The organism is Maritimibacter sp. HL-12, assembly GCF_900177545.1.
In the GTDB taxonomy this organism is placed as follows: Bacteria; Pseudomonadota; Alphaproteobacteria; order Rhodobacterales; family Rhodobacteraceae; genus Sinisalibacter.
Genome location: NZ_FXBQ01000001.1, coordinates 1,402,095 through 1,514,194 on the forward strand (window position 1 = coordinate 1,402,095; position 112,100 = coordinate 1,514,194).

General features: G+C 62.8%; 105 protein-coding genes, 1 tRNA gene and 1 pseudogene (2 of these 107 cut by a window edge). 45 read left to right on the forward strand and 62 right to left on the reverse strand.

Annotated features, from left to right (window positions below):
- Positions 1-337 carry the 3' portion of a transglycosylase SLT domain-containing protein gene (locus tag B9Y97_RS06985; protein WP_085526068.1) on the forward strand. The gene continues 248 nt to the left of window position 1, outside the view, so 337 of the gene's 585 nt are visible here — the last part of the coding sequence; its start codon lies beyond the left edge, outside the window; it ends in the stop codon at positions 335-337.
- 3 nt (positions 338-340) lie between these two features.
- Here B9Y97_RS06985 and B9Y97_RS06990 read toward each other — a convergent pair whose 3' ends face one another.
- Positions 341-1,567 carry an FAD-dependent monooxygenase gene (locus tag B9Y97_RS06990; RefSeq protein ID WP_085526069.1) on the reverse strand — a complete coding sequence of 409 codons (1,227 nt, stop codon included), beginning with the start codon at positions 1,565-1,567 and terminating at the stop codon, positions 341-343.
- An 82-nt stretch (positions 1,568-1,649) separates the two neighbouring features.
- Here B9Y97_RS06990 and B9Y97_RS06995 point away from each other — a divergent pair, with 82 nt between their 5' ends.
- The 4 genes from B9Y97_RS06995 to B9Y97_RS07010 all read left to right on the forward strand — a co-directional run bounded on the left by B9Y97_RS06995 (position 1,650) and on the right by B9Y97_RS07010 (position 8,084).
- Complete coding sequence (locus B9Y97_RS06995) at positions 1,650-2,981, forward strand: amidase (protein ID WP_085528147.1); 1,332 nt, start codon at positions 1,650-1,652, stop codon at positions 2,979-2,981.
- Positions 2,982-3,106: 125 nt separating this feature from the next.
- Positions 3,107-4,288, forward strand: coding sequence for an aminotransferase class I/II-fold pyridoxal phosphate-dependent enzyme (locus B9Y97_RS07000; protein ID WP_085526070.1), 1,182 nt, complete (start codon positions 3,107-3,109; stop codon positions 4,286-4,288).
- 14 nt (positions 4,289-4,302) lie between these two features.
- Positions 4,303-7,392 carry a DNA translocase FtsK gene (locus B9Y97_RS07005; RefSeq protein ID WP_085526071.1) on the forward strand — a complete coding sequence of 1,030 codons (3,090 nt, stop codon included), beginning with the start codon at positions 4,303-4,305 and terminating at the stop codon, positions 7,390-7,392.
- An 89-nt stretch (positions 7,393-7,481) separates the two neighbouring features.
- Positions 7,482-8,084 (forward strand): LolA family protein, encoded by a 603-nt coding sequence (locus B9Y97_RS07010; RefSeq protein WP_085526072.1) that lies wholly within the window; start codon positions 7,482-7,484, stop codon positions 8,082-8,084.
- On the opposite strand, the gene B9Y97_RS07015 is transcribed toward B9Y97_RS07010, so the two are convergent.
- From B9Y97_RS07015 to B9Y97_RS07030, 4 genes are all read right to left on the reverse strand, one after another.
- Positions 8,081-8,266: a Trm112 family protein gene (locus B9Y97_RS07015; protein ID WP_085526073.1), complete on the reverse strand. Its 186-nt coding sequence runs from the start codon at positions 8,264-8,266 to the stop codon at positions 8,081-8,083. The two genes, B9Y97_RS07010 and B9Y97_RS07015, sit on opposite strands and share 4 nt — an antisense overlap.
- On the reverse strand, positions 8,263-8,895 hold the full coding sequence (locus B9Y97_RS07020) for an LON peptidase substrate-binding domain-containing protein (RefSeq protein WP_085526074.1): 633 nt from the start codon (positions 8,893-8,895) through the stop codon (positions 8,263-8,265). The genes B9Y97_RS07015 and B9Y97_RS07020 overlap by 4 nt, the downstream gene beginning before the upstream one ends.
- 1 nt (position 8,896) lies before the next feature.
- A complete protein-coding gene (gene trxA / locus B9Y97_RS07025) occupies positions 8,897-9,808 on the reverse strand; it encodes a thioredoxin (RefSeq protein ID WP_085526075.1) in 912 nt (303 codons plus the stop codon).
- 98 nt (positions 9,809-9,906) lie between these two features.
- Positions 9,907-10,695, reverse strand: a complete 789-nt coding sequence (locus B9Y97_RS07030) for an exodeoxyribonuclease III (RefSeq protein WP_085526076.1) — start codon at positions 10,693-10,695, stop codon at positions 9,907-9,909.
- A gap of 172 nt (positions 10,696-10,867) precedes the next feature.
- Here B9Y97_RS07030 and thpD point away from each other — a divergent pair, with 172 nt between their 5' ends.
- Complete coding sequence (thpD, locus tag B9Y97_RS07035; protein WP_085526077.1) at positions 10,868-11,809, forward strand: ectoine hydroxylase; 942 nt, start codon at positions 10,868-10,870, stop codon at positions 11,807-11,809.
- Positions 11,810-11,824: 15 nt separating this feature from the next.
- Here the strand turns inward: thpD and B9Y97_RS18335 are convergent.
- From B9Y97_RS18335 to B9Y97_RS07045, 3 genes and pseudogenes are all read right to left on the reverse strand, one after another.
- A pseudogene (locus tag B9Y97_RS18335) lies at positions 11,825-11,947 on the reverse strand (VOC family protein); the annotation flags it as partial.
- A gap of 3 nt (positions 11,948-11,950) precedes the next feature.
- Positions 11,951-12,925, reverse strand: coding sequence for a glycosyltransferase family 2 protein (locus B9Y97_RS07040; RefSeq protein ID WP_085526078.1), 975 nt, complete (start codon positions 12,923-12,925; stop codon positions 11,951-11,953).
- Positions 12,926-13,241: 316 nt separating this feature from the next.
- Complete coding sequence (locus B9Y97_RS07045; RefSeq protein WP_085526079.1) at positions 13,242-13,928, reverse strand: response regulator transcription factor; 687 nt, start codon at positions 13,926-13,928, stop codon at positions 13,242-13,244.
- A gap of 155 nt (positions 13,929-14,083) precedes the next feature.
- On the opposite strand from B9Y97_RS07045, the gene ribA reads away from it, so the two are divergent.
- The gene (gene ribA, locus B9Y97_RS07050) at positions 14,084-15,169 is read left to right on the forward strand and encodes a GTP cyclohydrolase II (RefSeq protein WP_085526080.1); all 1,086 of its coding nucleotides are present in this window, start codon (positions 14,084-14,086) and stop codon (positions 15,167-15,169) included.
- Positions 15,169-15,678, forward strand: a complete 510-nt coding sequence (locus B9Y97_RS07055; protein WP_254900871.1) for a L,D-transpeptidase family protein — start codon at positions 15,169-15,171, stop codon at positions 15,676-15,678. The genes ribA and B9Y97_RS07055 overlap by 1 nt, the downstream gene beginning before the upstream one ends.
- Here B9Y97_RS07055 and B9Y97_RS07060 read toward each other — a convergent pair.
- Entirely contained in the window at positions 15,669-16,322 is a 654-nt protein-coding gene (locus B9Y97_RS07060; RefSeq protein WP_085526081.1) for a YggS family pyridoxal phosphate-dependent enzyme, read from the reverse strand. The two genes, B9Y97_RS07055 and B9Y97_RS07060, sit on opposite strands and share 10 nt — an antisense overlap.
- 102 nt (positions 16,323-16,424) lie before the next feature.
- Positions 16,425-17,255: a porin family protein gene (locus tag B9Y97_RS07065; RefSeq protein WP_176224320.1), complete on the reverse strand. Its 831-nt coding sequence runs from the start codon at positions 17,253-17,255 to the stop codon at positions 16,425-16,427.
- Between the two features lie 289 nt (positions 17,256-17,544).
- Here B9Y97_RS07065 and B9Y97_RS07070 point away from each other — a divergent pair, with 289 nt between their 5' ends.
- The 3 genes from B9Y97_RS07070 (at position 17,545) to holA (ending at position 21,709) form a co-directional block, all read left to right on the forward strand.
- Positions 17,545-18,048 carry a DUF3576 domain-containing protein gene (locus B9Y97_RS07070; RefSeq protein ID WP_085528149.1) on the forward strand — a complete coding sequence of 168 codons (504 nt, stop codon included), beginning with the start codon at positions 17,545-17,547 and terminating at the stop codon, positions 18,046-18,048.
- Positions 18,049-18,135: 87 nt separating this feature from the next.
- A complete protein-coding gene (gene leuS, locus B9Y97_RS07075) occupies positions 18,136-20,682 on the forward strand; it encodes a leucine--tRNA ligase (RefSeq protein WP_085526083.1) in 2,547 nt (848 codons plus the stop codon).
- A gap of 4 nt (positions 20,683-20,686) precedes the next feature.
- Positions 20,687-21,709, forward strand: coding sequence for a DNA polymerase III subunit delta (gene holA, locus B9Y97_RS07080; protein ID WP_085526084.1), 1,023 nt, complete (start codon positions 20,687-20,689; stop codon positions 21,707-21,709).
- Between the two features lie 71 nt (positions 21,710-21,780).
- On the opposite strand, the gene B9Y97_RS07085 is transcribed toward holA, so the two are convergent.
- On the reverse strand, positions 21,781-25,107 hold the full coding sequence (locus B9Y97_RS07085) for a calcium-binding protein (protein WP_085526085.1): 3,327 nt from the start codon (positions 25,105-25,107) through the stop codon (positions 21,781-21,783).
- 272 nt (positions 25,108-25,379) lie between these two features.
- Between B9Y97_RS07085 and B9Y97_RS18340 the strand changes: the two genes are divergently transcribed.
- Positions 25,380-25,502 (forward strand): hypothetical protein, encoded by a 123-nt coding sequence (locus tag B9Y97_RS18340; RefSeq protein WP_254900872.1) that lies wholly within the window; start codon positions 25,380-25,382, stop codon positions 25,500-25,502.
- A 54-nt stretch (positions 25,503-25,556) separates the two neighbouring features.
- On the opposite strand, the gene B9Y97_RS07090 is transcribed toward B9Y97_RS18340, so the two are convergent.
- From B9Y97_RS07090 to dnaK, 6 genes are all read right to left on the reverse strand, one after another.
- Entirely contained in the window at positions 25,557-27,215 is a 1,659-nt protein-coding gene (locus tag B9Y97_RS07090) for an ABC transporter ATP-binding protein (protein ID WP_085526086.1), read from the reverse strand.
- Position 27,216: 1 nt separating this feature from the next.
- Positions 27,217-28,455, reverse strand: a complete 1,239-nt coding sequence (locus B9Y97_RS07095) for an ABC transporter permease (RefSeq protein ID WP_139828249.1) — start codon at positions 28,453-28,455, stop codon at positions 27,217-27,219.
- A gap of 10 nt (positions 28,456-28,465) precedes the next feature.
- A complete protein-coding gene (locus tag B9Y97_RS07100; RefSeq protein ID WP_085526087.1) occupies positions 28,466-29,422 on the reverse strand; it encodes an ABC transporter permease in 957 nt (318 codons plus the stop codon).
- A 146-nt stretch (positions 29,423-29,568) separates the two neighbouring features.
- Positions 29,569-31,176 (reverse strand): ABC transporter substrate-binding protein, encoded by a 1,608-nt coding sequence (locus tag B9Y97_RS07105; RefSeq protein ID WP_085526088.1) that lies wholly within the window; start codon positions 31,174-31,176, stop codon positions 29,569-29,571.
- A 499-nt stretch (positions 31,177-31,675) separates the two neighbouring features.
- Complete coding sequence (gene dnaJ, locus B9Y97_RS07110; RefSeq protein ID WP_085526089.1) at positions 31,676-32,827, reverse strand: molecular chaperone DnaJ; 1,152 nt, start codon at positions 32,825-32,827, stop codon at positions 31,676-31,678.
- A 73-nt stretch (positions 32,828-32,900) separates the two neighbouring features.
- On the reverse strand, positions 32,901-34,814 hold the full coding sequence (gene dnaK, locus B9Y97_RS07115) for a molecular chaperone DnaK (protein WP_085526090.1): 1,914 nt from the start codon (positions 34,812-34,814) through the stop codon (positions 32,901-32,903).
- Between the two features lie 192 nt (positions 34,815-35,006).
- Between dnaK and B9Y97_RS07120 the strand changes: the two genes are divergently transcribed.
- Complete coding sequence (locus B9Y97_RS07120; RefSeq protein WP_176224321.1) at positions 35,007-35,633, forward strand: alpha-ketoglutarate-dependent dioxygenase AlkB family protein; 627 nt, start codon at positions 35,007-35,009, stop codon at positions 35,631-35,633.
- On the opposite strand, the gene B9Y97_RS07125 is transcribed toward B9Y97_RS07120, so the two are convergent.
- Complete coding sequence (locus B9Y97_RS07125) at positions 35,630-36,457, reverse strand: ABC transporter permease (RefSeq protein WP_085526092.1); 828 nt, start codon at positions 36,455-36,457, stop codon at positions 35,630-35,632. The genes B9Y97_RS07120 and B9Y97_RS07125 overlap by 4 nt on opposite strands.
- 128 nt (positions 36,458-36,585) lie before the next feature.
- On the opposite strand from B9Y97_RS07125, the gene cysQ reads away from it, so the two are divergent.
- The 8 genes from cysQ to B9Y97_RS07165 all read left to right on the forward strand — a co-directional run bounded on the left by cysQ (position 36,586) and on the right by B9Y97_RS07165 (position 45,915).
- A complete protein-coding gene (gene cysQ, locus B9Y97_RS07130) occupies positions 36,586-37,383 on the forward strand; it encodes a 3'(2'),5'-bisphosphate nucleotidase CysQ (RefSeq protein ID WP_085526093.1) in 798 nt (265 codons plus the stop codon).
- A 1-nt stretch (position 37,384) separates the two neighbouring features.
- Positions 37,385-38,185 carry a 3-deoxy-manno-octulosonate cytidylyltransferase gene (locus tag B9Y97_RS07135; protein WP_085526094.1) on the forward strand — a complete coding sequence of 267 codons (801 nt, stop codon included), beginning with the start codon at positions 37,385-37,387 and terminating at the stop codon, positions 38,183-38,185.
- On the forward strand, positions 38,182-39,435 hold the full coding sequence (locus B9Y97_RS07140) for a glycosyltransferase family 2 protein (RefSeq protein WP_085526095.1): 1,254 nt from the start codon (positions 38,182-38,184) through the stop codon (positions 39,433-39,435). The genes B9Y97_RS07135 and B9Y97_RS07140 overlap by 4 nt, the downstream gene beginning before the upstream one ends.
- Before the next feature lie 115 nt (positions 39,436-39,550).
- A complete protein-coding gene (galU, locus tag B9Y97_RS07145) occupies positions 39,551-40,444 on the forward strand; it encodes a UTP--glucose-1-phosphate uridylyltransferase GalU (protein WP_085526096.1) in 894 nt (297 codons plus the stop codon).
- Between the two features lie 6 nt (positions 40,445-40,450).
- Entirely contained in the window at positions 40,451-41,707 is a 1,257-nt protein-coding gene (locus B9Y97_RS07150) for a glycosyltransferase family 4 protein (protein WP_085526097.1), read from the forward strand.
- Positions 41,708-41,748: 41 nt separating this feature from the next.
- Positions 41,749-42,759, forward strand: coding sequence for a glycosyltransferase family 2 protein (locus B9Y97_RS07155; protein ID WP_085526098.1), 1,011 nt, complete (start codon positions 41,749-41,751; stop codon positions 42,757-42,759).
- Entirely contained in the window at positions 42,756-44,453 is a 1,698-nt protein-coding gene (locus B9Y97_RS07160) for a DUF5927 domain-containing protein (protein WP_085526099.1), read from the forward strand. Before B9Y97_RS07155 ends, B9Y97_RS07160 begins: the two co-directional genes overlap by 4 nt.
- A 10-nt stretch (positions 44,454-44,463) precedes the next feature.
- A complete protein-coding gene (locus B9Y97_RS07165) occupies positions 44,464-45,915 on the forward strand; it encodes a nodulation protein NodH (protein ID WP_085526100.1) in 1,452 nt (483 codons plus the stop codon).
- A 3-nt stretch (positions 45,916-45,918) separates the two neighbouring features.
- Here B9Y97_RS07165 and B9Y97_RS07170 read toward each other — a convergent pair whose 3' ends face one another.
- From B9Y97_RS07170 to B9Y97_RS07205, 8 genes are all read right to left on the reverse strand, one after another.
- A complete protein-coding gene (locus tag B9Y97_RS07170; RefSeq protein WP_085526101.1) occupies positions 45,919-46,383 on the reverse strand; it encodes a PTS sugar transporter subunit IIA in 465 nt (154 codons plus the stop codon).
- 42 nt (positions 46,384-46,425) lie between these two features.
- The gene (gene raiA, locus B9Y97_RS07175; RefSeq protein ID WP_085526102.1) at positions 46,426-47,001 is read right to left on the reverse strand and encodes a ribosome hibernation-promoting factor, HPF/YfiA family; all 576 of its coding nucleotides are present in this window, start codon (positions 46,999-47,001) and stop codon (positions 46,426-46,428) included.
- Positions 47,002-47,245: 244 nt separating this feature from the next.
- Positions 47,246-47,857 carry a ribonuclease D gene (locus tag B9Y97_RS07180; protein ID WP_085526103.1) on the reverse strand — a complete coding sequence of 204 codons (612 nt, stop codon included), beginning with the start codon at positions 47,855-47,857 and terminating at the stop codon, positions 47,246-47,248.
- A 171-nt stretch (positions 47,858-48,028) separates the two neighbouring features.
- The gene (locus B9Y97_RS07185; RefSeq protein ID WP_085526104.1) at positions 48,029-49,168 is read right to left on the reverse strand and encodes an Mrp/NBP35 family ATP-binding protein; all 1,140 of its coding nucleotides are present in this window, start codon (positions 49,166-49,168) and stop codon (positions 48,029-48,031) included.
- Positions 49,169-49,195: 27 nt separating this feature from the next.
- Positions 49,196-50,071, reverse strand: coding sequence for a dimethyl sulfoxide reductase anchor subunit family protein (locus B9Y97_RS07190; protein WP_085526105.1), 876 nt, complete (start codon positions 50,069-50,071; stop codon positions 49,196-49,198).
- Entirely contained in the window at positions 50,071-50,814 is a 744-nt protein-coding gene (locus B9Y97_RS07195) for a 4Fe-4S dicluster domain-containing protein (RefSeq protein ID WP_085526106.1), read from the reverse strand. Before B9Y97_RS07195 ends, B9Y97_RS07190 begins: the two co-directional genes overlap by 1 nt.
- Entirely contained in the window at positions 50,814-53,624 is a 2,811-nt protein-coding gene (locus B9Y97_RS07200; RefSeq protein WP_085526107.1) for a molybdopterin oxidoreductase family protein, read from the reverse strand. Before B9Y97_RS07200 ends, B9Y97_RS07195 begins: the two co-directional genes overlap by 1 nt.
- Positions 53,625-53,703: 79 nt before the next feature.
- Positions 53,704-54,030: an ArsR/SmtB family transcription factor gene (locus tag B9Y97_RS07205; RefSeq protein WP_085526108.1), complete on the reverse strand. Its 327-nt coding sequence runs from the start codon at positions 54,028-54,030 to the stop codon at positions 53,704-53,706.
- A 163-nt stretch (positions 54,031-54,193) separates the two neighbouring features.
- On the opposite strand from B9Y97_RS07205, the gene B9Y97_RS07210 reads away from it, so the two are divergent.
- Both B9Y97_RS07210 and B9Y97_RS07215 read left to right on the forward strand, forming a co-directional pair.
- Complete coding sequence (locus B9Y97_RS07210) at positions 54,194-54,661, forward strand: sulfur carrier protein DsrE2 (protein WP_254900873.1); 468 nt, start codon at positions 54,194-54,196, stop codon at positions 54,659-54,661.
- A gap of 37 nt (positions 54,662-54,698) precedes the next feature.
- Positions 54,699-54,923: a sulfurtransferase TusA family protein gene (locus B9Y97_RS07215; protein ID WP_085526110.1), complete on the forward strand. Its 225-nt coding sequence runs from the start codon at positions 54,699-54,701 to the stop codon at positions 54,921-54,923.
- Here B9Y97_RS07215 and B9Y97_RS07220 read toward each other — a convergent pair.
- From B9Y97_RS07220 to dsrA, 14 genes are all read right to left on the reverse strand, one after another.
- Positions 54,920-56,347, reverse strand: coding sequence for a cobyrinate a,c-diamide synthase (locus tag B9Y97_RS07220; protein ID WP_085526111.1), 1,428 nt, complete (start codon positions 56,345-56,347; stop codon positions 54,920-54,922). The genes B9Y97_RS07215 and B9Y97_RS07220 overlap by 4 nt on opposite strands.
- The gene (locus B9Y97_RS07225; protein ID WP_085526112.1) at positions 56,347-57,384 is read right to left on the reverse strand and encodes a glycosyl transferase family protein; all 1,038 of its coding nucleotides are present in this window, start codon (positions 57,382-57,384) and stop codon (positions 56,347-56,349) included. The genes B9Y97_RS07220 and B9Y97_RS07225 overlap by 1 nt, the downstream gene beginning before the upstream one ends.
- A gap of 16 nt (positions 57,385-57,400) precedes the next feature.
- Positions 57,401-58,600 (reverse strand): NrfD/PsrC family molybdoenzyme membrane anchor subunit, encoded by a 1,200-nt coding sequence (gene nrfD, locus B9Y97_RS07230; RefSeq protein ID WP_217809442.1) that lies wholly within the window; start codon positions 58,598-58,600, stop codon positions 57,401-57,403.
- Between the two features lie 12 nt (positions 58,601-58,612).
- Entirely contained in the window at positions 58,613-59,368 is a 756-nt protein-coding gene (gene dsrO / locus B9Y97_RS07235) for a sulfate reduction electron transfer complex DsrMKJOP subunit DsrO (protein ID WP_085526114.1), read from the reverse strand.
- Positions 59,365-59,826 carry a hypothetical protein gene (locus tag B9Y97_RS07240; protein WP_085526115.1) on the reverse strand — a complete coding sequence of 154 codons (462 nt, stop codon included), beginning with the start codon at positions 59,824-59,826 and terminating at the stop codon, positions 59,365-59,367. Before B9Y97_RS07240 ends, dsrO begins: the two co-directional genes overlap by 4 nt.
- Before the next feature lie 2 nt (positions 59,827-59,828).
- Entirely contained in the window at positions 59,829-61,781 is a 1,953-nt protein-coding gene (locus tag B9Y97_RS07245) for an NAD(P)-binding protein (protein WP_085526116.1), read from the reverse strand.
- A gap of 24 nt (positions 61,782-61,805) precedes the next feature.
- Positions 61,806-63,323 carry a sulfate reduction electron transfer complex DsrMKJOP subunit DsrK gene (dsrK, locus tag B9Y97_RS07250; protein ID WP_085526117.1) on the reverse strand — a complete coding sequence of 506 codons (1,518 nt, stop codon included), beginning with the start codon at positions 63,321-63,323 and terminating at the stop codon, positions 61,806-61,808.
- Between the two features lie 3 nt (positions 63,324-63,326).
- Entirely contained in the window at positions 63,327-64,052 is a 726-nt protein-coding gene (locus tag B9Y97_RS07255) for a respiratory nitrate reductase subunit gamma (RefSeq protein WP_217809443.1), read from the reverse strand.
- A 106-nt stretch (positions 64,053-64,158) separates the two neighbouring features.
- On the reverse strand, positions 64,159-64,491 hold the full coding sequence (locus tag B9Y97_RS07260) for a TusE/DsrC/DsvC family sulfur relay protein (RefSeq protein ID WP_085526119.1): 333 nt from the start codon (positions 64,489-64,491) through the stop codon (positions 64,159-64,161).
- A gap of 27 nt (positions 64,492-64,518) precedes the next feature.
- Positions 64,519-64,827, reverse strand: coding sequence for a sulfurtransferase complex subunit TusB (gene tusB, locus B9Y97_RS07265; RefSeq protein WP_085526120.1), 309 nt, complete (start codon positions 64,825-64,827; stop codon positions 64,519-64,521).
- 13 nt (positions 64,828-64,840) lie between these two features.
- Entirely contained in the window at positions 64,841-65,248 is a 408-nt protein-coding gene (tusC, locus tag B9Y97_RS07270; RefSeq protein WP_085526121.1) for a sulfurtransferase complex subunit TusC, read from the reverse strand.
- 11 nt (positions 65,249-65,259) lie between these two features.
- Complete coding sequence (gene tusD, locus B9Y97_RS07275; protein ID WP_085526122.1) at positions 65,260-65,652, reverse strand: sulfurtransferase complex subunit TusD; 393 nt, start codon at positions 65,650-65,652, stop codon at positions 65,260-65,262.
- A gap of 24 nt (positions 65,653-65,676) precedes the next feature.
- Positions 65,677-66,759, reverse strand: a complete 1,083-nt coding sequence (gene dsrB / locus B9Y97_RS07280; protein WP_085526123.1) for a dissimilatory-type sulfite reductase subunit beta — start codon at positions 66,757-66,759, stop codon at positions 65,677-65,679.
- A gap of 69 nt (positions 66,760-66,828) precedes the next feature.
- On the reverse strand, positions 66,829-68,106 hold the full coding sequence (gene dsrA / locus B9Y97_RS07285; protein ID WP_085526124.1) for a dissimilatory-type sulfite reductase subunit alpha: 1,278 nt from the start codon (positions 68,104-68,106) through the stop codon (positions 66,829-66,831).
- Between the two features lie 331 nt (positions 68,107-68,437).
- Between dsrA and B9Y97_RS07290 the strand changes: the two genes are divergently transcribed.
- The 4 genes from B9Y97_RS07290 to cysG are packed head-to-tail and all read left to right on the forward strand — an operon-like array spanning position 68,438 to position 71,103.
- On the forward strand, positions 68,438-69,262 hold the full coding sequence (locus tag B9Y97_RS07290) for a TauD/TfdA family dioxygenase (RefSeq protein ID WP_085526125.1): 825 nt from the start codon (positions 68,438-68,440) through the stop codon (positions 69,260-69,262).
- A complete protein-coding gene (locus tag B9Y97_RS07295; RefSeq protein ID WP_085526126.1) occupies positions 69,259-69,471 on the forward strand; it encodes a hypothetical protein in 213 nt (70 codons plus the stop codon). The genes B9Y97_RS07290 and B9Y97_RS07295 overlap by 4 nt, the downstream gene beginning before the upstream one ends.
- Positions 69,464-69,670, forward strand: coding sequence for a DUF6967 family protein (locus B9Y97_RS07300; RefSeq protein ID WP_085526127.1), 207 nt, complete (start codon positions 69,464-69,466; stop codon positions 69,668-69,670). Before B9Y97_RS07295 ends, B9Y97_RS07300 begins: the two co-directional genes overlap by 8 nt.
- Positions 69,670-71,103 (forward strand): siroheme synthase CysG, encoded by a 1,434-nt coding sequence (gene cysG / locus B9Y97_RS07305; RefSeq protein WP_085526128.1) that lies wholly within the window; start codon positions 69,670-69,672, stop codon positions 71,101-71,103. The genes B9Y97_RS07300 and cysG overlap by 1 nt, the downstream gene beginning before the upstream one ends.
- Positions 71,104-71,165: 62 nt before the next feature.
- Here cysG and B9Y97_RS07310 read toward each other — a convergent pair whose 3' ends face one another.
- The 6 genes from B9Y97_RS07310 to xylF form a co-directional block, all read right to left on the reverse strand.
- Entirely contained in the window at positions 71,166-73,814 is a 2,649-nt protein-coding gene (locus tag B9Y97_RS07310) for a TRAP transporter large permease (protein ID WP_085526129.1), read from the reverse strand.
- Positions 73,815-73,828: 14 nt separating this feature from the next.
- The gene (locus B9Y97_RS07315; RefSeq protein WP_085526130.1) at positions 73,829-74,821 is read right to left on the reverse strand and encodes a TRAP transporter small permease subunit; all 993 of its coding nucleotides are present in this window, start codon (positions 74,819-74,821) and stop codon (positions 73,829-73,831) included.
- A gap of 106 nt (positions 74,822-74,927) precedes the next feature.
- The gene (locus B9Y97_RS07320; RefSeq protein ID WP_085526131.1) at positions 74,928-76,010 is read right to left on the reverse strand and encodes a TRAP transporter substrate-binding protein; all 1,083 of its coding nucleotides are present in this window, start codon (positions 76,008-76,010) and stop codon (positions 74,928-74,930) included.
- Positions 76,011-76,205: 195 nt separating this feature from the next.
- Complete coding sequence (locus B9Y97_RS07325; RefSeq protein WP_085526132.1) at positions 76,206-76,982, reverse strand: ATP-binding cassette domain-containing protein; 777 nt, start codon at positions 76,980-76,982, stop codon at positions 76,206-76,208.
- Between the two features lie 2 nt (positions 76,983-76,984).
- The gene (locus B9Y97_RS07330; RefSeq protein ID WP_085526133.1) at positions 76,985-78,289 is read right to left on the reverse strand and encodes a sugar ABC transporter permease; all 1,305 of its coding nucleotides are present in this window, start codon (positions 78,287-78,289) and stop codon (positions 76,985-76,987) included.
- Between the two features lie 83 nt (positions 78,290-78,372).
- Positions 78,373-79,395 (reverse strand): D-xylose ABC transporter substrate-binding protein, encoded by a 1,023-nt coding sequence (xylF, locus tag B9Y97_RS07335; protein ID WP_085526134.1) that lies wholly within the window; start codon positions 79,393-79,395, stop codon positions 78,373-78,375.
- Positions 79,396-79,552: 157 nt separating this feature from the next.
- Here xylF and B9Y97_RS07340 point away from each other — a divergent pair, with 157 nt between their 5' ends.
- Positions 79,553-80,779, forward strand: coding sequence for an ROK family transcriptional regulator (locus tag B9Y97_RS07340; RefSeq protein WP_085528151.1), 1,227 nt, complete (start codon positions 79,553-79,555; stop codon positions 80,777-80,779).
- Positions 80,772-82,313 (forward strand): CRTAC1 family protein, encoded by a 1,542-nt coding sequence (locus B9Y97_RS07345; RefSeq protein WP_085526135.1) that lies wholly within the window; start codon positions 80,772-80,774, stop codon positions 82,311-82,313. Before B9Y97_RS07340 ends, B9Y97_RS07345 begins: the two co-directional genes overlap by 8 nt.
- A 6-nt stretch (positions 82,314-82,319) precedes the next feature.
- Here the strand turns inward: B9Y97_RS07345 and B9Y97_RS07350 are convergent, their stop codons facing one another.
- The 7 genes from B9Y97_RS07350 to B9Y97_RS07380 all read right to left on the reverse strand — a co-directional run bounded on the left by B9Y97_RS07350 (position 82,320) and on the right by B9Y97_RS07380 (position 89,843).
- Positions 82,320-83,624, reverse strand: a complete 1,305-nt coding sequence (locus B9Y97_RS07350) for a cytochrome-c peroxidase (protein ID WP_085526136.1) — start codon at positions 83,622-83,624, stop codon at positions 82,320-82,322.
- The gene (locus B9Y97_RS07355) at positions 83,624-84,571 is read right to left on the reverse strand and encodes an aldose epimerase family protein (RefSeq protein ID WP_085526137.1); all 948 of its coding nucleotides are present in this window, start codon (positions 84,569-84,571) and stop codon (positions 83,624-83,626) included. Before B9Y97_RS07355 ends, B9Y97_RS07350 begins: the two co-directional genes overlap by 1 nt.
- Before the next feature lie 3 nt (positions 84,572-84,574).
- Positions 84,575-85,885 carry a xylose isomerase gene (gene xylA, locus B9Y97_RS07360; RefSeq protein ID WP_085526138.1) on the reverse strand — a complete coding sequence of 437 codons (1,311 nt, stop codon included), beginning with the start codon at positions 85,883-85,885 and terminating at the stop codon, positions 84,575-84,577.
- Positions 85,882-87,333 (reverse strand): xylulokinase, encoded by a 1,452-nt coding sequence (gene xylB / locus B9Y97_RS07365; protein WP_085526139.1) that lies wholly within the window; start codon positions 87,331-87,333, stop codon positions 85,882-85,884. The genes xylA and xylB overlap by 4 nt, the downstream gene beginning before the upstream one ends.
- 77 nt (positions 87,334-87,410) lie before the next feature.
- Positions 87,411-88,616: an NAD(P)/FAD-dependent oxidoreductase gene (locus B9Y97_RS07370; RefSeq protein WP_176224322.1), complete on the reverse strand. Its 1,206-nt coding sequence runs from the start codon at positions 88,614-88,616 to the stop codon at positions 87,411-87,413.
- Between the two features lie 61 nt (positions 88,617-88,677).
- The gene (locus B9Y97_RS07375; protein ID WP_085526141.1) at positions 88,678-89,319 is read right to left on the reverse strand and encodes a ChrR family anti-sigma-E factor; all 642 of its coding nucleotides are present in this window, start codon (positions 89,317-89,319) and stop codon (positions 88,678-88,680) included.
- Positions 89,316-89,843, reverse strand: a complete 528-nt coding sequence (locus B9Y97_RS07380; RefSeq protein ID WP_085528152.1) for a sigma-70 family RNA polymerase sigma factor — start codon at positions 89,841-89,843, stop codon at positions 89,316-89,318. The genes B9Y97_RS07375 and B9Y97_RS07380 overlap by 4 nt, the downstream gene beginning before the upstream one ends.
- 215 nt (positions 89,844-90,058) lie before the next feature.
- On the opposite strand from B9Y97_RS07380, the gene B9Y97_RS07385 reads away from it, so the two are divergent.
- The 4 genes from B9Y97_RS07385 to B9Y97_RS07400 are packed head-to-tail and all read left to right on the forward strand — an operon-like array spanning position 90,059 to position 93,984.
- Entirely contained in the window at positions 90,059-91,351 is a 1,293-nt protein-coding gene (locus tag B9Y97_RS07385; protein WP_085526142.1) for an NAD(P)/FAD-dependent oxidoreductase, read from the forward strand.
- Entirely contained in the window at positions 91,348-92,106 is a 759-nt protein-coding gene (locus B9Y97_RS07390; RefSeq protein ID WP_085526143.1) for a DUF1365 domain-containing protein, read from the forward strand. Before B9Y97_RS07385 ends, B9Y97_RS07390 begins: the two co-directional genes overlap by 4 nt.
- Positions 92,106-93,266 carry an SAM-dependent methyltransferase gene (locus B9Y97_RS07395; RefSeq protein WP_085526144.1) on the forward strand — a complete coding sequence of 387 codons (1,161 nt, stop codon included), beginning with the start codon at positions 92,106-92,108 and terminating at the stop codon, positions 93,264-93,266. The genes B9Y97_RS07390 and B9Y97_RS07395 overlap by 1 nt, the downstream gene beginning before the upstream one ends.
- Entirely contained in the window at positions 93,259-93,984 is a 726-nt protein-coding gene (locus B9Y97_RS07400; protein WP_085526145.1) for an SDR family NAD(P)-dependent oxidoreductase, read from the forward strand. Before B9Y97_RS07395 ends, B9Y97_RS07400 begins: the two co-directional genes overlap by 8 nt.
- 9 nt (positions 93,985-93,993) lie before the next feature.
- On the opposite strand, the gene aroE is transcribed toward B9Y97_RS07400, so the two are convergent.
- The 3 genes from aroE to B9Y97_RS07415 all read right to left on the reverse strand — a co-directional run bounded on the left by aroE (position 93,994) and on the right by B9Y97_RS07415 (position 96,334).
- Positions 93,994-94,812, reverse strand: coding sequence for a shikimate dehydrogenase (aroE, locus tag B9Y97_RS07405; RefSeq protein WP_085526146.1), 819 nt, complete (start codon positions 94,810-94,812; stop codon positions 93,994-93,996).
- Entirely contained in the window at positions 94,809-95,246 is a 438-nt protein-coding gene (aroQ, locus tag B9Y97_RS07410; protein ID WP_085526147.1) for a type II 3-dehydroquinate dehydratase, read from the reverse strand. The genes aroE and aroQ overlap by 4 nt, the downstream gene beginning before the upstream one ends.
- A 104-nt stretch (positions 95,247-95,350) precedes the next feature.
- Entirely contained in the window at positions 95,351-96,334 is a 984-nt protein-coding gene (locus B9Y97_RS07415; protein WP_085526148.1) for a DUF2793 domain-containing protein, read from the reverse strand.
- 416 nt (positions 96,335-96,750) lie between these two features.
- Here B9Y97_RS07415 and B9Y97_RS07420 point away from each other — a divergent pair, with 416 nt between their 5' ends.
- The 5 genes from B9Y97_RS07420 (at position 96,751) to B9Y97_RS07440 (ending at position 101,926) form a co-directional block, all read left to right on the forward strand.
- Positions 96,751-97,872 (forward strand): extracellular solute-binding protein, encoded by a 1,122-nt coding sequence (locus B9Y97_RS07420; protein WP_085528153.1) that lies wholly within the window; start codon positions 96,751-96,753, stop codon positions 97,870-97,872.
- Positions 97,873-97,933: 61 nt separating this feature from the next.
- Positions 97,934-99,031 carry an ABC transporter ATP-binding protein gene (locus tag B9Y97_RS07425; protein WP_085526149.1) on the forward strand — a complete coding sequence of 366 codons (1,098 nt, stop codon included), beginning with the start codon at positions 97,934-97,936 and terminating at the stop codon, positions 99,029-99,031.
- The gene (locus B9Y97_RS07430) at positions 99,028-100,413 is read left to right on the forward strand and encodes an ABC transporter permease (RefSeq protein ID WP_085526150.1); all 1,386 of its coding nucleotides are present in this window, start codon (positions 99,028-99,030) and stop codon (positions 100,411-100,413) included. The genes B9Y97_RS07425 and B9Y97_RS07430 overlap by 4 nt, the downstream gene beginning before the upstream one ends.
- Positions 100,410-101,237: an ABC transporter permease gene (locus B9Y97_RS07435; RefSeq protein WP_085526151.1), complete on the forward strand. Its 828-nt coding sequence runs from the start codon at positions 100,410-100,412 to the stop codon at positions 101,235-101,237. Before B9Y97_RS07430 ends, B9Y97_RS07435 begins: the two co-directional genes overlap by 4 nt.
- On the forward strand, positions 101,234-101,926 hold the full coding sequence (locus B9Y97_RS07440) for a hypothetical protein (RefSeq protein ID WP_085526152.1): 693 nt from the start codon (positions 101,234-101,236) through the stop codon (positions 101,924-101,926). Before B9Y97_RS07435 ends, B9Y97_RS07440 begins: the two co-directional genes overlap by 4 nt.
- A gap of 7 nt (positions 101,927-101,933) precedes the next feature.
- Here the strand turns inward: B9Y97_RS07440 and B9Y97_RS07445 are convergent, their stop codons facing one another.
- Positions 101,934-102,497, reverse strand: a complete 564-nt coding sequence (locus B9Y97_RS07445) for a tetratricopeptide repeat protein (RefSeq protein ID WP_085526153.1) — start codon at positions 102,495-102,497, stop codon at positions 101,934-101,936.
- 105 nt (positions 102,498-102,602) lie between these two features.
- Here B9Y97_RS07445 and B9Y97_RS07450 point away from each other — a divergent pair, with 105 nt between their 5' ends.
- Positions 102,603-103,544 carry a PHP domain-containing protein gene (locus B9Y97_RS07450; protein ID WP_085528154.1) on the forward strand — a complete coding sequence of 314 codons (942 nt, stop codon included), beginning with the start codon at positions 102,603-102,605 and terminating at the stop codon, positions 103,542-103,544.
- 93 nt (positions 103,545-103,637) lie between these two features.
- A tRNA-Thr gene (locus B9Y97_RS07455) sits at positions 103,638-103,713 on the forward strand.
- A gap of 123 nt (positions 103,714-103,836) precedes the next feature.
- Here the strand turns inward: B9Y97_RS07455 and B9Y97_RS07460 are convergent.
- From B9Y97_RS07460 to B9Y97_RS07470, 3 genes are all read right to left on the reverse strand, one after another.
- Positions 103,837-105,348, reverse strand: a complete 1,512-nt coding sequence (locus B9Y97_RS07460) for a heme biosynthesis protein HemY (protein WP_085526154.1) — start codon at positions 105,346-105,348, stop codon at positions 103,837-103,839.
- 10 nt (positions 105,349-105,358) lie between these two features.
- Positions 105,359-106,597 carry a COG4223 family protein gene (locus B9Y97_RS07465; protein ID WP_085526155.1) on the reverse strand — a complete coding sequence of 413 codons (1,239 nt, stop codon included), beginning with the start codon at positions 106,595-106,597 and terminating at the stop codon, positions 105,359-105,361.
- Positions 106,598-106,683: 86 nt separating this feature from the next.
- Positions 106,684-107,358, reverse strand: a complete 675-nt coding sequence (locus B9Y97_RS07470; protein WP_085526156.1) for a uroporphyrinogen-III synthase — start codon at positions 107,356-107,358, stop codon at positions 106,684-106,686.
- Positions 107,359-107,431: 73 nt separating this feature from the next.
- Between B9Y97_RS07470 and tsaD the strand changes: the two genes are divergently transcribed.
- From tsaD to B9Y97_RS07495, 5 genes are all read left to right on the forward strand, one after another.
- On the forward strand, positions 107,432-108,529 hold the full coding sequence (tsaD, locus tag B9Y97_RS07475) for a tRNA (adenosine(37)-N6)-threonylcarbamoyltransferase complex transferase subunit TsaD (RefSeq protein ID WP_085526157.1): 1,098 nt from the start codon (positions 107,432-107,434) through the stop codon (positions 108,527-108,529).
- The gene (locus tag B9Y97_RS07480) at positions 108,526-109,476 is read left to right on the forward strand and encodes an NAD(P)H-dependent glycerol-3-phosphate dehydrogenase (RefSeq protein ID WP_085526158.1); all 951 of its coding nucleotides are present in this window, start codon (positions 108,526-108,528) and stop codon (positions 109,474-109,476) included. Before tsaD ends, B9Y97_RS07480 begins: the two co-directional genes overlap by 4 nt.
- A 1-nt stretch (position 109,477) precedes the next feature.
- Positions 109,478-109,747: a YciI family protein gene (locus B9Y97_RS07485; protein WP_085526159.1), complete on the forward strand. Its 270-nt coding sequence runs from the start codon at positions 109,478-109,480 to the stop codon at positions 109,745-109,747.
- On the forward strand, positions 109,747-110,160 hold the full coding sequence (locus B9Y97_RS07490) for an EVE domain-containing protein (RefSeq protein WP_085528155.1): 414 nt from the start codon (positions 109,747-109,749) through the stop codon (positions 110,158-110,160). The genes B9Y97_RS07485 and B9Y97_RS07490 overlap by 1 nt, the downstream gene beginning before the upstream one ends.
- 65 nt (positions 110,161-110,225) lie before the next feature.
- On the forward strand, positions 110,226-110,618 hold the full coding sequence (locus B9Y97_RS07495) for a DUF1761 domain-containing protein (protein WP_085526160.1): 393 nt from the start codon (positions 110,226-110,228) through the stop codon (positions 110,616-110,618).
- Positions 110,619-110,857: 239 nt separating this feature from the next.
- Here B9Y97_RS07495 and B9Y97_RS07500 read toward each other — a convergent pair whose 3' ends face one another.
- Together B9Y97_RS07500 and B9Y97_RS07505 are read right to left on the reverse strand one after the other, a co-directional pair.
- Positions 110,858-111,199 carry a DUF2853 family protein gene (locus B9Y97_RS07500; RefSeq protein ID WP_085526161.1) on the reverse strand — a complete coding sequence of 114 codons (342 nt, stop codon included), beginning with the start codon at positions 111,197-111,199 and terminating at the stop codon, positions 110,858-110,860.
- A 108-nt stretch (positions 111,200-111,307) separates the two neighbouring features.
- On the reverse strand, positions 111,308-112,100 hold the 3' portion of the coding sequence (locus B9Y97_RS07505; protein ID WP_085526162.1) for a ketopantoate reductase family protein. 182 nt of this gene lie beyond the right edge of the window; 793 of the gene's 975 nt are visible here — the last part of the coding sequence; its start codon lies off the right edge, out of view — the gene reads right to left on this strand; it ends in the stop codon at positions 111,308-111,310.

The following is a 112,100-nucleotide window of genomic DNA, read 5'->3' on the forward strand; positions in this document are numbered from 1 at the left end:
GATCCCGATGGGGCGGCAAAGCTCGGCCTATGGCTACGCCCAGGCGCTCGACGGCACCTGGAAGGAATACCAGGCCAGCGCCGGGCGGCGCTTCTCGAAGCGCGACGACATCAAGGACGCGACCGATTTCATGGGTTGGTACATGAACCTGACCCTGAAGGAAACCGGCGTACCGCTGAACGATAGCCGGAACCAGTATCTCGCCTATCATGACGGTCGCACGGGCTATCTGCGCGGCAGTTACAAGAGCAAGACATGGCTCCTGAGGATCGCCGACGAGGTTGCCGAGCGCGCCTTGATGTATGATCAGCAACTGAGGCTTTGCGGCAAGCGCTGAGCCTCAGATCTGCCGCCCCTGCAACAGCTTTGGCAGATCGCCCGTCAGCCCCGCCGCCTCCCGGATGAAGCCCCGGCGCAAGCTCGGCATGGCATTCACGGCTCCGAGCCCGATATCGCGCACGGTCCGCAGGATAGGGTTATCGTTCGAGAACAACCGGTTTACCGTTTCGGTTGCGGTGACCATGCTGGCCACGTCGAAACGCCGCCATTGCTGGTAACGGTCGAGCACGTCGATCCGACCGTAATCCTCGCCGCGCCGTTTTGCCAAGGTGAGCACCTCCGCCAGCGCACCCACGTCTTTCAACCCGGCATTGAGGCCCTGCCCCGCGATCGGGTGCATCCCGTGCGCGGCGTCGCCGACGAGCGCGAGGCGGTCGGCCACGAAAGTATTGGCAACGGTGAGGTTGAGCGGGTAGGTGAAACGCCGCCCGGCAAGACTGATCTCGCCGAGGAAATCGCCAAACCGCGGGCGCAGTTCTTCGAGATAACCGGCATCATCAAGCGCATGGATGCGTGCGGCCTCGGCATGGCTTTCCGTCCAGACGATGGAGCACTGGTTGCCGGGTAACGGCAGGATCGCGAGCGGCCCCGGCGGCATGAAGAACTGGTGCGCGACGCCGTGGTGCGGCTTTTCATGCGCGATGGCGCAGACCAGCGCGGTCTGGCCGTAATCGTGGCCGTGCCGCCCGATCCCGGCGCGCTCCGCCACGCCCGAGCGCCGCCCGTCACAGCCCACCACCATGCGGCCGGTAAGCGCCTTGCCGCTGTCGAGCGTGAGGGTGACGCTGGCCGGCCCAACCTCCTGCGCCGTCACCAAGGCGCCGTCGATCAGGGTGACCTTCGGGTGCGCAGTCATCGCTTCCAGGAGTGCGCTGGCAAGAAAACGGTCTTCCACCATGTAGCCCATCGGGCCTTCGTCAAGCTCGCCGTTGTCGAACTCCAGCACGAAAGGTCCGGGGCCGGAACCGGGCTTGCCATCCGAAATGCGGATCTCCAGCAACGGCGTGGCATTGTCCGCCACCCTGCCCCAGACCCCTATGGCCTTGAGCAACCGCTGCGAGGCGAGCGCCAGCGCGTAGCCACGTCCGTCGAATTCGTCTTCGCCGCGCGTGCCGGCCTTCAACGCGTCGATCACCGTCACGTCGAAGCCCGCATCGCCCAGCGCCAAAGCAAGTGCCGGGCCGTTGAGCCCGCCGCCCACGATCAGGATACCGCTATCGAGTTTCATACAACCATATTTGGCGCGGGAGATCGGGATTGTCCATGCGCTCGCGCGCCGCTACCGTCGCGTCCAAATCGGAGGGATGCGGATGGCGGATGACTGGCGGTTGATGAGCGCAGGCGATCTCGGGCGGGCAATCGGTGCCGGGCAGATCGACCCGGTGGAGCTTGCCGGGGCCTTTTTCGATGCGATCAGGGCGCACCCGCTGCACACCCGCATCTTTGCCCGGCTCACCGAAGCACGCGCCATGGCCGAGGCCGAGGCGGCGGCGATGCGTGCGAAAGCGGGCACCCGGCGCGGGCCGCTCGACGGCGTGCCGGTAAGCTGGAAAGACCTTTTCGACACCGCCGGCGTGGCCACGGAAGCAGGCTCGGCCCTGCTGGCCGGGCGGGTGCCCGAGCATGATGCCGAGGTGGTCGCCAATGCCACCGCGATGGGGTTGGTGGGCCTGGGCAAAACCCATATGTCGGAGCTTGCCTTCTCCGGGCTGGGGCTCAACCCGGTGACCGAAACGCCGCCTTGCGTGAACGAGGCCGAAGCCGTCTCGGGCGGGTCGTCTTCCGGCGCCGCGACATCCGTGGCCTTCGGCCTCGCACCCGGGGCGATCGGGTCGGACACCGGCGGATCGGTGCGCATTCCGGCGGCGTGGAACGATCTCGTGGGGTTGAAAACAACGTCGGGGCGGCTTTCGCTCAAGGGCGTGGTGCCGCTGGCCGCTCGTTTCGACACGGTCGGCCCGCTCTGCCGCAATGTGGAGGATTGCGCGCTGTTTCTTGCCGCGCTCGAAGGGCGCGCGGGCACCGTCGACCTGGAGGGCGCAAGCCTTCGCGGTCGGCGCTTCCTGATTCTCGAAAACGGGTTGCGCGATGTGCGCGATGGGCCGATGGCCGGGTTCGAGCGCGCCGTCGCGCGGCTGTCGGATGCTGGCGCGGACATCGATCGCGCGCTTCTCGATCCTGTCGACGAAGCGATGGAGATGTCGGCAATCCTTTATACCACCGAGGCTTATGCCGCATGGCGCGAGGTGATCGAGGCCCGGCCGCACCTGATGTTCGACCAGATCCTCGAACGTTTCCGCGCGGGCGGCACATTCGGTGGCGCTGATTTCGTCGCCGCATGGCAGAAGCTCGATCGCCTCCGCGCCGAGTTCCATCGGGTCACGGCCGGGTATGATGCGGTGATCCTGCCCACCGCGGTCAACCTGCCGCCCAAGGCGGAAAGGTTGATGTCCGACCACGATTATTACGTGACCGAGAACCTGCTCACGCTCAACAACACCCGCATCGGCAATCTCATGGGCGGTGCGGCGTTGACCTTGCCAACAGGGGTGGCCTCGACGGGTATCATGCTGCTCGGCGCCCCCATGGGAGAGGAGCGGTTGCTGCGGATAGGGGCTGCTGCCGAGGCCGCCTTGGCGTAAAAGACACATATCGCCACCCCAAGCAGCGGGATTTCCTGCCTTTTTCTGGACCGCGAGGCGCTGACCGGCTATTCTGTGGGAAATCGGGGCGCAAATGACCCCGAAACCAGAGGCAGATACAGGCGATGACGTTTCCCGAGCGGTTTTCCGGCTTGCCAGAATATGCATTCCCGCGGTTGCGGCGGCTGCTCGACGCCCATGCGCCGGGCGGCGAGGTGGTGCATATGACCATCGGCGAGCCGAAACACGAAATGCCGGATTTCGTCGGCGAAGTGCTCGCTCAGAACCTTGCGGGCTTCGGGCAATACCCCTCCAACGAGGGCACGGCAGAGTTGCGTGCGGCGATATCGGGCTGGATTGCGCGGCGCTACGGTGTCACCGTCGACGCCGACAGCGGGATCGTGACGCTCAATGGCACCCGCGAAGGGCTGTTCAACGCGGCCATCGCGCTCTGCCCTGAGGAGGTGCGCGGGCAACGGCCCGTTGTGCTCATCCCAAACCCGTTCTACCAGGTTTATGCGGTCGCCGCGCTGGCGGTCGGGGCCGAGCCGGTGTTCGTGCCGGCCACGGAAGACACCGGGTTTCTGCCCGACTACACGGATTTGCCCAAGGATATCCTGAACCGCACCGCCATTGCCTATCTCTGCTCGCCGTCCAACCCGCAAGGCGCGGTGGCGAGCCGCGAGGATTGGGCCACGCTGATCGCGTTGGCGGAAAAGCACGATTTCCAGATCTTCGCCGACGAGTGCTATTCGGAAATCTATCGCGAAACTCCGCCTGCGGGCGCGCTGGAAGTGGCAACCGAGGGCGGGGCCGACCCCGAGCGCGTGGTGATCTTCCATTCGCTCTCGAAACGCTCGAACCTGCCGGGCCTGCGCGCGGGCTTCGCCGCCGGCGGGCCGGAAAGCATCGCGCGCATGAAACAGCTTCGCGCCTATGCCGGCGCACCTTTGCCGCTGCCGCTCCAGCGCGTGGCCGAGCGGGCCTGGACCGACGAGGCGCATGTGGATGCCTCGCGCGGGCTTTACCGCGAGAAATACGCCGTTGCCGATGCCGTTTTCGGCGATGTGCCGGGCTATCATCCGCCGCAGGCCGGTTTTTTTCTTTGGCTGCCGGTCGAAGACGGCGAGACGGCGGCTCTGAAGCTGTGGACCGAAACCGGCGTGCGGGTGTTGCCCGGTGCCTACCTCGCCCGCGAGGTGGACGGCTTCAACCCCGGCAAGGGCTTTATCCGGGTTGCCCTGGTGGCCCCAAGAGACGAGACGGCGCAGGGCCTCGAACGGCTCAAGCGCTGCCTTTACGCATAGGAACGAGGTAAGGAATGGCATATCAGGCGAAAGGGCGTGACCCGATCTTCGACAGCACGACGCAGGCGCTGATCGAGCAAAGGGGCAAGGAACTTCTCGGCCTCGGGCTGCTGACACTGGCAGCGGCGCTGGGCATGATCCTCGGCTCCTACTCGCCCGAGGATCCGGGCTGGCTCGCTGCAACCGACGGCCCGGCGCAAAACCTGCTCGGGCCTATCGGGGCCAACATCGCCTCGCCGCTCGCGTTGATCATCGGCATGGGCGCATGGGGTATCGTCGCCGCGCTCGTGGCATGGGGCGCGCGCTTCGTGCTTCACCAGGGCGAGGAACGCGCGCTGGGGCGTGCCATCTTCGTGCCGATCGCCGTGGCGCTGGCCTCGGTCTATGCCTCGACACTCGTTCCCGGGCCGGGCTGGAGCCACACTTTCGGCCTTGGCGGGTTGTTCGGCGACACCATGCTGGGTGCCGTTCTCGGCGTGCTCCCGGTCGATCCGGCGCTCGGGCTGAAGGCGCTATCGTTCGTTGTTGGGTTCACGATGCTGGCGATCGGTGCCTTTGCGCTGGGCTTCTCACTTGGCGAGTTGCGCCGCTTCGGCGTGTTTCTGGTTGCCGGCGTGGTCATGACCTATGCCGGGCTTCACAAGATCACCCGTCTTGGCCTGCGCGGTGCGGCAATCGGTGTGGCCGTCGGCGCAACCGGCGCGATGCGCGGGGCGGCGGCGATGAAGCAGCGACGGGCGATGAAGTGGGCGCAAGATCCGGACTGGGGCGAGGACTATGACTTCGCCGAAGACGAAAGCGATTTCTCCGCGCCGCCGCCGCTGCATGCCAATCGCGTGGCCCGGGCCGAGCCGCCGGTCGCGCGTGGCCATTCCGAGCCCCGGCCCCATGTCAGCACCCATGCGCCAAGGTCGACAACCGCGCCGCAGCCCCAGCCAGCACCGCCGCAGCGCCAAGGGCTTCTCGCCCGTGTTCAGGGGCTGGCCAAGCGCGCGCAAGAGCCGCAAATCGAACCCGAACTCGTCGAGCAACCGCCCTACCTCGGGGCCGTGCCGGAGGGGGCAGGGGCATCTGACCGGATCAGCGCCAAGATTGCCAATGCGCTCATGGCGCGACGCGGACAGGCCCCCGAAACACCGGCAATACAGGTGCCGGAAGGGGACGAACCGATGTCGCCGATGTCGGCGGCCATCGCCTCGGCCGCAGCGCGCGCCAAGGCACGCAAGGAGGCCGCGGCCGCCAACCTGCGCGCCGAGCCTCCGCTCATGCGCGGGGCCGCATCCCAGCCTTCGCAATCGCAGGTACCGCCGCTCGAGGAACACAATACCTTTGAGAAGAACGGATCCGCACCGCAGATGTCCGATCACGGGTTGCATGAGGAAGACTCCGATCTCTGGGAAGACGATTTCGACGCCGACATGATGCCCGATCACGAAACGAACCTTGCCGCCGCAACTTTCGCGGCCCGAGCCGTGTCAACGCCTCCCGCGCGCAAGGTCGTGCAGCACACCGCCCACAGGACCGCACCCTCCAACCGTGCGCGGGCCGAGGCCCAGCCCTCCCTCAATTTCGACGAGGCCGCGGAGACCTACGAACTGCCCCCGCTCGGCCTCCTGACCGATCCGTCCTCGGTCGAACGCCATCACCTCTCCGACGAAGCGCTGGAGGAAAACGCCCGGATGCTCGAAGCCGTGCTCGATGATTACGGCGTGAAGGGCGAGATCGTGAGCGTGCGCCCGGGCCCCGTGGTGACGATGTATGAGCTTGAACCGGCACCCGGCCTCAAGGCCAGCCGCGTGATCGGGCTGGCCGACGACATCGCCCGCTCGATGTCGGCGCTTTCGGCCCGGGTTTCCACCGTGCCGGGCCGTTCGGTGATCGGCATCGAACTGCCAAACGAATACCGTGAAAAGGTGGTGCTGCGCGAGATCCTCTCGGCGCGCGACTTCGGCGATACCAATTCGCGCCTGCCGCTCGCGCTTGGCAAGGATATCGGCGGCCGCCCGATCGTGGCCAACCTTGCCAAGATGCCCCACCTCCTGATCGCCGGCACCACCGGCTCGGGTAAATCGGTGGCGATCAACACCATGATTCTCAGCCTTCTCTACCGGCTCACGCCGGAAGAATGCCGGCTGATCATGATCGACCCGAAGATGCTGGAGCTCTCCGTCTACGACGGCATCCCGCACCTTCTGAGCCCGGTGGTTACCGATCCCAAGAAGGCGGTTGTCGCCCTGAAGTGGGTCGTCGGCGAGATGGAAGAGCGCTACCGCAAGATGTCGAAGATGGGTGTGCGCAACATCGAGGGCTACAATGGTCGGGTGAAGGATGCGCTCGACAAGGGCGAGATGTTCAGCCGCACGGTGCAGACCGGGTTCGACGAGGAAACCGGCGAGCCGATTTTCGAGACGGAAGAGTTCCAGCCGGTGAAGCTGCCCTATATCGTCGTCGTGGTCGACGAGATGGCCGACCTGATGATGGTGGCGGGCAAGGAGATCGAGGCCGCGATCCAGCGGCTGGCGCAGATGGCGCGGGCGAGCGGGATTCACCTCATCATGGCCACGCAGCGCCCCTCGGTCGACGTGATCACCGGCACGATCAAGGCCAACTTCCCCACCCGGATCAGTTTCCAGGTGACCTCGAAGATCGACAGCCGCACCATTCTGGGCGAACAGGGGGCCGAGCAGCTTCTGGGCATGGGCGACATGCTCTACATGGCCGGCGGCGCGCGGATCACCCGGGTGCATGGGCCCTTCGTGAGCGACGAGGAGGTGGAGGAGATCGTCAACCACCTCAAGAGCTACGGCATGCCCGAATACGTCTCGGGCGTGGTGGAAGGCCCCGACGAAGACAAGGCCGCCGATATCGACGCGGTGCTCGGCCTCAATACCGGCGGCAACACCACCGGCGACGATGCGCTCTACGACCAGGCCGTGGGCATCGTGATCAAGGACCGCAAGTGCTCGACCTCCTACATCCAGCGCAAGCTCGGGATCGGTTACAACAAGGCCGCCCGTCTGGTGGAACAGATGGAGGACGAGGGGCTGGTGAGCGCCTCCAACCATGTTGGCAAACGCGAAATTCTCGTTCCGGAGCAGCATTAACGGCGTGTTATCGCCTATCACGCCGCGATGCGGCAGATTTGAAGTGCGGGCGTGCTGGAATCGCCCGCGCTTTTGCCTAGGTAAGTGCCATGACCCTGACCCGATTCTTCCTCGCGCCCCTGATGGTGGCGCTGACCGCGCTCCCGGCTATGGCCGAGAAGCTCCCGCTCACCGAGCTTTCACGCTACATCAACGAGCTGACCACGCTGGAAGCCGAGTTCACCCAGATCAACGCTGACGAGACAATCTCGACCGGCCAGATCCTGATCAATCGCCCGGGCCGCGCGCGTTTCGAATATGACCCGCCGGAGCAGACCCTGGTTATTGCCGGTGGCCAACAGCTCGCGGTGTTCGACGGCAAGTCCAACACCGGGCCGGAGCAATACCCGCTCAAGGAAACGCCGCTGAACCTGATCCTCGCGCGCGATGTCGATCTGGACCGGTCCGGCATGGTGGTGGCGCATGATTACGACGGCACCGCCACGGTGGTGACGGCGCAAGACCCCGAGAACCCGCAATATGGCAATATCCAGTTGATGTTCACCGCCGATCCGATCGAGCTTCGGCAATGGGTGATCACCGATGGATCGGGTTCGCAAACCACGGTGATCCTCGGCGCACTGGAAACCGGCATGCGCTTCAACACTGCGACGTTCTCGATCACCGCCGAAATCGAGAGCCGCAACCGTTAACCGTTGAGCTTGCGAGCCTCATCCACCAGCATGATCGGGATGCCGTCGCGCACCGGAAAGGCAAGCCCGGCCGCATCTGAAATCAGCTCCTGCCGCTCGGCATCGTAGCGCAAACGCGTCTGCGTCAGCGGGCAGACCAGGGCTTCGAGCATGCGGCGGTCGTGGGCGGGAAGATCGGTCATTGCAGGTTGTCCTCGGTGCCGCCCGCGAGGGCATATTCCATCAGCGCCGCAAGCGTTTCACGCCGTGTGCTGAGCGAGGGCGCTTCGAGCAGCGCCTGCTTGTCTTCGGGGGCGAAGGGCAGAAGAATTGCCAGAGAATTGATCAATAGCTCATCGTCGGCTTCTTCGAGGCTTTCCCAATCCGTCCGCAGATCGGACACGTCGAAATAGCGCGCGAGCAGATCAAGGAAGGGGGTGCGGTCGAAGCCGGAATCTTTTTCCGCCGCGCCAAGATCGCGCTCGAACCCGTCCCAGTTGACCTTGGCCGTCAGGTAAGGGCGAAAACCGTCCTCGATCGTGCCCATCCGAAACCGGCTGACCCCGGTGAGCGTGATCATGTAGCGGTGATCGTCGGTCTCGCTGAACTGCGTGATCCGCCCGGCGCAGCCGATCGAATGCATCCGCTCGCCTGCGTCGTCGGCAGGCTGGATCATCCCGATCAGCCGTTCGGGCGTTTTCAGCACGTCTTCCAGCATCGCAAGGTAACGCGGCTCGAAAATGTGCAGCGGCAGCCGGGCGCGCGGCAAGAGCAGCGCCCCCGGCAGGGGAAAGAGCGGAATACGCTCGGGCAGATCGGCGCGCGAGAACATCTCAGGCAAACATCAGCGACGAAAGCTTGCGCCGCCCGGCGAGAGCCACGGGATCGTTTGCCGCGAGCGCATCGAAGATGGTGAAGAGCTGCGTCTTCGCGGCGCCATCGTTCCAGTCGCGGTCGCGCCGGAAAACTTCGAGCAACTCATCCACCGCGCCCTGGATATCGCCGCTGGCATGCAGCGCCTTGGCGAGATCGTAGCGCGCCTGGTGATCGGCCGGATCGGCGGCCACCTTTGCGCGCAACTCTTCCACCGGCCCGGCCTCGGCGGCCTGGCGGGCAAGCGCGATCTTGGCATGGGCGCCGTCGATCTCGGCTGAATGGCTGATCTCGGCCGGTGCCCCGTTCAGGATTGCCTCGGCCTCGTCGAGTTCGCCCTCGGCGATCTTGACCCGCGCAAGGCCGGCATAGGCTGCGGCCGAGGAGGGATCTTCCTCGATGATCGCCGCGAAAGTCTGCGCCGCGTCGTCGAGCGCGCCCGCGTCCAGCATCTCGTTGGCGGAAGCGATCGCGGCGGCAAGCGGCCCCTCGGCGGCGAGCGCGGCCATCTTGTCGACGAACTGGTTCACCTGGCTTTGCGGCAGCGCGCCCTGAAAGCCGTCAACCGGCTGACCATCGTGGAAGGCATAGACCGTCGGGATCGACTGAACCCGCAACTGGCCCGCCACCTGCTGGTTCTCATCGACGTTGATCTTGACCATCTTGACCTTGCCGCCAGCGGCGTTCACCGCCGCTTCCAGCGCCGGGCCAAGCGTGCGGCAGGGCCCGCACCACGGTGCCCAGAAATCGACGATCACCGGAACCTCCTTGGAGGCCTCGATCACGTCTTCCATGAAGGTCGCTTCGCTGATTTCCTTCACCAGCGCGTCACCCGTCGCGGGTGCTGCACTGGTCTGTCCCATCTCAAGCATGGATCACTCCTGTTATCTCGTGTTGCCCCCAATATGGGCCTCCTGCGCGCCCACTCCAACCCCGCGCGCGCGACGCGGCGCTTTGCCTCGTCACAAAGCTACAGATCGAAGGTGGCAAACACCGGCGCGTGATCGGAAGGCTGCGCCCAGCCGCGCACCTCGCGGCGGATCCGGCTGGAATGGGCGGCATTGGAAATATCGGGCGTGGCCCAGATATGATCGAGCCTGCGGCCCTTGTCGGCGGCGTCCCAGTCCGGGGCACGGTAGGACCACCACGAATAGAGGTTGCCCTCGGGAATATCCTGCCGGGTGATATCGACCCAGCGCCCGGCTTCCTGTGTCTGGGCGAGGTGTTCCACCTCTACGGGGGTATGGCTGACCACTTTCAGGAGTTGCTTGTGGTTCCACACATCATCTTCGCGCGGCGCGATGTTGAGATCGCCCACGAGGATCGAGCGCTCGAATTGCTCATCGCGGAACCAGTCACGCATTTCGGTGAGGTAATCGAGTTTCTGGCCGAATTTCTCGTTGATCGCCCGGTCGGGTTTGTCGCCCCCGGCGGGAACGTAGAAATTGTGGATCACCACGCCGTTCTCAAGCCGCGCCGCCACGTGGCGGGCGTGTCCCAAGCCCGCGAAATCCATCTCGCCCATGTCTTCCAGCGGCATTTTCGACAAGATCGCAACGCCGTTGTAGCCCTTCTGCCCACGCGCAACCATGTGGGTATAGCCCAGCGTGCGAAAGCCTTCGGTCGGGATCTTGTCCACCGGGCTCTTGCACTCCTGCAGGCACAGGACGTCGGGCGCATCCTCTTCCAGCAGCCGGCGCACGAGACCTTCGCGCAGCCGCACGCTGTTGATATTCCAGGTGGCAAGCGTGTAAGTCATATGGGTCTCCGGGTCGCTGTTTTGCGCCGACCCTATCCATGGCGGCGGCCGAGTTCCAGCGCCGACGCGCGGAACTCAAAACCAAACCGCCACGTTTCCCAGTGTATGCCGGGTGAACCGTCTTCGTGCCGGCCGAGACTCGAAAAACAATCGTTCAGAGAGGATCGAAGAAATGAATGTTACAGAATCTATCGCACAGATCGACCAGGAAGATCTCTACCCCACGCGCCTGCCCGACGCCGAACAGATCACGGACCGCCGCGATCCGGTATTGTGGTCGGACTGGACTGAGGATGCCCCGATTTCACGCGAGGAGGCCGAGCGCTACCGCGAGGATGGCTACCTCGTGCTCAAGGACTTGTTCAGCCGCGAGGAGGTCGAACGATTGATTGAGGCGGGTGCCGAACTGCGTGCCGCCGGTGAGCGGATACGCTCCGACGACCTGGTGACCGAACCGGGGCTGAACGAGGTGCGCACGATCTTTCGGCTCGACGAGCATTCGCCCATCTTCCGGCGCCTCGCGCATGACCGGCGCCTCGCCGGGGTCGCCGAGTTTCTGCTGGACGATCGCGTCTACATTCACCAGTCGCGCCTGAACTACAAGCCGGGCTTCACCGGCAAGGAGTTCTACTGGCATTCGGACTTCGAGACCTGGCACGCCGAGGACGGGATGCCGCGGATGCGCGCTGTGTCGGCCTCCATCCTGCTGACCGACAATTCAGCCCTCAATGGCCCGCTGATGCTGGTGCCGGGATCGCACAAGCGGTTCGTGGCCTGCAGGGGTGAGACGCCCGAACGCAACCACGAGACATCGCTGAAGAAGCAGGAGATCGGTGTGCCGCAGTCGGAAACAATTGTGCGCATGGTCGATGAGCTTGGGCTTGATGCCGCGACCGGCCCGGCGGGCACGGTAATCTTTTTCGAGTGCAATACCCTGCACGGATCGAACGGCAACATCACGCCTTTCCCGCGTTCGAACGCGTTCTTCGTGTTCAACGCATTGTCGAACCGGGTGACAGCCCCCTTTGCCGCGCCGCGCCCGCGCCCGGCCTACTTGTCGCGCCGCGAACCGCTGGTTGCGATCGACCCGATCGACGGACCGATCACCGGGTGAGGCCTGCGTGCAGGACACGTCCTTCCATTCGATCCCGTCGCCATCGCGGAAGTAGAACCGCCGTCCCTGCTCGACGTCGGCGTGGGTATGCGGGTCGAGGCCCAGCGCCTTCACCCGCGCCTCGATGGCGTCGAGATCGAGTCAGGCGGCCTTGTCGAGCGCTGCGTCGATCTGGTCAACAAGCGGCACCAGATCGGCATCCCCACGCATTTCGGTGATCTTGCCCCGATACCAGTCGACCGACTGCTCATGCAAAGCCCGCAATTCCGCATCGTTCATGAAGGTATCGAGCCAGCGGCCCACCGCGCGATCATAGCGCCGGATCGAGGTATCCTCGACATCGTTCAGATCGAAACGCTGCCAGTATTCCATGCCGAGGACGTGCGACATGTGGTTCGCCCGACCACGCGCGCGCTTCACGAGGAAGGTGTCGGCCGCACGCAGGGCATAATGGTTGACCTGTGCAACCTCGAAAGACGGACGCGCATCGGTCGGTTCGCCGCCGACAATGAAAGGCGTGCCGCCGGGAAGCACCGTCTTGATATTTCCCGCCCACTCCTCGCTCGGAATCGGCGCATGCAGACCGACACGCTTGAACCGATCGAGACCGGTGAACAGCGACTTCTTGAACTTGCCCGCCTTGCCGCGCTTGTCGGGCGCGTGCTCGGCAAGGGTGAACTGCCTGGTCACCGGTTGATCCTCGAAACCTTGAACGCCACTCGGGCCAAACACCCTCCAGGGCACCGAAATCACGTCTGCATCAGGGCCGGATGCCGCAACCAGCGCGCGCACCGAGCCATCGCCGACATGCACGTTCAGGAACTCATCGGCGTCGCATACGAAGATCCAGTCCGCATCCTTGACCTCGCGGTAACGCCGCGATTGCTTCAAGGCAGACCGGTGTATTCCTGCCCGCGGCCAGATCCTTGTTGCATGGTGGCGCACCAGCCCACGCTCTTGCAGCGCCCTGAGAAGTTCTGTCGTGGTGTCTTCGCAATCGTTGGTGCAGACCACCATGTGGTCAAATCCCAACGCCTTGTAATGGGCCACCCACTCAAGAATGAACGGACCTTCATTCTTCATCGTGGAGACCACGGTAAAGCTCTGCTCTGCCATTTTTTACCTGCTCGATTTTTTGCCCGGCTTTTTCGCCAGTTTTGTTATGCATTGAATCTTTGCAGAAAATCGCTTTGCACTCAAGCATTGCTTGGGTAAACGGCAGCACACTGTGCCCCCCAATGCAGCGCAGAAGACCGGCCCGTAAAAAAAGACCCGGGCGATGCCCGGGCCAGTCCAACAGGGAGGATTCCGCGTCATGACCCCGACGCGAACAGGGGAAGAGATTGATGCAATCTACGAAACAATCGTGATCAATTACACGTATACCGCGTAAAATGGGCAACATTGTGGCATTCAATCAGCCCTGTGGCAATCATGCAACAAGTCGGTAGCCGCCGCTCTCGGTCACCAGCAGGCGCGCGTTCGAGGGATCGGGTTCGATCTTCTGGCGCAAACGGTAGATATGGGTTTCCAGCGTGTGGGTCGTCACGCCCGCGTTGTAGCCCCAGACCTCGTGCAGCAATACCTCACGGGCCACCACGCCATCCTGAGCGCGGTAGAGGAACTTCAGAATGTTGGTTTCCTTCTCGGTCAGGCGGATCTTGCGGTCTTCTTGCGTGATCAGCATCTTCATCGCCGGCTTGAAGGTATAGGGGCCAAGCTGGAAGATCGCGTCTTCGCTCTGCTCGTGCTGGCGCAGTTGCGCGCGGATACGCGCAAGCAGCACCGGGAACTTGAACGGCTTGGTGACATAGTCATTTGCGCCTGAATCGAGGCCCAGAATGGTGTCGGCGTCGCTGTCGTGGCCGGTCAGCATCACCACGGGGCACTTCACACCCTGCTTGCGCATGAGCTTGCACAGCTCGCGCCCGTCGGTGTCGGGCAGGCCGACATCGAGGATAACGAGATCGAAAATGCCCTCGCGGGTTTTCTGCATCGCCTCGGCGCCATTACCGGCCTCGAACACGTCGAAATCGTCGGTCATCACGAGTTGCTCGGCCAGCGCCTCGCGCAGATCCTCGTCGTCGTCGACGAGCAGAATGTTCTTGTGGGTCGCCATGTTGCACCTCCGCGTTGTCTTGAATCTATCTGAGGCGGGATCACGCATGCGGCAATAATTGCTGCAAAGCCCTCACGCGGACGTGTCGGGAGACCGGTAATTGTTTCACATTTTCGCGCAAAAGCCTATCTAGGGGCGTGAATTCGAGGAACAACATGGCACTCAGGCCCGACACCAACGAACTGATCGCGCGCGCGCGGGCCGACCTGCGGATGGGCGTTCCGGTGGTGCTGGGCATCGAGGGTGCGGCGGCGCTGGTGGCGGCGGCGGAAACCCTCTCTGCCGACCGACTGGCAAGCCTGCGGGGCCTCGGTGCGCCGTTCCTCGCGATCACGCCGCGCCGGGCCGATACGCTGAAAGCCCGCGCCTATTCCGAGCACGTGGCCCGGGTGATCTTGCCCGACAGCGGCAAGGTGGACTGGATCCGAAATGTCGCCGACCCGGCGGATGACCTGATGATGCCGATGAAAGGCCCGCTCGAAACCATGCGGGGCGGCGAAGAGCGTATCGCGCGGGCCGCGATCGTGCTGGCGAAAACCGCGCAGCTTCTGCCCGCGGCCGTGGTCGTCGCTGTCGAGGACGGACCGGGCACCGCCACGGCCAACGGGCTGACCTGGCTCGACCTCACCGGGCAGGATCTGGGTGCCGAAACCAGCGCGCTCTCGGAGATCGCCGCGGCCCGGGTGCCAATTGCGGCAAGCCAGGCCGGCCGGCTGCACATCTACCGCCCCAAGGATGGCGGCGAGGAGCATTATGCCATCGAGATCGGGCGGCCCGACCGTGCCCGGCCGGTTCTTGCCCGGCTGCACTCGGCCTGTTTCACCGGCGACGTTCTGGGCAGCCTGAAATGCGATTGCGGCCCACAGCTTCACGCCGCGCTGGAGGCCATGGCGCGCGAGGGCGCGGGTGTGCTGCTCTACCTCAACCAGGAGGGGCGCGGGATCGGCCTCGCCAACAAGATGCGCGCATATTCCTTGCAGGATCAGGGTTTTGACACGGTCGAGGCGAATCACCGGCTGGGCTTCGAGGATGACGAGCGCGATTTTCGGATCGGCTCGGAAATTCTCAAGAGTCTCGGCTTTCATGCCGTGCGGCTGATGACGAACAACCCGCGCAAGGTGTCGATGATGGCGGCCACGGGCATCGAGGTGACCGAACGGGTGCCGCTGAAGGTGGGCGAAAGCGATCACAACCGCGCCTATCTCGCCACCAAGGCGGCGAAATCGGGCCACCTGCTGTGATGCCGCGCCGTGCCGACATGGTGGTGACGCGTTGGGGCGCGCGCTTCATGGGGCGGCGCTTTCCGGTAGCCATAGGGCGCGGCGGGGTGACGAAGGAGAAACGAGAAGGCGACGGGGCCACGCCCGCCGGGGTGTGGCACCTGCTGCACGGCGGTTACCGGGCCGACAGGGGCGCGCGCCCGGCCACGGCCCTGCGTCTCGACCGCATCGGCCCGCGCGATCTCTGGTCGGACGACCCGAACGACCCGGACTATAACCAGTGGCTCACCGGCTCGGTGCATCGGTTTTCGCACGAGACGCTGCGGCGGGCCGATCCGCTCTATGATCTCGTTCTGGCGAGCGATTGGAACTATCCGCTGGCCGTGCCGGGACGGGGTTCGGCGATCTTCGTGCATGTCTGGCGGCGGCCGCGCTACCCCACGGCGGGGTGCATCGCCTTCCAACGCAATCACCTTGTCTGGATCGTGGCGCACTGGCGGCGGGAAAGCCGGATCATCGTTCAACCGTAATCACGTTCCCCGAAAATGGCAGACCCGACGCGCACGTAAGTTGCCCCCTGCGCCACGGCCTTCTCGAAATCGCCCGACATGCCCATGGAAAGCTCAGGCACCCCGTTGCGCTCGGCGATCTTTTTCAAGAGCGCGAAATGCAGCGAAGGCTCCTCCTCCACTGGCGGGATGCACATCAACCCCTCGACCTCCAGCCCGAGCGCGCGGCACTCGGCGATGAAGGCATCGGCCTCGGCGGGCATCACGCCCGCCTTCTGGTCTTCCTCGCCGGTGTTGATCTGCACGAAAAGCTTGGGGCAGGTGCAAAGCTCATCCTTCAGCCGGGCGATGGTGCGGGCGAGCTTGGGCCGGTCGACGGTTTCGATGGCGTCGAAAAGCTGCATCGCCTGGCGGGCCTTGTTGGTCTGCAAGGGGCCGATCAGGTGCAGTTCGACATCTGGAAAGCGCTCGCGCAACTCGGGCCATTTGCCCGCCGCTTCCTGCACCTTGTTTTCGCCAAACAGCCGGTGGCCCTCTTCCAGCACGGCGATCACCCGCTCGATGGGCTGCACCTTGGAAACGGCGATCAGCCGGGTCGACCCCGGCGCGCGGCCCACGCGGGCTTCTTCGGCCTGGATGCGGGCGGAAATGTCGGAAAGCGGCATCGGCGGTCCTCCAGCGTTTGCGCCCTGAGAGACCACAGCCGAGCGAAAAAGAAAAGAGCGGGCCGAAGCCCGCTCTTCCCCGATTTCAAATCCCGTGTGGGATCAGAAGGCCATCGACACGCCCGCTTTCACGAGGGTGTTGGCGGTGTCTGCGTCACGGATGACAGCAGCGTCGACCGACATGCCGCCGCCGAGATCGTAGGAACCGTTCAGGCCCCAGTCGATCCGGTCATCCGTGCCGTCGTCTTCGGCGAAGGCACCGATGGTGTAGGCACCGGTGGCGTAGGAGGCCGAAGCTTTCCAGTCCCAATCGGCAGTGATGTTGTCGTAGTCGACATCAACCGCGCCGGTGAAGCCCGACATCGTGGCGGAGCCACCGAGGCCAACATTCCAGTCAGCAGCCGAGTTGTCGTAGTTCCACTCACCGTAGACAGCGTAATCACCGAACGAGTAGGTGCCCTTCACGCCGAGGTCGCCGTTGGTGACGCCGGGCGAGAGGGTGTAGTAGGCCGACATGCCGAAGTCACCCCAGGTGTTGGAGTAGGTCGCGACCACGTCGTAGGTGCCGCCGGCACCGTTGGCGTCGAAGACGGCGGCGAGTTTGCCCCAGTCGCCCGACAGGTAGACCGAAGTTTCGGAAACCGACATGGTGTTGGTTGCCGAGGTACCGAACGCGGCGTCGGTGTGGTCGTCTTCCCAGGTCACGCCGGGGGCGCCAACGGTGATGGTTGCGCCGAACTCGAGACCCATGTCGGTGGTGCTCATCATGCCCACGGTGAAGGACGAGTCGAGTTCCGGAGCGAAGGTGGCGCCGGTCGTCTCGTAGCCAACGCCGAAGTAGGCCGAGCCCGAGAAGGTGAAGTTTGCGTTGTCAGCAGCGGCGAAACCGGCGGTACCCACCAGGATCGTCGAAGCAAGGAGAATCTTTTTCATTTCGTTTCCCTCGTTTTCTCTAAAGGTGCACCTCAATCCAGGGGAATCCGAATTGAGTATGCTGTTTCCTCGCTCTTTCCCCGGGTCTTTGCAAGCGATCCAGATCGCCCCCGCATATTGTGCCCCTGCATGGTGCATCTGTGCCACAGTTGGCCCGAGGGGCCGCGAGACGGGCCCTATATAGAGTGTGGCGCGCACCCCACCCCAAGCCCTGTATCCGGGAAAACGCTTGCCGCAGCTTTTTGCCTTGGTTACTTAGGGGCAGAACTTGGATCAGCGGGGCTTTTTCATGCGCATCGGGCAGACCACGACCAAGGTGCTCATCGTCACGGGGCTTTTTGCCCTTTCGGGTTGCGGTGACGGTGGCTTTGGCAACCTTTTCGGCGGCGGGCAGGAAACCACCGCCGCCGCTTACGAACGCCCCGCCCGCGAGCGCGCCCAGCCGGAACGCGAAACGATCTGGGACCTGTTCACCGACCGCGACGACCCGAATACCACGGTCGAGGTCAACAAGTATCTCTGGAACGCCGCGCTCGACGTGCTGAACTTCCTGCCGCTTCAGGCCGCCGATCCGTTCACCGGCGTGATGGTGTTCGGCTATGGCACCCCGCCAGGCGGCGGGCGGGCCTACAAGGCCACCGTCTATGTGCGCGACCCGGCGCTCGATGCGCGCTCGATCGAGGTGGCCTTGCAATCGCGCGGCGGCCCGGTTTCGACGGAAGCCGCGCACCAGGTGGAAGACGCGATCCTCGCCCGCGCTCGCCAGTTGCGCATCCAGGACCGCAACCTTTAGCGCGCGGCACTGGACCGCGCCGATTCGGCAGACTACACAAGCGCCGGGCCAACGCCCGGCGTTTTCATTTCTCGGAGAACCATCGCAATGTCACGCTACGACGCGCGCAATATCGAGCCGAAATGGCAGAAGGCCTGGCAAGAGGCAGGCACCTTCGAGGCGAAGCGCGATCCGTCGAGGCCAAAATATTACGTGCTGGAGATGTTCCCCTACCCCTCTGGCCGGATTCACATCGGCCATGTGCGCAACTACACGATGGGCGACGTGGTCGCGCGCTACAAGCTGGCCACCGGGCATAACGTGCTGCACCCGATGGGATTTGACGCTTTCGGCATGCCCGCCGAGAACGCCGCGATGGCCTCGGGCGGCCACCCGAAAACCTGGACCTATGACAACATCGACACGATGGTGGAACAGATGAAGCCGCTCGGCTTCGGGCTCGACTGGAGCCGCATGTTTGCCACCTGCGATCCGGAGTATTACGGCCAGCAGCAGGCGATGTTCATCGACTTCATGGAAAAGGGCCTCGTCTACCGCAAGAGCGCGGTGGTGAACTGGGACCCGGTGGACATGACCGTGCTCGCCAACGAGCAGGTGATCGACGGCAAGGGCTGGCGCTCGGGCGCCGAGGTGGAACGGCGCGAACTGACGCAGTGGTTCTTCAAGATCTCCGATTTCTCCGAGGAATTGCTGGAGGCGCTCGACGGGCTGGAGCACTGGCCCGAGAAGGTGCGGCTGATGCAAGCCAACTGGATCGGCAAATCGCGGGGCCTGCGCTTTGCCTTTCCGCCGGTGGGCGAAGGCGAGGCCATCGAGGTGTTTACCACCCGGCCCGACACGCTGATGGGGGCCTCGTTCGTCGGCATTTCGCCCGATCACCCGATTGCGAAGAAGCTGGAAGCGGAAAACCCCGAGATCGCGGGTTTCGTGGCGCAATGCCGCAAGGGCGGCACCACGGCGGAAGCCATCGAGACGGCGGAAAAGCTGGGGATGGACACAGGGCTGCGCGTGACGCATCCGCTTGATCCCGATTGGGAACTGCCGGTCTGGATCGCCAACTTCATCTTGATGGACTACGGCACCGGCGCGATCTTCGCCTGCCCCGCGCATGACCAGCGCGACCTTGATTTTGCCCGGAAATATGAACTGCCGGTGATCGACACCTTCTATGCCCTCGATGATCCCAAGCCGGTGGTGCGCGAGGCCTTCGTGCCGCCGAAGAGCGAAAAGGTGAAGTGGATCAACCACTTCGCGGGGCTCGACGAGGCCACTGGCGAGGAAGCCATCGAGGCCACGATCCGCTTCGCCGAGGAAAAAGGCTGGGGCACGGGCGTGACCCAATACCGCCTGCGCGACTGGGGCCTTTCGCGCCAGCGCTATTGGGGCTGCCCGATCCCGGTGGTGCATTGCGACGCCTGCGGCGTGGTGCCGGAGAAGAAAGAGAACCTGCCGGTGAAGCTGCCCGACGACGTGAGCTTCGACGTGCCCGGCAACCCGCTCGACCGGCACCCGACATGGCGCGATTGCACCTGCCCGAAATGCGGCGCACCGGCGAAGCGAGAGACCGACACGATGGATACCTTCGTCGATTCGTCGTGGTATTATGCCCGCTTCACCAACCCGCATGCGGATACACCCACAGTGGCCGAGGACGTGGATTACTGGATGAACGTCGATCAATACATCGGCGGCATCGAGCACGCGATCCTGCACCTGCTCTATTCACGCTTCTTCGCCCGCGCGATGCACATCTGCGGTCACCTGCCGGAGAAATCCAAAGAGCCGTTCAACGCGCTGTTCACCCAAGGCATGGTCACCCACGCGATCTACATGACCCGCGACGAGAAAGGCCGCCCGGTCTATCACTACCCCGAGGCGGTGGACCTGCGCGACGGCAAGGCGTTCCTCAAGGAGAGCGGTGCCGAGGTGGAGGTGATACCCTCCGCCAAGATGTCGAAATCCAAGAACAACGTGGTCGATCCGGTCGACATCGTGGAAACCTACGGCGCCGATACCGCCCGCTGGTTCGTGATGTCGGACAGCCCGCCGGAACGTGACGTGGAATGGACGGCGGCGGGTGCCGAGGCGGCGGCGAAGCACCTCGCACGAGTCTGGCGGCTGGCCGACGAGATTGCCGGGGCGAGCGGGCCGGGAGAGGGTGACGACGACCTTTTGCGCGAGACGCACAAGACGATCGACGCGGTGACCAAGGGGATCGACGGTTTCCTGTTCAATACATCGATCGCCAAGCTCTACGCCTTCACCAACACCGTGCAGAAATCCAACGCGGGGGCCGAGGCCAAGCGCGCGGCGATGAGGGTCATGGCGCAGCTCATGGCGCCGATGACGCCACACCTCGCCGAAGAAGTCTGGGCGCATCTGGGCGGCGAGGGGCTGGTGGCAAACGCGCCCTGGCCGGTTGCCGATCCGGCGCTTCTGGTGTCCGACAGCCTGACCCTGCCGATCCAGGTCAACGGCAAGCGGCGCGACGAAATCACCGTGCCGAAAGACATGGCCAAGGACGAGATCGAGGCGCTGGCGCTGGCGACCGATGGCGTGCAGCGCGCGCTTGATGGCGCGGTGCCGAAAAAGGTGATCGTGGTGCCCGGCCGGATCGTCAACGTGGTGGCCTGAGCCGATGAAACTCGCCCCCCGCGATGCCCCCCGCTTTTTTTCGAAGCCGGACCCGGGCCTTTCGGGAGTGCTGATCTACGGTGCCGACGCAATGCGGGTGGCGCTGAAGCGGCAGGAACTGATCGCCAATCTCGTCGGCCCGAACGGCGACGAGGAAATGCGGCTGGCGCGCATTCCGGCCAGCGAGCTGCGAAAGGACCCGGCCCAGCTTTCCGACGCGATCAAGGCACAAGGCTTCTTTCCCGGCCCGCGCGTGGCTTTCGTGGAAGAGGCCACCGACACGCTCGCCAAGACGATCACCGCTGCGCTCGACGACTGGGCAGCAGGGGATGCCACGGTGGTGGTGACCGCCGCAAGCCTGACCCCGCGCTCGGCCTTGCGGAAGTTTTTCGAGGCCCACAAGAACGCCTATGCCGTGGCGATCTACGACGATCCGCCCAGCCAGGCCGAGATCGAGGCGGAGTTGCGCACGGCCGGGCTCGCCATCGTCAGTCCCGAGGCGATGACCGACCTCAAGGGGCTCGCGGGTGCGCTCGATCCGGGCGATTTTCGCCAGACCATCGAAAAGCTCTCCCTCTACAAGCTGAACGATCCAACGCCACTTTCGCCCGCCGATGTGCTTGCCTGCGCGCCCTCATCCACCGAGGCGGAAATGGACGACGTGTTGCACGCGACCGCCGAGGCCCGACCGGAAGCACTTGGTCCTCTCCTGGGTCGGCTGGAAGCGCAGGGCGTCCAGCCGGTGGGGCTTTGCATCAACGCCACCCGGCATTTCCGCACCCTTCACCTGGCGGCGTCCGACCCCGAGGGCCCCGCAAAAGGCATCGCCCGCGCCCGCCCGCCGGTTCACTTCAAATCGCGCGACCGGATGATCCGGCAGGCGCAGTCCTGGGGCGTGCACAAGCTGGAGAAGGCGCTCGAATTGCTGATCGACACCGATCTGCAACTGCGTTCCGCCTCACGCGCACCGCAGACCGCGCTGATGGAGCGGGCGTTGATCCGTCTGGCCCACATGGTCCGACGCTGAGGACCGACGGGGCGCAAGCTCGCAAACCGGCGCGCAAGCTCGCAAACCGGCGCGCAAGCTCGCAACCTCATTCATATGAACTCGATCGAAGCAAACTCGAAGATGCCTGGTTGCAGGTCGAGCAAGGCGACCGACGCAACACCCCACGTGACCACCAGATCATCCCCGTGTTGTTCCAAGCCAACGGTGCCTTCATCGACGCCCTCCAGGCGCAGGTGATCTTCCAGGGGGTCGAAATCTCCGATCGCATCGGCCCCGCTCGACATATTGAACACGAACACATCCTCACCCTTGCCGCCAAACAGCAGATCGTCGCCCAGCATCCCGACGATCAGATCATCGCCTTTTTGCCCATAGACCGTGTCGTTGCCATCGCCACCGATCAGGGTGTCGTTCCCCGTGCCTCCCGCCATCTGGTTTTGGCCGGTGTCGCCATAAACCAGATCGTCGTCTTCACCGCCGTTGAGCGTGTCGTTCCCGCCGCCGCCGTAGAGGGTGTCGTTCCCACCCTTGCCTTTCAGCTTGTCATTGCCCGCACCGCCAAACATCTGGTCGTCGCCCACTTCACCGAACAGAAGGTCATTGCCCTCGTCGCCGTGGATCGTGTCGTTGCCCTCGCCGCCAAACAGCCGGTCGTCGCCCGTGCCGCCGTGAAAAAGATCATGCCCATCATCGCCATAAAGCGCATCGTGCCCCGCGCCGCCATCCAGGGCATCGTCTCCGTCGCCACCGGAGAGGTAGTCGTCTCCCGGGCCGCCATGGATTTCGTCGTTGCCCGCGGCACCGATCAGCCGGTCGTTGCCATCCTCGCCATATAACGTGTCGTCGCCATCTTCGCCCTTCATCTTGTCGTTGCCGCCAGCCCCCGAGAGGTGATCGTTACCTGCGCCGCCCAACAGCCGGTCCTTTTCCTCACCGCCCACTAAGGTGTCGTTGCCGGCATCTCCGAAAAGCCAGGTGGAGCCTGCCTCGGCAAACAACTGGTCATCTCCCTCGCCGCCGAAGAGCCAGTCATTCCCCGGTCCTCCGTACAGCACATCATGGCCATCTTCACCGTAGAGCCTGTCGACCCCTTCTTCGCCATACAGGGTATCGTTACCTGTGCTTGCGTAGAGCTTGTCGTCACCGAGGCCCCCGTAGAGAACGTCCTCGCCCGCGTCACCGTAGAGCATATCGGGATCGTCGCCACCGAAGAGCCAGTCGTTGCCGGGACCGCCTGACAGGGTGTCGACCCCGGCATCGCCAAACAGGATGTCATCGCCTTCGCCGCCATTGAGCTGGTCGTTGCCAACCTCGCCGGAAAGGTAATCGTTGCCATCATTACCCTTCAGAACATCATTGTGACCACCACCATAGAGCCTGTCGTTGCCGTCGCCGCCGGAAAGAACATCCTTGCCACCTTCACCCCACAGGGTGTCATTGCCGGCACCACCGATCAGCCAGTCGTTGGCATCGCCACCGTGAAGCAGGTCATTTCCGTTTTGGCCTTTGAGGGTATCTTTTCCGGCTCCGCCCCAGATCGTATCATCCCCGCCGACGCCGCTGATATCGTCATCGCCGTCGTCGCCATGCAGTTCATCGTTGCCTGCGTCCCCAAGGATCACATCAACGCCGAGCCCGCCGAAGATGGTGTCGTTGCCATCACCCCCTGACAGCAGATCATCCCCCGGCCCGCCGAGAATCTCGTCCATTCCCGCCGCCGTCGTGATCGTGTCGTTGCCATCGCCACCGTCGACGAGCACGCCGGGCTCTCCCGCCTGTCCAAACTCGGTGACGAACCAATCGTGCCCTTCCATGAGGATGACGCTTTGCGTGTGTTCGGTTCCCACCAATACGTCATCACCCGGACCGCCATGGAGCACGGTGACATCCCCGGCGAATGCCGGCACGCTGCCCGAAAGGTCGAGCGGACGGTTGATCGCGAAGATCACGCTCGCCTGAACGGCGGAGGCGCTCAAAGGGCCACTCAGGCCGCGCAGGATCAGTGTCTCATCGCGGTAGCTGACCACGGCACCGTCAATCGTTGTCTGGATTTCCAGCTCACCCGGATCGTAGATCAGTGGCCAGGAGTTCAGATCGAGGCGATCGAGCGCGGGGTCGAAATCCGTGATTTCGTCAACTTCGCCGTCGTAGCGAAGCACGAAGATGTCGCGCCCCGCCCCTCCGGTCATAATATCGGAGCCGGCACCGTCGACGATGGTATCGTCTCCGGCACCGCCTTCGATCCGGTCATCCCCCGACTCACCGACGAGCACATCGTCTCCGCTTGTGCCGAGCAGAGCGCCACCGTCCGCACTGGCAACCTGCTGTTCTCCGATGCCGGAAAGGTCAATCTCCAGATCGGTGAGCATGCCCTCGGATTGCGTTCCGGCGATAATGCGCAAGGTTGAACCAATCTGCGTTGCGGCGATGGCCGATATATTGGTGAGGGCGGTGTCATGGCTGTCCGCGATAGAGTCCAGGTGCTGCAACTGCCCGCCGGGCAGAAGCAGGAACGACGACAAGCCATCGTCGCCCCCGCCCGCGATCAGAAATGTCATGCCGCCCGCTTCGGCCACCGCGATATCCTGGACCCCGCCGAAGCGGGTATCTCGCGTGTCGAGCACGTGGTCAGTCGCTGTCAGCCCGCCATCGCCATCGATATGAAAGACGCTGAGCGCGCCGTTGTCATCCATCGCGGTGGCAACGATCAGGTATGCCTGGCCACCGATCACGGCGGTGTCCATGGCCGTGGGCCGCATCAGGCCCAAGCCGTGCTCGGGACCGCTGCTATCAGTAGCCGTCAAGCCGGTGTCGGTATGCTCAAAGACAGTCAGCCCATTCTCGCTGTGCGACGCTGCGATGATGAACCGGGTCCCGTTCACGTTCACATCGGAAAATACCGCAATTTCATAGACATAAGTCGACGCCGTATCGTGAACGATGCTGGTCGTCTGCAGCGTGCCGCCATCCACACCATAGGCGCGGAAGCCGTCCTCCATCCCGGCGATCAGAACCTCGCCATCACCGGTGACATGCAGCGCCTCGGGCCGGATCGTGGAATTGTCGAGGCCCGAGTATTGTGCAATGGCCCCGATGCCGCCTGACGCGGAGATGTCGTAGGCACCGAGCGCGGTGCTCGAAGTCATCCCGATCAGCAGTTGCGCATTACCATTCGGCTGCTCGATCAGGGCGATATTGTCAGAAACGCCGATCGACCAGGACGGGTTGAAGAATGCGTAGTCGACAACCGAAGCCGCGCCCGCGCCGCCCAAGGCATAGCTTGCCAGGCCACCGTTGGAACCAGATGTGGAAAAAAACGCAACTTCCTCACCATCTTGAAAGATGAAAAGGTCTGAAATCGAAAAATCCAGAGCGGAATAGCCGCTCTGAACCAATCCCCTTACAGAAAACTGCATGCCCCGAACCCCCAGGATCGCACCCGGGACAGGCTGCAGGGAGGCACCGGCGCGCGCTGGTACCGGATTGTGACAAGACCACGGAGTTTTCGCTCATTTCCGAAGGAAACCGTAGGCCGAGGTTAACCGTGTTCGGTCTTTTTTCCTGCGCCCAGGTAACAAAAGCGAGATTTCGCAAACCCCGGTCCGAATTCTATTGATGGGCAAGATCGAATCAGATAACGGCGGCCCGAATTCACTTCGGTCCGGCGCACGGCGCCTTGGAGGCTCACATGCTCACACGCGACGATCTGATCCGCGAACGCAGGATTCGTGGTGGCAACCTGCCGGGCCTTCTTCTTGTCTACTCGATATTGGTGGGCACCATGGCAGGAACTGCGCTGGCCATCCTCTGAACGGGTCAGCGCATCGGGCCGGTTGCGCAATCGGCGCGCCCGGCCTCGAGTCCGCTATACTTTCGCACTATCCCCGATATTGTCCACGCCGCGCTCTTCAAGGAGCGTGGTAAGCCAATTCGGGTCCATCTCCGGCACCGACGAGAGCAATAGGTCGGTGTAGGGGTGGTGCGGGGGCGTGAACATCACGTCCTTCGGCCCCTGTTCCACAACCTTGCCGTTCTGCATCACCACCACTTCGTCGGCAATCGAACGCACGGTTGCGAGATCGTGGGTGATGAACATGTAAGCCAGCCCGAGTTCCTTCTGGAGCCGGTCGAGCAACCGCAGGATGCCCTCGGCCACGAGCTGGTCGAGCGCGCTGGTCACCTCGTCGCAGATGATGAAATCCGGCTCGGCGGCAAGCGCCCGGGCAATGCCGATCCGCTGTTTCTGCCCGCCTGAAAGCTCTGGCGGATAGCGGTTGTAGTATTGCGCGGGTTCCAGCTCGATCAGGTCGAGCAATTCGTCCACCCGCTGCTTCAGCGCCGAGCCCTTCAGCCCGGAATAGAACCGTGCCGGGCGACCGATGATCTCGAAGATCTGCACCTTCGGGTTCAACGCCGTATCCGCCATCTGGTAGATCATCTGCGCCTGGCGAAGCTGGTCGCGGGTGCGGTCCTGATACCGCGGGGGCAGGGTTTCGCCCTTGAATTGCACCTCGCCTTTCATGGGCGGCAGAAGCCCGGTGATACAGCGCGCCGTCGTCGATTTTCCCGAGCCGGATTCGCCGACAACGGCCACGGTCATCCCCGGGTAGATGTCGAACGACACGTCTTCGAGAACCTTTTCCCCGCCGGTATAGGCGGCGTCGATACCCTTGACCGAAATCACCGGCAGGGTGCCGTCGGTGGGGCGCGATTTCTGATCACGTTTGAAGCTGCGCACCGCCCAGAGGCTCTTGGTGTAATCCTCCTTGGGATTCTCAAGCATCTCGACGGTCGAGGCCTGCTCAACCTCTTCGCCCTTGAGCAACACCTTGATCGTATCCGCCATCTGCGCCACCACGGCGAGATCGTGGGTGATGTAGATCGCGGCGGTGTTGAACTGGTCGACGATGTCGCGGATCGCGGCGAGCACCTCGATCTGCGTGGTGACGTCGAGCGCCGTGGTCGGCTCGTCAAAGATGATGAGATCGGGCCGGCATGACATCGCCATCGCCGTCATTGCACGCTGAAGCTGGCCGCCCGAAACCTGGTGCGGGTAGCGAAAACCGATCTCCTGCGGATTCGGCAGGCGCAACCGCTCGTACAGCTCCATTGCGTCTTCCTGCGCCGCGAGCCGCTTGTGTATGCGGTATTGCACCGGCGCCTCGGTGTGCTGGTCGATGATCTTGTGCGCCGGGTTGAAGGAAGCCGCAGCGGATTGTGCCACGTAGGCGATCCGCGAGCCGCGCAACGCGCGCTTCTCCGATTCCGTCGCCGTTGTCAGCTCCATCCCGTCGAACTCAATCCTTCCGCCGGAGATCCGGGTCCCGTCACGGGCGTAGCCCATCGCGGCGGCCCCGATCGTGGATTTTCCCGCCCCCGATTCACCGATCAAACCAAGAACTTCGCCACGATGGAGCGTGAGGTCGACCCCCTTGATGATGTCGATCCATTGCTCATCGGAATAGCCCTGAATCTGAAGATCCTCGATTTTGAGCAGGACGTCCTTGTTCGAAAACTTTCCCATCTTATTGCTCCTTCAGACCGGAAGACCGGAACAGCATCCAGTCGACCACGAAGTTCACCGACACCGTGAGCAGCGCAATGGCTGCCGCAGGGATCAGCGGTGTGATGTCACCAAACGAGATCAGCGTCGCATTTTCGCGCACCATCGAGCCCCAGTCTGCCGTCGGAGGTTGAATGCCCAGACCAAGGAAGCTGAGGCCGGCGATCAGCAGGAACACGAAGACGAATTCCAGCCCGAACTCGGCGACGAGAGGTGCGGTCGAGTTCGGCAGGATCTCGCGGCGGATCAGATACCAGTCACGCTCGCCGCGCAGCTTGGCGGCCTCGATGTAGTCCATCACCACGATGTTGCCGGCCACCGCCCGGGTCAGGCGGAAGACGCGCGGCGAGTAGATCACCGCGACAACGACGATAACGATCACTTCGGAGGGATTGAAAATACTGATGCCCGCCAGGGCGAACACCGTCGAGGCGCCGATCGCGATCGCGAGTCCCACCACCCAGCCGATCACCTGGTAGGCGGCGGCGGCTGTGAACAGCAGCCCCACCACACCTGCGAACGTGAACAAGAGCCAGAAACTGGTCGTCGGACCTGCAAGCGTTCCACCGAAAATCGACAGCATGAGGAGCGCGAAGATCAGAGAGGGGATTGACATGATCACGTCAGAGACGCGGCCCATGACTTGATCGAACCAGCCACTCTTGACCGCCGCCAGCAGCCCCGCCATCGCCCCAAGGGTGAAGGCCAGAACGGTGCCGGACAGGGCGATCCCTACGGTATTGCGCGTGCCGTAGATCAAACGGCTGAAAATGTCGCGCCCGAGCTGGTCGGCACCGAGAAGCATATCGCTATCCGCCGGCGCAAAAGCACCGGCAATCACCTCCGCCTCTCCATGCGGAGCAATGAACGGAGCGAAAATGCCCGCAACGGCGAAGGTGAAGACAACAAACATGCCAAACGTCGCCGTGAGAGGCGCGGTCCGCAGTTCCTTGGCGAGATCTGGCTTCGCGATTTGCACAAGGAACTCTTTGAACGCGAAGGAGACAGCAGCGGCCGTCGCAAGTATCGCCACGAAGGTGGCAATGAAGCGAAGAGCCGGCACCCCGCCAACGATGCCGACCACGAAGGAAACCAGGGTCAGCGAGAAGACCACCATGAACCATTTTCGGTAACCCACGTAGGCGAGGACAACCGAGGTGATAAGCAGGACTGCATAGTAGCCAATGACAAAGACGCTCATGTTGCCCCCCTTATTTCGGATGCCGCAGACGCGGGTTGGTAAGAATGGCACCAACATCCGCCGCAAGGTTGAGAAGAATGAAGGTGGCCGCGAAGATCAGGCTACAGGCCTGCACGACCGGGAAATCGCGCTTCGACACCGCATCGACGAGCGCCTGCCCGATCCCGGGATAGACGAACACCACCTCGACAAGCACCACGCCGGTGATCAGGTAGGCCAGGTTCAGTGCGACCACGTTGATGATCGGTGCCCATGCGTTTGGCAACGCGTGTCGCACGATTACCTTCCATGGTGGAACGCCTTTCAAACGCGCCATCTCGATATAGGGAGAGGCGAGCAGGTTGATGATTGCTGCCCGGGTCATCCGCATCATGTGGGCGGTGACCACCAGCACCAGGGTCAAAGCAGGCAGGAAGGTTCGCTGCAGAAGATCTCCGAAACTCATTCCCGTCGACAGGCTCGCAATGGCCGGGAACATGCCAGCCTTCACCGAGAAGAACAGGATCAGCACATAGCCAAGGAAGAACTCGGGGCTCGAGATCGACGAAAGCGTCAGGACGTTTGCGACCCGGTCGAACACGGTGTTGCGAAGGAGCGCCACGATGATCCCGAGAATGATCGCCAAGGGCACGGCAATAACCGCGGCATAGGCGGCAAGGAACAAGGTGTTCACGAAACGTGTTCCGATTGAGTCGATCACCGGTTCACGCGTAACGGCCGAAATGCCGAAATCGCCGCGCACCGCACCTGTGAGCCATTCAAGGTATCGCACCACGGCAGGGCGATCGAGACCGAGCTGATCGCGCAATGCGGCGACGGTGTCGGGCGTTGCGCCCTGGCCAAGGATCTGCTGCGCCACGTCGCCGGGCAACAGTTCTACCGCGAAGAAAATCAGGATCGACACCACAAGCAGTGTCAGCAGGCCGTAACCCAGCCGCTTCAGAACGAGCTGTAACAGGTCGCCCATTTACTTCTCCCCCGTTTTGCACGCCCGTTGCGGGCGGTTATTCTTGCCATCGCGCTCCCGCCTTCCCGGCTTCGAAATGCCGATGATCGGGGGCAAAGGAAAACGGCCCGGCACGATCACGCGCCGGGCCGATGTGTTTCAGCCGATCAGCTGTTGAACCACCAGCGGCTCGCAGCGCGACCGCCGTCGCTCTCCCAGCTCGCCGCAAGGTTTTCCGGTGTCCCGACATTCGCGCGAGCGCCGTAGACGAAGTTGTTGAAGAACGGAATGACCGTGCCACCGTCGTCACGGGCCAGCATCGCCATCTCGCGGTACATCTCCGCACGCAGCGAGTCGTCGAGCTCCGCCTTGGCTTGCAGCAACAGCTCGTTGAACCGGTCGTTCTGCCAGCGGCTCTCGTTCCATGCCGCGTCGTGCTTGTAGGCCAGCGTGTACATCACGTCCGGCGTCGGGCGAGCGCCCCACGACACGAGCGAGAACGGCTTCACCAGCCAGACATCGGAATAGTAACCGTCGTTCGGCTCGCGCACCACGTTGATGGTGATCCCCGCTTCCTTGGCGTGTTCGGCATAGAGAACCGCCATGTCGACGGCCCCGGCACTGACGCTGTCGGCAGTGGAGAGGCTGACCGTAAGGCCCTCGGCTCCAGCTTTCTGCAAGAGCGATCTTGCCTGATCGGGATCATAGTCGCGCTGCGGAATGTCGTCGGGCCAGTAGGGCTGGGCCGGCGAATGGTGGAAGTCGTTGGCCTTGGTGCCGGCACCGAACAGGATCTTCTCGATGATCTCGTCGCGGTTGATCGCGAGCTTGAGCGCGTTGCGCACATCGACGTTGTCGAACGGCGCGGTGTCGCAGAACATCGGCATGGTGATGGCACCGGCCGAGGGAACGTTGAACACCTGAAGGTTCGGATCGCGCTGCATCAGCGCCATCGTCTTCACGTCAACCTGCGAAACGGCATCGACATCGCCCGTCACCAGCGCGGTCTGACGCGCGTTCGGGTCGTTGAGCACGATGATATCGACGTTGTCGAACCATGCGCCTTCACCATGCCAACCGTCGTGGCGGGTCAGCGAGAACTGAACGCCGAATTCGCCCGAATCGATCTTGTAGGGGCCGCAACCGTCGCCGGAGCGCCAGTCGATCGTGCCGTCATCGTTCGCCGGGCAGATCGCGAAGTGATAGTCGGTCATCAGCCATGGCAGGTCGGCGTTGCCGCCGGTTAGCATGAAGGTGACGGTGTGATCGCCATCGGCCACGATATCCACGACGTCCGACAGCAGCGCCTTGGCCGCGGAAGTTGTATCGTCGCCACGGTGGTGATTGAACGACGCCACGACATCGTTCGCCGTCACCGGGCGACCGCTGTGGAAGCTGGCGTTGGGATTGATGTTGAAGGTCCACTCGGAAGCGGTATCGTTGGCTTCCCAACTGTCGGCCAGATCCGGCCCCAGCGATCCATCGCCGTTGATCATCGTCATGTAGGAGCGATGGGTGTGGGCGAGGAAGATCATCGTCCGGGTCACGTAGGTGCCCGGATCGTGGGTGTCGCCCGTGTTGCCATCATGGATGCCCCAGCGGAATGTGCCGCCACGCTGCGGCGCGGCCGCCGCACTTGTCGCCCAAAGGCTGGTCGCGCCTGCCGTGGTGAGGCCCGCGGCAGCGGAATAATTCATGAAGTCCCGGCGCGAGATACGGCCCATGCGGGCACCCTCTGCGATCCGATTGATGAGGTCGTGGTCTTTTCTGGACATGACATCTCCCTGGTTTGTATTGGCACCGACACGTTGGCCTGCACCCTTGATGATCCTCCCCCGGCAGCAAGCAAGGGTAGGTCAAAAACGACATGCCATAATAAAAACACGAAATGGCACTGTGTATCCACCCATAAACAAAGATTTTTTTTCTTGCTTCGCTATCCAGGGATGTCGCTTTTTGAAAACTGTGCGTTCTGCGAAGGACTTTTCACCCGGCAATGGTCCAAAAAACGACACGCCCGAATGTCGCTAGACTACCACAAAATCGAGCGAATCGCATGACTTTGAACGACCCGGCCGGGTGATTCGGTCAGAAGGTCTCAACCGGAAGGCCGCCCGTCGACGGCTTCCAGCGCAAACCCATTATTCTGGTTTGGAATTGTATTTCGCCACGGTCGCGATCCCAGGCGAGGGTTTCGGGGCAATCGCAGGGGCCGTGCATAGCGCCCGGCTCAACGGCAAACCGCCGGGCGGGCTCGGCCCGACCCGATCGCGGTCAGCCCTTCATCCCATCCCAGAAGCTCTTGACCTTGGAGAAGAAATCCGTGCTCTCGGGGTTGTTTTCCTCCGACAGCTTCTCGAATTCCTTGAGCAGTTCCTTCTGCCGCCCGGTAAGGTTGACCGGGGTTTCGACGGCAAGCTCGATATACATGTCGCCATGCCCACCGCCGCGCAGCCCCGGCATACCCTTGCCGCGAAGCCGCATCTGCCGCCCCGCCTGGCTGCCTGCCGGGATCTTCACCCGCGAGCGGCCACCGTCGATCGTGGGCACCTCGATATCGCCGCCCAGCGCGGCAGCCGTCATCGACACCGGCACATGGCAGTGCAGGTGAAGACCTTCGCGCTCGAAGATCGGGTGCTGCGCCACCTCGATGAAGATGTAGAGATCGCCGGCCGGGCCGCCACGCATACCGGCCTCGCCTTCGCCGGCGAGGCGGATTCGGGTTCCGGTCTCGACCCCGGCGGGAATATTCACGCTGAGCGCGCGTTCCTTCTCGATCCGCCCATGACCATGGCAAACCTTGCAGGGGTTCTTGATGATCTGCCCCATACCGTGACAGGTCGGGCAGGTGCGCTCCACGGTGAAGAAGCCTTGCTGGGCGCGGACCTTGCCAAGCCCTGAACAGGTTGGGCAGGTGACGGGTTCGCTGCCGCCTTCGGCACCGGTGCCGTTACAGGCATCGCAGGTGATCGAGGTCGGCACGTTGATGGTTTTCTGAAGCCCGTTATAGGCTTCTTCGAGGGTGATCCGCAGGTTGTAACGCAGATCGGAGCCGCGCGTGGCGCGTTGGCGACCGCCTCCGCGACCACCCCCCATGAAGTCGCCGAACAGGTCGTCGAACACATCCGAAAAGGCGGAGGCAAAATCACCCTGCCCCTGGAAACCACCGCCACCCGGGCGCGCGCCACCGCCCATGCCGTTTTCAAAAGCGGCATGGCCGAAACGGTCGTAAGCGGCCTTCCTGTCGGCGTCTTTCAAGACGTCGTAGGCTTCGTTCACTTCCTTGAACTGGGCCTCGGCATCGGGATTGTCTGAGTTGCGGTCGGGATGCAGCTCGCGTGCCTTGCCGCGATAAGCCTTCTTGATCTCGTCCGCCGACGCGCCTCTGGCAATGCCCAGAACCTCGTAGTAATCGCGCTTTGACATCGGTCAGTCCCCCTTTGGGAACGCAAGCGCCGGTCCGCCGGGACTGGCGGACCGGACGCGAGCTCTTTGGGTCTTACGACCGCTTGTCGTCGTCGAGATCCTCGAAGTCGGCATCGACAATGTCATCGTCCACACCCGAGGGCGAGCCTTCGTCGTCGGAAGCCTCTTCGCCCTGCGACTGTTGCTCGGCCTTGTAGATGGCCTCACCCAGTTTCATGGCAGCGTCGGTGACGTTCTGGACGCCCGACTTGATCTTGCCGGCGTCGTCTTTCTCAAGATCGTCCTTGAGCGCCGCGATGGCGAGTTCGATCGCCTCGATCGTTGTCGGATCGACCTTGTCGGCATGTTCTTCCATCGCCTTCTCGGTCGAGTGAATGAGGCTTTCGGCCTGGTTGCGGGCCTCGACGAGTTCGCGGCGGCTCTTGTCGGCCTCGGCGTTCTCCTCGGCGTCCTTCACCATTTTCTCGATGTCTTCGTCCGACAGGCCACCGGAAGCCTGGATCGTGATCCGGTGCTCCTTGCCGGTGCCCTTGTCCTTGGCCTGAACCGAGACGATGCCGTTGGCGTCGATATCGAAGGTCACCTCGATTTGCGGCATGCCGCGCGGGGCCGGCGGGATGTCTTCAAGGTTGAACTGGCCGAGCATCTTGTTGTCGGCCGCCATCTCGCGCTCACCCTGGAACACCCGGATCGTCACCGCGTTCTGGTTGTCTTCGGCGGTGGAGAACACCTGGCTCTTCTTGGTCGGGATCGTGGTGTTGCGGTCGATCAGCCGGGTGAACACGCCGCCCAGCGTTTCGATGCCGAGCGAAAGCGGGGTCACGTCGAGCAGCACGACGTCTTTCACGTCGCCCTGAAGCACGCCGGCCTGAATCGCGGCACCCAGCGCCACGACCTCGTCCGGGTTGACGCCCTTGTGCGGCTCCTTGCCAAAGAACTTGGTGACTTCCTCGACCACTTTCGGCATCCGGGTCATGCCGCCGACGAGGATCACCTCGTCGATGTCGCCGGTCGACAGGCCCGCATCCTTGAGCGCGGCCTGGCAGGGCTTCATCGAGTTCTTGATCAGGTCGTTCACGAGGCTTTCAAGTTTTGCGCGGGTGAGCTTCATCACCATGTGCAGCGGCTGGCCATCGGATCCCATCGAGATGAACGGCTGGTTGATCTCGGTCTGGCTCGACGACGACAGCTCGATCTTGGCCTTCTCCGCAGCTTCCTTGAGCCGCTGGAGCGCCATCTTGTCTTTCGTCAGGTCGACGTTGTTTTCCTTTTTGAACTCCTCAGCGAGGTAGTTCACGATCCGCATATCGAAGTCTTCACCACCGAGGAAGGTGTCGCCGTTGGTCGATTTCACTTCGAACAGGCCATCGTCGATTTCGAGGATGGTGATATCGAAGGTGCCGCCGCCAAGGTCGTAGACCGCGATCGTCTTGGTCTCTTTCTTGTCGAGACCATAGGCCAGTGCCGCCGCGGTAGGTTCGTTGATGATGCGCAGAACCTCGAGACCGGCGATCTTGCCCGCGTCTTTCGTGGCCTGGCGCTGGGCGTCGTTGAAATAGGCGGGCACGGTGATGACGGCCTGCTCGACCTTTTCACCGAGGTAGCTCTCGGCGGTTTCCTTCATCTTCTGCAGAATGAACGCGGAGATCTGCGAGGGCGAATACTTCTCGCCCGCGGCTTCCACCCAGGCGTCGCCGTTGCTGCCCTTGACGATGCTGTAGGGCACCAGCTTCTTGTCTTTCTCGACGGCCGGATCCCCGTAGCGACGGCCGATCAGGCGCTTGACAGCAAAAACGGTGTTGTCGGGGTTGGTAACGGCCTGACGTTTCGCAGGCTGGCCGACGAGCCGCTCTTCATCCTTGAAGGCCACGACCGACGGCGTCGTGCGCGCGCCTTCCGAGTTTTCGATGACACGCGGTTGCGCGCCGTCCATGATGGCAACACAGGAGTTGGTGGTGCCGAGGTCGATACCGATGACTTTGGCCATGCTCAAAATCCTCTCTTGGCGATGTTGTGGGCGTGGACCTTGGAAAGCATCCTTGCCCGATCCCAGTTTCTTGGCCGGAACGAGCGATCCCTCTCCGGCGTCTGGGCGTATATAAGGAGGGGTATTGGGGGCTGCAAGCCGCCGTGGTCGAGCGAAAATGCAAAAAAACGAGTCCTTTTCGGGGTTTTGCCGATGACGCGAAATGACAACGGGCCGGTGGCCGGCATCAATGTGCGTGGTGCCACCCTCTATCGCGGGTTTCTCACACCGGCGGATCAAGCCGGTATGGTCGAGGTTTTGCGCCGGGTCGTGGCCGAGGCCCCGCTGTTTTCACCGGAGACGCGCTGGGGGCGGAAAATGTCGGTGCGGATGACGAGCGCCGGGCGCTATGGCTGGTTTTCCGACCGCCGAGGCTATCGCTACATCGAGCGCCACCCCTCCGGCACGCCCTGGCCGGCAATCCCCGATCCGGTGCACGAGATCTGGCGCGCGCTGGTGCCTGAAGCCCGGCCACCGGATTGCTGCCTGGTGAACCTCTATGGTGAAGGCGCAAAGATGGGGTTGCACCAGGACCGCGACGAAGCCGACTTTTCGCAACCCGTGGTCTCGATCAGCCTCGGTGACGAGGCCCTGTTTCGCATTGGCACCACCGAACGATCCGGCAAAACGGAGTCTGTCTGGCTCAAGTCGGGTGACGTGCTCGTGCTCGGTGGCGCCGCGCGGCTTGCCTTTCACGGCATCGACCGGGTCCGGACCGGGTCTTCCAGCCTGCTCCGCGATGGTGGCAGGATCAACCTGACCCTGCGCGTCGTCGACTAGCGCCGCGCGCCCCAGCTCAGCGACGCGTGCTTGCGGGTGTAGGCCTCGCCCATGAAACCGATCATGGTCACGATGATCGAGAAGCCGAGCGGGTAGACCCAGTTGGAGTAATGCGGGTTGTAGTTGATGAACGTGAAGCCGCGGGCCTGGTCGATGACGTGAAACAGCGGGTTCCAGCTGAACAGGGCGAGCATGTTGAAGGGAAGGGTATTCGCGAGGAACATCTTGCCGGAGGCGATCATGTTCGCGCGAATATAGATCATCGAGCCGACACTGACGAAATCTGGAAACCACGGCTTCAGCGCGAGGAACACCAGCCCGACGGCGAACCCAGAGAACCAGCCGAGCAGGAGCATCCCCATCGCAGCCGCCGGTTGCTGGATCTCGATCGGCTGGAAGGCGATGTGATAGATATAGAGCACCACGACGACAGAAAGCACCTGGGTGTAGAGCTGGGAAAGAGCCGCCGAGATGATCGCGACGAAGGTGTTCATCGGCGCATGCTGCATCATCGGCGATGCGGGCCCTTCCGATCCGACAACCGCGCTCAAGGTCTTGATATGGGTCATGTACATGAAGATGCCCGACATGATGTAGAGCAGGAAATCGCCCCTGATCATCGCGCCGCGCAAACCCAGGATTGCGAACATGACGTAGAACACCGCCACCAGGATCATCGTCTGCAACATGTTCATGACAATGCCGACGAGTGCATTGGAATGGGTTTTGCGGATATTTCGCACCGTCGCGTGGTAGGTGGTTTCGAGAAGCGAGATCGCCTTCGAAAACCGTCCTTCGGATCGCCGTGACTGGAATTGAAACATAGGTGCGCCTTCTGCTCTCGGCCCCATTTTCTCAGGGAATTCTTGCTGTTCCCTTAGCGCCGCATCATAAGGGGAGCGAGTTATTTTGCAATATGCCCGAGGCGGTCGGGCGGATCGAGAGGTGTAGCGTGGATTTTCATGAGTTGGCACGAGTGATGCGCAGACTTGCGCTGGAAGCGGGCGACGTGATCATGGAGGTCTACGGGCAGGACGATTTCGATGTGCGCGCCAAGGCAGACGCCAGCCCGGTAACTGCGGCCGACGAAGCGGCGGACGCTCTGATTTCATCCGGCTTGCGCGCTGCCTTTCCCGATACCCTGCTGATCACCGAGGAGCAGGCGGCAACCCACGCCGAGCGGGCTTCCGAGTTCCTGATCGTCGATCCGCTCGATGGCACCAAGGAATTCGTCCACCGCCGGGGCGATTTCACCGTGAATATTGCTTATGTCAAAGACGGTGTGCCGGTGCGCGGACTGGTCTATTCCCCCGCCAAGGGACGCCTGTTCTACACCCGCGCCGATGGCGTCTCCGTGGAGGAGGAGGGGCCTTTCGACCGCGAAACCCCGGGCACAACGAAGCCGATCCGCGTCGCTGCCCCCGACAACGCGGCGCTCATGGTGGTGGCCTCGAAATCGCACCGCGACCAGGCGACCGACGATTACATCGCCCGATACGCGGTGAAAGACATGACAAGCGCAGGCTCTTCCTTGAAGTTCTGCCTCGTCGCCACCGGCGAGGCCGATCTCTACCCGCGTCTCGGACGCACGATGGAATGGGATACCGCCGCGGGCCATGCCGTGCTCGTCGGCGCGGGCGGACGCGTGATCCGTTTCGACGATCATACCCCGCTTACCTATGGCAAATCCGGCTACGAAAACCCGTTCTTCATCGCCCATGCGCCCGGTGTGGAGTTGAAGCGGGGCTGAGATGGCGACGCTTCTCGTCATCCCGGCGCGCTACGCCTCAACCCGCTATCCCGGCAAGGCGCTGGTCGAGGTGACGGGCGCCACCGGCCAGCGCAAGACCCTGATCCGCCGGACCTGGGACGCGGCCATGCAGGTGCGCGGGATCGACCGGGTCTTGGTCGCGACCGACGACGAGCGCATCCGCGACGAGGCAGGTGGTTTCGGCGCCGAGGTGGTGATGACATCGCAGGTTTGCGCGAACGGCACCGAGCGCTGCGCCGAGGCGCATGACCTCTTGGGGCAAGCCTTCGATATCGTGGTGAACCTCCAGGGCGATGCGCCGCTGACCCCGCCATGGTTCGTCGAAGCGCTCGTGTCTGCGCTCGAAGCACACCCCACCGCCGAGGTCGCCACCCCCGTCCTGCGCTGCTCGGGGCGCGCGCTCTTGGGGTTTCACGAAGATCGGCGCGCAGGCCGCGTTGGCGCGACCACGGCCGTGTTCGGGATCGACGGGCAGGCGCTCTATTTCTCGAAAGAAGTCATTCCCTACACCACGCATGACTTCCCCCCCGATGCGGAAACGCCCGTGTTTCACCACGTTGGCGTCTATGCCTACCGACCTGCGGCGCTTGCGGCCTATCCGCGCTGGAAGGTCGGGCCGCTGGAACGCCTGGAAGGGCTCGAACAACTGCGCTTTCTGGAGCGAGAACGCCCGGTGCTTTGTGTCGAGGTCGATGCAAAGGGGCGGCAGTTCTGGGAGTTGAACAACCCCGAAGACCTGCCCCGGATCGAGGCGATGCTGGCCGAGATGGGATCCGCATGAACGCCGCGCCGGTTTCGGTGGTGATCGTGAGCCGGGGTCGTCCCGGACTACTTCTGCGCTGTCTGACCGGAGTTGGCCAGTTGTGCTATCCGGCCTTCGAGGTGATTGTGGTTGCCGATCCCGCCGGGGTAACCACGGTGAAGAACGCCGCTTGGGCCGACCGGACAAAACTCGTCGGTTTCGATGAAGCCAACATCTCTGCGGCACGCAATGCCGGTATCGTTCAGGCCAGCGGTGAGATCGTCGCCTTCATCGACGACGACGCGGTGCCGGAACCGACCTGGCTCGATCATCTGGTCGCACCGTTCACCGATCCCGGCGTGGCAGCGACCGGGGGTTTCGTGATCGGCCGCAACGGGATCTCGCTGCAATGGGGCGCGCGCGGTGTCGATGTGTTCGGGCGCAAGATCGCGCTCGACCATGCCGACGATGCGCCGTTCGAACCCGTGCTGCCGGAAGGGTTTGTCACCAAGACCGAAGGCACGAATTTCGCGGTTCGGCGCGACACCCTCGCCACCCTCGGCGGCTTCGACCCGGCCTTTCGGTTCTTCCTCGACGAAACCGATTTCAACATGCGGCTGGCCGCGGACGGCGGGCGCACCCTGCTGGTGCCGCGCGCCATCGTCCACCATGGCTTTGCTGCCTCGACGCGCCGCGCCGGGGACCGGGCACCGACCGACCTGACGGAAATCGGCGCTTCGAGTGCGGTCTTCCTGCGCAAACATGCGCCGGATGCCGACATGCCCGGCGAGCTCGCTCGGATCAAGGCCGACCAGCGCCGCGCTCTGCTGCGCTACATGGTTGATGGCGGGCTTGAGCCGCGCGATATCGCCCGGCGGCTGTCCGAACTGGAAAGCGGTTTTGGTGAAGGGCTTCAACGCCCCCTCGCACCGCTTCCCAAACTCGCGCCGCCCAAAGCATCGTTCCAGCCCCAGCCCCAGCCCTCCGCCGTGCGCCCATCCACCCACGTGGCCGGGCGCCCCTGGCAGCGCCGACGTCTGAACGCTCAGGCAAGTGCGGCGGTCGCCCGCGGCGAGATCGTAACCGTGTTCCGCTTCAGCCCGACCGCCCTGCCGCACCGCGTTCGGTTCCACGAAGGCGGCTGGTGGGAACAACGCGGCGGTCTCTTTGGCCGTGCGGTGCGTGATGGGCCGCCTTTTCGCTTCCAGAGTTTTGGCACCCGCGTCACGCGGGAGTGGCAGCGTGTTGCCAGGCTGCGCCATTGTGGAAGAAATGACACGAATTCGTAATGACGCCCGAGTTATATCGCGATACCGTGTGGCCGGTGATGCAGCGGCGACAGGCATTCGAGAACGCGGGTCAAGTGTCCGCATGAGGCTTAAAATAAACGAGTTGCGAGGCGTAATGAGACGTAAAGTCACAAAAGCGATTTTCCCTGTAGCTGGCCTTGGGACCAGGTTTCTTCCCGCAACCAAGTCGATTCCGAAAGAGATCATGACGCTGGTTGACCGGCCGCTCATCCAGTACGCGATCGACGAAGCGCGCGCCGCCGGGATCAAGGAATTCATCTTTGTCACCTCGCGCGGCAAGGGCGCGCTGGAAGACTATTTCGACATCAACCCAACCCTCGAAGCGAGCCTGCGCCGGTCCGGCAAGGATGACTTGCTCGAGATTCTCAAGAACACCAACATGGAATCCGGTGCGATCGCCTATATCCGCCAGCACAAGGCGCTCGGGCTTGGCCACGCCGTGTGGTGCGCTCGACGGCTGATCGCCAATGAGCCTTTTGCCGTTATCCTCCCCGATGACGTGATCGCTGCCGAAACTCCGGTGCTTCAACAGATGGTCGAGGCCTATGAAGACACCGGCGGCGCAATGGTCGCGGCGATGGAAGTGCCCAAGGACAAGGCCTCTGCCTACGGCGTGCTCGATGTCGCGGAAGACATGGGGGCGCTGGTTCGGGTGAAGGGCATGGTCGAGAAGCCGAAGCCGGGCGAAGCCCCGTCAAACCTCGCCGTGATCGGCCGTTACATTCTGACCCCGAAGGTTCTGCAGAACATCAGCAAGGTGCGCACCGGCGCCGGCGGGGAGATCCAGTTGACCGACGCGATCGCGGAGGAGATCGTGGAAGGCCGCGATGTCTTCGGCTATCGTTTCCGGGGCCAGCGTTTCGATTGCGGCTCGAAAGCGGGCTTCCTGCAGGCAACCGTCGCATTCGCCTTGGCCCGCGACGACTTGCGCGACGAATTCATCGACTACATCGAAGAATTGCTCGCCCTGCGCAAAGCGGCACAGTAATCCCCAATGGCGCAGCCCCCGCTGACGGAGTTTGGGCCCGCGGCGCGCCTGCTTGACCTTTCGCGCCTGTTTTCCCGCGTCGGGCGGGGCGCTTGCACCGGGATAGACCGTGTCGAGGCCGCCTATCTGACGCGGCTTCTGAATGATCCGTGTCCGCTGTTCTCACTGGTTCGCACGCCGGAAGGGTTTTCGCTGCTGGATCGCGATGGAACCCGGGCGCTGGCCTTGCGACTGTTCGGGGCCGAAGCCTGGGGACCTGCCGATCTTCGCGCCCGCCTGAGGCTGAGGGCAAACCCGGCCCAGCGCGCCGGGCGGGCCGACTTGCGCCGTTTGAGCTTGTCCCGAACCTCACATAACCAGATCGGCAGCTTGCTTCGCCGCTACTTGCCGGAGGGAACCGTCTGGCTCAATGTCGGGCACGCCAATCTTGGCACCGGCATGTTCGACGCCATTCACAATATCCCCGGAGGACGGGCTGTCGTGCTTCTTCATGACACCATCCCGGTCGATTACCCCGCGTTTCAACGTCCCGAAACGGTATCCGACTTTGCCTGCAAGCTTGCGGCCATTGCGCGCAACGCAGATCTGGTGATCTGCAACTCGGCGGCAACCGAAGCCGATGCCAAACGCCACTTCTCCGCAATCGGCCCGGTGCCGCCAACGCTGGTCGCCCACCTCGGCGTTGATCTGGCCCGGACCGAGGTCGGGCAGCTTCCCGCTTCGCTCAACAGCGCCCGGCCGTGGTTTCTCGCCCTAGGCACGATCGAGCCGCGCAAGAACCACGCGCTGCTGCTCGATATCTGGGATCACTTCGCCAGGGAGCTGGAAACAGACGATATCCCGGGGCTGGTGATCGCGGGACGACGCGGCTGGCTCAACGAGGATGTCTTCGGAAGGCTCGATTCTTCGCCGTTGGCCGGGCTCCACATCCACGAATACGCCAACCTTGACGATGCAAGCGTCACCGCCTTGTTGAAGGAGACACAGGCACTCCTCATGCCGAGTTTCGCTGAAGGATTCGGCCTGCCGCCTGCCGAGGCCCTGGCGCTGGGCACACCCGTGATTGCGAACGATCTGCCGGTTTATCATGAAGTCCTTGGAAACAATCCCGTTTACGTGCCGGTAACCAATATGTATTCTTGGGCGGAGAAGATTATCGAACTCGCTCAGGCAGATAGAAAAGAGCGTAAGGCAGCAGTCGGGGAGGCAAGCTGGCTTCCCACATGGCAAGAACATTTCAACCTTGTTTTAAAGGTGACGTGATAGCCGGGGTGATACCGCTGCCTTAAATAGAAGGGTCAGGGTTGGGCTTCGTGCGGTCATATCAGCTTCGCTGGGTGCGCAAGCGCTGGCGTATCCGAGCGTTGCGCAAGCGCCGGGAGCTGAGTGCTGTTGTTGACAGAACGGCAACAATCAAGCCCGACGACATTCTTGTCATGTCCACCCTGCGTAACGAGCGGGTCCGGCTGCCGTTTTTCCTGACCTACTACCGCAACCTTGGCGTCAACCATTTCATCTTCGTCGACAACAACAGCGACGACGGCTCGCGCGAATACCTCGCCGAACAAGACGACGTTTCGGTCTGGACCACCCGGGCCAGCTACAAGCGGGCGCGGTTCGGGGTCGACTGGCTGAACTGGCTGGCGCGCAAACACGCCCATAACCACTGGGTGCTCACCGTCGATCCCGACGAGTTTTTCATTTACCCCTTTTCCGATACCCGCAACCTGCGCGCCCTCACCGACTGGCTCAACGCCTCTTCGATCAAGTCCTTCGGCGCGATGCTGCTCGACATGTATCCCAAGGGAACGCTGGACGCGCAGCCCTACACCGAGGGGCAGAACCCGTTCGAGATCGCATGCTGGTTCGACGCCGGGAACTACATGATCTCGAAGAACCCGAGGTTCGGCAATCTCTGGATCCAGGGCGGCCCGCGCGCCCGCGCCTTCTTTCCCGACAACCCCGCGCGCGCGCCCGCACTCAACAAGATCCCGCTGGTGAAATGGAACCGCGCCTATACCTACGTCAGTTCCACCCACAACCTTCTGCCGCGCGGGCTCAACCTCGTCTATGACGAGTGGGGTGGCGAGAAGGCTTCCGGGATTTTGCTTCATGCAAAGTTTCTCAGCACCTTCGCAGACAAGGCCGAGGAAGAACTGGAACGCCGCCAGCACTATGCCGCCAGCCACGAATACCGTGCCTACGCCGAGAAACTGAAGGACAATCCCGATCTCTGGTGCAACTGGTCGGAGAAGTACATCAACTGGCGGCAGCTTGAGATCCTTGGCCTGATGTCGAAGGGCAACTGGGCATGAGCGTGGGTTTCGTCATGCTGGTGCATACCGCGCTCGACCGTGCCGAGCAGGTTGCGCGGCATTGGGCGCGGCACGATTGCCCGGTGGTGATCCATGTCGACAGGAAGGTGAAACGGCGCGACCACAACGCCTTTGTCGAAGCCCTGTCAGACCTTGAGAACGTCCGGTTCTCGCCGCGTTTCTCCTGCGAATGGGGCACCTGGTCTCTGGTCAAGGCCAGCCAGGCAGCTTCGGAGTTGCTGCTGAAAGATTTTTCCAAGGTGCGCCACGTCTTTCTGGCATCGGGCTCCTGTTTGCCGTTGCGCCCGGTTCAGGAACTCAAGGACTACCTCGCAGATCGCCCGATGACCAACTTCATCGAGAGCGTGACCACCGAAGACGTGCCGTGGACGGTTGGCGGGCTCGACGAGGAGCGCTTCACCCTCCGATTCCCGTTTTCGTGGAAACGCCAGCGCCGCCTGTTCGACGCCTACGTGCGGCTCCAGCGCCGGCTGAAGGTTAACCGAAAGATCCCCGAAGGGCTGGTGCCGCATCTCGGCAGCCAGTGGTGGTGCCTCACCCGGCAAACGCTCACCGCCATTCTCGAAGACCCGGATCGGCCAACCTACGACAAATATTTTTCCAAGGTCTGGATTCCCGATGAAAGCTACTACCAGACTCTCGTCAGACTGTACTCAACCAACATCGAAAGCCGCTCGCTGACGCTTTCCAAATTCGATTTCCAAGGCAAACCGCACATCTTCTACGACGACCACATGCAGCTTCTGCGCCGCTCCGACTGTTTCGTCGCTCGCAAGATCTGGCCCAATGCCAACAAGCTCTATGACGGGTTCCTTTCGGAAAACGCCGCCATCATGACCGGGGCAGAGCCGAACCCGGGCAAGATCGACCGGATTTTCTCAAGGGCGGTGGAGCGGCGCACCAAGGGAAGGCCCGGCCTCTACATGCAAAGCCGCTTTCCGAACGATGGTTGGGAAAACGGCCTTACCAGTGCACCCTACGCTGTGTTCGAAGGGTTCTCGGAGTTGTTCGAAGACTTCGAGGATTGGCTTGCGCGGATGGTCGGGGCACGGGTGCACGGCCATCTTTTTGCGCCGGATCGCGTCGAATTCGCAGGCGGGCAGTCCGTGTTTGCCGGTGCCCTCTCCGACAGCGCGACGCTGCGCGATTACAGGCCGGAAGCCTTCCTCACCAGCCTGATCTGGAACACTCGCGGTGAGAGACAGTGTTTTCAGTACAGCCCGCGCGACACGCAGGGTATCGGCTGGCTGATCGCCAAGGACGCGAACGCCACGATCTCGGTGATCTCCGGGGCATGGGCGGTGCCGCTTTTCTATTCGAACGCCAATTTCTCGGATATCCGCAAGGAAGCCGCACGCCTGCAAAAGATCGAGGCCGAGCACCTCGCCGCGCTGCGGTCGTTCTACGCAAAGGCGCGGGTGCGGATCTGGACTCTGGCGGATTTCGTCGAGAACCCGATGGAGCCACTCCAGACCGTGATCGACGAACTGGGCAACCGCACGTCGCACCGGTTGACCGAAGCCCCGCGCATGGTTTCGCTCGAAGGATTTGGGCAGTTCCTGCAGAACTTGAAGAATCAGGGTATGCACCCTCACCTGATGGGCGATTTCCCGATGTCCAACACGGTGGAAAGAAACCAGAAGAAACCGCGCAAACCTTATCTGGTGAACTGAGAGCGAGGCGATGGGCAGAGCATTCGACTACTTCGTGATCTTCGCCGAAATGCGGACAGGCTCCAACTTCCTCGAGTCCAACCTCGACCTGTTCCCTGGTCTGCAAACCTACGGCGAAACCTTCAATCCCTACTTCATGGTCAAGCCCAACCTGGAGGAATTGTTCGGCGTGTCCGTGGAGTCGCGCAACGCCGATCCGCTCCATCTGATCGAGCGGATGAAGGAAGAGACGGACGGGATCCCGGGGTTCCGGTTTTTCCACGATCACGACAGCCGCGTGTTTGAAGCGGTGATTGACGATCCGCGCTGCGCCAAGGTCGTGCTCACGCGAAATTTCGTTGATGCCTACGTCTCGCGGAAGGTCGCCTGGGAAACCGATCAATGGCAGCTTTCAAACGTGCACGACGTGATCAAGAAGAAAGCCCGCTTCGTCCCACAGGAGTTTGCCAAGCTGTTCTTTCGGATCACCGAGTTTCAGCAGAAGGTACTTGGTAGATTGCAGCGCAGCGGCCAGACCGCGTTTTACATCGACTACGAAGACATTCAGGACATCGACGTGGTCAACGGCCTCGCCAGCTTCCTGGGCGAGACGACGCGGATCGAGAAGTTTTCGGGAAAATTCAAGAAGCAGAACCCCGAGCCGCTCGAGGAAAAAATCGTGAACTATCCCGACCTACTGCAAACCGTGAAGGCGATCGACTTTTTCGATATCGGCCACATCCCGGTATTCGAGCCGAGGCGCACGCCCATGGTGCCAAGCTATGTCACCGCGCCACGCGCCCCCTTGATGTTCCTGCCCATACAAGGCGGCCCGGTTGACGAGGTGCGCAACTGGCTTGCCGCGCTCGATGGCGTGTCAGTCGACGACTTGGTGACCGGCATGAACCAGAGGGAGATGCGCAAGTGGAAGCGCACGCAAGGGAACCATCGCAGCTTCACGGTTCTGCGCCATCCCGTGGCGCGTGCGCATGCGGCATTCTGCCGGCATTTTTTGTCGGAAGGGCCCGAAGCCTACCTCGAGATCCGGCGCGCCCTGCGCGCGCATTACGATGTGCCCCTACCCGAAGTCCTGGTGCCGCAGGCAGAGTATGACCGGGTCGCCCATCACGAGGCGTTCCTTTCCTTCCTGCGATTCCTGAAATCCAACCTTGAGGGCCAGACGACGATCCGGGTTGATGGTGCGTGGGCCTCGCAGGGCAGTGTGATCCACGGTTTCGGGCAGGTTCACCTGCCCGACCACCTGCTGCGCGAGGCGCAACTTGCACAAGGTCTGGATCAGCTTTGTGCCGAGGTGGGTATTGCGCCCCTGCCCGCGCCGGAGCCGATCAGGGATACGCCCTTCACCCTTGCCGAAATCTACAACGACGAGATCGAGACGGCCGTGCGCGCCGCCTATAAACGCGACTACATGCTGTTTGGCTTTGGTGACTGGTCCGTGGAGAACGACCTGTCCAAGTCCTGAAGATCAGGCAGCCCGGGTCGAATGCGCCTCGGTCAGGATGGTGTGCAGGGTGTCGGGGTCTTCGTTGGCCCTCAGCTTTGCGCAAACCGCGGCGTCGCGCATCGTTCGTGAAACCAGCGCCAAGGCCTTGAGGTGATCGACGCCGGACCCATCGGGCGCGAACAGGGCAAAGATCAAGTCCACAGGTTGACGATCGACCGCATCGAAATCGAGCGGCTTCTCGATCCGCACGAAAGCCCCGACGACCTCCTCAAGCCCTTCGATACGGGCATGCGGCAGCGCCACGCCGTGCCCCACGCCGGTCGGACCAAGAGATTCGCGATCTTGCAGGGCACCGAAGGCAATGTCGGCGTCCATCCCGTAGGCCGAGGCGACGATTTCGCCAAGATCCTGGAACAGGCGCTTCTTGCTGGACACGTTCGCCAGCACCTTCACGGCGGCGGGCCGGATTATCGTCGAGAGTTCCATCACACCTACTTTTCTTCCGGCCCGCTTGTTCTCATGCCACGTTCAGGCCGAATTACGGGGGTCGATCCAGCCGACGTTGCCATCGTCACGCCGATAGACAACGTTCACCCCGTTGGTTTTCTCGTTCCGGAACACGAGCACCGGCGCGTGGGCGATTTCCATCTGCATCACGGCTTCACCAACCGAGATCGTGGGGATACGCATCTCCATCTCGGCGATGATGATCGGCTGCAGCGTATCGGGCTCCGATTCATCGTGTCCTTCTTCCGCCGCGAGGATATACGAGGCACCGCCCAAAACTTCAACCGGGTTCGCCCGATCCTTGTGGTGATCTTTCAACCGGCGCTTGTAGCGGCGAAGCTGTTTTTCCATCTTGGTCGCGCATTCGTCGAAAGCGGCATAGATCTCGGTGGCATGGGCGCTCGCCTGTGCCGTGAGACCGGTGGACAGGTGCACAACCGCTTCGCAGACATATTCATGCGCGTTCTTGGAAAAAACAACCTGCGCATCTGTCGGGCGTTCGGCATATTTTTGCACGACGGCCCCGAGCTCATCCTTCACATGGGTCTGAAGGGCTTCGCCAATATCGATCTGCTTTCCACTGATCTGGTACTTCATCCTACCTCCTCACTTTCAGAAATGCCCCATCCGCGCACGGCACAATGCCGACGCGGCGATTGCGGGACAGGATTTCATGGTTTGCGCTTGCAACTGCGTCCGATCGCTTCGGGCGCTTTGGGTGCGGCGGCCGCTTGGGCCTCTGCACGAACGGACAGGGATGTGTTCATGCATGATCTTGACCATCATTGTGGCGACGCTCCGCGGCCAATGTCAACTGAAATGGGGTGATCCGGTCGGCCGCTCAGTGAGCAAAGATATCAATCTCGGGCCAGCCCATGAGATCGAGACGCGCCCGGTTTGGCAGGAAATCGAAACATGCCTGGGCAACTTCGCTGCGCCCCTCTCGGGCAAGGCGGGCATCGAGCTTTTCCTTGAGACGGTGCAGGTAGAGCACATCCGAGGCAGCATAATCGAGCTGAGACTCGGTCAGTTCGCGCGCACCCCAGTCGGATTGCTGCTGCTGCTTGGAAACATCGACATGCAGCAACTCGTCGAGCAGCACCTTGAGCCCGTGGCGGTCGGTGTAGGTGCGCACCAGCTTGGAGGCAATCTTCGTGCAATAGACCGGCGCGGTCAGCACGCCGAAAGCCTTGAGCAGTGCCGCAATGTCGAACCGGCCGAAGTGAAACAGCTTCAGCACATCCGGGTTTGTCAGCATCGCCACGAGATTGGGTGCTTCGGTCTGGTCTTTCTCGACATGAATGATGTGGGCATTGCCATCGCCACTTGAAAGCTGGACAACGCACAGCCTGTCGCGGTGCGGGTTGAGCCCCATGGTCTCGGTGTCGATCGCCACAACGGAGCCTAGATCGAGCCCGTCGGGAAGATCGCGCTTGTAGAGATGGTTCGCCATGAGCGCCTCTTATCTGAACTTCCGCCCCTCTTAGTGAGATTGCGCGGCGCGTTCAACGCCCGCTTTCGTGCAGGCAACACAAAACCGAAGCAGGGAGGAACGGAAAAGCTTTTGCCATGAAAAAGGGCCGCGCGAAGCGGCCCGTTTTTGAAAATGCAGCGGCAAGAAGAATCAGTCCTCTTCCTCTTCGTCGCCCATGCCAAGCAGGGTTGCCACCTTGAGCACGATCTTCCTGTAGCCGTCGGCGTGGGGCCCTTCGGGGTTTGCAACGATGCAGGGCTTGCCGGCATCCGAGGTTTCGCGGATTGCCATGTGAAGCGGCACCGCCCCGAGGAACATCACGCCGAGCCGGCGCGCATCGGCCTCGGCACCGCCATGACCGAAGATCTCGCTCACTTCGCCGCAATGCGGGCAGACGAAGGTCGACATGTTCTCGATGATCCCGAGGATTGGCACATCGACATCCTTGAACATCTTCAGGCCCTTGCGCGCATCGACAAGCGCGAGGTCTTGCGGTGTCGAGACGATCACCGCGCCGGAAAGGGGCGTTTGCTGTGCCATGGTGAGCTGAGCGTCGCCGGTGCCCGGCGGCATGTCGAGGATCAGGAAATCAAGCTCGCCCCATTTCACGTCCCGCGTCATCTGCATCAACGCGGTCACCACCATCGGTCCGCGCCAGATCAGGGGAGCTTCCTCGTCCATCAGGAAGCCCATCGACATGACCTTCATGCCGTATTTCTCGATCGGTATGACGCGATCGCCTTCCAGCGCGGGCCGTTCGGAAATGTCGAGCAGGCGCGGAATCGAGGGGCCGTAGATATCAGCGTCGAGCAGACCGACCTTGAAACCGAGGTTCGCCAGCGTGGCGGCGATGTTGACGGCGGTGGTGGATTTGCCCACGCCCCCCTTGCCGGAAGCCACCGCGACGATGTGCTTGATACCGGGGATCGCGGCCTGCGCCGGACGCATGTCGGGACCGGGAACGCCAGGGTTCTTGCCCGGCTCTTTGCGCAGCTTGGGCGGGGCCGAAGAGGGTGCCGTTTCTGGTGCCAGCGCCGCGCCTTTCTCGCCGGTCAGAACCACAAGCAGGTTGGTGATCTGGGGGATGTTCTGCTGCACCCGCCGCTCGATTTCCGCCTTCAGTGCGGCAAGATCCCCCATGAAATCGCCCGGCACGTTGACCGAAACCACCACCTTGTGGTCGTTGATCGCGATATCCTTCTCGGTAACAAGCCCCGCCTCGACGATATTGCCTTTCACGCCCTCGGCCGTGACCTTGGCAAGGTTCGCCATGATCCGTGTGATCATCATTAATCGTATTCCTCCCAGACTGCGATGTCAGTCGCGGTTGTAATAGAGCCCGACCACGTGCTCGGCTTCGGCGAAGAAGAGCCAGCGCGACGCGAACACGCCAATCACGTGGCTCGCCAGCGCGACGAGCGTTACGATCAGGTTGGGCGGCAAAAGAAGCAGAAGCGCCGCCGGCACCGCGCCGAGTGCGACGATGGAGATCATCCGCAGTTTCTGGGCGTGCTTGCGGCCAACCATGTGCACCATCTCGTCGAGAATGTAGTTGCGGCTGGTGTGCGCACTCTCGAACAGGCGGACTTGCCCGATGGTGTTCAGCCCCGTGGCCGTGCCCTTGGTCGAGCCCGATTCAGCAAGGCGCTTGTCGCCCATCATCCAGCCGGCAACCTGAAGCGCGGTCAGCAGCACGATCAGAACGCCGGCTACCTTCGGCTGCATCGACAGCAGCGCGCCACCCGCCACCGAATAGAGCAGGAACAGGACCGGGTTGATCGGCATGTTCCAGCGCGGCACAGTCTTGAGCTGGGTGTAGATCATCGAGGTGGAAAACACCGTGAGCAGCGCCAGGGCGGCACCGAGATAGCCGAACACGGGCAGCGCCGTGGCAAAGAAGATGCGTCCGATCGCGAACACGGCAAAGGCCAGCAGTGCGAGCACCGACAGAATCCCCTCGCGCGAAAGCCACGAGGTTTTCCACTGGCTGAACGAATAGATCGCGTTCTTTTTGTTGGCGAGGTGAAAGACGGAGGCCAGCAGCCCGCCCACCGAAAAGGCGTAGGCCACGAAGAAGGCGGCGAAGGCCTCCCAGCCGTAGAGGTCGGGAATACCCAGCCCGAGCCAGATGAAATAGCCAAAGCCAAGGCCGGAGATCGAGGTGAAGACGATAACGGAAGGTGCCGGGTGCATCAGAGTTTCTCCAGTGCCTTGTCGAGCCAGCCAAGGAAGCCCTCGGCTTCGACGGCCACGGTTTCAAGCGCCTTGGGCGGCTGTTTGTCGAGCGTGTCTTTCGGACGTGGCGGCAGGTACTTGTTGACCGGCTTGGTGCCCTGTTCGGGCATCAGGTCCATCCCGCCGCGCTCGGCCACGAGCTTTGAAACATCCGAGTCCGGATCGCCCAGATCGCCGAAATGGCGCGCACCGGCAGGGCAGGTGCGCACGCAGGCGGGCACCCGGTCAACCTCGGGGATGTTCTCGTTGTAGATCCGGTCCACGCAGAGCGTGCATTTCTTCATGATGCCCGCGTCGTAATCGAGCTCGCGCGCGCCGTAGGGGCAGGCCCAGGCGCACAGCCCGCAGCCCATGCAGCGGTCTTCGTTGACCAGCACGATCCCGTCGGAAACCCGCTTGTAGCTTGCGCCGGTCGGGCAGACGGTGACGCAAGGCGCGTCTTCGCAATGCAGGCACGATTTCGGGAAGTGCACTGTTTGCGATGCACCACCATCGGCGGGCGCCACTTCGTAGTTGAACACGCGGTTGAGAAAGGTGCCTTCCGGGTCGGCACCATAGGCATCCATATCCGAGAGCGGCGCGCCATAGTTCTGCGTGTTCCACCCCTTGCAGGCGGTCACGCAGCCATGACAGCCAACGCAGGTGTCGAGGTCGATCACCAGGCCGAGTTTCTTTTCCGTATGCGTCGGAAGCATGGTCATCAGATTTTCCTCGCGACGTTTTTGGGGCCCTTGCCGACCGGCGACTTGATCGGCGGGAAGACGGGCTGCGCCTCGTCGGGTTTCGGATCGGCTTTCTCGATCTTCACGCGCAGATCGAACCATGCCGCCTGCCCGGTCACCGGGTCGGAGTTGGTCCAGCGCATGCCATCGCCTTTCGGCGGCTGAAGCTCGTGGATCAAGTGGTTGAGCAGAAAGCCTTCGGTGGCCTCGGGCGCTTTTTCGTCGAGCGCCCAGGCCCCTTTGCGTTTGCCGATGGCGTTCCAGGTCCAGATCGTGTGATCGTTCAGCCCCTCGTGCAGCGCCACCGGCACCACGATGGAACCGTGCACCGAGGTGATCCGGGCATAATCGCCGTCCTCGAAGCCGTTTTCCTGCCAGATCTTCTTCGGCAGATACATGTAGTTCTTGCCGGTGATCTGGCGTAGCCAGGCGTTCTGGGTGCCCCAGGAGTGATACATCTGCATCGGCCGCTGGGTCAGCGCGTGAACCGGAAACTCGTCCACGTCCACGTTGGTGTTTTCAAAAGGCTCATACCACGTCGGCAGCGGGTCCATCGTGCGCTGGATACGGTCGCGCAGGTGATCGGGCGGCTGCACATCGCCATGACCTTCGGCGGCAAGCTGCATCTTGCGTAGCGGCTCGACATAAAGGTTGAAGGCGTAGAACAGAGGCGAGTCGTAGAGCCCGATCTCGACGGCCCAATCCTGGTAGGCCTTGTTCCACGGCTTGTAGAACTGGGCTTCTTCCGGGATGTGGCCGATCCAGAACCCGCCGTTCTCGATGTATTTCTCGATCTGGTTCGGGTTGGCTTCGCCGCGTCCGCTCTTGTCGCCATCCTTGCCGCGCCAGCCCGCGAGCGGGCCCACGCCGGGACGGCGTTCGTGGTTCTGGATGTAGTCGGCGTAGTCCACCCACTTGGCATTGCCACCTTCATCGGTGAATCCCGGCAGGCCCATCTTGTTGGCAAGTTGCACAAGCACCGTCTGGAAGTTGCGCACGTCCCGGTCGGGCTCGACAACCGGCCAGCGGATGCTGTCGGCAGCGGCTTCCGCCTCGCAGATCGGGCGGTCGAGCAGCGAGATGCAATCGTGGCGCTCAAGATAGGTGGTGTCGGGCAGGATCAGGTCGGCGTAGGCGACGGTTTCCGAGCTGTAGGCGTCGGAGTAGATGATGTGCGGAATCACATACTCGCCGTTCTCGTCCTTGTCGGTGAGCATGCGGATCACGTCCGCCGTGTTCATCGAAGAGTTCCACGCCATGTTCGCCATGTAGAGGAACAGCGTGTCGATCTTGTAGGGGTCGCCGGCGTGCGCGTTCGAGATCACCATGTGCATCAAGCCATGCGCCGAGAACGGGTTTTCCCAGGTGAAGGCCTTGTCGATCCGCTTGGCGGTGCCGTCTTCCTCGATCAGCAGGTGCTCCGGCCCCATCGCGTAGCCAAGGTGGGGGCCGTCGAGCGGCTTGCCGGGTGTCACGCCAGCGTGCGGCTTTGGGTGGGCTTCCGGCGGCTTCGGGTAGGGCGGCTTGAAGCGGAAACCGCCGGGCACCTCGACCGAACCGAGCAGGATCTGCAGAACATGCAGCGCGCGGGCGGTCTGGAAACCGTTGGAGTGCGCCGAAATGCCGCGCATGGCGTGGAAGCTGATCGGGCGGCCGATCATCTTGTCGTGCTTTTCGCCCTTCCAGTCCGTCCATTCCACGTCGAGGCTGATTTCCTCCTCGAAGGCCACGCGGGCAAACTCGGCGGCGATGTTGCGGATGCGTTCAGCCGAGAGGCCGCAGCGCTCGGCAACCGCCTCGGGGGCATATTCCGCTGCGAGGTATTTCTCGGCCATGAGCTGGAACACTGTGCGGTTCTCACCCTGACTGGCCGCGAGGTTGGCGATCACACCGGGCTTGTCGAAGGCTTCCGGTTTGCCGGTTTTCTGGTCGATCACCAGGGGCTTGCCATCGGCGTCGCGCAGGAAAAGGCCCTTCTCCGGCCCCTCCTCGGCATTCACGAGGAAGCCCGCGTTGGTGTAGCGGCGCAGGTAATCGAGATCGACCTTGCCTGAGCGGAACAACTCGTGGGCGATCGACAGGATCAGGAGCCCGTCGGTGCCGGGGGTGATCCCCACCCACTCGTCGGCAACCGCGTTGTAGCCCGAGCGGATCGGGTTGATGCCCATCACCTTGCCGCCGTGGCCCTTCATCTTGCCGATCCCGATCTTGATCGGGTTCGAATCGTGATCTTCCGCCACGCCGAACAGCACGAAAAGCTTGGTGCGGTCCCAGTCGGGCTGACCAAACTCCCAGAACGCGCCGCCCATGGTGTAGATCCCGCCCGCGGCCATGTTGACCGAGCAGAACCCGCCATGCGCGGCGTAGTTCGGCGTGCCGTAGCTCTGGGCCCAGAAGCTGGTGAAGCTCTGCGACTGGTCGCGCCCGGTAAAAAAGGCCAGCTTCTTCGGGTCGGTCTGGCGAATCGGCTCCAGCCATCCGGTTGCGATGTCGAGCGCCTCCTCCCAGGAGATCTCCTCGAATTCGCCCGAGCCGCGGGGGCCCACCCGCTTGAGCGGCGCACGAAGGCGCGAGGGTGCATAGTGCTGCATGATCCCCGAAGACCCCTTGCCACAGAGCACGCCCTGGTTCACCGGGTGATCGCGGTTGCCCTCGATATAGGCGATCTGCCCATCCTTCATGTGCACGTTGATGCCGCAGCGGCAGGCGCACATGTAGCAGGTGGTTTTGCGGATCTCGTCCGAGACGGGGGGCGATGTCTCGATCTGGATGTTCTCGGGTCTCGTCATCGGATCATATCTCTACATTTGGATATTTGAATGAACATCGCACAAAAATTGCGCGACGCAATTCTTTTTGAGCGGATTTTCAGGATAGCGCCGCTTCCTTGATCGACTGCGGATCTGGCGCATAGAGGCTCTGCAACGTCTTGATCATGGCGTGGGCCTCGTCCGAGTCGAGGGAGTAGTAGACCGACTGCGCCTCGCGGCGTGCCGCCACCAGCTTTTCGCCGCGCATGATCGCAAGTTGCTGCGATACGGTGGATTGCCCAAGGCCGGTTGCCACCTGAAGCTGTTGCACCGAAAGCTCACCATCGGACAGATAGCAGAGAATCAGCAACCGCTTCGGGTTCGACAGCACGCGCAACAATTCGCTTGCCCGGTCTGCAATTTCCATCCGGTTTTGCGGATGCATAGGCCTTCCTCCCGCTTCGTGCCCCTTTGCAGGCGCGAATCCCTCGCAGTCAAGCACTCGTCACTTGACTGCGGGCTACTTTATATTCAACAATTTCTATACACAAATAATTCACGCAATGGGAGGGCCTGCTGTGCTAGATGCTGGCGAAAACACCAAGAAAATGACGATCATCGTCACAAAGGGCACGCTCGACTGGGCTTACCCGCCGTTCATCCTCGGCACGACCGCCGCGGCGATGGACGTGGAAGTGACCATGTTTTTCACCTTTTACGGGCTGCAACTGCTGAAAAAAGACCTTGATCTCAAGGTCTCGACGCTCGGCAACCCGGCGATGCAGATGCCGATGGGCGGTATGCACATGTCGATGCCGAACATCATGCCGATGATTCCCGGCGTCGACCGGATGACCACGACGATGATGAAAAACCTCATCAAGAAGAAGGGCGTCGCCTCGATCGAGGAGCTGCGCGAGGCCGCAATCGAGAGCGACGTCAAGATGATCGGGTGCCAGATGACGCTCGACCTGTTCGAGCTCGACCGGAAGGACATGATCGACGAAATCCAGATCGGTGGCGCCGCCACCTGGATGGAAGAGGCTGCCAAATCCGACATCAACCTCTATATCTAACCCGAATCACTGACGCCAAAGGGAGGGAAAACACCACATGGCCGATCAAGTACTCGACGCGAAGGGGCTGAATTGCCCGCTTCCGATCCTCAAGACCAAGAAAGCGCTCAAGGGCATGTCGTCCGGTCAGGTGCTGCAGGTGATGGCGACGGATCCCGGCTCGATTGCCGATATGACCGCCTTCTGCAACCAGACCGGCAACGAACTGTTGAGCCAGTCGAACGAGGGTGACGTCTACACCTTCGAGATCAAGGTCAGCTAGGACCGCGATCCACGCGAATTCGAAAGCCCCGCCGGAGCGATCTGGCGGGGCTTTGTCGTCGCCGCGCGCCGCGCGCGCACGAAGGTCACGAAGCGATGCACCCACGGGTCGGCACGGGTGTTGCGCAGATGGCAAAATCCCGCCAGCGCGTTATGCGTCACGATGCCGTCATGGCTGCCGTCAACGCCATGCCCGCGGGTGATTTGCCGGCCGTAGGTGGGGGTTCCCTCGATGCCGCGCAGGCGCGCGTAGTGGAACTCGTGCGCCCGGATGTCGCCGCTCCCGCCCGGCCACGGATGATCGGCCCGTTCGGTGAACCGGATCAGGCCCTTGCCCTCCGGCGTCGGGTGCATCACCGCCTCGGCGGGCACCACGCCAACCATGTCTCCCACACCCGTTTCGGCCACGATCGCGCGTGACAGATACATCAATCCGCCGCATTCGGCATAGGTTGGCAGCCCCGCCTCGATCCTGGCGCGAATATCGGCGCGCAGGGCGGCATTCGCGTCCAGATCGGCGACGAACATCTCGGGAAAACCACCGCCGATGAAGAGCCCGTCGCAATCGGGCAATGCCGGATCGCGCATCGCATCGAACGGCACCAGCCGCGCACCCGCCTCGGCAAAGGCTTCGAGATCGTCAGGGTAATAGAACCCGAAGGCACGATCGCGGGCGTAAGCGATGGTCACTTCCGGTTCGGGCAGCTTGGCGCGGGGGGGTGGATCGGGCAAGTCCGGCGCTTGCGATGCAAGATCGAGCAAGAGATCGAGATCGACCGAGGCTCCGACGATTCCGCCCAGCCGCGCGATCAAGGCCTCGAGCCCCCCGGTTTCGGCCGGGGTGGTCAGGCCAAGATGGCGCTCGCCGATCTCCAGCGCCGGGTTGCGATGCACCGCGCCCACCACCTTGAGGTCAGTGTAGGTTTCGACCGCCTCGCGCAACTTCCTTTCATGCCGGGGTCCGCCCACCTTGTTGAGGATCACGCCGACGATATTCACCGCCGGATCGAAGGCGCGGTAGCCTTGAAGCAATGGCGCGATTCCGCGTGTCATCCCAACCGTGTCGATCACCAGCACCACGGGCAGACCAAGAAGCTTGGCGAGCGCGGCATTGGCATCGCTCCCGTCCATCGACACGCCGTCGTAGAGCCCCTTGTTTGCCTCCACCAGCGTGGCCTCTGCCCCGCTGATGCGCGACGCGAAGAAATCCACGATCTCGTCGGGGGCCTGGGTGTTGAAATCGAGGTTGTAGCAGGGGCCTGCGATTGCCGCGCCCAGCCACATCGGGTCGATGTAGTCGGGGCCCTTCTTGAAGGCGGCAAGCCTGACGCCCCGGGACGTGAGGGCTGCCGCGATCCCGGTGGAAACAACCGTTTTGCCCGAGGATTTATGTGCGGCGGCAATCAGGAAGCGCGGCGCGCGCATCAGTCCTGAACCGGAAGCTTCGTCATGTCGCGGTCAATCCAGATCTGACGCGCCAGCGCATCGGCCTCATCCATCGTCGCGGCGCGGCCGGCTGTTTTCAGCGCGATGGCCATGGTGCCGCAAATCGCCTCGATGGCGTAAGCGTCGTCATCTTCGCCGCGCCAGACCATCATCAGCCGGTCGAGGTTCATCTCCGTATCGGGCGGCGCGTGACCATCATCGAGCGTGGCGGGCCATTCCTCGACGTTCAACTCGTCGCTGCCATGGGTCGTCCAGACCGGCACCGGCTTGTTTGGCCGCCGCTCGATCTCGCCGCCATCGCCCCGGAACACCGCCGCGTTCTCGAACCCGAGAAGCTGCGCGGCACCGGAATGGATGTCCATGAAACCGCGGTGAAAGATGCCCTGCATCACCGTGGGTGCGTTGAACGGGTTGAGCATGCGGGTGAAACTGTGCACCGGGGAGCGCAGCCCGAGGATCGGGCGCAGGTTGATCAATTCGCGCAGTTTCGGGCTCAGCACTTCGAGTGGAACATAGGCGAAGCCACGGGTTTCGATCTGTTCGGCGGCTTGCGTGAGCGAGCCACACACCGGCAGCCCAAAATGCTCCAGCACGTCGCGGGTATAAACGCGGCCCGGCGTGTGGCCCTCGGTGCCATGCATGAACACCTTGAAGCCCGCGCCCACCATCGCCATGACGCTGAGCAAGTACCACGGAAGCTGGATCCGCTTGCCTGCGTAGGACGACCAGTCGAAATCCACGTCCGGCAAGTTGGCAGGCAGGTTGAACGTGTCGCGCGTGCCCATCGAGAAACCAGCGATCTCTTCCGGGGCCTCTTCCTTCAGGCGCAGCAACATCAGGAAAGCGCCGATCTGTTCGGGCTCGGCCTCGCCGCGCAGGATCATCGCCATCGCCTCGCGGCTTTCGTCGAGCGTCAGGTGGCGTTGCTTGGTTTTGCCACGCCCAAGTATCGCGACGAAGCGCGAGAACGGGTGAGGGTTGTTCGGGTCGATCACCCGGCTCTGATGGTCTTTCATCGCGTGCCCCGCGCTATCAGGTTTTCGCGGCGAGATTGGCATCCGAGAGGTTCGTGGGCAGGACCCGCAAGACTTTTGCTCCGAGACCAGCCGCGAACAGCGCGAGCGCCACACCGCCAAGGCCCAACATAAGCTCCCAGATCGACGGCGTGTAGGGGTTCACCACACCTTCGTGCCAGCCTTCCAGAACTTCGTACCCGGGGAAGATTTCCAGCGGGTAGGCCTGGCCGCCGATGATGATCACGTATAGCTGGGCAAACCCGCCGATCACCACGAGCACCGAGGCGAGAATCGTCGAGGAGCGCGACGGGTTCAGGAACACCAGGGCAATCGGGATCAGGCCACCGAGCACCACCTGCACACCCCAGAACAGGACCGTGTAGATCCCGCCCTCGAGCAGGACGAACCGCTCCACGGCGCCATGCTCGGCGGCGTAGAGATTCGTCAGATGCTGGACCGTGGTGAAGTAGAGCACGGCGGCGGCGAAAATGCCGAGCAGTCGACCCATACGCATGAGGAGTTGGTCGCCAAACGGGCGGCCGTTCAGCTTGAACAGGGCGAGGGTGACGAGGATGAACACCGCAAGCCCAAAGGAAAAGCTCATCACGATGAACAAGGGCGCGAGGATGGCGGCATCATAGCCGGGGCGGGCAACCAGCCAGCCAAAGATCGAGCCGGTGCCGGTGGTGAGCGCAAGGCGCCACAGAAAGGCAAACAGACCTGCCAGCCGGACCCATTTGTAATCGAGACGGCGCATCATCTGCATAACCAGATACACCGCGACAACCGCAATGAAGCCGTTATAGAGCAGCACGTTCCAGGCGAAGATCGAGCTGAAGTTGTAGGTGGTCATCGCCACGATCAGCCGGTCGGCCCGGCCAAGATCGAGCACGACGATTGCGAGGCCGCCCACCAGAAGGGTGATCGCGAGCAGCGACGAGAACCGCGCCATCGGCTTGTAGGCCGTCTGGCCGAATACGCTGGCGATGGAAGCCACGTTGAGCGCCCCCGAAGCGGCGACGATCAGGAAAATCGCAAACACATGCGGCAGGCCCCAGACGATCTGGTTGTCCATGCCCGTCACCGCGTGGCCGTGGTGCTCCATGTAGAACCACGCGCCGGCAGCAGCAGCAAGGAAGGCCAGCAGCAGCACGGCCATCTGCCAGACACCGGGCGTGGCCTTGAGTTCGCGGTAGATCGTCTGTTCCATAGCCATGGAGGTTTCCCGTCAGAGGTTCGTGTAGCGGACGCCCGGGTTGAGCTCGAGATCCTCGCGCAGCGCCGCGTTGGGATATTGCTTGAGGGCCTTCGAGATCGGGCTGTCGGGGTCTTTCAGATCGCCGAACAGGATCGCCGAATGCCCCGCCTTCTCGCAGGCCTCGACACAGGCCGGAATCCGCCCCGAGTCGATCCGCGGCGCGCAGAGGTTGCAGCTTTCCACCGTGCCCTTGCCGCGCGGGTTCTGTTCCGGCTGATCGGTGATCGCCTCATGCACGAAGCTGCGCGCCTTGTAAGGGCAGGCCATCATGCAGTAACGGCAACCGATACAGATGTGCTTGTCGACCAGCACGATCCCGTCGGCCCGCTTCATCGAAGCCCCGGTCGGGCACACGTCGACGCAGGGCGGTTCTTCGCAGTGCTGGCACATCACCGGGGCCGAGGTGGTCCGGCCGGTGGTCTTGTCGCGCAGGGTCACCTTGCGGATCCACTCGGGCGCCTGTTCGGGGCTGATGTGGTCGCTTTCGATGTCCTTGCCCCAACCGTTCTCGGTCTTGCAGGCGGTCACGCAGTCGTTGCAGTCGGGCGAGCATTTCGAGGCGTCGATCAGCAGGCCCCAGCGCTTTCCGGCATCGGCGCGGCCCGCCGCTTCGGCGGCGGTGCCGCCAAAGGCCATCAGCGTGACGCCGGGCGCCAGCGTTACAGTCGCAGCCGCCGCGCCCGATTTCATGATGTCGCGGCGGGTCATTTCGGCGCGGTTTGTCATTCGGTCATCTCCTGAGCGACCCGGGCAAGATAGGCCTCGATCGAACTCGGGTCGTCGGGGGTCGCCATCGTGCGGTGGGCCGTGGTGTCCGACGGGGTGGAACGGTGGCACATGAAGCAATCCACCTGCACGGCGGTGTAGTCGTGGCAGACCCGGCAAAAATGGCGTTCGTCTTCGTAAGAGACATAGGCACCGGCTTCGTCCTGAACACCGTGGCAATCGAAGCACTCGCCAAGCGACGCCTGAATCGGCTCCTCGCCCGGCATCACGTTGCGCACGCCATCACGCATCGTCAGATCACGATCGTGCAGCAGCATTTTCATGTGATGCACACGCCAATAGTCGTTGCCCTCGGGGTGAGGATCGCCGGTCGCGGCGGGCACGACGGGCATGGACCCGTCGGCCGCCGCACCCCCGGCGAAACCAAATACGGCAAGGAAAGCGAGAACCAGCCGCATGGTTACTCCCCGAGACCCATCTTGATGTAGCCGGTCGGGCAGACATCTGCGCAGATGTGGCACCCGATGCACCGGGTGTAGTCGGTATCGACGTAGCGACCGACGGTGCGATCGCCTTTCGGCACGCGGAACACGGCATCCTGCGGGCAGAAGATCACGCAGTTGTCGCACTCGAAGCAGAGGCCGCACGACATGCAACGCTCGCCTTCCTTCTGCGCCTGCTCTTCCGAGAACCCAATGATCCGTTCCTCGAAGTTGCCGAGCACCGCGTCGCCCTCGATGTTGACATAGGTGCGTTCTTCGCGCGGCACATAGTTGAAATGACCCTTGAACAGCTCGTCATGCGGGATGATCTGGCTGGTCGAGCGGTCTTCATAGTTGTGCACCGCCCAGTTGGCCGAAGAAGTGCCCATCGTCTGTTGGTGCGGGTATTCCTCCGGATCCTTGCCGCGCTGGTGCAGCTCTTCCATCAGGTTCCAGTGATGCACGTCGACCTTCGGGCGCTTGTGGATCTCGCCGTCGTCAAGGAAATCGGTGATCGTTTCGGCGGCGATCCGGCCCTGCCCGATGGCGGTGGTGAGCAGGTGCGGGCGAATGATGTCACCGCCGACGAAATGCTTCTCACGGCCCTTGACCTGGTAGGTCGGCGTGGCGTCGATGAAGCCACGTCCGTTATCGAGGCCTTCAAGCCCACCCGAAAGGTCGCCCATCTGGCCGATGGCCGCGATGATGATATCGGCTTCGAGGATGAACTCGGTGCCTTCGATCGGCTCCGGCGCATTGCCCTTCATGGTGCATTCGCACATTTTAAGCCCGGTCGCGATGCCGTTCTCGTCAAGGATCACCTCGAGCGGCATCACGCTGCCCTTGATGTCGATACCTTCGCGCTTGGCGTCTTCGCGCTCGTGCTCTGCGGCGGTCATCTGTTCAACGGGGAACAGCGAGGTCAGCGTCGCTTCCATGCCCGAACGGGTCAGAAGACCCGCCGAATCGTGCGCGGCCCAGTCGATTACGGTGCCATCGGGATGCTCCGAGGCTTTCACCTCGGTGATGTTGCCAAGACGACGGGCAACCGAGGCCACGTCGATCGAGGTGTCACCACCGCCGACGACAACAACCTTCTTGGCGGTGCCCAGCACCCAGCCCTTGTTGAACGCGTCGAGGAACTCGATCCCGTTGATGCAGTTTTCGGTGCCCGTCCAGCCCGGGATCGGCAGGTCGCGGCCCTTTTGTGCACCAAGCGCCCAGAACACGGCGTCGAACGCCTTGTCGAGTTCTTCCATGCTGACATCGGTGCCGACGCGGGTGTTGGTGTGCACCTTGACGCCCATGTCGATGATCCGGCCGATCTCCTTGTCGAGCATGTCGCGCGGGGTCCGGTAGCCCGGGATGCCGTAGCGCATCATGCCGCCGAGTTCCTCGTTGGCCTCGAACAGGGTCACGTCATGTCCGTCACGGCGCAGGAAATAGGCCGCGGCAAGACCGGCAGGGCCACCGCCGATCACGGCGATCTTGTGGCCGGTATCTGCGCCGGGCTCGACCATCTTGACGTTGTTGGCATTGGCCCAGTCACCGACATATTGCTCGACGCCGTTGATGCCGACGTAATCGTCAACCGCGTTGCGGTTGCAGCCCGCCTCGCAAGGCGCGGGGCAGACCCGGCCCATCGTTGCCGGGAACGGGTTGGCTTCCACCATGCTGCGGAAGGCATATTCCTGCCAGGCCATGTCCTCGACCGGCGGCTTGTCCATGCCGCGGGCAATCGCAAGCCAGCCGCGAATGTTGTGGCCCGAGGGGCAGGAGCCCTGGCAGGGCGGAGTCTTGTGCACGTAAGTCGGGCACTTGTAGGACGTATCCGCCTGGAAGATTTTCTCCTCCAGCGCCCAATCTTCTTCCGTCTGGCCTTCTTCGAAGCGCCGGAATGTCGGCTTCGTATCGGGGGTCATGTCATTCATTGCCTATTCCTCCGCTTCCGCCGCTCACGCGGTGGCATCTTCCTCAGTTTCCTGACCATCCAGGATGATCGCGTTCGACACCAGCTGGTGCACCGACACGACCGAATCCATGTCGTAGCCATATTTCGGCATGACCTTCGAGAACTGCGTTTTGCAGATCGCGCAGATCGCGGCCATGTGGGTCACCCCATGGCTTTCGGTAACCTGCTGAAGCGCGGTCATCCTCGGGCTCGCGCCCTTGATCCGCAGGTCCATCAGGTCATCGGTCAACAGGCCACCGCCGCCGCCACAGCAAAGCGTGCTTTCGTGGATCGTGTCGGGGTCCATGTCGACGAAATTGTTACACACCGCCTTGATGACAGCGCGCGGGATCTCGAACTGGCCGCCGGGCTTGTCGCCCATGCGGCTGGCCCGGGCGACGTTGCAACTGTCGTGATAAGTCAGCGTCAGGTGATCGTTCTTCGACTTGTCGAGTTTCAGCGTTCCTTTCTCGATCTCACCCCAGGTGAATTCGAGAATGTGCTGTGGCACCGGGTAATTCGGATCGAGGAAGTCCCACGGTCCCGCCAGCGTGTTGAGATAGCTGTAGGCCACGCGCCAGGCATGGCCGCACTCGCCGAAGATGATCCGCTTCACGCCAAGATCCTTGGCGGCCTTGCGAATCCGCTGGCTGACGAGGCGCATGTTCTCGTAGTTGCCGATGAACAGGCCGAAGTTGGCGGCTTCCGAGGCATAGGACGAGAGCGTCCAGCTCACACCGGCCTGGTGGAACACCTTGGCATAGCCGATCAGCCCGTCGATATGGGGCTCGGCGAAGAAGTCGGCCGAAGGGGTGACGAGCAGGATATCGGCACCCTTTTCGTCGATCGGCAATCGCACCGAAACGCCGGTATCGTCCTCGATGTCTTCTTCAAGGTCTTCCAGCGTTGCCCGAAGAGCCTTCGGGTTCAGCCCGAGGTTGTTGCCAACGTCATGCACCTTGCCGATGATCTCGTTGGCGTATTTCTGGCCCATGCCAACTTCGGCGAGAATGTCGCGCGCGGCCATGGTGATCTCGGCGGTGTCGATGCCGTAAGGGCAGAACACCGAGCAACGGCGGCATTCCGAGCACTGGTGGTAGTAGGAATACCATTCTTTCAGCACGTCTTCGGTGAGGTCACGCGCGCCCACGAGCCACGGGAAATACTTGCCCGCGAAGGTGAAGTAGCGCCGGTAGACCGAGCGCAGCAGATCCTGACGGGCCACCGGCATGTTCTTCGGGTCGGCGGTGCCGAGGAAATAATGGCACTTGTCGGTGCAGGCGCCGCACTTCACGCAGATGTCGAGATAGACCTGGAACGCGCGGTTCTTCTCGGCCATTTCCTGCATCTTGGCGAGGGTGCGCTCTTTCCAGTCTGGCACGAGTTCGCCCGGAAAGCCGAGCTTTTCCTGGTGCTCCGGGCCGGCAAGGAACGGCTGCAATCCATCCATGGAACCCGGCTTGATGCAGGGCACCTGAAGCGGATCGTCCAGTTTCGGAATCTGGGTATCGCCATCAGCCATGGATCACTTCTCCAATTCGGCCGCCCAGGGGGCGATGTGGCGCTGCTCGCGCGGGTTGTCGGCCTGGTTGCGGCTCGGGCTGAAAAACAGGCCCGGCGCATGCAGGAGTTTGGAAATCGGGAAGATGATCATCAGCACGATCACCAGCCCGAGATGGACAAGCAGGAACGGGTTGGTCGGCAGGGTGTTGATCTGGAACGTCCAGAGCCCGCTCATGAATACTTTCACCGCCACGATATCGGTCGGCGCGACGAATTTCATCGTCAGGCCCGACAGGCCGATGGCGATCAGAAGCACAAGGATCAGGTGGTCGGACGGGCTTGAGATATAGCGCACGCGATCAACCAGGAAGCGGCGTGCCCAGAGGCCGGCAAGGCCGAGCACCATCGCAAAACCGGCGTACTTTCCGAACGGCTGGATGAAATCGAGCCAGAACGGGCTGTTGCCGGGGATCGTGTAGCGCAGGTGACGGATGATCACGAGCCAGAGCGCCATGTGGAACGTCCAGCCAAACAGCCAGATCCACTTGTTCGACTTGAACAGGCTCTCGAAAAAGATCACTTCGCGCAGCATGCGCAGCACAACGCCGCCCGATGTGGTGGGGGCCGGGGTAGTCGGAATCTTGAGCGGAGCGGGGGTCGCCGCGTACCTGCGCACCTTCAGCGCAACACCCACGACGATCAGGATCGTCGCGACGTAGAACAGCAGTGCGTAAATCGTGGATAGCACGCAGATTCCTCCCGTTGGCTGCCCTGTTATTGTTATTTTTCAGGGCATTAGCGGATCTTGTTGGGGCGGTCTGGCGGCGCGCCGCCGCCAGACTCGTCTTTGTCGATCAGACGCAGCCGGTGGGCTTGGGCAGACCGGCGATCTTGCAGGCCTGCTTGGCCGGGCCATAGGGGAACAACTCGTACATGTACTTGTTGTTGCCTTTCTCCGGGCCCATCGTCTTCTTGACGGACTTGATCAGCACGCGGACAGCCGGCGCGATCTGGTATTCATCGTAGTACTCACGCAGGAAGTTCACCACTTCCCAGCGCTCGTCATCCATCTCGATGTCTTCGGCCTTGGCGATCACCTCGGCGAGTTCCGGCGTCCAGTCACCAAGATTGGTGATGTAGCCCTCTTCGTCGTGCTCTACGGTCTGACCGTTTACTTCGTATGCCATGTTCGCTTTCCTTCTTTTGAACTTCGTTTAGAGCCAGGACTGGGTCCTGTCGTGCTTGGCGACCAGGTCCACAAACCCGGGGTAGTCGACACCCTCGACACCGGCAATCAGCCGCTTCGGGTCAAGCCCGCGCGCGGCAAGGTCGGGCGATAGCACGTAAAGCGACACGTTTTTGCCGAACTCCTCCATGATCTCGGTCAAACCCGTGCCACCAAGCCCGCCATAAACGCCATCCTCGATCATGAGAACGGCATCGCCGGCCTTGGCGTGGTTCAGGCAGCTTACAAGCGCCTGGGTTGCGAAGGGCGATTTGTTCACTGTGTGAAGCGTTGACATATCTCCCCCTCCCTCAAAAGCTCAGCACGACGTCGGCATCGGCCATCGCGTCGGCCATTTCGGCGCGGCTGATCACGCGGATGGCGGGTTTCTCTTCCCAGTCGTCATCCTCGTCTTCGTAGACCACCTCGATCAGGTCGTCCTCGCTGAGCCCTCGCTCTTCCAGGCTCTCGCGTTCGACGAACAGCTTCTGCACGTCGTAGTCACCCAGCGCCCGGAACGTCGGCGAGAAATTCTTCACGCCGATCCCGTCGGTGTTCTGCCCCTTGGTGAGCTGGAACACGCCATCGTCGAGAAAGGCAAGCGAGACGTCCTGCTCGAATGCAGCACCGATGAGCACCACTTCGAGGCTCTCGAGCGCATAGATCGTTCCATAAGGTGCCCTGCGGTTCACGTAGAGGAACTTTTTCACGTCAGACATATCGTTCCCCCTCAGTCGCCGAAGGTCACCAGACGGTCGGTCTGGATACCCATTTCGATAAGCTGGCCAAGGCCCGAGATGCGGAAGCCCTCGGCGATGTTGTTGGCATCCTTGCCCTGGCGTTCGGCCTCGTTGGCATCAAGCATCCCGCGGCGCTGGGCCGCGGCGATGCAGACAACGAGATCGACATTGTGCTCCTTGGCAAGCGCAGTCCAGTTCTGCTGGATGTTGCGCTCATCCTGCGGCGGCACCGAGAGGCGCGTCGCAACGTTGACTCCGTCGTGGTAGAAAAACACACGCGGCACCTCGTGGCCGGCCGCAATCGCGGCCGTCACGAATTTGTAGGCCGAATCCACCGCTTGGTGGGTGTATGGCCCTTCGGAAACAAGTACTCCGATTTTCACTTCGCTTTCCCTTCCCCTTGAAACTCAGAAGTGCACGTGCGCCGACATGTTCATCGTCTTGCGCGCACCGGTCCAGGTATCGAGGTGGTGCTTGGTGAAAGCCATTCCGGTTTTCTCGAAGAAGCGGTTCCAACCGATGCGCTCGATCCATTCGCCCATCCGCTCCCAATGCTTGGCATCTTTCTTGTAGGTCGAGACGATCTTGCGGACGATCGCGGCAACCTCCGGCCAATGCGGCGGGTTGTTGGGCAGGTTGGCAACGGCGAGCTTGTGGAAAGTCGGCTTCGAACGGGCGTTCGAGTGCTTGCCGCCCACCCAGATCGCGATCCGGGTTTCTTCCTTGCCGTTGATCTGCATCGGCGGGCAGGGCGGGTAACAGGCACCGCAAGCCACGCATTTCTTCTCATCGACTTCCAGCGACGGCTTGCCGTTGACCATGGCCGGGCGGATCGCTGCAACCGGGCACCGGGCCACAACCGCCGGACGTTCGCACACGTTGGCGACAAGATCGTGGTTGATGCGCGGCGGCTTGGTGTATTGCACGTTCACCGCGATATCGCCCTGGCCGCCGCAGTTGATCTGGCAGCACGAGGTGGTGATGCGCACGCGGTTCGGCATCTTTTCCTGAACGAACTCGTCGTAGAGCACATCCATCAGCGATTTCACCACGCCCGAGGCATCGGTGCCGGGGATGTCGCAGTGCAGCCAGCCCTGGGTGTGCGAAATCATCGACACCGAGGCACCGGTACCGCCCACCGGGAAGCCTTCGCCTTCGAGCTTGGCGACCAGCGGAGCCACCATCTCTTCTTTCGAGACCATGTATTCGATGTTCGAGCGCGTGGTGAAGCGCACGTGACCTTCGGCGAACTGGTCCCCGATGTCGCAAAGTTTGCGGATGGTGAACACGTCCATCTGGCGTTGGGTGCCGGCACGAACCGTCCAGATCTCGTCACCCGATTTCGAGACGTGGTGCAACACGCCCGGGCGCGGGCGGTCATGCCAGGCCCAGTTGCCGTAGTTCGACCTCATCAGCGGGTGCATGTAGGGGAACGGATCCGGAACACCGACCTCGTCCGGCATGCGGGGCTTTTCAGCTTGCGTATTCATACTTTTCCTCCCAAGCCGCGCCGCCCGAAGGCGGACGCGGGCCCAATTGAACCTAAGGGGTGTCGCCGATTACTCGGCGCTGATCTGTGCTTCCGCAGCCTTGCGGGCAAACCACTTCTCGGCCTCTTCGTCGAAGTCGTCGGTCCGGACGTAAGACGAGGTGCGCGGGTGGTTGACCATGTTCGGGTCGGGATCGACGCCGACGGCCTCGATGAACGCGGGAAGACCGATCCGGTCGATCGTTTCACCGATACGCTCGTGCTCCAGCGCGTTCTCGGCAAAGAACTCGATCACGGTTTCGCCGAACTCTTCGAGCTTCTCGAAGTCTTCGTCCGATTCGAGCTTCATGAACGGAACGATCATGGTTCCCATCAGGTCGCCGACCTTCAGCGAACGCTTGCCGCCGATCAGGATCGAAACGCCCTTGTCGTCACCCGGGCTGAGCGCCTTGGTCATGACGTTGATGCAATGCATGCAGCGCACGCAGGACTGGTTGTCGATTTCCAGCGTGTCATCGTCGTTGAGCGAGATCGCGCGGGTCGGGCACATCGAAACGACGGTGTCGATCGTGTACTTGCGGCCAACTTCGGCGACGTGTTCCTTGACCTTCTCCTGGTCGATCTTGATGTCGTCGCGCCATGTGCCGATCACCGCGAAATCGGCGCGGTGGATGGCGTTCACGCAGTCGTTGCCGCAGCCCGAGAACTTGAACTTGAACTTGTAGGGCAGCGACGGGCGGTGCATCTCGTCGAGGAAGGCGTTGATCATCGTGCGGTGAGCCCGCACCTCGTCGTAGCACGATTGTTCGCAACGGGCGTGACCCACGCAGCTCATCGCGGTCCGCAGGGCCGGGCCGGCGCCGCCGAGGTCGAATCCGATCTCGTTGAGCGCGTCGAAAGCCTTCTGGGTGCCCTCGGTGGTGGTGCCCTGGAACATGATGTCGCCGGACTGGCCGTGGAACGCAATCAGGCCCGAGCCATGCTCTTCCCAGATGTCACACATCTGGCGGAGCAGATCGGTGCTGTAGTGGAAGCCCGCAGGGGGCATCACGCGCAGGGTGTGAAACTCTTTGGAGGCCGGGAACTTGTCCGCAACCTCCGAGAAACGGGGGATAATTCCGCCACCGTAACCCAGAACCGAAACCGTGCCGCCCTTCCAGAAGCCGAGGCGTTCTTCATAAGAGTGCTCGAGCTGGCCAAGGAGGTCGTTCATCATCGGCGCATACTTTGCGTCCTGATTGTCGCGCAGGCGCTTCAGGCCGGTCACGAAGCTCGGCCACTTGCCACCTTCGAGTTCGTCGAGCATCGGGGTATTATGTTGCCCCTTGTCGGTCGATTCGTCTTTCATCTGATCCTCCCTAGCGAGTGTTCGCGCTTCATTGTCCTAAGGCCTCGGTGCCAGCCGGACACGAAACCCATGCGTGGTATCCTCCCGAACGCATATCATTTCGACGCCCTCTGACGAACATCATTGCCATTAATCTACACATCCGGATAATCGAATGTAAAAGGAAAAAGTTGCTGCAAGTGCGAAAGAAACAAAAGGATATTACCGACTAAAAGGCTCGGGATAGCCAGCAAGGGGAGGAACCGCTATCAACACGCATGAACACAAAAGGTTTTTCTGGCAGAAACCAAAGACCGATGATTTTTATCGGAAATGGCGCGATGCGCGGTTGATGGCCGCTGAAGAAATGAAATCCGCGGGTTTTGTCGAGATCGCCGACCTCGCGAATCCAACAGAGGCCGAGAAATCCGAGCTGATCCGGCGCTGCAAGGCGGCGAATCTTGCACTTTACCATGTCGCTGATTCTGAAAATCACCGGGCCGGGCTGCGCGCTTTCGCCGAGGCATTCGGACTGCGCATCGCGGAGAAGCACCGGTCGGCCGGCGGTGATGGAATTGTCGCGCTACGCGAGAGCGATGCGCCTTCGCAGAAGGGCTACATCCCCTACACCAAGCGCAAGATGAACTGGCACACCGATGGCTATTACAACGCGCCTGACGACCGCATCAGTGCCATGGTGCTTCACACCGCCCAGCCGGCAAATGACGGCGGTTCGAATCAGCTGCTCGATCACACCATCGCCTACATCCGGCTGATGGATGAAAACCCGGACTACGTCACCGCGCTGATGCATCCGCAGGCCATGACCATCCCGGAAAACCGGGAGGACGACGGCTCCCTGCGTCCGGCATCGGTCGGCCCGGTGTTCTTCCCCGATGCCGACACCGGCGAGATGCAGATGCGCTATACCGCCCGCACCCGCAGCATCGAATGGCGCGACGATACCCTGACCCGCGAGGCCGTGGCTTTCCTGCAATCCACCCTTGAAAAGCCCGATCCCATGACGATCTCAATCAGGTTCGGGGAGGGACAGGGTGTGCTCTGCAACAACGTGCTGCACGACCGGACCGGGTTCGACCCGCAGGCGCGCGACTTCAGCCCGCGCGTTGTTTACCGTGTGCGATTCCACAACCGCGTGAAAGGAACCCCAGAATGACCGAAACCAACCACGCCCGGCTCAGTGACCTGATCATCGGCCACCCGGAAGTGACGAGCTTTGCCGAGCTTGAAAAACTCGTGGCCCATGCCGGCGAAAGCGGGGTCATGCATCTCGAGTTCGACCTGAAACCGGACTTCCGCGATACGCCCAAGAAGTGGGAATGGCTGCTGGAAGCCGCCTTTACCCGGGGGCTGCGTTATGAGTGACGAGTTCCGCGAGATCGCAAATTACGAACTGCCCTACAGCCGCAAGGCCGAGTTGCGCGAAGTGACCTTCGACGGCGGTATGAAAATGCTGCGTCTGATCCTGCGCGAAGGGCGGCGGATCACGCAGGTGGACCTTGACCAGGACAGCGCCATGGCGCTTTCCGACGCGATGGGCGATTGGGCGAGGCAACAAGGCTGATGGACTATCTACCGATCTTTCTCGATGTGCGCGGCAAGAAGGTTATCGTCGATGGTGGCACCACCGTGGCCGCGCGGCGGGTTGAGCGTGCGCTGTCGGCCGGTGCCGTGGTGCATTGCTTCGATCCCGATCCGGGCGAAGAGGTGCAAACCTTTCTCGGGCATGAAAACCTCGTTCACCATGCCCGCGTGCCGGTGGAGGAAGACTTCGAGGGCTGCCTCGTTGCATGGGGCGCATCCGAGGAACATGACCGCGACACCCTACTCTTCGCCGCCGCGAAAAAGCACGGCGCGCTCGCGAACGTGGCCGACGAAAAGGATTATTGCGATTTCATAACCCCCTCCGTCGTCGAGCGCGATCCTTTGACCATCGCCATCACCACCGGCGGGGCCGCGCCCGTTGTTGCCCGCATCCTGCGCGCCCGTGTCGAGGCGATGCTGCCCGCGTCCTATGGCAGGCTGGCCGATTTTCTGTCCAGTTACCGCGAACGGATCGCCGATCGGATCAAGGGCGGCACGGCACGGCGGCGGTTCTGGGAAAACATGATCGAGGGGCCGGTGGGCGACGCATTCCTCGCCGGGGACGAAGCGCTCGCCGACGAGTTGATCCGGACCGATCTGTCCGGAGACGGTGCCGAGAAACTTCACCGCGGCGAGGTCTGGCTCGTCGGGGCCGGTCCGGGCGATCCCGACCTCCTCACTTTCAAGGCGTTGCGCATGATGCAGCACGCCGACGTGGTGCTCTACGACCGGTTGATCGGCGACGGTATTCTCGATCTCGTCCGGCGCGACGCCGAGCGGATCAACGTCGGCAAACAGGCCGGCAACCACGTGCTGACCCAGGAGGAAACCACTGCGCTGATCGTAAAGCTCGCCAAAGAAGGCAAGCGCGTGTTGCGGCTGAAGGGGGGCGATCCCTTCATCTTCGGGCGTGGAGGCGAAGAGCTTGAAGATGTGGCCGCGCACGGCATCCCGGTCATCGTCGTGCCCGGCATCACCGCCGCGGCGGGTTGCGGTGCCTCGGCCGGCATTCCCCTCACCCATCGCGCCCATGCGCAGGCGGTTGCCTTCGTCACCGCCCACGGCAAGGACGGGTTGCTGCCGCACGACTGGACGCGCCTTGCGCGCCACGATCAAACCGTTGTGGTCTACATGGGCCTGCGTTTCGTGGCCGACATCGCGGCGGCGGCGATGGGTCAGGGGGTTGACGCAAGCATGCCGATCGCGGTGATCGACAACGGCACGCGCACGACCCAGAAAGTGGTGGTCGGAACGCTCGCCGATATCGGCAAAAGGGTCGCGGAAGCGCATCTCAAGGGCCCCGCGCTGATCGTGATCGGTTCGGTGGTAACGATGCGCGATGAACTCGGGATCGACGTCGCCGCCCGTGACGACAGCCATCGTATGGAACTCACCGCCCGAAGTGGCCTGTAGGCCCCGACGCTGAAAACGGAAAGCGGCGCGGTCTCCCGCGCCGCTTCCTTTTTGATACCCGCTCAGAAGTTGAGCGAAACGTCGCGGTGCTCCGAGGTGCAGCTTGCCAGGGCAAGAGCCTGTTCCCGCGTCAAACGCTCCTGAACCCGAATGCCGAGCGTGCCCCGGGTTGCATCCAGATAGGCCTCGATGCCGGGAATCAGAGCCGCCGCATCACCGCGCCACTGAAGCTGAGCCTGGTATTCCTCCAGCGCCTCACCGTAGCCTTCGAGCGCATCTTCGCGCTGGCCACGGTCGAGGTCGCGGCGGGCACCGGAAAGTGCCGAGCGCACATCGCGCGTGCCTTCGACCTCGCCGACCCGATCCTCCAGCGCCTCGATGGTCGTGATCGCCTCTTCGCCTTCGCCGGTCTCGAATACGCTGCGAATGTCGTTGAGCGGGCCCTCAAGGGCGGCATAGGCCTCGTTGGCCTTGAGCACCGCGAGCACTTCCGCAGGGGCTTGGAAGGAACTGTCCGCCGCTCGCCGATACGAAAGGCGCGCCAAGTCTTCGGCCTTTGTCAGCGCGGCGAACGCGTCGTGCACCTCCGTCCAATCCGACGGTATCCGCGACCGCATGGCTTCGATCTCGGCCTCCAGTGCCGCGATGTCCGCCTCGAGATTTGCGCGGCGATCGGGGTTTGCTTCGCCGCGCATCCGGCTGAGCGTTGTCTTCAGCTCATCGGCCTCTTCCCGCAACTTGCGAATGTCTCTTTCGATTTTCCGCACCACGTGGAGCTTGGGCCGATAGTCGACGGCGGCCTCCTCGACTGCCGCCACGGCATCCGTGATCCTCGCGTGCTCGGCAAGCGCCTCTTCGGCCGACTCGAACGCGCCCGACAGATCCCGCTCAAGGTCTCGGGGCAAAGTCGACAGATCAAGCATCTTCGCTGCCGAAACGGCATCCTGCACGCGGCTGCTCTCGGCCAGTTTCTGGCCAACGTAGTCTTCAAGACACAGTTGGAGCTTGGGGTTTCGCGGAGGTGGACCGGTTTCCGAAAGCAGGCTCGTCCGGTTCGGCAGGTAGTTCACCATCGGAGGATTCGCCCCGACGATGATCAGGGCCACGATCTGGAGCGCGATGAACGGGATCACGCCTTTGTAGATCTGGACGGTCCGCACGACGGCGGGTGCCACGCCGCGCAGGTAGAACAGCGCGAAACCGAACGGCGGCGTGAGAAAACTGGTCTGGAGGTTCAGGCCAATCATCACCCCAAGCCAGACGGCGGTGATATTGGCACCCGGATCGGCGAGCAGGATCGGTGCCACGATCGGCACCACGACCACGGCGATCTCGATGAAATCGAGGAAAAAGCCGAGCAGGAAGATCACCAGCATCACGATGAGGAACTGGGTCCAGAACCCGCCGGGCAACCCGGTGAGAAACTCACGCACAAGGTCTTCGCCGCCAAACGCCCGGAACGCCGCCGTCAGCATCGCCGCTCCGAGCAGGATGATGAAAACGAGCGACGTGGTCTTGGCGGTTTCAAGCATCACCTGTTGCAACGTGTTCTGGAGCCGCATGGCGCGAACGCCCGACCAGATCAGCGATGCGAGAAGGAGCAGCGTGCCAACCACGCCAAGCGCGATGCCGATACGGTCGGAGGCGGTGCTCATTGCCTTCACGTTCATCGGGTAATAGGCAAGCGCGAAGCCGATAATCACGAGGCCAACCAGGCCGACGAGCACAGGGACAAACAGGCGCCGCGACCCCTTTTCCGGCAATCGGTAGCCCGCCATCAGCAGCGCCCCCGCCGCACCGATCGCCCCCGCCTGGTTCACCGTGGCGATCCCGGTGAGGATCGAGCCGAGGACCACGAAGATCAGCGCGAGCGGCGGCACCAGCGTAAGCAACGCATCCACCCAGAACCGCAGGTTGATCGCACCCTCATAGCGCACGGCCGGGGCCGATTTCGGCCTCAGGATGGCGAATACGAGGATGTAGAGCATGTAAAGCCCGACGAGCACGAGCCCCGGGATGAAGGCACCAAGAAACATCTCCCCGGCGCTGGTGCCCGAGACGTCGAAGGTCGACGGCATCGAAAGTTCGCCAGTCGCCTCCTTGTGCAGGGCCTTGCGCATGCTCGATGCCTGGTCGGCAGCGCTGGCAAGCTGGTCGGCAAGGATGATCAGCACGATCGAGGGCGGGATGATCTGCCCCAGCGTGCCGGACGCGGCAATCGTGCCGGTGGCGAGGGGCGTGGAATAGTTGTTGCGAAGCATCGCGGGGAGCGAGATCAGGCCCATCGCCACAACCGTCGCCCCGACGATGCCGGTGGTTGCAGCAAGCAACGCGCCAACGAAAACCACGGAAATCCCGAGGCCCCCGGGCACCGGGCCGAACAGCCGCGCCATGGTCACCAGCAGGTCTTCGGCAATCTTGGACCGCTGCAGCATGATCCCCATGAAAATGAACAGGGGAATGGCGATCAGCGTGTCTCGTTCAACCTCCCAGTATATCCCTCGAAGGTTCGTTACCCCCGCAGAGAGCCATTGCTGCGGCCCACCCGTGTGGAAATAGGCGTCGGTGCTTCCCGCGAAGATCCAGCCAGCGCCGGCCGCAAGGCCGATGCTGATGATCGCCGCGCCCGGCAGCGCGAAGGCGACCGGATAACCGGAACCGAGGGCGCCGGCCATGATCAGAACGAGGAGAAGAAGGAAAAGTAGCTCCATAAGGGGTCACCTCGTCAATGGGCTGAAGCGGCCGTCGGCTCACGATGGCCGGGCTCGTTGCGTTTGTCGGCGACGGCGTCGAACAGGTAGCTGACGAACTGGATCAGCATGGTGATCCCGAACAGGCCGATGAAGGCAGCCATCTGGTATTTCACGAACATCCCGAATGGCCCCGCCTGGCTGATCTCGAAGTTGGCCACCGGCGCATTGACAACGGATTGCTTGCCGTTGAACGCGATGATCACGATCACCCAGGCCGTGCTCAGGCCGAGAAGGATTGTGCCAACCGCGTTGACGGTGCCTCGGGCTGTCCGCCCAAGCCCGGAATAGATTACGTCGACGCGGACGTGGCCTTCGTCGAACAGGGTATAGGCCGAGGCAAAAAGAAAGAGCGCGGCATACCAGTAACGGACGAGGTCGCCCATCAGGGCCTGCTCATAGGAAAACACGAAGCGCGACAGCACGATCAGAAGCTCGGCGACCACGATCAACAATGCCAGCCAGACGAAGCCGAGGGTGCGTGTGAAAAGCGCCAAGACGAAACCCGCAACGATCAGCGGCACGTGAACCCAGGGGCCGACCCATGCCCCGCGCATTACAAGCCCCGCCACCGCCTCGCCAAACAGCGGCTCGACGAGTTGTTCCGATCTCAGGAGAGCGATCGAGGCATCCACGACACCCACGAGAAAGACCGACCAGAACAATGCCCGGATCAGGTAGACGTTGAAGGAGTGAACGAGATGGGCATCCCAGCGCAGCGAACGCGAAAGGTCTGTGAGCACCAGGCCAACAGCCGCGACGATCGCAACCATGTATAGCGCGGCATGCACCCAGGCTCCCGCTGCCGCGTCAGTGCCAAAGCCGCGCAGGCCCGGGTAGTCGAACCAGACAACGAGCACGTTGTTGACAAGAAACGCCACAAGGATGGTCAGCATCGACCACCCGAATATCCGCACGACCGGCGCAGGCCGACCGTGACGAGGAATCTCGATTTGGGCGCTGGCCATTGATCGTCTCTCCCCTGAATTGCCTTGGATGCGGGACTGCCCCGCGCTCGGGAAAAGGACGGGGCCGAAGCCCCGTCCCTATACTTTGCGTTTCGGAGTCAGAGCCTCAAAGGCCGAGGATCCGGTTGCGCTGGTTCACGAACTGACCCTCGAACAGGGCAATGCCGCGCCCGACTGCCCGCATCGAGCTCTGGAAGTCCTCGTTGACTTCGGCCGCGAGGGCATCATAGGCGGCCGTCTCTTCAAAGACCTCTTCCGCCGCTTCGCCCATTGCATCCCAAACGTCATCGTTGAACGACCGAACCTCGACGCCATGCTCTTCCTGGAGCCGGATGAGGTATTCGCCGTTGAGCGCCATGGCCTCGTAGTAGGAGTTCGCGTTCTCCTCGAGCGCGGCAGCGGTGATGATGTTCCGCTCCCAATCCGTGAGGCTCGACCACCAGGACTTGTTCGACGTGAGCGAGAGCTGTGCGCCCGGCTCGTGCATGCCGCCGGTGTAGTAGTACTTCGCGGCTTCGTAGAACTTCATGAAGTAGTCGTTGTAGGGGCCAACCCACTCGGTCGCGTCAATCGTGCCCGACACGAGGTTTTCGTAGATCTGGCCGCCCGGAAGCGACACCGTCGAGGCGCCCAGCTTGGCGAGCACCTGGCCACCCTGGCCGGGGATGCGCATCTTCAGGCCCTTGAAATCGTCGGGGTCTTCGATTTCGAGGTTGAACCAGCCGCCGGCCTGCGTGCCGGTGTTGCCGGCGGGCAAGCCCTTCAGGCCAAACTGGTCCTGCACCTTGTCCCACAGCGCCATGCCGTTGCCATAGAGGCACCAGGCATTGATCTCGGCAAAGGACATGCCAAAGGGCACGGCGGTGAAGTAGGCCAGGGCCGGGTGCTTGCCGGTCCAGTAGTAGTCGGCACCGATGTAGGCCTGGCTGTTGCCGCTGGCCACTTCGTCGAAAACGTCGAGCGCGCCAACCCGCTCACCGGCGGCATAATACTCGGTCTGGATCGCGCCTTCCGAAAGCTCGGTAATACGCTCCGCAAGACGTTGGGCCGAAACACCAAGGCCGGGCATGTCGCGCGGCCAGGTCGAAACGATGGTCATGGTCTTGGTGCCCTGAGCCACCGACGGTGTTGCAAGGGCTGCCCCCGCGGTGCCGATTGCGGCACCGGTCAAAAACTTACGACGCTCCATTGAGATCCTCCTCCGATCTGTCGTTTTTGGTCTGTCTTTATCGGCCTCGGACGAGTGGAAGGCCCGCCCAAGCTGATGGCAACAGTAAGGAGGTGCCGGAATAATTCAAACAATTTCTGCCGAGGTGGTAAGAAATTGTTGCCAAATGAAACGTTGCCGCTTTGCGAAGTGCACCCGAAACAGTTATGCGAGCGCTCAGGCCGCCTCCGCCTTCGGATTCTTGCCAAGGATGATCATGCCGAGCAGGTCATCTTCGGTCACCTCGTCCACGTTGACCGTGCCCACCAGGCGGCCGTTCTTCATCACGCTGGCGCGGTCGCACAACTGCTTGACCTGGTGAATATCGTGGTCGATCAGGAAAATCCCGATGCCCTGCCGCTTCAACTCGCCGATCAGCTCGGCCACCATGCGGGTCTCTTCCACGCCCAGCGCCGCGGTCGGCTCGTCCATGATCAGGATCTTGGCGTCGAAATACACCGCGCGGGCGATGGCGACCGATTGCCGTTGCCCGCCGGAAAGGCCGGCGACCGGGGTTGAGTAGCGCCGGAAGTTCGGGTTGAGCCGCGACATGATCTTGCGGGTTTCGGATTCCATGCTTTGATCATCCAGAAAACCCAGCCGCGTTGTGAGTTCCCGCCCGAGAAAGAGGTTCGACGCGGCGTCGAGGTTATCGGCCAGCGCGAGGGTCTGGTAGATCGTCTCGATGTTGTAAGCGCGCGCATCACGGGGGTTGTTGATCTGAACCTCTTCGCCGTTGACGAAGATTTGCCCGCCATCGCGTTGATAGGCGCCTGAGAGCATCTTCATCAGCACCGATTTTCCGGCCCCGTTGTGGCCGAGGATACCGACCACCTCGCCGGGATAGACATTCACGGTCACATGGTCGACCGCGCGGATACCGCCGAATGCCTTCTGCATGTCGCGCATTTCGCAAAGGGGCGTAACGCTCCTGTCAATGCTCGTGTCTGCCATGGTCAAACTCCCGTCCGCTTGCGGTAGACGATGTCGATGAAGACGGCCAGAACCAGTACGATGCCGACCACGATGTTCTGATAGGGCGCTTCAACCCCGACCATCGCCATGCCCGATTGCAGGCTCTGCATGATGAGCGCGCCGAGGATCGCGCCGTAGATCGTGCCGATCCCGCCCGAAAGCGCGGTGCCGCCGATCACGGCGGCGGCGATCACGCGCAACTCGTCGAGCGTGCCCACGTCGTTGGAATGGAAGTTCAGCCGCGCGCTGGCGACCACAGCCGAAAGGGCGCAGAGGAAGCCGACGATGGCGAAGACCTTCACGGTCAGCAGCCGGGTATTGATGCCCGAGAGCGCCGCGGCCTCGGGGTTGCCCCCGGCCGCGAAGATGTAGCGGCCCAGCCGCGTGCGCTGCGCCACCACCATCATCGCCGCGGCGACGATGATCAGGAGCAGGACCGACAGCGGCACGCCGTAGCCGGCAGTGTACCCCTCCGGCATGACCTCGCCGCGCGCGGCGAACATGCGCTCAAGACGCCGGTCGGGAATGTCGTAGGAATTGAGAATCCAGACGAAACCGAGGATCGCGGCCAAGGCAACCCCGGCAATCAGGATCTCGGCCCAGATCGGTTTCACCGGAAAGCCGTGGCTGACCTTCCTGCGTCTTGCACCGAAAAGGAGATAGAGCGTGAACAGGGCGGCAAGCGCACCGAAAACCCACGATCCGGTTTCGCCAAGCGTTCCGTCGATCCCGCCCAGCGAGACGAATTGAGGATCGAGCGGGCCAACGGTCTGGCCGCTGGTGATATGCCAGGCGACGTTGCGCCAGACGAAGAGCCCGCCGAGCGTGACGATGAACGCCGGGATCGCCAGATAGCCGATCAGGTAGCCATGGAAGGCGCCGATGATGGTGCCGACGATGGCCCCGAAGAGGATCGTGATCGGCGCGATCAGGGGCGAGCCGAGTTCAAGCCCGAGCATGGTCGGCAGCAAATCCGTCTGGGTGACCGCCATCGTGGCGGAGACCGTCGCGAGCAGCGCGCCAACGGAAAGGTCAATGTGGCGGGTGACGATGACGAAGACCATGCCGGTGGCCATGATGGCGACGGATACGGTCTGGATCGTCAGGTTGAAGACGTTGCGCGGAGTAAGAAACCGGCCCTCGGTCATGATGTTGAACACGATGGCAATCAGCAGGAATGCACCGATCATGCCCAGAAGCCGGGTGTCGATTTCCAGGTTCTGAAACAGGGTCCGCTTGTTCCGCGCGGGTTCCGACGGGTCGTGCGAGGTCGTCGCTTCGGTCATGGCATGAAGTTCCCGGTGCAGGAGGGCCCCCACCCCGCCAAGGGTGGAGGCCGGACTTGTCCGAAGGTCTGTGTGTCAGACGATCAGTTGCAGGGGGCCGGGCCGTCTTCGACGCCTTGGCACAGGGAGTCCTGGCTGATCCAGCCGGCGTCCACGACGAGCGGGAGATTGTCCTGCGTGATCGGCACCGGCGCGAGGAAGATCGACGTCATCGTCGTTCCGGACGGCGAGGTCCATTCCATCGCGCCCTCAATGTCTTCCTTCGCGGTACCTGTCGCCATCGACACAGCGGCTTCTGCGGCGGATTTGCCGAGATCCCGTGCGTCCTTCCAGACCGAAACCGTCTGGGTGCCCTTGGCGACTCGGTTCAGAGCGGCATGATCACCGTCCTGACCCGAAACCGGGATGCCTTCCATGCCCTGCGCGGTGAGCGCTGCGACAACGCCACCGGCGGTGCCGTCGTTCGACGCCACAACGGCATCGACGTTGTTGTCGTTCGCGGTCAGGATCTGCTCCATGTTGCGCTGAGCGTTCGCCGGCAGCCAGCCATCGGTGTAGGCTTCGCCCACGATGGTAATGGCACCACTGTCGATCGCGTCTTGCAGGATCTCCTGCTGGCCGCCGCGCAGGAAGTCTGCGTTCGGGTCAGTCGGCGACCCCTTGATCATCACGTAGTTGCCTTCCGGAGCCTGCTCCAGAACGGCACGTGCCTGCATCCGCCCCACCTCGACGTTGTCGAAGGTGATGTAGAGCGCGCGCGAGTCTTCGATCAGGCGGTCATAGGCGACAACCGGAATGCCTTCGTCGGCCGCGGCCTGCACCGCGGGAATGATCGCCTGGGTATCCTGCGCGAGCAGGATCAGGGCGTCGGCACCCTGGGCGATGAGGCTTTCGATGTCGGAAAGCTGCTTGGCCGACGACGATTGCGCGTCGGCGGAAATGTAGGACGCACCGGCAGCCTCGAGGGCCGCAACGATCGCCGCTTCGTCGGTCTTCCAGCGTTCTTCCTGGAAGTTCGACCAACTCACACCCACCGTCTGGGCAATGGCCGAAGTCGCCATCGAAGCGCCAACGAACGCCGCAGCGAAAACCAGAGTTTTCTTCATGATATCCTCCCAAATATGGCGTCAGACGGGATACCCCATCAAAGGGATTCGCTGACGATGCCCGAATCGTAACACATTTAATTTTGTGGTCTAAATAAATAACGCATCGAATCTCGCAAAATGTGATATGCGGAACAAAAACATGGGAGGAACGCCCGTGGCCAGGCAGGACAAACCCGCCGGGACGCCGGATCAACGCGAGGTAAACCGCCAGCAGGTGGTCGCGGTGATTCGCGGCGCAGGTCAGATTGCCCGGATCGACATCGCGAGGGAAACCGGGGTCAGTCCGGCGACGGTGACGGCGATTACCTCCGAGTTGATCAGCGCAGGCCTTGTCGAGGAAGTCGCGCCGGAGGAAGACCGCGAAACCTCGGGCCGCGGGCGGCCTCGCGTCGCGCTGCGGGTGCGCGGCGCAGCCCATCTCGTGGCCGGTGTGAAGGTCTCGTTCCGAACTCTCAGTCTCGTGCTGATCGACTTCGATGGCACGACCCTCGCCGAGCACGAAGCCACGCTCTCCGAGCCGCAAGTGTCACCGGATGCTCTCATTGCCGAAATCCGTTCCGCCCTCGACGAGATCACCGCAAAGATCGGTCGCACCACCGCCGACATATCCGGTCTCGGTGTCGGGTTGCCGGGGACGATCGACGCGCTCGAAGGCTTCGTGCACTGGTCGCCCTCGATCACCGAGCGCAACATCTGCCTGCGCGATCGGCTCGAAAAGGCTTTGCCGATGGCGGTTTTTCTCGACAACGACGCCAATCTCGTGGCCAAGGCCGAACAGCTTTTCGGGGAAGCGCGCGGGGTGAGTGATTTCATCGTCATCACCATCGAACAGGGCGTTGGCATGGGCATCGTGATCGACGGCAAGGTCTATCGCGGCACGCGCGGCTGTGGCGCGGAGTTTGGCCACACCAAGGTTCACCTTGATGGTGCGCTGTGCCGTTGCGGCCAGCGTGGCTGTCTTGAAGCCTATGTGTCGGATTATGCCCTTTTGCGCGAAGCCGATGTGTCACTGCCCAGCAATGCGAACGCCAGCCGTTCGGAGCGGCTGGAAGCCTTGTTCGTGGCGGCACGCGAGGGCAATCACACCGCACACACCATCCTGAACCGCGCCAGCCGCATGTTCGCCCTGGGACTTGCCAACATCGTCAATATCTTCGATCCCAAGCTCATCATTCTGTCCGGTGAACGGATGAGTCGCGATTTCCTCTACTCCGACGAGGTGATTGCGGCGATGCGCGACGAGGTGGTTCAGGTCGACGCGCCGCCGCCCGAGGTGCGCATTCACAAGTGGGGCGATTCGATGTGGGCCAAGGGGGCCGCAGCCTATGCGATGGAAGGTGTCACCGCGCTCGCGGTGCGCCGGTTGGCGATCCATGCTTGAAAGAACTGCCGTTCTGATCCTTTTGCCCGGCATCGCGCTCGCGGACCCGGCGTTCCGCGCCGTTTCGGTATCGGATCACGTCTATGCCGGAGGCTGGGAGCATTTCGTTGGCGGTGGCATCGCCGCTTTCGACTGCAACGACGATCTCTTTCCCGAGCTTTTCGTTGCCGGCGGCAGCAATCCGGCGACCCTGTTTCGCAACCGAACCGGCGTGCGCGCAGATCCGACACGTCTCCGCCCGGACACGCCAGACACGCTCGCGATCACCGGCGTGATCGGGGCTTATCCGCTCGATATCGACAGTGACGGACGGCTCGATCTTGCCGTGCTTCGCGTCGGTGAAAACCTGCTTCTCAAAGGTGAGCCCGATTGCAACTTCGCGCCGTTTGAACAGGATCTTGGCTTTCACTCCGATGATCGCTGGACAACCTCCTTCACCGCGACATGGGAACAGGGTCAGAGCCTGCCGACGCTCGCCTTCGGAAACTATGTTGACCGAACTGACCCCGAGGGCCCCTTCGAGGCCTGCGATATCAACCAGCTCTATCGGCCGGAAAACAGGGCCTATTCCAACCCAACCGTGCTCGAACCCGGGTTTTGCGCCCTTTCGGCCCTCTTTTCGGACTGGAACCGTCAGGGCCGCGCAGATCTCCGCCTGAGCAACGACAGGCACTACTACGTGCGCGGCGGTGAAGAGCAGCTCTGGGCGATGGAACCCGAGCCAAGGCTCTATACTTCCGAGGAAGGCTGGCAGTCCTATTCGCTCTGGGGCATGGGCATCGCCTCGCGCGACATCACCGGCGACGGGTTGCCGGAGGTCTACCTCTCCTCGATGGCCGACCAGTTGTTCCAGATCCGCGAGGGCGACGGGCCAACCTGGGTGCCCGCGCCCTATTCTCTCGGCACATCGGCCCAGCGCCCGCATCTTGGTGATGACGGACGCCCCTCGACCGGCTGGCACATCGCCTTTGGTGACGTGAACAACGATGGCCGCGACGACGCCTTTATTGCCAAGGGCAATGTCGAGCAGATGCCATCTAACGCAATGGAAGACCCAAACTCGCTGCTGATCCAGGGCGAAGACGGGGTATTTCGCGAAATCTCGGTGGAAGCCGGGGTGGCCAGCATGGCGCGATCGCGCGGTGCAGCGCTGATCGACCTGAACCTCGATGGCCGGCTCGATCTCGCCGTGGTCAACCGCCGCGTGCCGCTGGAAGTGTATCAAAACGCGGCCGAAGCATCCGGTCACTGGCTTGAGGTTGCACTCACCCAGCCCGGGCCCAACACCCGCGCTGTGGGTGCCTGGATCGAGCTTCGGGTGGACGGGCGCATCCACGCCCGCGAGATCACGGTGGGCGGCGGCCATGCCAGCGGCGCGGCGGTGCCAGAACATTTCGGCCTTGGCCCCGCTGAAAAAGCCGATCTGCGGGTGATCTGGCCCGATGGCGCAACGTCGGACTGGATCGAAGTTGATGCCGATTGCATCCTTCGCGTCAGCCGGACGGCCGATGGCCTTGCCATCGAGCGCCTGTAGCAGATCCTATTCCACGGGCAATCCGCTCGGCACTCGCTCGGGAATACCCAACCGCCCATCCTGGCTTCCCGGGTCGGTAAGGCTTTCAAGAAAAGCGAGGATCGCGGCAATCTCGTGGTCCGTCAGCTCCATCGGGGCAAGCTCGTTGGCCTCGGCAATTGCCGCGATCTCGCGCGCGTCGGCCATGATCGCCGTGTCTTTCGGGCTTGCGCCTTCGAGGTCGGGCAGAATGGCTTGCGAGATATCGTAGGAGAACAGCGCCTTGACCGGATCGAGATGATGGCGCACCACCGCCTCCAGCGTGGCATAGGCCCCGGCGTGGCCGTAGGGCGCGGTAAGGGCGACGTTGCGCAGCGACGGTGTTCGGAAGCGATAGATATCCGCCGGGTTGCCTGTCACCCTGTATCGCCCGATATCACGGGTATGGGTCTCGAAGCGCGCCACCGCACCGGGACCGATCTGGGGCATGGCGAGGGCATGAAACTCGTGGTCGGTCTGGAACTTTCCGGAATGACAATCCGCACAGCCCGCCTTGCCGTAGAACAGGTCCATGCCTTCCCGCGCAAGGCCGGAAAGTGGCTCTATTCCGCGCAAATGCGCGTCGAACGGGCTTTCGTCTGCGCGCCATTCAAAGGCGATGAACTCGGCGATGACGTCGGAAATATCGGTGAAACCAATCGGCGCATCTCCGATCACTTCATCGAACAGCGCGCGGTACTCGGGGATCGCTTCCACCCGCTTCGAGATCAGATCCCATGCCCCACCCTCGCCGGTGAGCATCCCCAGCCGAACGGCCTGGCTGATCTCGTTCTCACTGTAATGCCCTGCCATCTCGTCGGCTGACAGCACCGGAAACATCGCCTGCGCCGAGAGCACGCCCGAGAACCCCTCGACCATCTCCTGCCCGAGCGGTGTTCGGATACCGCCGGGCTTGGTCGGGTCGGCCTCAAGTCGCCCGGCATGAAACATCCGGGTGAACTCCTTTGCGCCAAGATTGAACAGGGCCGGCGCGTTGCGCGGAATGCGCTTTTCCGGATAATTCTCTCCCAGCGCGCGCCGCTCCGGCCCCAGCCCGCTCGCGCCGTCGCCAAGCCCAAGCGAGAGCCCGTCCGAGGTCCCGAACTTCGGGTGATGACAGGTGGAGCAGGCCACCGCCTTCGATCCCGACAGGATCGGGTCGAAAAACAGGAGCTGCCCGAGCGCAACGGCTTCAGGCGTGGTCTCCATGAAATCGGAATCGGTCACGGGCGGGGGCAGCTCCGCCGCCTCGGCCAGCCCTGCAATCACCAAGAATGGCAGGAGGAACCGCATCAACCCACCTCGATCGAAAGCCGCTGAACATAGGGCGCATCGGGCGTTACCATCACCGAAGGAAAGCCGGGTTGATTGACCGCATCAGGGAAGCCCTCGGGTTCAAGGCAGATCCCGGTGAAGGGTTGATGCGCCCCTGAAAGGTATTTGCCGGTGTAGAGTTGCAGGCCGGGCTGATCGGTGAAGAAGCGCAAGGTTGGCGCGCCGGGAGCTGTCAGAACGGCGGCGGGCTGCTCGCCGGTGAGCACCATGCAATGGTCGATCCCCTCGCGGGCGGCATCCACCTCGCCAATCCGGCGGGCCTCGCGAAAGTCGAGGGTCGTCCCCGCGACGGGCGCACGATGCCCCAGCGGGATACTGCCCGCGTCGATGGGCAGATACTCTTGCGCCGCGATCTGCAGTTCGTGATCCCAGATCTCGCCGCCGGTCAGGTTGTAATAATTGTGCTGGGCAAGGTTGATCGGCGTCGGCCGGTCCACCTCGGCGCGCATGTCGTATGTCAGGCGCGTCTCGCTCAGGCTCACGACCACCTCGAACGCCGCCCGCCCCGGATAGCCACCGTCGCCATGACCGCTGACGCAAGAAAGCCGCACCGCGCCCGCCGCCGTGTCGGCCTCCATCTGCCAATGCCGCTTGCCAAGCCCGCGTGGACCGCCGTGCAGGTGGTTGGCACCGTCGTTGAGCGGCAACTCCGTTTCCAGGGGACCGAGCGGAAACCGCCCACCCGCGATCCGGTTGGCCACCCGACCCGCGATGATCCCCATGTAGAACGGATCATCGCCATAGTCGGCTGGATCGGGATACCCCAGAACCACCGGGCGACCGGCAATCCGCCAATCGCGCGTGATCGAACCGAAGCTCAGGAGCGTCACCTCCATGTCGCCCGCGACAAGCCGGGCCAAATCGATCGCCCGGCCATGGATCCTGGTATGGCCGCGTTCAATCATCGCTCAGACAAACCGGTTCACGAGGTTCTCGAGGTATTCCTGCCGCCCCGAACGTGGCTCGGGTTCGATGCCCTCGGCCTCGACCTTTTCAGCCAGCGCCTCAAGGCTCGATTTTCCCGCGAGAACATCCTGCCATGTGTCACTATTCCAGCCCGAATAGCGATCTTCGACGAACCCATCGAGCGCGCCATCCTCCAGCATCGCGGCAGCCGCCTTGAGCCCTCGGGCACAGGTGTCCATCCCGCCGATATGGCCGTGCAACAGATCCTCCGCATCGAGCGACTGGCGCCGCAGCTTGGCGTCGAAATTGGTACCGCCATTGCCAAACCCGCCGGCCTTGAGAATGTGGTAATAGGCCAGCGCCACCTCGGGCACGTTGTTCGGAAACTGGTCGGTATCCCAACCTGATTGGTAATCGTTCCGGTTCATGTCGATCGAGCCGAAGATGCCCAGCGCGTTGGCGAGGGCGATCTCGTGCTCGAAGCTGTGCCCGGCAAGGATCGCGTGCCCCTGTTCGATATTCACCACCACCTCGTTCTCCAGCCCATGGCGCTTGAGGAAGCCATAAACCGTGGCGACATCGTAATCATACTGGTGTTTGGAGGGTTCCTGCGGCTTTGGCTCCACCATGATCTGCCCCTCGAAGCCGATCTTGTGCTTGTACTCCACCACCATGTTCAGCATCCGGCCCATCTGCGCGTCTTCGCGCTTGAGATCGGTGTTGAGCAGGGTCTCATAGCCTTCACGCCCGCCCCAAAGCACATAGTTCTGCCCATCGAGCTTTTTCGTGGCGTCCATGCAGGTTTTGATCGTGGCAGCCGAATAGGCAAACACCTCCGGGTCCGGGTTGGTCGATGCCCCCGACATGAAGCGACGGTGGCTGAACAGGTTGGCGGTGCCCCAAAGCAAGCCGACGCCGGTTTCTTCCTGCTTCTGCGCGAAGATGTCGGTGATCTCTTCCAGAGCCCGCGTATTTTCGCGGAAATTGCCGAAATCGGGCCGCACGTCGGCATCGTGGAAGCAGTAGAACGGCACGCCAAGTGCTGTGAACAGCTCGAAGGCCACGTCGGCCTTGAGCCGGGCCTTGTCCATCGCGTCCTGCGGATACCAGGGCCGGTCGAACGTCCGTCCGCCGAAGGGATCGAGCCCTTCCCAGGCAAAGCTGTGCCAATAGGCGACGGCGAAGCGGAGGTGATCCTCCATCCGTTTGCCCATCACAACCTCGTCGGGATTGTAATGGTGGAAGGCGAGCGGGTTGGTGCTGTCAGGCCCCTCGAAGGGAATGCGCTCGACAGGGAAAAATCCGGTGCTCATGTGAACTCCTTCAGGGCAGGGTAAAGCGCGCGATATTGCGCATAGGCGGTGTCATAAGCGTGGGCGAGATCGGCGCGCGGCGCGATCGTGCGGGCGACCGCGGGGCGCGTCATAACCTCCGAAGGGGCAGCGCCGGTATCGCCGACGATGGCAAGCCGGGCCGCGCCCAGTGCCGCGCCGAACTCGCCTTTCTCCGGCAGGTCGATCGGCACGCCAAGGAGCGTGGCGATCAACTCGACCCAGTAATCAGATTTCGAGCCGCCACCGATAGCGAGCAGGCGATTGAGCGTGGTACCGGTCGCCTTCAGGGCCTCGTGGTTGTCCTTGAGCGCGAAGGCCACGCCTTCCATGACCGCCTGGGTGAGTTCCTTGTGACCGTCCCCGATCGAAAGCCCGACGAAAGCACCGCGAATGCGCGCATCGTTGTGCGGCGTGCGTTCACCGGAGAGGTAAGGCAGGAAGCGGATGGTGCCCGGACCGTCGATCCGATCACCGAGCAATTCACTCAATTCCGCCGGTTTAGTGCCTGTTTGAGCCGCGAGCCAGTTCAGGCAATCGGTCGCTGCGAGGATCACCCCCATTTGATACCATGTCTCGGGCACCGAGTGGCAGAAGGTATGCACGGCCGTCTCCGGGCTGGGTGAGAAGCCCGATTTCGCCGCGAGCAAAACGCCCGAGGTGCCGAGCGAAACGAAGCCGTCGCCTTCGTCGAAACAACCCACGCCGCAAGCCGAGGCGGAATTGTCTCCGCCGCCGCCCACCACCTTGACGTTTTCGGAAAGCCCCCAGCGTTCGGCCACCTCACGGCGCAATGTGCCGGAAACCTCCGACCCTTCCACGAGTCGTGGCATCTGGTCGAGCCGCATCCCGGCCTTGTCGAGCAATTCCTCCGACCAGGCCCGCTTGCCGGTATCCATCCAGGAGGTGCCGGCACTGTCGGACATATCCGAAGCATGATCGCCGGTGAGCCAGAACCTCAGGTAATCCTTTGGCAGGAGCACCATGGCGACGCGCGCGAAGACCTCGGGCTCATGTGCCTTGACCCACGAGAGCTTGGGCGCGGTGAAACCGGGAAACACAATATTGCCGCTGATCACACGAAATTCCGGATCGCCGTCCATCGCTGCCGCCTCGGCGGACGCACGCGTGTCGTTCCACAAGATCGCGGGTCGAAGAACTTCGTTGGCGGCATCGAGTAAGGTGGCACCGTGCATCTGGCCGGAAAGCCCGATCGCCCTCAAAGCGGCCAGTTCCTTCGGGTGGCTCTGCTTGAGCGCGTCCAGCGCGCGTTCGGTGGCCGCAACCCAGTCAGCCGGGTCTTGCTCGCTCCAGCCCGAATGCGGATGTGCCACGTGAAGGGCCTGGTCGGATGCGGCCAGCACCCCGCCTTCACCATCGACGAGAACGGCACGCAGGCCCGACGTGCCGAGATCCAATCCGAGATACATGTGTCCTCCCGTTCGGTCGATTTATTTCAACCACTGAAATAACTATGAACCCGACTCGGGAAGCAAGTCAACGCCGCTCAGATGATCGCCGCCTCATCTTGCCGGACACCGCGCCGCACGCGGTCGATCCCGAGCGGCGAAAGATCGAGCGTCTGCCAGCCGCCGGTGGTGATCCACTCGGCAAGGCCCCGCCCCATCGCGGGCGCCTGTTGCAGCCCGTGGCCCGAGAATCCGTTGGCATAGAGAAGGTTTTCAACCTCGTCGTCAGGACCGACGACGGCGTTTTGATCGAGCGTGTTGTAGGCATAATGCCCGACCCACTCGTTCACCACGCGGATCGCCTCGAAGGCGGGAATGCGATGCGCGAGAACCGGCCAGACCTTTGCTTCCCACAGGCTGTGATCGGCGGCGAAATCGTCAGGATCGACGGCCGGATCGTGATCCGGCGTCGCGCCCGCCATGTAGTAGCCGCCATCGCTGCGCACATGCACCCCGGTGGGATCAATGGTAAGCGGAAGCGCCCGGTCGAGCGGCCGTTCGGCCTCGAACACCCAGGTATAGCGTTTTCGTGGCTCAACCGGGAGCGCGCGCCCGGCCATCGAGGCCACCTGCGCCGCGCGGGGCCCTGCCGCGTTCACAACCCACCCGCATCCGATTCGCTCGCCGTTGGCCAGACGCACCGCCCGGGCCCGTCCGGCGTCCACCTCGATCCCCACGACCTCGCCGGATACGAACTCGACCCCGCGCTCCCGGGCAAGTCGCCGCCACCATTCAAACATCGTGCCACCGTCGAAATAGCCCTCGTCACGCAGGTTATGCGCGCCGAGCAAAATATCGTCGGTGCGGTAGAACGGATAGGCCTGGGCAATCTCGTCCGGCGTCATGATCCGCGAGCCTGCGCCGAGTTTGGCCTGCATAGAGACTGTTTTCTGCAGATGCGCGGCGAAGTCCTCACTGCCTGCGAGATACATGTAGCCAAAGAAATGGGTGTGGATATCGGGCACCCGTTCGTCACCCATTTCCTCGCGAAACGCCGTCACGTAGCGCGCAGCGAACTGGCTGATACGCACGTTGATCTCGCTGGAAAACTGCTGCCGCATGCAGGAATTGCTCAACGCGGTTGAGCTGTTCCGATAGCTGGGATCTCGCTCGACCACCAGCACGCGACCGTTGAACACCGGGTTCGCGGCGAGAAACCACGCCACGCTCGCACCCATGATGGCCCCGCCTATGATCACCACGTCATAGGTGTTTTCGGCTGGAACAGTCTCGAATTGCGCCATCGGCAGGGCCTCCCATCAGACACACCATGTCTGACCGAAAGTGCCGCCGAATTCCAGAGTGTCAGATGCCGAACAGCGGCTGCAGCAGGCGCGGAAGGAAGGTGTTGAACTTCAAAGGCGCATCGGTGGCGGCCAGCACGATACAGGGCGGGCCCGCATCGGCCACGGGCGTATGCTCGAGCTCGGCATCGGCAACCTCGACATCGCCGACATCGAAATGCCCGACTTCGTCGGAAAACCCGCCTTGCAGAACCAGCGTCAACTCGGTTCCGTGATGACCATGATCGGGCACGGCCTGTTTCGGCGGAATGAACAGCAGCCGCGAAAGCCCGTCGTCATCGCCTCCGATAAGGCATTGCTTCACGCCACCGCCCAACGCCTTCCAACGCGGTGCCTTACCCTTGAGCGCATCCATAACGGGACCGGGAAAAACACCCTCACGCCCGCGCGGCGCGGGCTCGGGTTGCACCGGATCGTCAAGGTGATCGAGCACCCGCGCAAACAGATCGGGCGAAACGGATTCGGCCGCGATGGTATCGAGAACAGCGCCACCGGCCGCTTCATGCGCCGCCAGTTCTGCCCGGCACTCGGTGCACAACGACACATGCGCCGCCACGACGAGCGAAAACGCCTGCCCCAGAGACCCGGCGGCATAGGCTGCCAGAATCTCGCTGGGGATGTGATGAGAGATATTTGCACTCATTCCTGTCTCAAGTCCTTCAGCTCGTGCCGCAACCGCTCGAGACCAAGCCGTATGCGGGATTTGATCGTGCCGAGCGGCAGCCCGGTTGCCTCGCGAATCTCGGTATGGGTGAGTTCCCCGAGATAGGCGCGTTCGATCATTTCGCGTTGCGCGGGGGCCAGCTTTGCCAGTGCCTGCCTCAGTTTGTCACTTTCCTGTTCGAGCGCGATGACCTGGCCGGCATCGGGCTCATCATCGCTCTCGTCATCATTTGCCAATGCCTCCGGTACGGGCCGAGCTTCCTTCCGGATCACGTCAATCTGGCGATTTCGAGCAATCTGGTAAATCCAGCTCGAAACCTGGGCCCGCTCGGGATCGAACAGATGCGCCTTGCGCCAGACCGTCAACATGACTTCCTGAACGATATCTTCGGCTTGGGCCTTCGGTGCACCTGCGCGCATGACGAACCCTTTCAGTCGCGCCGCGTAGTGATCGAAAAGCTTGGCAAAGGCAGCCTTGTCGCGCTGATCGCGGATTGCGAGCATCCAGACGGTCTGCTCGGAATATGCCGCTTTTCGCCCGGCGTTTGCTGTCACGATAGTCTCTCTTCCCGCGGACATCGTGGCCGCGATCGGTTTGGGGGCAAGAAGGTCATTCGCACTCAGCATATCGGCTTTACGCGCATGCGCCAGCGTCGGATCAAAAATGATCTGGGAGGGTCTTGCGGCCGTAGGCGGAGGACAATCATGACGGAGTTTCCATGTCGTTCGACGCCCCCGTAACCAACCCGCAGCGAATCGCCATCATCGGCGCCGGCATCTCGGGCCTTGCCGCCGCCTATGAACTGGCCCCCTACCATGCGGTTACGCTCTACGAAGCCGAGCCGCGCCTTGGCGGCCACGCCCGCACAGTGACTGCCGGCATGCAAGGGGATCAGCCGGTCGATACCGGTTTCATCGTCTTCAACTACGCCAACTATCCGAACCTGACGCGCATGTTTCAGGCGCTCGATGTGCCGGTGAAAAAGTCCGACATGTCGTTCGGCGCGAGCATCGACGGCGGCTCGGTCGAGTATGGGCTGAAAAGCCTTGGCGCGCTTTTTGCCCAGCGCGGCAACATCGCCCGGCCCCAGTTCCTGCGGATGGTTCGTGACATTCTGAAGTTCAACGCCAGGGCCGAGGCCGCCGCGATTTCAGACGATGTGACGATCGGAGACCTCGTCGACAATCTCGGACTCGGCGACTGGTTTGAGCGTTACTACCTCATGCCGATCTGTGGCGCGATCTGGTCGACACCGCCTTCCCAGATCCGCGGTTTCCCGGCAAAATCGCTCGTGGCCTTCTTTCGCAACCACGCTCTGCTGTCCGCCACCGGTCAGCACCAATGGTGGACGGTTGACGGCGGCTCGATCGAATATGTCAAACGCCTTGCCGATCACCTGAAGACGCGCGGCGTCGCCCTGCGCCCCGGAACAGCGGTGAAGTCGGTGGAACGCCAGCTCGGAAGTGTGACTGTTCATGCCGAAAACTGTGCGCCCGAGGTTTTTGACCAGGTTATCTTCGCGAGCCATTCCGACGATACCCTGCGCCTGATCGCGCACCCGACCGACGCCGAGCGCGCGGCGCTCGGAAATCTCAACTACCAGGACAACAAGGTGATCCTGCACCGCGATACCGCCCAGATGCCCCGCCGCAAATCGGCGTGGTCTTCATGGGTCTACAAGGCCGATGGCGCGGGCGATGAAACCAGGATCGGCGTGAGTTACTGGATGAACCGTCTGCAAGGCATTCCCGAGAACGACCCGCTTTTCATCACCCTCAATCCCGTGGGCGAGATCCCCGAGCATCTGACATATGACGAGGTGACCTTTCGTCACCCGGTGTTCGACCGCGCCGCGCTCTCTGCCCAGAAGGCGCTCAACGCAATCCAGGGTCAGAACGGCACATGGTTCGCTGGTGCCTACCTGAGACACGGGTTTCACGAAGACGGATTCGCCTCCGCGGTGCGCATCGCGAGGGCGATGAAGCCGCAAAGGGTATTGCTGGCAGCATGATCCAGACCCCTCTTCATATGCCCGGGCAAACCGTCCACGCCCGCCGGGGCGGGCCAGACAATGCCTTCCGGTACGGCATTGACTACGTGCTGATCGATGCCGAGCGCGATGAGCCAACGCCCGCGCTGTTCTCGCGCAACCGGTTCAACCTGCTCGCGGTGCATGACCGCGACCATGGCGGTGCGCGCGATGCAGGTGAGGGCGCGGCCTGGGCGCGCCGGGTGTTGGCCGATCATGGGCTCGCACCCGATGCGGATGTGCGCATCCTGCTCCTCACCCAGCCGCGCTTCCTGGGCTACTGGTTCAACCCGGTGAGCTTCTGGCTGGCGATGGAAGGCGACGATCTGTGCGCCGTGATCGCCGAGGTCAACAACCCGTTTGGCGACCGCCATTCCTATTTGTGCGCCAATCCCGGCTTCGCACCGATCACCGCGCGCGACACGATCACCGCCGAAAAGGTGTTCCACGTCTCGCCGTTCCAGCGCATCTCCGGCGAATACCGGTTCCGCTTCGATATCAGTGCCGGGCGCATCGCGATTTCGATCACGCTGCTTGACGGCGAGAAGGGCCTTGTCGCAACCTTGTCGGGGCCGTTGGTGCCGCTGGGCACTGGCGGGATCCTGCGCGCCAGCCTGCGCCGCCCGGCCGGGGCCCTGCGCACCATTGCGCTGATCTACTGGCAGGCCGTCAAGCTGAAGGCCAAGGGCGCGCGCTACCGAACCCGACCCGCACCGCCAAATGAGGAGGTTTCCTGATGTCTTTCATTTCCGACCGCGTGAAGCGCGATTTTCTCGCCACTTGCGAGCGCGTCACGCGGGGGTCACTCACCGTTCGGACCCCTGAGGGCGGCGCACACCATTTTGGCAAAGGTATCCCCGAGGCCGAACTGCAGATCAACGATTGGGGTGCCATCACCGCCACGGCGGCCCGCGGCGACATCGGATTCGGCGAAGCCTACGTGGCCGGGCTTTGGGATTCGCCCTCGATCCAGTCGCTGACCGAGTTGGTGCTGTTGAACTATGACGAATTCGAAGGCTACGCCAACGCGACGTTCTGGAACACGCTCAAGTTTCGGCTTGTCGACAGGCTCTTGCGGGCGAACTCCAAGCGCGGTGCCTCGCGCAATATCCGCGCGCATTACGATGTCGGCAACGAGTTCTACCAGACCTGGCTCGATCCTTCGATGACCTATTCCTCCGCGCTGTACACCGAGGATGACGACGATCTGACCCGCGCCCAACTTCGCAAGTACGATCGCATCCTGAACCGGTTGAGCAATGCGGGCGAGCGCGTGCTTGAGATCGGCTGTGGTTGGGGTGGATTCGCGGAACGCGCCGCCGAGAGCGGGCGTCACGTTACCGGCCTGACGATTTCGCCAAGCCAGAAAGGCTACGCCGACGCCCGTCTCGACGGCAGAGCCGAGATTCGCCTGCAGGATTACCGCGAGGCCGACGGCAAGTTCGACAACATCGTGTCGATCGAGATGATCGAGGCGGTCGGTGAGCGCTACTGGCCGACCTATTTTGCCAGGATCCGCGACCGTCTTGCCGAAGGTGGCCGCGCGGTGATCCAGGCGATAACGGTGCCCGACGACTACTTCCCGACCTACCGCAAGAATTCCGATTACATCCGGCAATACACCTTCCCCGGCGGCATGCTCCTGTCGGACGCGGTGATCCGCGATCAGGCCCGGGCGGCCGGGCTGGTCGTGAAAGACAGTTTTTCCTTCGGGCAAGACTACGCCCGCACATGCGCCACCTGGGCAGAACAACTCGAAGCCGCCAGGCCGCGCCTTTCGATGCTGGGCTATGAGGGTCCATTCCTGCGCAACTGGCGCTACTACCTCGAAATCTGCGCTGCCTCCTTCGCGGCCGAACAGACAAACGTGGTGCAAGTCGAGCTGACCCATGCGTGATCTCGCCGGGAAACGCTACTGGATCATCGGAGCCTCGGAAGGGCTGGGGCGCGCTCTGGCAAAAGCCCTCGACGCCGAGGCGGCTTCTCTTGTGCTGAGCGCCCGCAGCGAAAGGCGGCTAGCCGATATCGCAAGCGATCTGCACGACGCAAAGGTGGTTCCGCTCGACGTGACAGACCCGAAATCAGTGTCTGACGCGGCACAATCGGCCGGCGATTTCGACGGCATCATCTACTGCGCCGGGGCCTACGAACCCATGAAGGCGACCGAGTGGAACGCGGATGCTGCCGCACTCATGGCCGAGGTGAACTTTCTGGGCGGACTTCGGGTTCTGGGGCAGGTCGTGCCTCGTTTCCTGGAAAAGAACGCGGGCCACATCGTGTTGATCGGCTCGCTGTCCGGCTTTCGCGGCCTGCCCGGCGCAATCGGCTACGGTGCGTCCAAGGCCGCCCTGATGCACCTTGCGGAAAACCTGCGGATCGACCTGCGCGAAACCTCCATCGAGGTGCAGAGGATCAATCCCGGCTTCATCCGCACACGGCTTTCCGTGAAGAACGACTTCAGCATGCCGCAGATCATGGAACCGGACGCCGCGGCAGCGCGAGTCGTCAAGGCTATGAAGGGCCGGCGGTTTTCAACAAGCTTTCCCGCACCCTTTTCATGGCTGTTCACCCTCGGGCAGCATCTGCCCATCGGGTTGTTTCACCGGATCTTTTGAAAACAGGCTCTATTTCAGTGGAATCGTCATCGCTTTGATGATGGGGGCCGTGTTTGGCCGGCGACCCCGCCACCACGCAAACGCCTCCGCAGCCTGCTCGACCAGCATGCCGACGCCATCGGCAAGCCGCGCTGCACCTGATTGCTCGGCGAGCGTCAGAAACGGGGTCTTGCCCTTGCCATAGGCCAGGTCATAGGCGAGGAGGGCACCTTGGAAAGCGACCGGCGGGATCGGCAGGCCTGCCCCGGTCAGGCTGGCCGAGGTGCTGTTGAAAACGATATCGAACCCGCCATTGATCGCGTCATAGCCGCAAGCCCGTATCGAGCCGCGCGGCCCGAGCAGTTCGCAGATCTCCTCCGCCTTCGAAACCGTGCGGTTGGCGATCACGATCTCACCCGCACCGGCCTCCAGAAAAGGGACCAGCGCGCCGCGCGTCGCCCCGCCTGCCCCGGCAAAGAGCACCCGCCTCCCCTTGATCTCAACACCGATGTTGCTGACGATATCGCGCACCAGACCCACGCCGTCGAAGTTCTCGGCGATCAGCCTCCCGTCTTCGACCTTCACGCAATTCGACGCCCCGCAAAGCACCACCGCCTCGTGCGCTTCGTCGGCGAGATCGGCGGCTTCGACCTTGAACGGCACGGTCACGTTGAACCCCTTGCCGCCCGCATCGACAAACGCCCGCACGGCTGCGGCAAATCCGTCCACGGGGGCCTCGATCGTCTCATAGATCAGGTCATCGCCAAACTGTCGTGCAAACGCGCCATGAATGAACGGGCTTTTCGTATGGCTGAGCGGGTTGCCGAAAACGGCGTATCGGTCGGTCATGCCAGCAGCGTTCCCATGCGCCGCATCGCCAAGGCGTAACCGTCCACCCCGAACCCGGCGATCACGCCTTCCGCACGCAATGACACGTAGGAATGATGCCGAAAGCTCTCCCGCTTGTGAATGTTGGAAACATGCACTTCGAGCACCGGCCCTTCATAGGCATTGAGCGCGTCGAGGATGGCCACCGAGGTATGCGAATAGGCACCCGGGTTGATGATGATCCCTCCCGCCTCGTTGCGGGCCTCATGGATCCAGTCGACAAGCTGGCCCTCGTAGTTCGATTGCATCAGGCGGACCGCAAGGCCAAATCCCCGCCCGACCTCGATGCTCATCGCCTCGATGTCCTCAAGCGTATCGGCCCCATAGATCTCGGGTTCGCGCTTGCCGAGAAGGTTCAGGTTCGGTCCGTTCAGGATGTAGATCAGGTTGCTCATCGCACTTGTCCTCGGGTTTGTGCCCGATGTTTGGCATCAAACGCCCGAGGGAACAAGAAAAGCCGGGGGCGCTCGTGCCTGCCCCCGGCTTTTTCAACGGTCGGTCAGAACCAGCGCCCGAGGGCAACCAGGCTCACAGCGGGCGCAACTGCCTCCGACCCGGCGGTGTCGAAGGAGCGCACCTCGACACCCGATGCGCTCTGACCGTCAATGGTGACGATCGCGGCACTGCCGCCCTCCACCGTCGCGGTCACGGCAACGGCCGCGCCGGCAAAGGTGGCGGGAAACGTCCAGTTTGCCGCCGCGCCACTCGCCGTGGCAAAGCCGTTTGCCCAGCACATCATCGTGCCATCGGCAAACTTCGTGAAGCCGCCATTGGCGTTGGCACCGGTCTCGAACAACGCATCTCCGACACCGGGGCTCGCCGCCACCGTGCCCACCACGTTGCCGGAATGGTAAACCTGCATCCCCGGTGTGATCCGCAGCGCCTCATCCCAGACCACGCCGTCACCACTGAGCTTGATCGAGAAGGCATCCTCGCCCGCAAGCCCGATCTCCGCCCGGCCCGCCCAGTTCGTCTGGAACAGGAGCGCGGCGGTATCGCTCGTGGCCGCCTTGTTGATCTTGAGATGGTGACCCGCACCCTCGTGATTCAGAAGTGTGGCCGGTGCCGCAACCGCAAGTCGGTTGATCGGATCGGATGCGGTGTTGACCCCGACACCATCAAGATTGTCGAAATCCACATTGGCAGATACCGGTTGCCAGCTTGTGCCGGTCCAGATCCGGATTTCCGCGCTCGCCGCAAGCGTCGCCCGCCAGCCCACTTGCGGCCTATGGAATTGCCACGCCCCATCGACCCAGACCGCCAGGGCCTCATCCTGCCCCGACCACGCATCATTCGCGCCGAACCCCAGCGCATATACTTCGCCTTCGTGGGGGAGTGTCGGCGGTGTGGTGGCACCAAAGGCTTCGACGGTGAGTTGCACCAGAACATCGAGCACACGCAGTGCTTCATTGTGGGTAACGTGTTTCTGCGCTTGTGCAGGTTGGATATAGGGCAATTCGAGCCTGGGCGATGTGTCCGACATAGGGCCTCCTGCGAACAAGAATGTTTCCGCCCCCTGATACCGATCCGTTCCCGAATGCATGCCGAACCCGACGTGCGCGACGTTAACCTACCACGGTTTTGAATCACCCGCCGCTTGCCCCGAAAGAGGCAAGGGCGGAACTTCTGCCGGATTGTTGTGGGGTTGCTGACGGCCCACAAAACCCGTGTTGTCACGGGTCGGCCAAGGTCTTGAACCCGTTGCAATACAAGCTTCCCGCCCGGACCCTGCCATTGAAGGCCTTGGGGTTGGTTCGCCGGTGGCCGCCAGTCTGCCGATCTCCCTGATGGCGCACGTGTCACGAACTCGTTGCACACCTGTCAAGTTTTTGAATCCTCCCGCCTGTAGGTGGGACAATGGCCGCCAAGGCGGATTCAGACATTCAGAGAGAGAAAAACATGACCATTTCCCGCCGTTCCATGATCCAGATGGGCGCCGCCGCGGTGGCTGCCCCCGTCGTGCTCAAGGCTACAGACGCGCTCGCTTCGTCGGGCTCGGTGAAAGTGTTGGCCTGGCAGGACTACATCCAGCCCAACATCGCCGAAAAGTTCGAGGCCGATACCGGCATCAAGCTCGAACTGACCACCTTCGGTTCCAACGACGAAGCTGAATCGACGATCCGCGCCAACGGTGGCAAGGGCTTCGATATCGTCTTCCCCTCGATCACCAACGGGCCGAACTACGCCGACGAGAACGGCGAAAGCTACTTTGGCGAGGTGCCCGCGGATGTGAACGTCGATGCGATCATCCCGTCGTTCCTGCGCGATTCCGCCACGCTCGGCGGCGTCGCCGGCGGCAAGCAGGTTCTGCTGCCCTTCGACTGGGGCACCGAGGGGATCACCCTCAACCGGGCAGAACTGAACATCACAGATGCCGATCTGTCCTACGGCGATCTGTTCCGGCCCGAAGCCGTGGGCAAGGCCGCCTTCCGGCAGAAGTCGGTTGTCATGGGTGTTGGCCTCTACCTCGATGCGATCGGTGAAGTGCCGTCGAACCGGATGCTCGACGTCTACCGCTCGGAAGAAGATGCCCGCCGCGTCTGGGGTGCCACCGTCGAGTGGATCATCGCCCGCAAGGAAAACTTCGGCGCGTTCTGGAACAATGCCACCGAAGCCACCGCCGCCTTCAAGGACTCCGGTGCGATCATCGGCCAGACCTGGGACACCACCGGCCTGCTGCTCAACCGCGAAAACTCCGACTTCGTCTACCGCGCGCCGAAAGAGGGCATCATCACCTGGCTCGACAGCTTCGGAATGCTGCGCGAAGCCGAGAACGTGGCACAGGCGGTCGCGTTCATGAACTTCATGCTGCAGCCGGAAGTCGGCGGCATGTTCGCCAACAACACCGGTTACAACTCGGCCGTTGCCGGCTCGGCCGACTTCGCATCGGAAGAGTTCAAGCGCCAGTTCAACGAGGTCTACACCCCCGAGGTGCTTGGCAACATGTGGTGGTGGCAGGCCGATACGCCGTTCTTCGCGCCGGTCCGCGACGAATACGTCGAGATCATCACCAACGCCTGATCGGTATTTCAATGAAGCTCGGGCGGCCCTTTGCGGGGCCGCCTATTTCCATGAGGGCCAGATGCGCGGCAAGGACGTGACGCTCGACTCTGTGTCGATCACCTATCCAGACGGTTTCACCGCCGTCCAGCCCACCGATCTTCACGTCGAGGCGGGCGAGTTCTTTTCCATCCTCGGGCCTTCTGGGTGCGGCAAGACAACCATCCTGCGCGCGGTCTCGGGGTTCATCGCCCCCTCCACCGGGCGCGTTCTGATCGGCGGCGACGATATGGTCGGCAAGGGCCCCAACCAGCGCCCCACCGCCCTGATCTTCCAGAATCTCGCGCTGTTTCCGCTCATGCCGGTTTGGGAGAACGTCGCCTTCGGTCTCGAAGCACGAGGCTTGTCGAAACGTGCCCGCCGCGCAAGGGCGCAGGAGTTGCTGGATCTCGTCGCGCTGGGCGACCAGGGCGACAAGCGGCCGGGCGAGTTGTCCGGAGGCCAACGCCAGCGCGTGGCCATCGCCCGCGCGCTGGCGGTCGAGCCTGCCGTTCTGCTCCTCGACGAACCGCTTTCGGCACTCGATCTGAAGCTGCGCCAACACATGCGCGCCGAGTTGCGCGCGATCCAGCGCCAGACCGGGGTGACCTTCATCTACATCACCCATGATCAGGGTGAAGCGCTCACCATGTCGGACCGCGTGGCGGTGATGAACCAGGGCGTGATCGAGCAGGTGGGCACCGCCGACGAGGTCTATTCCGCGCCCACCACCGCCTTCGCCGCGAGTTTCGTCGGCGAGGCCAACCGGTTTGACGGGACCGTGCAGGGGGTCTCTGACGGGCTGGCGGAGATCGCCACCGCACGCGGCGTCTTTCGCGGTCGCAACCCCGCCGGTCTTGCCGCCGGAGATGGCGCCATGCTGTTCGTGCGCCCCGAGGCGATGGCGCTTGGCGCCGGCGAGAACACCCTGTCGGCGCGGCTTATGCGGCGTGATCTCGAAGGCGCTTTCGTCAACCTGTTCTTCGATTTCGGCGGGCAGGAGCTTGCCGTCCACGTCACCAATACCGGCGAGGCCACCTGGCCCGATGGCGATGCCGATGTATCCTTCGGCACCGCCAACGCGGTGATCCTGCCTTCGGGCCCGCTTGCGCGCACCGGCCGGGAACTGGCGGCGCAATGAAGGGTTTGCTCACCGGATATGGCCGCGGCCTGACAGCAGCCTTTTTCCTCGCCGCCGCGCTCTGGGGGATGCTGCTGATCATCCTGCCCCAGCTCACCATGCTGGAGCGCTCGCTGACCACGCCGAAGCGCGCGTTCGACAGTTCGGTGGCGCAAACGCTGGCGAACGATGCCAGCATCTGCATCTCCACCCTCCAGCTCCATGCCGACGACGCCGCGCCGGAGGCCGCGACCGGCGGGCTCGCGGTGCCCTCGGCGGGCGGCATGGGCGTGCCCAGCCTGTCGGGTGCCACCACAGGCGGCGAAACCACCGGTGCCACGCGGCCCTATATCCTGCAATGCGACCGTGCCACGACCCATGTCGCACTGGTGCGCGGCCAAGACGGCGTCCCGGCGTGGCTCGACACTGCCTATGACCTGCCCCGCCTCGCGGTTTCCGAAGCCGATCCGATTGCGGACCAGATCGCGACGGCGAAGGAAATCGAGGCATTGGCGCGCCAGGCCTTCACCGAGATCAGGGCGGTCGAGACCGGCGCGCGGCCATGGACCTTCGAGAATTTCGCGATCCTCGCCGCACCCCGGATGATCCCGCTCGGCGCGGAGCAGAAGGCCATCGAGGACGCCAAGCTCTCCAAGAAGCTCATGGGCCTCGTAGGCTTGCGATTCGAGCGCGACGGCCAGACCTGGGAGCGGATCGGGCTGATCACGCTCACGCGCACCATCCTCTTTGCCGTCGCCGCTACCGGGCTCGCCCTCATCGTGTGCTACCCGATCGCCTACAAGGTCGCGCTGGCAACTCCGCCGGGGCGCGCGGTCTGGCTATTCACCGGCCTCGTCATCCCCTATGCGATTGTCGAACTGATGCGGATCTACGCCTGGACGACGATCATCGACAACCAGGGGGTGATCAACTCGGTCCTGATGTGGAGCGGGCTTACCGATGACCCGGTGCAGCTCAAGCGCAGTCCGCTCACCGTCTTCGTGGTGATCGTCTACACCTACGTGCTGTTCATGGTTTTCCCGATCTTCAACGTGATGTCGACGCTCGACCGCAACCAGATCGAGGCGGCGCGCGATCTCGGTGCCAAACCGTGGCGCGTCCATGCCCGGATCGTCATTCCGCACGCCAAACCCGGTATCGCGGTGGGTGCCATCGCCACGTTCATGCTGGCGGCGGGGGCATTCTCGGTGCCGAGGATCATCAGCCGGGGCTTGCAATCGGAATGGTTCGCCCAGACGATCTACAACAAGTTTTTCGAAAGCGAGAACTCCAACGTCGGTGCCGCCTACAGCTTCGCCTATACCCTGATCTGCTTCGCGCTCGTCGCCTTCTTCATGTGGGCGATGCGCACCCGGCTCAAGGATTTCGCGAGGCTGGCATGACATCTCATCGCATCCTCACCCTCTACACATGGGCTTTCCTCGCCTTCATGTTCGCGCCGCTGCTGCTGATGATCGTCGCGTCGTTCAACGATGCCTCGCCGCCTTCGGTCACCGACTGGCAGGGTCTCACCTTCAAGTGGTACGAGTTCTTCTGGATGGACACATCCACGATACGCGAAGACCCGGTTTTGCGCGCGCTTGACCGTGGCCGCTTCGGCGGCTGTTTCGGCAATTCGCTCTATGTCGCCGCCTGGGTGGTGCCGCTCTCACTGGTGCTCGGGCTGGCGGGCGCGGTGCTGCTCACCCGCTGGCGCTCGCGCTTCAACGGGGTGCTGTGGTGGGTGCTGCTCTCGCCGATGCTGGCCCCCGGCGTTGTGCTGGGCATTTCGGCGCTGGTGTTCTGGAACCGCCTCGGGGTGGATGCCGGGCTTTTCACCATCATCGCCGCCCAGGTCACCTTTATCGCCGCCTACCCGATGCTCATCCTGATGGCGCGTCTGCAGCGCCAACCCGTGGAGCTGGAAGAGGCGGCGCTCGATCTCGGGGCGACGCCGTTTCGCGTGTTCCGCAGGCTCACCTTGCCCTACCTGTTTCCGGCCCTTGCCTCGGCCGCCGTGATCGCGTTCATGGCCAGCATGGAAAACTACAACACGACGATGTTCGCCAAGGGCGGCTCGTGCACCTTCGCCACCGAGATCGGGGCGATGGCGCGCAATCCGAACGGCCACCCGCCGGTGATCAACGCGGTGGGCACCGTGATCATCCTGATCACCGTGGCAGCCGCCACGCTCCACACCGTCCTCGCCCGGCGCGAAATGAGATGATCCGCGCCCGCTGTCACCCGGCTCTGGAACCCCTGTTGCCGCGCCCCGCCCCCGCGCGCGCGGTTCTGCCCGACTGGTTCAAGGCGATGCCCGCAGAGGTGCAGGCCGCGACGCTGGGTGGCGAGGAGGTGCGCACGCTCAAGCATTGCCCGCCGCTGATCGACGCGCTCTCCACCGGCGTGATGATCCCGCTCGCGGCCGATCTCACCATCTCCGGTGGCGAAATCTCCTGGGACTGGGATCCGCCGATCCTGCCCGATACCCGCATCACCCGCGCGCCGGTCGGCCTGCATGTGCCCGAGCAGGCAACCGGGGTGCCGTTCCAGCTCGATATCGGCGCGGTAGTCAAGTTCATGAATTTCTGGACGCTTGAAGCCGACCCCGGCTTCTCGCTCCTTTTCACCCACCCGCTGAACCGCGAAGACCTGCCGTTCCGCACCCTCGCCGGTCTCGTTGACGGCGACACCTTCAAGGATGGTTACGTCCATTTTCCGGCGCTCTGGACCGATGCCGGTTTCGAGGGATGCCTCCCGGCCGGCACCCCGGTGGCACAGGTTTTCGCGGTCCCGCGTGACCGGCAGGGGCTTGAGGTCGGAGTAATGGATGCCGAAGGCGTGGCCCGAAATGCCGAGATCCAGAAGGCGCTTTCGGAGGAACGCGGCGTCTACCGCAAGCGGTTCCGTCACTGAACCGGGGTCATCGCCGCCTGCGCCGCAAATCGAGGGGGATGGCGCCCTTCGAGCTGCGCACCAATGCAAGCACCACCGAAGCCCGGTCCGGGTGCGACTCAAGCAGCCGGTCGCGGCGCGCCTTGGCGTCCTCGGCCCGGGTTTCTGCAGCAATCCGGTAGAGCGCGATCTCGGCCTCGTTGTCGGCCTCGAACCCTTCCCATGTCGCCCGCGCCACTTCCCAGCGACCAAGACGCAGCGCGACCCGGCCAAGATTGCGCCGCGCGTCGAGATCATCTGGAGCCAGCGCGAGCGCTTCCTGAAAACCTTCGAAGGCGGTTGCAAAATCCTCATGCAGAAGTGCCGCGCGCCCCATCTCGAACCAGGCGTCGGCGCGTTCGGGCGTGGCGGCGATAACCCGGCGCAGCGCAGCTACGGCTTCGCGCCCGCGTCCCAGTTCGATCAGCACCTTGCCATGGTTGTAGACCAGCGAAGGGTGCGCGCCCGGCACTGACGCGACTGGCCCGAGGAGCGCTTCGGCACCTTTCCAGTCGCCTGCAATCAACAGGTCTGCCAACTTTTTCGCGTGCATCGGCAATATCCTTTTGCTTGCCTCCAAATATCAGCGCAACACGACAGTTTTGTCACAAATCCTTTGCCGGCTGCGCGTATGCGGAGCGAAACCAAGGAGCACCCGATGCAACTGTCTGCTTTCTCCGCCCCCGGCCGTTTCTGGCGGGGCAATCTCCATACCCACTCCACCCTGTCCGATGGATGTCTCGCGCCGGAGGAGGTGTGCCGCCGCTATGCCGCCGAAGGCTATGACTTCATTTCCCTGACCGACCATTTCATCGGGCGCTACGGCTACCCGATTGCCGATACCCTGCCGTTCCGCTCCAACAGTTTCACCACCCTTCTCGGGGCCGAACTGCATTCCGGCGCGATGGAGAACGGCGAGCTATGGCATATCCTCGCCGTCGGTCTGCCGCAGGATTTCACCGCGCCCAACGCGCCGGATTTCCAGCCTGTGGCGGGGCAGGAGAGCGGCCCGGAACTCGCGGCGCGTGCTCGCGCATCGGGGGCTTTCGTCGCGATCGCGCATCCGCACTGGTCCGGGCTGACGCTGGCCGACGCCCGCTCGATCACCGCGGCACACTCGGTCGAAATCTACAACCACGGCTGCGCCATAGGCTGCGACCGCGAGGGTGGAGGCCATGTGCTCGATCTGCTGCTGAGCGAGGGGCGCGACCTCACGCTGATCGCGACCGACGATGCGCATTTCACCGAGCCCGATCATTTCGGCGGTTGGGTCATGGTCAAGGCCGAGGCCAACGATCCCGAGCTTCTGCTTGAAGCCTTGAAGACCGGTGCATTCTACTCCAGCCAGGGCCCGGAAATCCGGAACGTGGAGATCCGCGACAGCGAGGTTTTCGTCGAAAGCTCGGCGGTGGCGTCGGTCATCGTCCAGGGGCGCGGCCAGGCCGCCCTCGCCGTTCACGGCACATCGATGACCCGCACCAGCGTCGCGCTCGACCGTTTCCGTGGCTCGCCATGGCTGCGGGTGACGGTGGTCGACACGGCGGGAAAGCGAGCCTGGTCGAACCCGGTGCGCTTCGAAAACACCGCGACAGGGAACTGACCGGGACAACTTCGATTCCCGGGCATGCGTCGGGCGGTCGCCAACATATGGTTCTTGCAACCCAAAGCGTGGACGTTTAAATCAGCGCCTGTCGCCGCAGTAGCTCAGCTGGTAGAGCAATGCATTCGTAATGCATGGGTCGGGGGTTCGAGTCCCTTCTGCGGCACCATTTCCATCACATGGCAATGCGCAGGGGCCAATCCTCGAAGCAGTCCCGAAAACGAGATTCTCGAAAGCCCCGAACGTCTTGACGGTGTTGGGATAGCCGGTCGCGCAATGCGCGTGTGTGGCGCTATTTGTCGTGCCTGGCCTCAACCTCGGGTGCCAACTCCGAAGCCACCGTTTCATCGGGATCAGCGTAATCTGCATGTGGCGGTTCAGCCACCGTTTCCGGCTCCACCTTCGGGGCGTCAGGCGCTGTGGGTTCTGGTTTCGCAACAAGGAGTGGAAGCATTTCGGCACCGCCATGGATGCGCCCTTCACCTTCGGCGGGAACCTTCCAACTCAGCGTGTCGAAGGCGCCGCAGTTGCTGCAGACCGGTGCCCAGTCGGCGTGGATCTGGTTGCACTTGTCACATACCCACTGTGGCCCGCGCGAAGCTGTCACCGCCCGCGCCAACCAGGCCCGGACGGCTTCGTCGTCGCCACCCTCGCCACGTTCGATAGCCGCCATCAGCGCAAGCGCGCGCTGTGTCGGGTCGGTTTCCGCCAGATCGCCCAGCGCCTTGCGGGCGGCGGAAAAATCGTTATCGGCGATATGCAGTTCCGCCAGAAGCATACGCGTTTCCGGATGCTCTTTCTGGTATTTTGTCAGTGCCTTGAACCGCTTCAGGCGCGCTTCCGGCGTCTCGTCAGGCTCGATGGCAGCGAAGGCCGCGGCAAGGTCTGGATGCGGTGATACCTGCCAGGCCTTGGCCAGAACCCGGGTGGCATAGCGCGGGTTGTCCTGTTCGAGATAGCTCTTGGCGGCCAGAACCGCCCCCGGGATCAGGTCGGGCGAGAGCTTGTTGGCCTCGATCGCCGCCTCCCGCGCGCGAATCGAGTTGCCCTCCTCGAAGATGTCCTTTGCCTCCTGCAGCGCCAGGACGGCATCGCGCCGCTTGCCGACATCTTTCGGCAGGGCCCCGGTCTTGACCTTGGCCCCCAACGTTTTGCGTGCACCCGCCCAATCGTTCCGGGTTGCCTGCAGGGCAAGCAGGATATCGCCGGTTTCCCCGTGACGTGGTTTCAGCGCGAAAGCCTTCTCTGCGAGCTTCATCGCAGTTTCGGTGTCGCCCTCTTCGAGCCGCTGCTTCATGATACCGCGAACACCGACAAACCGCGTGCGCTCGTCCTGCAACAGCCGTTTGTAGACCACTTCGGCCTTCTTGCGATCCCCCGCCATCTCGGCCGCCTGCGCGGTGATCAGGTTGGTCAGTTCCGGTCGGTGCAGGAACTTCTCCGCCCGCGCCGCCTTCGCCATCGCCACCCGCTCCTCGCCAGAAGCCAGCGCCATCAACCCGTCGGCAAGCGCCTCGTACCCCTTGCGCTCTCGGTTCCGGTCGAAATAGCGCGAGATCGCGGTTTCATCGCCGTTGAGGAAATGCACCACCGCCGCAAGCAGACTGACGATCTTGAGCAGAAGCCAGACCGCCAGAACGAACAACGCAAAGGCAATCACCGCCTGCAAAGCGCCAAGATTGAACTCGAGCGCACCCACGGCGATGCGAACACCGCCCCCGGTTTCCATCAGCCAGCCCGCGCCGAGCGCCGCCACGGCGACGAAGGCGACGAACAGGACGATCTTGAACATGGACCAGAGCATCACAACTGCCTCATTTCGCGTTCAGTGCACGTGCCAAGGCCGCGCCCGCATCAAGCGCCGACTTGCGCGCGGCGGCCATTTCCTTCCACGAAGCGAGCGGCAATGCCGCCGCCTCGGGCATCGCGTCAAGTTCGCTCAACGCACCCTCTATATCACCGCGCTTCAACGCCGCCTCGGACCGCGACAGGATCGCATCGGGATCGTCACCCTCGCGCGGCTCGAGCGAGCGGGTACCGAGCTGGTTGCGCAGAAAGGCGCTCATCCGGCCCATGCTGCCGTCCTCCACCGCAGCCTTGATCGCCGCATCGAGCGCGTCGCGCGCGGCGGGCGGGAAAGCCTCCTGCAGTTCCAAGAGCGTCGGCACCCCGGTGGCACCGGCTTCGGCCAATGCTTCGGGCGGCTCGACTTCCGTCACCCGCTGCAATTCAGCGAGCGCGTCGTCAAAGGGCTGCCCGGTATCGAGTGCCGCAACCACGCGGGCAAGCGCCGTTCGGCCGGCCGCCGCCTGTGCCGCCTCGGCCGCATCTTCCTCCAACTGGCCAACATCGGCCTGTTGCGCTTCCAGATCCGCAAGTTCTGCCTCGAACATCTCGCGCAGCGCCACGAGTTCGCGCTCGTAAGCCGCAGCCGCCGCCTGCGCGGCTTCGGAGCCTTCCGGAGCCAGGCGTTCGACGGCATCGAGCCGGTCCGCAAGTGAATCGACCCGCTCGGCAAGCGCGGTGAATTCCGCGGCAATCTCTACGTCGAGACGTTGGGTTTCGGCGCTCAGGTCTGCCAAGGCGTCGTCCCGCGCGGTATCGGTTTCCAGAACGGCCAACCGATCCGCCAGTGCCTCGATCCGTTTGCCTTGCGCGTCGATCACGGCCACCAGCGGATCTTCCTCCGGTGCGACGCCGGGGAAGGGCCAACCTTCCGGCACAACGTAGCGCGCCGCGGCAAACCCGATCACGGCAGCCATTGCGCCGCCGAGCAGCAGTGCAAGAAACCCGCCGCCGCGCCGCCGCTTTTCATGCGGTCCGGTTTCGTCGCGGCTTTTTTCTGCGTCAGCTTCAGGTTTTGCCGCGGAATCCTTCTCCGTCTCGGGCACGGAGGGTTCATCGGCCCGGGTTTCGCCTTGCGCATCCTGCGCCTCGGCAACGTCCTCGGACGTGTCCGGGCTTTCTTCAATCACTTCGGCATCTTCGACCGCCTCTGGCGCGGTCTTCGCCTTTGCCTTCTGCCGGCCTGACGCATTCGGTGCTTTCGCCATCGGTCACCTTTCGAATCTCTGCGAGCGGCCTCCGACCCCTCGACAACTCCAAGCCTATCCACCGCCCCCGGTGGCGACAAGGTGACTTAGTCCCGCAGCCTCGCAACCGTGCGGGCACGCATTTCCGCGCCTGTCGGTCGCTCGCAGACCTCGATCGCCTCGGAACCTGTTTCCGCGCACCAGGCTTCAGCCACCGCCGGGCTGATCGCGATCACCTCCAGCCCCGAACCGATGCGCATAACTTGCTTCGCGAGCAGGACCGCTGAACGCGGCGAGAACAGCGGGAGGATCACCTTGCCCTCCCCCTCGATCAAACGCCGGGCTTCGTCGGTGAGTTCACGCGGAACCTGCCGGTAGATCACCGCCTCATGTGTCACTATTCCAGCCGAAGTGAGCCTTTGCGCCACATTTCCGCGCGCATGCTCCCCGCGCAGGTGCAAGAGCGGACCGCTGCCGTTGAACCCGGCCAGAAGATCCTCGGCATCATCGGCCACACGCATCACTTGCGCACCTTGCGCCCGCGCCGCCCCGGCGGTGTGTTCGCCAACACACCAGGCCCGAACCCCATGCAACCCTGGCAGGAAACGCAGCGCATTGGCCGACGTGAGGATTACCCCGTGATACGTTGACAGATCTGGCTGCACACCGGTTCCGACGATCTCCATGACCGGAGCGATCACCACCGGGGCCCCGGTGCCAAGCTTTTCCGCAAACGCCCGCGATTGCGCCTCGGGACGTGTGAGCAGGAGCGTCGCGGTCATCAGCGCCTCGCGGGATTGTCTGGGGCCTCCCGCGGTGTTACCTCGGCTCGAACCTCATCGCAACCGGCGCGCCATGACCAAAACCCTCACCGTTCTCGGGCTGGAATCGAGCTGCGACGATACCGCCGCCGCCGTGGTTCGTCACCGCGAGGGGGCAGCCCCCGAGATCCTTTCATCGGTGGTCGCCGGGCAGACCACGCTTCATGCCGCGTTTGGAGGTGTCGTGCCGGAGATCGCCGCGCGCGCTCATACCGAAAAGCTCGATCATTGCGTCGAAGAGGCGTTGCGCGAAGCCAATGTCGGCCTCGATGGCCTCGATGCCATCGCCGTCACGGCTGGCCCCGGCCTGATCGGCGGTGTGCTCGCGGGGGTCATGCTGGCCAAGGGGATCGCGGCCGGCTCTGGCCTGCCGCTCATCGGTGTCAATCACCTTGCGGGCCACGCCCTCACCCCGCGCCTCACCGACGAAACGGGCTTTCCGTACCTCATGTTGCTGGTGTCCGGTGGGCATTGCCAATTCCTGCTGGTCCGGGGCACGGACGATTTCTCCCGTCTGGGCGGGACGATCGACGATGCGCCGGGGGAGGCCTTCGACAAGACGGCGCGGCTCCTTGCCCTTCCTCAACCGGGTGGCCCCTCTGTTGAATCGGAAGCCAAGAAGGGTGATCCGCGCCGGTTTTCGCTTCCCCGCCCCTTGCTCGACAGGCCGGGGTGCGACATGAGCTTTTCCGGTCTGAAAACCGCGCTATTGCGCGAGCGCGACAAACTCGTTGACCGCGACGGCGGCCTGCATGTGCAGGACAGGGCCGATCTATGCGCTTCGTTTCAGGCGGCGGTGAGCGATGTTCTTGCCGAAAAGTCCCGCCGCGCAATAGCCCAGTACATGGCGCTTTCCCCTGCCACGCCGACCTTCGCGGTGGCCGGAGGCGTTTCCGCAAATATGACAATTCGCCGCGCGTTAGAGACTGTTTCAGCGGAAAACGACGTCAGCTTTCTCGCCCCACCGCTCAGCCTTTGCACCGACAACGCCGCGATGATCGCCTGGGCCGGGCTCGAGCGCTTTCGCAGCGGTGAGCGCGACGACATGACGCTTCAGGCCCGCCCGCGATGGCCACTGGACCGAGGTGCCCAACCCATGCTTGGATCGGGCAAGAAGGGAGCCAAGGCATGACCGCGATCTCGGTTTTGGGTGCGGGTGCGTTCGGCACCGCCCTCGCCATATCGCTCGCCCGAGACGGGCGCGCGGTGACGCTCTGGGCGCGCGACACCGGCGACATGACCGCCAGGCGAGTGAACACGCGCCGGTTGCCTGGTTATCCCTTCCCCGAAAGCCTCGCCGTGACAAGCGATCTTGCCGAGGCCGTGTCTGCCACGATCATCCTCCTCGCGCTGCCATTGCAGCAATTGGCTCCATTTCTTGAGAAAAACCGGGCCGCCTTCGGGTCTCAGACGATGGTGGCATGCTCGAAAGGGATCGATATCAAATCGGGCCGGGGTCCAACTGAAATCATCAGGGATATCTGCCCAAGAGCGACGCCGGCGGTGCTCTCCGGGCCGAGTTTCGCCGTTGATATTGCTGCCGGTCTCCCGACCGCGCTCACCATCGCGGCAGATGATCCCGAACCGCTCCAACGGGCGCTGACCACGTCGAACATCCGCCTCTACCGGTCAACCGACATGATCGGCGTCGAACTGGGCGGCGCGCTCAAGAACGTGGTCGCGATCGCCTGCGGAATTGCCATCGGGGCCGGGCTCGGGGAAAGTGCGCGCGCGGCCCTGATGACACGTGGCTACGCCGAGATGACCCGCTTTGCCCGGGCGCGCGGCGCCGAACCGGACACGCTTGCAGGCCTCTCCGGGTTCGGCGATCTTGCGCTTACCTGCACCTCGGAGAAATCGCGAAACTACGCATTCGGCCTTGCCCTCGGCCGCGGTGAAAAGAATGACGACAGCATCACGATCGAGGGCCGAGCGACGGCCCAGGCAGTCTCTAATGCTGCTGAAAAGGTCGGTATAGATATGCCAGTTGCCCAGATTGTCGTGGCCATCGCGAATGGCTTGGTTACCATACCCCAAGCCATCGAGATCCTGCTCTCGCGGCCCTTGAAGGAGGAATGACATGTTTGCCCTGATCTGCACCGACAAGCCCGGCGGCCTCGAAATTCGCAAAGCCAACCGGGCAAAGCATCTCGATTACATCGCCGAAACCGGCGTCGTGGTGCAGGCCGGGCCGTTCATTGACGCGGCGGGCGAGATGTCGGGGTCGCTGGTGATCCTTGATCTCGACAACCGGCATGAGGCCGAGGCCTGGGCGAAGGGCGACCCCTATGCCGTCGCCGGTCTGTTTGCCAAGGTTCGGATCGAGGAATGGAAGAAGGTGGTGGGCTGATGAACTACTGGCTGTTCAAGACCGAGCCGGGAACCTGGGGTTGGGACGACCAGGTTGCCAAGGGCGACGCCGGGGAGGAATGGGACGGTGTTCGCAACTACCAGGCCCGCAACAACATGCGCGAGATGAAACTGGGCGATCTCGGGCTTTTCTATCATTCCGTGAACGAGAAGCGGATCGTCGGTATTGTCGAGGTCTGCGCCGAGGCACATCCCGACAGCACCACCGACGATGACCGTTGGGAATGCGTCGATGTGAAAGCCGTGCGCCCGCTTGCCAACCCGGTGACACTCGATATGTGCAAGGAAGATCCACGCCTGAAAGACATGGTTCTGGTCAAAAATTCGCGCCTTTCGGTGCAACCGGTCTCCGCGACGGAGTGGGGCATAATTCTCGAACTGGCCGGAGAATAGTACTAGGCAGGTCCCCACCCAACTCACATACTGCGGCAGAATGACCCAGTCGGGAGGGGAAGCCAATGGAACTGGTCAGTGTTCTGGTCGCCGCGGCGGCATCGTGGATGTTTGGGGCCGTCTGGTACATGGCCCTGTCAAAACCCTGGATCGAAGCCTCCGGAGTAGAGGTTGACGAAAAGGGCGGGCCCAAGGGCGGAAGCACCGTTCCCATGATCCTTTCGGCCATCGCCATGGTGCTGGTGGCGGGCATGATGCGCCACATCATCGAGCAAGCGCAGATCGACACGGTATTGAAGGGTATCATGGTGGGCGGCGGCATCGGGCTTTTCATGATCTCGCCCTGGATCATGCTCAATAACGCCTACGGCGGTCGGCCTTTCAAGCTGACGCTGATTGACGGTGGTTATGCCGTGATCGGCTGTGCCTTGATGGGCACCGTTCTCGTGCTGTTCTGAAAAAAGGAGGGTCCGACCCCTCGGACCCTCCTTCCACCCCACGTGCTCCCTCAGCACCACACGTGTCTCTGAATAAGGGTCCGACCGTCCTGGTCTTCCTTGTGACATTAGAAAATCCGGCACCATCCCGCAACCGGTCGTTACATTGAATTTCATTCAATTTCAATAAGTTGTGCGAGAAGGTCTGTTAACGAAAAAGGCGGCCGTTGGGCCGCCCTTTATCGGTTCGGCACCCGGGATCAGCTATAAACGGCCTCTTTTCCGAAATGCTTGGTCAGCATGTAATAGACCACGGCGCGATACTTGTTCCGCTCCGAGCGCCCGTAGGTTTCGATCACTGCGTTGATCGCGTCCATCAACTCGGGACCGTCCGAAAGCCCGAGCTTCTTGACGAGGAAGTTGTCCTTCACCGTTTCCAGTTCGTGCTCCTGCCCGGCGGCAACGGTCGAAGCATCGGGATTGTAGATCGACGGGCCACAGCCGATGGTCACCTTGGTAAGCAAGTTCATGTCCGGCTCCATGCCGCACTTGTTGCGCAAATCATCGGCATATTTTGCGATGAGGTCGTCACGTTTTCCCATTGGTATACTCCCATATCAAACACAGGCACAGCGCCCCACATCGTGAAGCGTAAGGCCAAAACAGCAGGAGCCAAAGGGAAAATTACCCGGGTTTTCCCCGGAATGCGCTCAGGAATATTCCGCCAGGTTTGAGACAATCCCCGATGCCGTCACCGTGCCCGAAGCGGCGCTTCCGCGTGCCAGCCGGGCGGCGAGCTGGGTCATCGCTGCGTTGGCAGGGGTGGGAACGCCGTGAAGCCGGCCCAGCAACACGATCTCGCCATTGAGCCAATCGGTTTCGACCGAACCGGTGCCGCGTTCGAGGCTCTGGTTTGTCGAACTTGCGAAGGGAACCGCCCCCGGCACCTCACTCATGGACATGTGCCGTTTTCTTCGGGGATCGTCCACGCCCACATCAGCCCATCGTATCCCGGCGGCTGCCAGCACCGTCTCGGCTTCGCTGCGCAGCAGATCCTTGAGTGGCTGCGTGTCGTCATCTGGCGCAAAGGCAGCGCCGACGATTTTGTTGAGGTTGAGCAAGAGCTTGCCGTATTTGCTCGCCATCACATCATCCGCCACATAGCCGGCGATGTTCGCCTCAGAGAGCGCCTTCTCCAAGGCGCCATCGGCGTCATCATGGCCACCGGCAGCGCGCCCGATATCGAAAACGCCGTATTGCGGTTCGGAATAGACGATGACTTCGCCGGGCACACGAAAGGCGGAGGGCATCATCACGGTTACGCCGTGAACATTGCCGAACAGCCTGAGCGCCTTGCGCTCGTTGTCGACGCCGTTCTGCAGGCAGAAGATCGGCTGGTCCCGCACGCCCGCGGCGCGCAAGGCTTCGAGCGCCGCCTGCATGTGCTGGCCCTTCATCGCCATCAGCACGGCATCGCCGGCGCCGATACGCGCGTCCTCGGGG

Coding starts and splice junctions, on each gene's coding strand:
- B9Y97_RS06990 (WP_085526069.1), bottom strand. CDS start 1,567: ATGAAACTCGATAGCGGTATCCTGATCGTGGGCGGCGGGCTCAACGGC.
- B9Y97_RS06995 (WP_085528147.1), top strand. CDS start 1,650: ATGGCGGATGACTGGCGGTTGATGAGCGCAGGCGATCTCGGGCGGGCA.
- B9Y97_RS07000 (WP_085526070.1), top strand. CDS start 3,107: ATGACGTTTCCCGAGCGGTTTTCCGGCTTGCCAGAATATGCATTCCCG.
- B9Y97_RS07005 (WP_085526071.1), top strand. CDS start 4,303: ATGGCATATCAGGCGAAAGGGCGTGACCCGATCTTCGACAGCACGACG.
- B9Y97_RS07010 (WP_085526072.1), top strand. CDS start 7,482: ATGACCCTGACCCGATTCTTCCTCGCGCCCCTGATGGTGGCGCTGACC.
- B9Y97_RS07015 (WP_085526073.1), bottom strand. CDS start 8,266: ATGACCGATCTTCCCGCCCACGACCGCCGCATGCTCGAAGCCCTGGTC.
- B9Y97_RS07020 (WP_085526074.1), bottom strand. CDS start 8,895: ATGTTCTCGCGCGCCGATCTGCCCGAGCGTATTCCGCTCTTTCCCCTG.
- trxA (WP_085526075.1), bottom strand. CDS start 9,808: ATGCTTGAGATGGGACAGACCAGTGCAGCACCCGCGACGGGTGACGCG.
- B9Y97_RS07030 (WP_085526076.1), bottom strand. CDS start 10,695: ATGACTTACACGCTTGCCACCTGGAATATCAACAGCGTGCGGCTGCGC.
- thpD (WP_085526077.1), top strand. CDS start 10,868: ATGAATGTTACAGAATCTATCGCACAGATCGACCAGGAAGATCTCTAC.
- B9Y97_RS07040 (WP_085526078.1), bottom strand. CDS start 12,925: ATGGCAGAGCAGAGCTTTACCGTGGTCTCCACGATGAAGAATGAAGGT.
- B9Y97_RS07045 (WP_085526079.1), bottom strand. CDS start 13,928: ATGGCGACCCACAAGAACATTCTGCTCGTCGACGACGACGAGGATCTG.
- ribA (WP_085526080.1), top strand. CDS start 14,084: ATGGCACTCAGGCCCGACACCAACGAACTGATCGCGCGCGCGCGGGCC.
- B9Y97_RS07055 (WP_254900871.1), top strand. CDS start 15,169: ATGCCGCGCCGTGCCGACATGGTGGTGACGCGTTGGGGCGCGCGCTTC.
- B9Y97_RS07060 (WP_085526081.1), bottom strand. CDS start 16,322: ATGCCGCTTTCCGACATTTCCGCCCGCATCCAGGCCGAAGAAGCCCGC.
- B9Y97_RS07065 (WP_176224320.1), bottom strand. CDS start 17,255: ATGAAAAAGATTCTCCTTGCTTCGACGATCCTGGTGGGTACCGCCGGT.
- B9Y97_RS07070 (WP_085528149.1), top strand. CDS start 17,545: ATGCGCATCGGGCAGACCACGACCAAGGTGCTCATCGTCACGGGGCTT.
- leuS (WP_085526083.1), top strand. CDS start 18,136: ATGTCACGCTACGACGCGCGCAATATCGAGCCGAAATGGCAGAAGGCC.
- holA (WP_085526084.1), top strand. CDS start 20,687: ATGAAACTCGCCCCCCGCGATGCCCCCCGCTTTTTTTCGAAGCCGGAC.
- B9Y97_RS07085 (WP_085526085.1), bottom strand. CDS start 25,107: ATGCAGTTTTCTGTAAGGGGATTGGTTCAGAGCGGCTATTCCGCTCTG.
- B9Y97_RS18340 (WP_254900872.1), top strand. CDS start 25,380: ATGCTCACACGCGACGATCTGATCCGCGAACGCAGGATTCGTGGTGGC.
- B9Y97_RS07090 (WP_085526086.1), bottom strand. CDS start 27,215: ATGGGAAAGTTTTCGAACAAGGACGTCCTGCTCAAAATCGAGGATCTT.
- B9Y97_RS07095 (WP_139828249.1), bottom strand. CDS start 28,455: ATGAGCGTCTTTGTCATTGGCTACTATGCAGTCCTGCTTATCACCTCG.
- B9Y97_RS07100 (WP_085526087.1), bottom strand. CDS start 29,422: ATGGGCGACCTGTTACAGCTCGTTCTGAAGCGGCTGGGTTACGGCCTG.
- B9Y97_RS07105 (WP_085526088.1), bottom strand. CDS start 31,176: ATGTCCAGAAAAGACCACGACCTCATCAATCGGATCGCAGAGGGTGCC.
- dnaJ (WP_085526089.1), bottom strand. CDS start 32,827: ATGTCAAAGCGCGATTACTACGAGGTTCTGGGCATTGCCAGAGGCGCG.
- dnaK (WP_085526090.1), bottom strand. CDS start 34,814: ATGGCCAAAGTCATCGGTATCGACCTCGGCACCACCAACTCCTGTGTT.
- B9Y97_RS07120 (WP_176224321.1), top strand. CDS start 35,007: ATGACGCGAAATGACAACGGGCCGGTGGCCGGCATCAATGTGCGTGGT.
- B9Y97_RS07125 (WP_085526092.1), bottom strand. CDS start 36,457: ATGTTTCAATTCCAGTCACGGCGATCCGAAGGACGGTTTTCGAAGGCG.
- B9Y97_RS07135 (WP_085526094.1), top strand. CDS start 37,385: ATGGCGACGCTTCTCGTCATCCCGGCGCGCTACGCCTCAACCCGCTAT.
- B9Y97_RS07140 (WP_085526095.1), top strand. CDS start 38,182: ATGAACGCCGCGCCGGTTTCGGTGGTGATCGTGAGCCGGGGTCGTCCC.
- galU (WP_085526096.1), top strand. CDS start 39,551: ATGAGACGTAAAGTCACAAAAGCGATTTTCCCTGTAGCTGGCCTTGGG.
- B9Y97_RS07150 (WP_085526097.1), top strand. CDS start 40,451: ATGGCGCAGCCCCCGCTGACGGAGTTTGGGCCCGCGGCGCGCCTGCTT.
- B9Y97_RS07160 (WP_085526099.1), top strand. CDS start 42,756: ATGAGCGTGGGTTTCGTCATGCTGGTGCATACCGCGCTCGACCGTGCC.
- B9Y97_RS07165 (WP_085526100.1), top strand. CDS start 44,464: ATGGGCAGAGCATTCGACTACTTCGTGATCTTCGCCGAAATGCGGACA.
- B9Y97_RS07170 (WP_085526101.1), bottom strand. CDS start 46,383: ATGGAACTCTCGACGATAATCCGGCCCGCCGCCGTGAAGGTGCTGGCG.
- raiA (WP_085526102.1), bottom strand. CDS start 47,001: ATGAAGTACCAGATCAGTGGAAAGCAGATCGATATTGGCGAAGCCCTT.
- B9Y97_RS07180 (WP_085526103.1), bottom strand. CDS start 47,857: ATGGCGAACCATCTCTACAAGCGCGATCTTCCCGACGGGCTCGATCTA.
- B9Y97_RS07185 (WP_085526104.1), bottom strand. CDS start 49,168: ATGATGATCACACGGATCATGGCGAACCTTGCCAAGGTCACGGCCGAG.
- B9Y97_RS07190 (WP_085526105.1), bottom strand. CDS start 50,071: ATGCACCCGGCACCTTCCGTTATCGTCTTCACCTCGATCTCCGGCCTT.
- B9Y97_RS07195 (WP_085526106.1), bottom strand. CDS start 50,814: ATGACCATGCTTCCGACGCATACGGAAAAGAAACTCGGCCTGGTGATC.
- B9Y97_RS07200 (WP_085526107.1), bottom strand. CDS start 53,624: ATGACGAGACCCGAGAACATCCAGATCGAGACATCGCCCCCCGTCTCG.
- B9Y97_RS07205 (WP_085526108.1), bottom strand. CDS start 54,030: ATGCATCCGCAAAACCGGATGGAAATTGCAGACCGGGCAAGCGAATTG.
- B9Y97_RS07210 (WP_254900873.1), top strand. CDS start 54,194: ATGACGATCATCGTCACAAAGGGCACGCTCGACTGGGCTTACCCGCCG.
- B9Y97_RS07215 (WP_085526110.1), top strand. CDS start 54,699: ATGGCCGATCAAGTACTCGACGCGAAGGGGCTGAATTGCCCGCTTCCG.
- B9Y97_RS07220 (WP_085526111.1), bottom strand. CDS start 56,347: ATGCGCGCGCCGCGCTTCCTGATTGCCGCCGCACATAAATCCTCGGGC.
- B9Y97_RS07225 (WP_085526112.1), bottom strand. CDS start 57,384: ATGAAAGACCATCAGAGCCGGGTGATCGACCCGAACAACCCTCACCCG.
- nrfD (WP_217809442.1), bottom strand. CDS start 58,600: ATGGCTATGGAACAGACGATCTACCGCGAACTCAAGGCCACGCCCGGT.
- dsrO (WP_085526114.1), bottom strand. CDS start 59,368: ATGACAAACCGCGCCGAAATGACCCGCCGCGACATCATGAAATCGGGC.
- B9Y97_RS07240 (WP_085526115.1), bottom strand. CDS start 59,826: ATGCGGCTGGTTCTCGCTTTCCTTGCCGTATTTGGTTTCGCCGGGGGT.
- B9Y97_RS07245 (WP_085526116.1), bottom strand. CDS start 61,781: ATGAATGACATGACCCCCGATACGAAGCCGACATTCCGGCGCTTCGAA.
- dsrK (WP_085526117.1), bottom strand. CDS start 63,323: ATGGCTGATGGCGATACCCAGATTCCGAAACTGGACGATCCGCTTCAG.
- B9Y97_RS07260 (WP_085526119.1), bottom strand. CDS start 64,491: ATGGCATACGAAGTAAACGGTCAGACCGTAGAGCACGACGAAGAGGGC.
- tusB (WP_085526120.1), bottom strand. CDS start 64,827: ATGTCAACGCTTCACACAGTGAACAAATCGCCCTTCGCAACCCAGGCG.
- tusC (WP_085526121.1), bottom strand. CDS start 65,248: ATGTCTGACGTGAAAAAGTTCCTCTACGTGAACCGCAGGGCACCTTAT.
- dsrB (WP_085526123.1), bottom strand. CDS start 66,759: ATGAATACGCAAGCTGAAAAGCCCCGCATGCCGGACGAGGTCGGTGTT.
- dsrA (WP_085526124.1), bottom strand. CDS start 68,106: ATGAAAGACGAATCGACCGACAAGGGGCAACATAATACCCCGATGCTC.
- B9Y97_RS07290 (WP_085526125.1), top strand. CDS start 68,438: ATGGCCGCTGAAGAAATGAAATCCGCGGGTTTTGTCGAGATCGCCGAC.
- B9Y97_RS07295 (WP_085526126.1), top strand. CDS start 69,259: ATGACCGAAACCAACCACGCCCGGCTCAGTGACCTGATCATCGGCCAC.
- B9Y97_RS07300 (WP_085526127.1), top strand. CDS start 69,464: ATGAGTGACGAGTTCCGCGAGATCGCAAATTACGAACTGCCCTACAGC.
- cysG (WP_085526128.1), top strand. CDS start 69,670: ATGGACTATCTACCGATCTTTCTCGATGTGCGCGGCAAGAAGGTTATC.
- B9Y97_RS07310 (WP_085526129.1), bottom strand. CDS start 73,814: ATGGAGCTACTTTTCCTTCTTCTCCTCGTTCTGATCATGGCCGGCGCC.
- B9Y97_RS07315 (WP_085526130.1), bottom strand. CDS start 74,821: ATGGCCAGCGCCCAAATCGAGATTCCTCGTCACGGTCGGCCTGCGCCG.
- B9Y97_RS07320 (WP_085526131.1), bottom strand. CDS start 76,010: ATGGAGCGTCGTAAGTTTTTGACCGGTGCCGCAATCGGCACCGCGGGG.
- B9Y97_RS07325 (WP_085526132.1), bottom strand. CDS start 76,982: ATGGCAGACACGAGCATTGACAGGAGCGTTACGCCCCTTTGCGAAATG.
- B9Y97_RS07330 (WP_085526133.1), bottom strand. CDS start 78,289: ATGACCGAAGCGACGACCTCGCACGACCCGTCGGAACCCGCGCGGAAC.
- xylF (WP_085526134.1), bottom strand. CDS start 79,395: ATGAAGAAAACTCTGGTTTTCGCTGCGGCGTTCGTTGGCGCTTCGATG.
- B9Y97_RS07345 (WP_085526135.1), top strand. CDS start 80,772: ATGCTTGAAAGAACTGCCGTTCTGATCCTTTTGCCCGGCATCGCGCTC.
- B9Y97_RS07350 (WP_085526136.1), bottom strand. CDS start 83,624: ATGCGGTTCCTCCTGCCATTCTTGGTGATTGCAGGGCTGGCCGAGGCG.
- B9Y97_RS07355 (WP_085526137.1), bottom strand. CDS start 84,571: ATGATTGAACGCGGCCATACCAGGATCCATGGCCGGGCGATCGATTTG.
- xylA (WP_085526138.1), bottom strand. CDS start 85,885: ATGAGCACCGGATTTTTCCCTGTCGAGCGCATTCCCTTCGAGGGGCCT.
- xylB (WP_085526139.1), bottom strand. CDS start 87,333: ATGTATCTCGGATTGGATCTCGGCACGTCGGGCCTGCGTGCCGTTCTC.
- B9Y97_RS07370 (WP_176224322.1), bottom strand. CDS start 88,616: ATGGCGCAATTCGAGACTGTTCCAGCCGAAAACACCTATGACGTGGTG.
- B9Y97_RS07375 (WP_085526141.1), bottom strand. CDS start 89,319: ATGAGTGCAAATATCTCTCATCACATCCCCAGCGAGATTCTGGCAGCC.
- B9Y97_RS07380 (WP_085528152.1), bottom strand. CDS start 89,843: ATGCTCGCAATCCGCGATCAGCGCGACAAGGCTGCCTTTGCCAAGCTT.
- B9Y97_RS07385 (WP_085526142.1), top strand. CDS start 90,059: ATGTCGTTCGACGCCCCCGTAACCAACCCGCAGCGAATCGCCATCATC.
- B9Y97_RS07390 (WP_085526143.1), top strand. CDS start 91,348: ATGATCCAGACCCCTCTTCATATGCCCGGGCAAACCGTCCACGCCCGC.
- B9Y97_RS07395 (WP_085526144.1), top strand. CDS start 92,106: ATGTCTTTCATTTCCGACCGCGTGAAGCGCGATTTTCTCGCCACTTGC.
- B9Y97_RS07400 (WP_085526145.1), top strand. CDS start 93,259: ATGCGTGATCTCGCCGGGAAACGCTACTGGATCATCGGAGCCTCGGAA.
- aroE (WP_085526146.1), bottom strand. CDS start 94,812: ATGACCGACCGATACGCCGTTTTCGGCAACCCGCTCAGCCATACGAAA.
- aroQ (WP_085526147.1), bottom strand. CDS start 95,246: ATGAGCAACCTGATCTACATCCTGAACGGACCGAACCTGAACCTTCTC.
- B9Y97_RS07415 (WP_085526148.1), bottom strand. CDS start 96,334: ATGTCGGACACATCGCCCAGGCTCGAATTGCCCTATATCCAACCTGCA.
- B9Y97_RS07420 (WP_085528153.1), top strand. CDS start 96,751: ATGACCATTTCCCGCCGTTCCATGATCCAGATGGGCGCCGCCGCGGTG.
- B9Y97_RS07425 (WP_085526149.1), top strand. CDS start 97,934: ATGCGCGGCAAGGACGTGACGCTCGACTCTGTGTCGATCACCTATCCA.
- B9Y97_RS07430 (WP_085526150.1), top strand. CDS start 99,028: ATGAAGGGTTTGCTCACCGGATATGGCCGCGGCCTGACAGCAGCCTTT.
- B9Y97_RS07435 (WP_085526151.1), top strand. CDS start 100,410: ATGACATCTCATCGCATCCTCACCCTCTACACATGGGCTTTCCTCGCC.
- B9Y97_RS07440 (WP_085526152.1), top strand. CDS start 101,234: ATGATCCGCGCCCGCTGTCACCCGGCTCTGGAACCCCTGTTGCCGCGC.
- B9Y97_RS07445 (WP_085526153.1), bottom strand. CDS start 102,497: ATGCACGCGAAAAAGTTGGCAGACCTGTTGATTGCAGGCGACTGGAAA.
- B9Y97_RS07450 (WP_085528154.1), top strand. CDS start 102,603: ATGCAACTGTCTGCTTTCTCCGCCCCCGGCCGTTTCTGGCGGGGCAAT.
- B9Y97_RS07460 (WP_085526154.1), bottom strand. CDS start 105,348: ATGCTCTGGTCCATGTTCAAGATCGTCCTGTTCGTCGCCTTCGTCGCC.
- B9Y97_RS07465 (WP_085526155.1), bottom strand. CDS start 106,597: ATGGCGAAAGCACCGAATGCGTCAGGCCGGCAGAAGGCAAAGGCGAAG.
- B9Y97_RS07470 (WP_085526156.1), bottom strand. CDS start 107,358: ATGACCGCGACGCTCCTGCTCACACGTCCCGAGGCGCAATCGCGGGCG.
- tsaD (WP_085526157.1), top strand. CDS start 107,432: ATGACCAAAACCCTCACCGTTCTCGGGCTGGAATCGAGCTGCGACGAT.
- B9Y97_RS07480 (WP_085526158.1), top strand. CDS start 108,526: ATGACCGCGATCTCGGTTTTGGGTGCGGGTGCGTTCGGCACCGCCCTC.
- B9Y97_RS07485 (WP_085526159.1), top strand. CDS start 109,478: ATGTTTGCCCTGATCTGCACCGACAAGCCCGGCGGCCTCGAAATTCGC.
- B9Y97_RS07490 (WP_085528155.1), top strand. CDS start 109,747: ATGAACTACTGGCTGTTCAAGACCGAGCCGGGAACCTGGGGTTGGGAC.
- B9Y97_RS07495 (WP_085526160.1), top strand. CDS start 110,226: ATGGAACTGGTCAGTGTTCTGGTCGCCGCGGCGGCATCGTGGATGTTT.
- B9Y97_RS07500 (WP_085526161.1), bottom strand. CDS start 111,199: ATGGGAAAACGTGACGACCTCATCGCAAAATATGCCGATGATTTGCGC.